The organism is Maribellus sediminis (genome assembly GCF_011799805.1).
Classification (GTDB): domain Bacteria; phylum Bacteroidota; class Bacteroidia; order Bacteroidales; family Prolixibacteraceae; genus Draconibacterium; species Draconibacterium sediminis_A.
This window is the reverse complement of the sequence record NZ_WXUB01000004.1, coordinates 115344-230686: the sequence shown is the minus strand read 5'-3', so window position 1 is coordinate 230686 and position 115343 is coordinate 115344. Positions and strand designations below refer to the sequence as shown.

The 115343-nt window shown below is 42.3% G+C and carries 95 protein-coding genes (2 of these 95 cut by a window edge); 50 read left to right on the top strand and 45 right to left on the bottom strand.

The window, feature by feature from the left end:
• The 8 genes from HFD85_RS15965 to HFD85_RS15930 form a co-directional block, all read left to right on the top strand.
• On the top strand, window positions 1-894 hold the 3' portion of the coding sequence (locus HFD85_RS15965; protein ID WP_167612085.1) for a sensor histidine kinase. It extends 444 nt beyond the left edge of the window; 894 of the gene's 1338 nt are visible here — the last part of the coding sequence; its start codon lies beyond the left edge, outside the window; its stop codon occupies window positions 892-894.
• A gap of 124 nt (window positions 895-1018) precedes the next feature.
• Window positions 1019-1441: a PaaI family thioesterase gene (locus HFD85_RS15960; protein WP_167612082.1), complete on the top strand. Its 423-nt coding sequence runs from the start codon at window positions 1019-1021 to the stop codon at window positions 1439-1441.
• Window positions 1438-2568: a chorismate-binding protein gene (locus HFD85_RS15955; protein ID WP_167612079.1), complete on the top strand. Its 1131-nt coding sequence runs from the start codon at window positions 1438-1440 to the stop codon at window positions 2566-2568. The genes HFD85_RS15960 and HFD85_RS15955 overlap by 4 nt, the downstream gene beginning before the upstream one ends.
• Before the next feature lie 4 nt (window positions 2569-2572).
• Window positions 2573-4267: a 2-succinyl-5-enolpyruvyl-6-hydroxy-3-cyclohexene-1-carboxylic-acid synthase gene (menD, locus tag HFD85_RS15950; protein WP_167612076.1), complete on the top strand. Its 1695-nt coding sequence runs from the start codon at window positions 2573-2575 to the stop codon at window positions 4265-4267.
• Window positions 4242-5060: a 1,4-dihydroxy-2-naphthoyl-CoA synthase gene (gene menB / locus HFD85_RS15945; RefSeq protein WP_167612072.1), complete on the top strand. Its 819-nt coding sequence runs from the start codon at window positions 4242-4244 to the stop codon at window positions 5058-5060. The genes menD and menB overlap by 26 nt, the downstream gene beginning before the upstream one ends.
• 9 nt (window positions 5061-5069) lie before the next feature.
• Complete coding sequence (locus HFD85_RS15940) at window positions 5070-5978, top strand: 1,4-dihydroxy-2-naphthoate polyprenyltransferase (protein WP_167612071.1); 909 nt, start codon at window positions 5070-5072, stop codon at window positions 5976-5978.
• The gene (gene menC / locus HFD85_RS15935) at window positions 5975-7024 is read left to right on the top strand and encodes an o-succinylbenzoate synthase (RefSeq protein WP_167612069.1); all 1050 of its coding nucleotides are present in this window, start codon (window positions 5975-5977) and stop codon (window positions 7022-7024) included. Before HFD85_RS15940 ends, menC begins: the two co-directional genes overlap by 4 nt.
• Window positions 7021-8094: an AMP-binding protein gene (locus tag HFD85_RS15930; protein WP_167612065.1), complete on the top strand. Its 1074-nt coding sequence runs from the start codon at window positions 7021-7023 to the stop codon at window positions 8092-8094. The genes menC and HFD85_RS15930 overlap by 4 nt, the downstream gene beginning before the upstream one ends.
• A gap of 63 nt (window positions 8095-8157) precedes the next feature.
• On the opposite strand, the gene HFD85_RS15925 is transcribed toward HFD85_RS15930, so the two are convergent.
• The 14 genes from HFD85_RS15925 to HFD85_RS15860 form a co-directional block, all read right to left on the bottom strand.
• Complete coding sequence (locus HFD85_RS15925; protein WP_167612063.1) at window positions 8158-9921, bottom strand: ABC transporter ATP-binding protein; 1764 nt, start codon at window positions 9919-9921, stop codon at window positions 8158-8160.
• Window positions 9911-11662 (bottom strand): ABC transporter ATP-binding protein, encoded by a 1752-nt coding sequence (locus HFD85_RS15920; RefSeq protein WP_206081996.1) that lies wholly within the window; start codon window positions 11660-11662, stop codon window positions 9911-9913. The genes HFD85_RS15925 and HFD85_RS15920 overlap by 11 nt, the downstream gene beginning before the upstream one ends.
• A 218-nt stretch (window positions 11663-11880) precedes the next feature.
• Window positions 11881-12441: a hypothetical protein gene (locus HFD85_RS15915; RefSeq protein ID WP_167612060.1), complete on the bottom strand. Its 561-nt coding sequence runs from the start codon at window positions 12439-12441 to the stop codon at window positions 11881-11883.
• Between the two features lie 255 nt (window positions 12442-12696).
• Entirely contained in the window at window positions 12697-13380 is a 684-nt protein-coding gene (locus tag HFD85_RS15910; protein ID WP_167612057.1) for a LytR/AlgR family response regulator transcription factor, read from the bottom strand.
• Window positions 13355-14413: a sensor histidine kinase gene (locus HFD85_RS15905; protein WP_167612054.1), complete on the bottom strand. Its 1059-nt coding sequence runs from the start codon at window positions 14411-14413 to the stop codon at window positions 13355-13357. The genes HFD85_RS15910 and HFD85_RS15905 overlap by 26 nt, the downstream gene beginning before the upstream one ends.
• The gene (locus tag HFD85_RS15900; protein WP_167612051.1) at window positions 14413-15051 is read right to left on the bottom strand and encodes a hypothetical protein; all 639 of its coding nucleotides are present in this window, start codon (window positions 15049-15051) and stop codon (window positions 14413-14415) included. The genes HFD85_RS15905 and HFD85_RS15900 overlap by 1 nt, the downstream gene beginning before the upstream one ends.
• Before the next feature lie 160 nt (window positions 15052-15211).
• On the bottom strand, window positions 15212-16675 hold the full coding sequence (locus tag HFD85_RS15895; protein WP_167612048.1) for a TRAP transporter large permease: 1464 nt from the start codon (window positions 16673-16675) through the stop codon (window positions 15212-15214).
• A 5-nt stretch (window positions 16676-16680) separates the two neighbouring features.
• The gene (locus HFD85_RS15890; RefSeq protein WP_167612045.1) at window positions 16681-17145 is read right to left on the bottom strand and encodes a TRAP transporter small permease; all 465 of its coding nucleotides are present in this window, start codon (window positions 17143-17145) and stop codon (window positions 16681-16683) included.
• 21 nt (window positions 17146-17166) lie between these two features.
• The gene (locus HFD85_RS15885) at window positions 17167-18150 is read right to left on the bottom strand and encodes a TRAP transporter substrate-binding protein (protein ID WP_167612043.1); all 984 of its coding nucleotides are present in this window, start codon (window positions 18148-18150) and stop codon (window positions 17167-17169) included.
• Between the two features lie 34 nt (window positions 18151-18184).
• Entirely contained in the window at window positions 18185-18856 is a 672-nt protein-coding gene (locus HFD85_RS15880; RefSeq protein WP_167612040.1) for a bifunctional 4-hydroxy-2-oxoglutarate aldolase/2-dehydro-3-deoxy-phosphogluconate aldolase, read from the bottom strand.
• A 523-nt stretch (window positions 18857-19379) separates the two neighbouring features.
• Window positions 19380-20480, bottom strand: coding sequence for a sugar kinase (locus HFD85_RS15875; protein ID WP_167612037.1), 1101 nt, complete (start codon window positions 20478-20480; stop codon window positions 19380-19382).
• Window positions 20481-20572: 92 nt separating this feature from the next.
• Window positions 20573-21973 carry a glucuronate isomerase gene (gene uxaC, locus HFD85_RS15870; protein ID WP_167612034.1) on the bottom strand — a complete coding sequence of 467 codons (1401 nt, stop codon included), beginning with the start codon at window positions 21971-21973 and terminating at the stop codon, window positions 20573-20575.
• Window positions 21974-22054: 81 nt separating this feature from the next.
• Window positions 22055-23302 carry a tagaturonate epimerase family protein gene (locus HFD85_RS15865; protein WP_167612031.1) on the bottom strand — a complete coding sequence of 416 codons (1248 nt, stop codon included), beginning with the start codon at window positions 23300-23302 and terminating at the stop codon, window positions 22055-22057.
• Between the two features lie 208 nt (window positions 23303-23510).
• Window positions 23511-26159 (bottom strand): hypothetical protein, encoded by a 2649-nt coding sequence (locus HFD85_RS15860; RefSeq protein ID WP_167612028.1) that lies wholly within the window; start codon window positions 26157-26159, stop codon window positions 23511-23513.
• A 214-nt stretch (window positions 26160-26373) separates the two neighbouring features.
• On the opposite strand from HFD85_RS15860, the gene lacZ (HFD85_RS15855) reads away from it, so the two are divergent.
• Both lacZ (HFD85_RS15855) and HFD85_RS15850 read left to right on the top strand, forming a co-directional pair.
• On the top strand, window positions 26374-29526 hold the full coding sequence (gene lacZ, locus HFD85_RS15855) for a beta-galactosidase, LacZ type (RefSeq protein ID WP_167612026.1): 3153 nt from the start codon (window positions 26374-26376) through the stop codon (window positions 29524-29526).
• 24 nt (window positions 29527-29550) lie between these two features.
• A complete protein-coding gene (locus HFD85_RS15850; RefSeq protein WP_167612023.1) occupies window positions 29551-31860 on the top strand; it encodes a glycoside hydrolase family 20 protein in 2310 nt (769 codons plus the stop codon).
• 106 nt (window positions 31861-31966) lie between these two features.
• Here the strand turns inward: HFD85_RS15850 and HFD85_RS15845 are convergent, their stop codons facing one another.
• From HFD85_RS15845 to HFD85_RS15830, 4 genes are all read right to left on the bottom strand, one after another.
• A complete protein-coding gene (locus HFD85_RS15845; protein ID WP_167612021.1) occupies window positions 31967-33172 on the bottom strand; it encodes a sodium ion-translocating decarboxylase subunit beta in 1206 nt (401 codons plus the stop codon).
• 9 nt (window positions 33173-33181) lie between these two features.
• Entirely contained in the window at window positions 33182-35062 is a 1881-nt protein-coding gene (locus tag HFD85_RS15840; RefSeq protein WP_167612019.1) for a biotin/lipoyl-containing protein, read from the bottom strand.
• Between the two features lie 37 nt (window positions 35063-35099).
• A complete protein-coding gene (locus HFD85_RS15835; protein WP_206081995.1) occupies window positions 35100-35453 on the bottom strand; it encodes an OadG family protein in 354 nt (117 codons plus the stop codon).
• A 252-nt stretch (window positions 35454-35705) separates the two neighbouring features.
• Complete coding sequence (locus tag HFD85_RS15830; protein ID WP_240925061.1) at window positions 35706-36188, bottom strand: Hsp20/alpha crystallin family protein; 483 nt, start codon at window positions 36186-36188, stop codon at window positions 35706-35708.
• A gap of 178 nt (window positions 36189-36366) precedes the next feature.
• Between HFD85_RS15830 and HFD85_RS15825 the strand changes: the two genes are divergently transcribed.
• Window positions 36367-37536: a Gfo/Idh/MocA family protein gene (locus HFD85_RS15825; RefSeq protein WP_167612016.1), complete on the top strand. Its 1170-nt coding sequence runs from the start codon at window positions 36367-36369 to the stop codon at window positions 37534-37536.
• A 25-nt stretch (window positions 37537-37561) separates the two neighbouring features.
• On the opposite strand, the gene HFD85_RS15820 is transcribed toward HFD85_RS15825, so the two are convergent.
• Window positions 37562-40507, bottom strand: a complete 2946-nt coding sequence (locus HFD85_RS15820; protein WP_167612013.1) for a DEAD/DEAH box helicase — start codon at window positions 40505-40507, stop codon at window positions 37562-37564.
• A gap of 149 nt (window positions 40508-40656) precedes the next feature.
• Between HFD85_RS15820 and HFD85_RS15815 the strand changes: the two genes are divergently transcribed.
• The 14 genes from HFD85_RS15815 (at window position 40657) to HFD85_RS15750 (ending at window position 57834) form a co-directional block, all read left to right on the top strand.
• Window positions 40657-41304 carry a carbohydrate-binding family 9-like protein gene (locus HFD85_RS15815; RefSeq protein ID WP_167612010.1) on the top strand — a complete coding sequence of 216 codons (648 nt, stop codon included), beginning with the start codon at window positions 40657-40659 and terminating at the stop codon, window positions 41302-41304.
• Window positions 41305-41448: 144 nt separating this feature from the next.
• Entirely contained in the window at window positions 41449-42285 is an 837-nt protein-coding gene (locus HFD85_RS15810) for a phytoene/squalene synthase family protein (protein WP_167612007.1), read from the top strand.
• Window positions 42282-42800 (top strand): isopentenyl-diphosphate Delta-isomerase, encoded by a 519-nt coding sequence (gene idi / locus HFD85_RS15805; RefSeq protein WP_167612005.1) that lies wholly within the window; start codon window positions 42282-42284, stop codon window positions 42798-42800. Before HFD85_RS15810 ends, idi begins: the two co-directional genes overlap by 4 nt.
• Window positions 42797-43276, top strand: coding sequence for a sterol desaturase family protein (locus HFD85_RS15800; protein WP_167612002.1), 480 nt, complete (start codon window positions 42797-42799; stop codon window positions 43274-43276). The genes idi and HFD85_RS15800 overlap by 4 nt, the downstream gene beginning before the upstream one ends.
• Window positions 43277-43957, top strand: a complete 681-nt coding sequence (locus tag HFD85_RS15795; RefSeq protein ID WP_167612000.1) for a lycopene cyclase domain-containing protein — start codon at window positions 43277-43279, stop codon at window positions 43955-43957. It begins immediately after the preceding gene.
• A 3-nt stretch (window positions 43958-43960) separates the two neighbouring features.
• Window positions 43961-44632 (top strand): carotenoid biosynthesis protein, encoded by a 672-nt coding sequence (locus tag HFD85_RS15790; protein WP_167611997.1) that lies wholly within the window; start codon window positions 43961-43963, stop codon window positions 44630-44632.
• 62 nt (window positions 44633-44694) lie between these two features.
• A complete protein-coding gene (locus HFD85_RS15785; protein WP_167611994.1) occupies window positions 44695-45249 on the top strand; it encodes a lysophospholipid acyltransferase family protein in 555 nt (184 codons plus the stop codon).
• Between the two features lies 1 nt (window position 45250).
• Complete coding sequence (locus HFD85_RS15780; protein WP_167611991.1) at window positions 45251-46339, top strand: glycosyltransferase family 2 protein; 1089 nt, start codon at window positions 45251-45253, stop codon at window positions 46337-46339.
• Window positions 46318-47055: a tetratricopeptide repeat protein gene (locus tag HFD85_RS15775; RefSeq protein WP_167611989.1), complete on the top strand. Its 738-nt coding sequence runs from the start codon at window positions 46318-46320 to the stop codon at window positions 47053-47055. Before HFD85_RS15780 ends, HFD85_RS15775 begins: the two co-directional genes overlap by 22 nt.
• Window positions 47048-48526: a phytoene desaturase family protein gene (locus tag HFD85_RS15770; RefSeq protein ID WP_167611986.1), complete on the top strand. Its 1479-nt coding sequence runs from the start codon at window positions 47048-47050 to the stop codon at window positions 48524-48526. The genes HFD85_RS15775 and HFD85_RS15770 overlap by 8 nt, the downstream gene beginning before the upstream one ends.
• A gap of 38 nt (window positions 48527-48564) precedes the next feature.
• Window positions 48565-51315 carry a phosphoenolpyruvate carboxylase gene (locus tag HFD85_RS15765; protein WP_167611983.1) on the top strand — a complete coding sequence of 917 codons (2751 nt, stop codon included), beginning with the start codon at window positions 48565-48567 and terminating at the stop codon, window positions 51313-51315.
• 137 nt (window positions 51316-51452) lie between these two features.
• The gene (locus tag HFD85_RS15760) at window positions 51453-54128 is read left to right on the top strand and encodes a glycoside hydrolase family 3 C-terminal domain-containing protein (RefSeq protein WP_167611980.1); all 2676 of its coding nucleotides are present in this window, start codon (window positions 51453-51455) and stop codon (window positions 54126-54128) included.
• A gap of 21 nt (window positions 54129-54149) precedes the next feature.
• The gene (locus HFD85_RS15755; RefSeq protein ID WP_167611977.1) at window positions 54150-56618 is read left to right on the top strand and encodes a hypothetical protein; all 2469 of its coding nucleotides are present in this window, start codon (window positions 54150-54152) and stop codon (window positions 56616-56618) included.
• 10 nt (window positions 56619-56628) lie between these two features.
• A complete protein-coding gene (locus HFD85_RS15750) occupies window positions 56629-57834 on the top strand; it encodes a PliI family lysozyme inhibitor of I-type lysozyme (protein WP_167611974.1) in 1206 nt (401 codons plus the stop codon).
• 12 nt (window positions 57835-57846) lie between these two features.
• Here the strand turns inward: HFD85_RS15750 and HFD85_RS15745 are convergent, their stop codons facing one another.
• The 6 genes from HFD85_RS15745 to HFD85_RS15720 form a co-directional block, all read right to left on the bottom strand.
• Entirely contained in the window at window positions 57847-58356 is a 510-nt protein-coding gene (locus tag HFD85_RS15745; protein WP_167611971.1) for a hypothetical protein, read from the bottom strand.
• A gap of 69 nt (window positions 58357-58425) precedes the next feature.
• Complete coding sequence (locus HFD85_RS15740; RefSeq protein ID WP_167611968.1) at window positions 58426-58920, bottom strand: hypothetical protein; 495 nt, start codon at window positions 58918-58920, stop codon at window positions 58426-58428.
• 135 nt (window positions 58921-59055) lie between these two features.
• The gene (locus tag HFD85_RS15735) at window positions 59056-60639 is read right to left on the bottom strand and encodes a sulfatase-like hydrolase/transferase (RefSeq protein ID WP_206081994.1); all 1584 of its coding nucleotides are present in this window, start codon (window positions 60637-60639) and stop codon (window positions 59056-59058) included.
• A gap of 55 nt (window positions 60640-60694) precedes the next feature.
• The gene (locus HFD85_RS15730; RefSeq protein ID WP_167611965.1) at window positions 60695-61747 is read right to left on the bottom strand and encodes a serine hydrolase domain-containing protein; all 1053 of its coding nucleotides are present in this window, start codon (window positions 61745-61747) and stop codon (window positions 60695-60697) included.
• 188 nt (window positions 61748-61935) lie between these two features.
• Window positions 61936-62337 (bottom strand): GNAT family N-acetyltransferase, encoded by a 402-nt coding sequence (locus HFD85_RS15725; protein WP_167611962.1) that lies wholly within the window; start codon window positions 62335-62337, stop codon window positions 61936-61938.
• A gap of 26 nt (window positions 62338-62363) precedes the next feature.
• Window positions 62364-62765, bottom strand: a complete 402-nt coding sequence (locus HFD85_RS15720) for a GFA family protein (protein ID WP_167611959.1) — start codon at window positions 62763-62765, stop codon at window positions 62364-62366.
• Between the two features lie 552 nt (window positions 62766-63317).
• On the opposite strand from HFD85_RS15720, the gene HFD85_RS15715 reads away from it, so the two are divergent.
• Window positions 63318-65342 carry a hypothetical protein gene (locus HFD85_RS15715; RefSeq protein ID WP_240925060.1) on the top strand — a complete coding sequence of 675 codons (2025 nt, stop codon included), beginning with the start codon at window positions 63318-63320 and terminating at the stop codon, window positions 65340-65342.
• Window positions 65343-65621: 279 nt separating this feature from the next.
• On the opposite strand, the gene HFD85_RS15710 is transcribed toward HFD85_RS15715, so the two are convergent.
• The 4 genes from HFD85_RS15710 to lacZ (HFD85_RS15695) form a co-directional block, all read right to left on the bottom strand.
• A complete protein-coding gene (locus HFD85_RS15710; protein WP_167611952.1) occupies window positions 65622-68186 on the bottom strand; it encodes a DEAD/DEAH box helicase in 2565 nt (854 codons plus the stop codon).
• A gap of 7 nt (window positions 68187-68193) precedes the next feature.
• Complete coding sequence (locus tag HFD85_RS15705; protein WP_167611949.1) at window positions 68194-69081, bottom strand: HamA C-terminal domain-containing protein; 888 nt, start codon at window positions 69079-69081, stop codon at window positions 68194-68196.
• A gap of 164 nt (window positions 69082-69245) precedes the next feature.
• A complete protein-coding gene (locus HFD85_RS15700) occupies window positions 69246-71807 on the bottom strand; it encodes an NACHT domain-containing protein (protein WP_167611946.1) in 2562 nt (853 codons plus the stop codon).
• A 350-nt stretch (window positions 71808-72157) separates the two neighbouring features.
• Window positions 72158-76204: a beta-galactosidase, LacZ type gene (gene lacZ / locus HFD85_RS15695; protein ID WP_167611943.1), complete on the bottom strand. Its 4047-nt coding sequence runs from the start codon at window positions 76202-76204 to the stop codon at window positions 72158-72160.
• A gap of 361 nt (window positions 76205-76565) precedes the next feature.
• On the opposite strand from lacZ (HFD85_RS15695), the gene HFD85_RS15690 reads away from it, so the two are divergent.
• From HFD85_RS15690 to HFD85_RS15595, 20 genes are all read left to right on the top strand, one after another.
• Entirely contained in the window at window positions 76566-77753 is a 1188-nt protein-coding gene (locus tag HFD85_RS15690) for a serine hydrolase domain-containing protein (RefSeq protein ID WP_167611940.1), read from the top strand.
• 79 nt (window positions 77754-77832) lie between these two features.
• Window positions 77833-78033, top strand: coding sequence for a hypothetical protein (locus tag HFD85_RS15685; protein WP_167611937.1), 201 nt, complete (start codon window positions 77833-77835; stop codon window positions 78031-78033).
• Window positions 78030-79013, top strand: a complete 984-nt coding sequence (locus tag HFD85_RS15680; protein WP_167611934.1) for an NAD(P)-dependent alcohol dehydrogenase — start codon at window positions 78030-78032, stop codon at window positions 79011-79013. The genes HFD85_RS15685 and HFD85_RS15680 overlap by 4 nt, the downstream gene beginning before the upstream one ends.
• A gap of 156 nt (window positions 79014-79169) precedes the next feature.
• Window positions 79170-80309 (top strand): helix-turn-helix domain-containing protein, encoded by a 1140-nt coding sequence (locus HFD85_RS15675; protein WP_167611931.1) that lies wholly within the window; start codon window positions 79170-79172, stop codon window positions 80307-80309.
• 221 nt (window positions 80310-80530) lie between these two features.
• A complete protein-coding gene (locus tag HFD85_RS15670) occupies window positions 80531-81238 on the top strand; it encodes an L-2-amino-thiazoline-4-carboxylic acid hydrolase (protein WP_167611928.1) in 708 nt (235 codons plus the stop codon).
• A 28-nt stretch (window positions 81239-81266) separates the two neighbouring features.
• Window positions 81267-81440 (top strand): hypothetical protein, encoded by a 174-nt coding sequence (locus tag HFD85_RS15665; RefSeq protein WP_167611926.1) that lies wholly within the window; start codon window positions 81267-81269, stop codon window positions 81438-81440.
• Window positions 81441-81698: 258 nt separating this feature from the next.
• A complete protein-coding gene (locus HFD85_RS15660) occupies window positions 81699-82298 on the top strand; it encodes a hypothetical protein (RefSeq protein WP_167611924.1) in 600 nt (199 codons plus the stop codon).
• A gap of 29 nt (window positions 82299-82327) precedes the next feature.
• Window positions 82328-83494 (top strand): serine hydrolase domain-containing protein, encoded by a 1167-nt coding sequence (locus tag HFD85_RS15655; RefSeq protein WP_167611922.1) that lies wholly within the window; start codon window positions 82328-82330, stop codon window positions 83492-83494.
• An 11-nt stretch (window positions 83495-83505) separates the two neighbouring features.
• Complete coding sequence (locus HFD85_RS15650) at window positions 83506-84576, top strand: alpha/beta fold hydrolase (RefSeq protein WP_167611919.1); 1071 nt, start codon at window positions 83506-83508, stop codon at window positions 84574-84576.
• Between the two features lie 11 nt (window positions 84577-84587).
• Window positions 84588-85262: a hypothetical protein gene (locus tag HFD85_RS15645; protein ID WP_167611916.1), complete on the top strand. Its 675-nt coding sequence runs from the start codon at window positions 84588-84590 to the stop codon at window positions 85260-85262.
• A gap of 21 nt (window positions 85263-85283) precedes the next feature.
• A complete protein-coding gene (locus HFD85_RS15640; protein WP_167611913.1) occupies window positions 85284-85889 on the top strand; it encodes a hypothetical protein in 606 nt (201 codons plus the stop codon).
• 62 nt (window positions 85890-85951) lie between these two features.
• Complete coding sequence (locus tag HFD85_RS15635) at window positions 85952-86308, top strand: heavy metal-binding domain-containing protein (RefSeq protein ID WP_167611910.1); 357 nt, start codon at window positions 85952-85954, stop codon at window positions 86306-86308.
• 8 nt (window positions 86309-86316) lie between these two features.
• On the top strand, window positions 86317-86685 hold the full coding sequence (locus HFD85_RS15630; protein ID WP_167611907.1) for a heavy metal-binding domain-containing protein: 369 nt from the start codon (window positions 86317-86319) through the stop codon (window positions 86683-86685).
• On the top strand, window positions 86682-87260 hold the full coding sequence (locus HFD85_RS15625) for a DUF4386 domain-containing protein (RefSeq protein ID WP_167611904.1): 579 nt from the start codon (window positions 86682-86684) through the stop codon (window positions 87258-87260). Before HFD85_RS15630 ends, HFD85_RS15625 begins: the two co-directional genes overlap by 4 nt.
• A complete protein-coding gene (locus HFD85_RS15620) occupies window positions 87257-88264 on the top strand; it encodes an amidohydrolase family protein (RefSeq protein ID WP_167611902.1) in 1008 nt (335 codons plus the stop codon). The genes HFD85_RS15625 and HFD85_RS15620 overlap by 4 nt, the downstream gene beginning before the upstream one ends.
• Window positions 88265-88270: 6 nt before the next feature.
• Window positions 88271-88912 carry a class I SAM-dependent methyltransferase gene (locus tag HFD85_RS15615; RefSeq protein WP_167611899.1) on the top strand — a complete coding sequence of 214 codons (642 nt, stop codon included), beginning with the start codon at window positions 88271-88273 and terminating at the stop codon, window positions 88910-88912.
• A gap of 115 nt (window positions 88913-89027) precedes the next feature.
• Window positions 89028-89441: a hypothetical protein gene (locus HFD85_RS15610; protein WP_167611896.1), complete on the top strand. Its 414-nt coding sequence runs from the start codon at window positions 89028-89030 to the stop codon at window positions 89439-89441.
• Between the two features lie 36 nt (window positions 89442-89477).
• Window positions 89478-90329: an alpha/beta fold hydrolase gene (locus HFD85_RS15605; RefSeq protein ID WP_167611893.1), complete on the top strand. Its 852-nt coding sequence runs from the start codon at window positions 89478-89480 to the stop codon at window positions 90327-90329.
• Window positions 90330-90413: 84 nt separating this feature from the next.
• Window positions 90414-90926, top strand: a complete 513-nt coding sequence (locus HFD85_RS15600) for a hypothetical protein (protein WP_167611890.1) — start codon at window positions 90414-90416, stop codon at window positions 90924-90926.
• A gap of 100 nt (window positions 90927-91026) precedes the next feature.
• Window positions 91027-92514: a DUF5060 domain-containing protein gene (locus HFD85_RS15595; protein ID WP_167611887.1), complete on the top strand. Its 1488-nt coding sequence runs from the start codon at window positions 91027-91029 to the stop codon at window positions 92512-92514.
• 27 nt (window positions 92515-92541) lie between these two features.
• Here HFD85_RS15595 and HFD85_RS15590 read toward each other — a convergent pair whose 3' ends face one another.
• From HFD85_RS15590 to HFD85_RS15515, 16 genes are all read right to left on the bottom strand, one after another.
• On the bottom strand, window positions 92542-93156 hold the full coding sequence (locus tag HFD85_RS15590; RefSeq protein WP_167611883.1) for a class I SAM-dependent methyltransferase: 615 nt from the start codon (window positions 93154-93156) through the stop codon (window positions 92542-92544).
• A gap of 147 nt (window positions 93157-93303) precedes the next feature.
• Window positions 93304-97101, bottom strand: a complete 3798-nt coding sequence (lacZ, locus tag HFD85_RS15585; RefSeq protein ID WP_167611880.1) for a beta-galactosidase, LacZ type — start codon at window positions 97099-97101, stop codon at window positions 93304-93306.
• A gap of 216 nt (window positions 97102-97317) precedes the next feature.
• Complete coding sequence (locus HFD85_RS15580) at window positions 97318-97869, bottom strand: 2-oxoacid:acceptor oxidoreductase family protein (RefSeq protein ID WP_167611877.1); 552 nt, start codon at window positions 97867-97869, stop codon at window positions 97318-97320.
• 12 nt (window positions 97870-97881) lie between these two features.
• Window positions 97882-98667 carry a thiamine pyrophosphate-dependent enzyme gene (locus tag HFD85_RS15575; RefSeq protein WP_167611874.1) on the bottom strand — a complete coding sequence of 262 codons (786 nt, stop codon included), beginning with the start codon at window positions 98665-98667 and terminating at the stop codon, window positions 97882-97884.
• 10 nt (window positions 98668-98677) lie between these two features.
• Window positions 98678-99799 carry a 3-methyl-2-oxobutanoate dehydrogenase subunit VorB gene (locus HFD85_RS15570; protein WP_167611871.1) on the bottom strand — a complete coding sequence of 374 codons (1122 nt, stop codon included), beginning with the start codon at window positions 99797-99799 and terminating at the stop codon, window positions 98678-98680.
• A 185-nt stretch (window positions 99800-99984) separates the two neighbouring features.
• On the bottom strand, window positions 99985-100212 hold the full coding sequence (locus tag HFD85_RS15565) for a 4Fe-4S binding protein (RefSeq protein ID WP_167611868.1): 228 nt from the start codon (window positions 100210-100212) through the stop codon (window positions 99985-99987).
• Between the two features lie 826 nt (window positions 100213-101038).
• Window positions 101039-101605, bottom strand: coding sequence for a Crp/Fnr family transcriptional regulator (locus HFD85_RS15560; protein WP_167611865.1), 567 nt, complete (start codon window positions 101603-101605; stop codon window positions 101039-101041).
• Between the two features lie 53 nt (window positions 101606-101658).
• A complete protein-coding gene (locus tag HFD85_RS15555; protein WP_167611863.1) occupies window positions 101659-102975 on the bottom strand; it encodes an aminotransferase class I/II-fold pyridoxal phosphate-dependent enzyme in 1317 nt (438 codons plus the stop codon).
• Between the two features lie 125 nt (window positions 102976-103100).
• Window positions 103101-103625: a flavodoxin gene (locus HFD85_RS15550; RefSeq protein WP_167611860.1), complete on the bottom strand. Its 525-nt coding sequence runs from the start codon at window positions 103623-103625 to the stop codon at window positions 103101-103103.
• A 15-nt stretch (window positions 103626-103640) separates the two neighbouring features.
• Complete coding sequence (locus HFD85_RS15545) at window positions 103641-104474, bottom strand: prephenate dehydratase (protein ID WP_167611857.1); 834 nt, start codon at window positions 104472-104474, stop codon at window positions 103641-103643.
• A gap of 91 nt (window positions 104475-104565) precedes the next feature.
• Window positions 104566-104994: a hypothetical protein gene (locus HFD85_RS15540; RefSeq protein WP_167611854.1), complete on the bottom strand. Its 429-nt coding sequence runs from the start codon at window positions 104992-104994 to the stop codon at window positions 104566-104568.
• Between the two features lie 5 nt (window positions 104995-104999).
• Window positions 105000-106298, bottom strand: coding sequence for a phenylacetate--CoA ligase family protein (locus HFD85_RS15535; RefSeq protein WP_167611851.1), 1299 nt, complete (start codon window positions 106296-106298; stop codon window positions 105000-105002).
• A gap of 237 nt (window positions 106299-106535) precedes the next feature.
• Window positions 106536-106967, bottom strand: coding sequence for an acetolactate synthase (locus tag HFD85_RS15530; protein WP_167611849.1), 432 nt, complete (start codon window positions 106965-106967; stop codon window positions 106536-106538).
• Between the two features lie 17 nt (window positions 106968-106984).
• Window positions 106985-108217, bottom strand: a complete 1233-nt coding sequence (locus HFD85_RS15525) for a hypothetical protein (protein WP_167611846.1) — start codon at window positions 108215-108217, stop codon at window positions 106985-106987.
• Between the two features lie 182 nt (window positions 108218-108399).
• On the bottom strand, window positions 108400-108981 hold the full coding sequence (locus tag HFD85_RS15520) for an indolepyruvate oxidoreductase subunit beta (protein ID WP_167611843.1): 582 nt from the start codon (window positions 108979-108981) through the stop codon (window positions 108400-108402).
• Window positions 108978-110606 carry a thiamine pyrophosphate-dependent enzyme gene (locus HFD85_RS15515; protein ID WP_167611840.1) on the bottom strand — a complete coding sequence of 543 codons (1629 nt, stop codon included), beginning with the start codon at window positions 110604-110606 and terminating at the stop codon, window positions 108978-108980. Before HFD85_RS15515 ends, HFD85_RS15520 begins: the two co-directional genes overlap by 4 nt.
• A 193-nt stretch (window positions 110607-110799) precedes the next feature.
• Here HFD85_RS15515 and nrfH point away from each other — a divergent pair, with 193 nt between their 5' ends.
• The 4 genes in view from nrfH to HFD85_RS15495 are tightly spaced (at most 41 nt apart) and all read left to right on the top strand, a layout consistent with a single transcriptional unit that may run on beyond the window.
• Window positions 110800-111375 (top strand): cytochrome c nitrite reductase small subunit, encoded by a 576-nt coding sequence (nrfH, locus tag HFD85_RS15510; RefSeq protein ID WP_167611837.1) that lies wholly within the window; start codon window positions 110800-110802, stop codon window positions 111373-111375.
• Window positions 111376-111385: 10 nt separating this feature from the next.
• On the top strand, window positions 111386-112909 hold the full coding sequence (gene nrfA / locus HFD85_RS15505; protein WP_167611835.1) for an ammonia-forming cytochrome c nitrite reductase: 1524 nt from the start codon (window positions 111386-111388) through the stop codon (window positions 112907-112909).
• Between the two features lie 20 nt (window positions 112910-112929).
• Window positions 112930-114147, top strand: a complete 1218-nt coding sequence (locus HFD85_RS15500) for an alginate export family protein (protein WP_167611834.1) — start codon at window positions 112930-112932, stop codon at window positions 114145-114147.
• A 41-nt stretch (window positions 114148-114188) separates the two neighbouring features.
• Window positions 114189-115343, top strand: partial view of a PepSY-associated TM helix domain-containing protein gene (locus HFD85_RS15495; protein WP_167611832.1) — the 5' portion only. It continues 363 nt past the right edge of the window; 1155 of the gene's 1518 nt are visible here — the first part of the coding sequence; the start codon lies at window positions 114189-114191; the stop codon falls past the right edge of the window.

The window sequence follows — 115343 nt, the reverse complement described above, 5'->3', positions numbered from 1 at the left end:
GAACACCTCAACCACATCGACCAGCTGACGCGCATCGATAAAAAGTTGTTTCTGGCCGTGAAAGAAATTCAGCCCGGCGACAACCGACTGGTAAGCATCAACAGTAAAAACGGACCGGTTCAGCTGTCGTTGAAAGCGACACATTTTAATACCGCAAGCAACAATCTTACGCTGGTCACCATTCAGGATGTTAAAAACGAAATGGAGTCGCAGGAACTGGAAAGCTGGATAAAACTGATCCGCGTGTTAACGCATGAAATCATGAATACGGTGGCCCCGATCACCTCGCTTTCGCAATCCATTCTGGGCTTTTATAAAAACCTGGATGGAAATCCACCTTCAGAAAAAGTCATTTCCAACACCATAAAAGGTTTGGAAGTGATTAACGAACGGGGAACCGGTTTGATAAGTTTTGTGGAAACCTACCGAAAACTGACCCGCATTCCGCAACCCGACAAAAAAACGATCAAGGTTAGCCAACTGTTTGAGCAGACACTTATTCTTCTGGGAATAGAAGCAAATACCGGTCATATTCAAATCGATTCGCAGGTAAATCCCGCTAATCTCGAAATATCAGCAGATAAAAAGCAGATATCGCAGGTGCTCATCAACCTTCTGAAAAATGCGGTTGAAGCCCTGAAAAACACGGAAAACGGTCAAATTAAGCTTGCTGCCGCTTACAACGAAAACAGGCGCATTGAAATTACGGTAAGCGATAATGGCCCCGGCATTTCGGATGAACTGATCGATAAGATATTTATTCCTTTTTTCACCACAAAAGAGTCCGGGTCTGGTATTGGCTTAAGTCTTTCAAGGCAAATTATGCTCTTGCATGGCGGATCGCTAAAAGTAAAAACCCAACCCGGCAACACTGCTTTTACCCTCCTCTTCTGATTCGTTTTTTTAAAGCTGACTTATTCGCTACCAATTGTTTTATTATTTTTGTCGCTTCGATATCATTTTTAAAACTCGCAGTAATTGTTATAATTGCATAACAGACTGCAAGTAGACAAAACGGATGGATGAGATAAAAGCATTGAATGAATTTTGTGCCCAATCGATGATTGGGTTACTGGGTATTACGTTTACAGCTGCCACATCAAGCAGTATTCAGGCTACGATGCCAGTAAGTAATAAAACCAGCCAACCCAATGGGTTTCTGCATGGCGGAGCCTCGCTGGCGCTGGCAGAAACACTGGCCGGAGCAGGTTCGTACATCCTCGTCGATCGCGAAAAATTCAATGTATTCGGCATGCAAATTTCGGGAAATCATGTTTCAACAGTTACCAAAGGAGTACTGACTGCCAATGCCAGGCTGATCCATCAGGGAAAAACAACACATATTTGGGATGTAAAAATTACTGCGGATAATAATAAACTTATTTCGACAGTAAGGGTTACTAATATGGTTGTTGAGAAAAAGAAAGAGGAGAACGAATGAGGGAGGTAAAAACATCAATAAAATCAATTCAGGAAACCCTATCAGTTTGTTTGGAAAATAATCTGACGTTTGCGGCTTATCGCTTACCCAATAAATCCAAACCTGAACTCATTGTACAACAACAACACGAAATTCTGCCGGTAGAAAACCTGGCGAATATTACATCCCTGAACGGTTTTTTAGTAGCTCCGTTTATTCAGTCGGCTGAAAATCCGATGTTTCTGATTCAACCCGATTTTTATTTTAAAGGTGAAGTAAGCGAAGAGCAATTCGATGAGCTCATTCAAATAAATCATTCGGATAAAGCCAGTTCAAACGAGGAACTTCCGTACGAAGTAAGCAAGGACGAATACCTCGGACAGATCGAAAAAATAATCGGCTCAATCAAGAATAACGATTTTCAGAAAGTTGTGCTGAGTCGTACTAAAATTGTAAACAACAACCTGACCGGACATATTCCTGAATTGCTATCAAAATTGTGTGACCGTTTTCCGAATGCGTTTATTTATATTTTCAACACGCCCGGAAAATTATGGATTGGTGCTACGCCAGAACCCTTTGCGGTGCTGAACAACGAAGTATTTTATACTTCCTCGGTAGCCGGAACAAAGGAAAACACAGATAAATACCGCTCAATAGAAAACTGGGGAAGCAAGGAAATTCTGGAGCAACAATACGTTACCGATTACATTAACAGTGTGTTGAATGCCAACCACTGGGAAAATATTACTCATACAGGGCCTTACGTAAAAAAAGCAGGTAATCTGCTGCACTTGCGAACCGATTTTACTTCGGTTTCAGGGCCATCGAATGGCAACCTGGGGCACCTGATCACCAACCTGCATCCTACGCCGGCAGTGTGCGGCTTTCCGAAAAAAGAAGCACTGCAAATAATCAGCGAAGTTGAAAAGCATAACCGCGAATACTACAGTGGCTTTTTAGGACCGGTAGGTATGGGACAGCCCGTAACGCTATTTGTCAACCTGAGGTGTATGAAAATTGCCGGCTCTAACATTGTTCTGTATTCGGGCGGTGGCCTCACCATCGATTCACATCCGGTAGACGAATGGTACGAAACCGAAATAAAAGCCAGCACGCTGCTTTCGGTAATCCGGGAAATTCAATAAACGAATGGCGCACCAGCTGCAACATATTACCGATCTCGCAGAGCTGCTTTTCACCCATGGAGTCGAAGATATTGTAGTATCTCCCGGCTCAAGAAACGCACCTTTGATCAGGGCATTCTATAAACGATTTGGTAATGCCTGTAAAAGTCTGGTAGATGAACGAAGTGCAGCCTATTTTGCTCTTGGTCAATCGATAAAGACAGGAAAACCAACAGTACTGATCTCAACATCGGGAACAGCGGTTTTAAATTACGCGCCGGCAATTGCCGAAGCTTTTTATCAGCAGGTTCCGCTTTTGGTCATTACTGCCGACCGCCCTGCAGAATGGATCGGGCAGCAGGATAACCAGGCAATGCAGCAAAAGAATGTGTATCAGAATTACATAAAAGCAAGTTATTCACTTCCGGTTGAATCCGCTCATTCAGACGATCTTTGGATGGCGCAACGGACAATTAACGAAGCTTATCATAAAACACTTTCAGGAAATCCGGGACCGGTTCACGTAAATGTTCCGTTGCGGGAACCGCTGTATGATAAATTACCTGAATTTTCAAAGAATCTTTCTGTAATTCAGAAAGTTGAAATAGAAAGTATTTTTGCTGAAAACAGTTCTATTGCAGCAGAATGGCAGCAAGCGAAATCGATAATGCTGGTTTGTGGTCAACTTTCTCCGGCTGCAGCTTTGAAACACGAAATTCAAAAACTGTCTGGCGATCCGAGATTGGTAGTTGTTGCTGAACCATTATCGAACCTGCAAGAAGTGGCTACCATTTCAAATCCTGAAGTGACGCTGAACAGCAAGGTTGAATATCCGGCCGAAGCCATTCCGGAACTGGTCATCTACTTTGGCGGACAGGTAGTTTCAAAAAAGATCAAATTGTTTCTACGCGATTTAAACAGCACAAAATTCTGGTTTATTTCACCTGAGCAGGAACTCATTGATACATTCCAGAATATTAGCACTCACATTCAGACCAAACCATTAGCAGTTTTTCAGAGTTTGAATGCAGATGCAGCTTCAACCAAAAGTTCTTTTAAACAGTTTTGGGAAAAGGAAACTAAAAATGCTACTGCATTGACAAGAAAGTATACTGAGAATCTTTCTTATTCAGACTTGCAGGTTTTCAGAAATATTTCAAAATATTTACCTGAAAACGCGACTGTTTTTGCAGGGAACAGCAGCGTTGTGCGCTACCTCTTATATTTCGGTCAGAAAGAAAGAAAATACTATTCCAACCGGGGCGTTTCCGGAATCGACGGTAGTTTATCGTCGGCAGCCGGGCTGGCCTCGAAAACCAATGAAACGGTTTATGCCATAATTGGCGACCTTGCCTTTGTGTATGATTCGAATGCTTTATGGAACCGCGACCTGCCTAAGAACCTGAAGATCATCCTGATGAACAACGAAGGCGGTGGAATCTTTCATCTGCTAAAAGGACCATCGGAACACGAAGCATTTTTGCCGTTGGTTAATGCACATCACCCGGTCGATCATCAAAAACTGAGCGAAGCTTTTGGGTTGAACTATCAGCTTTGCACCTCAGAAAAAGAACTTCCTGCTTGCATTCAAAATATGGAAAACAACGAGCAGACTGAATTACTTGAAATCAGAACTCCAAATAACGGAGAGCCACAGATAACAAAAGATTTTTTCAAATTTTTAAATGAAAATTATGGAACGGAAGTGGATAACCCTTAAAGAATACAGCGAAATTAAATTTGAGTTTTTTGAAGGCATTGCCAAAATTACAATAAACCGCCCGCGTTACCGGAATGCTTTTACGCCCGATACTACGCAGCAAATGATAGATGCGATGGTGCGCTGCCGCGAAGATGCCAACATTGCTGTGGTGGTACTTACCGGCGAAGGCGACAAGGCTTTTTGTGCCGGTGGCGATCAGAATGTGAAAAATTTTGGCGGCTACATTGGCAGCGACGGTGTTCCGCGATTGAACATTCTTGATATGCAACGGCACATTCGCTCGATCCCGAAACCGGTGATTGCCATGGTGAATGGTTATGCCATCGGCGGAGGGCATGTGCTGCATGTGATCTGCGACTTAAGTATTGCATCAGAGAACGCAATCTTCGGACAAACCGGCCCGAAAGTGGGAAGCTTTGATGCCGGCTTCGGATCATCGTACCTTGCGCGAATTGTCGGACAGAAAAAAGCCCGCGAAATCTGGTTCCTTTGCGAACAATATTCGGCACAGGAAGCACTGGATATGGGACTCGTAAACAAAGTTGTTCCTTTCGACCAATTGGAAGACACTGTGGTGGAATGGGCGAAAAAAATGATGCAACGCAGTCCGCTGGCCTTGCGTATGATTAAAGCCGGATTAAACGCTGAACTTGACGGTCAGGCCGGATTGCAGGAGTTTGCCGGAAACGCCACTATGCTTTACTACATGACCGAAGAAGCGCACGAAGGTAAAAGAGCATTTTTGGAGAAACGGGATCCTGATTTTCAGAAATACCCGAAATTTCCTTAATTTAAAGGTATGGAGAAGTTGAAATTCTGGATAGAAGCTTTCAGGTTGCGCACCTTGCCGCTGGCATTGTCGAGTGCAATACTCGGAAGTTTTCTGGCCTATGCCGACGGACAATTTAATTCGCTGGTGTTTGGGCTGGCAATTTCTACCACCATATTTCTGCAAATACTTTCGAACCTGGCCAACGATTTTGGCGACTCGCAACACGGTACCGACAACGAAAACCGACTCGGACCATTGCGAACTGTTCAAGCCGGAAAAATCTCTAAAACAGAGATGAAACGCCTGATTGCACTTTTCGTCGTTCTCTCGTTGATTTCAGGGGGATTATTGATTTTCTCCGGGATAAAAACAGCGAATGCAGGAATGATCATCCTGTTTTTTGTATTGGGGATAGCCAGCATTGTTGCCGCTATAAAATATACCGTTGGAAAGAATCCTTACGGTTATTCGGGCATGGGCGATATTTTCGTTTTCATTTTCTTTGGACTACTCGGTGTTTGCGGAACTTATTTTCTGCACACCAACCGCATCGATCCCTTACTATTTCTTCCTGCTGCTTCAGTAGGATTGCTAAGTGCAGGCGTTTTGAATCTAAACAACATGCGCGACATTGAAAACGATGCCGCCAGCGGAAAACGAACTTTGGTCGTTCGGATGGGCTCACACAAAGCAAAAATCTATCACGCTTCGCTGATCATCCTCTCCCCGCTTTTATCGCTTATTTATGTCATCAGAACCTGGGAATCGGTATACCAGCTGATGTTTTTGCTTTCGGTTTTTCCGCTCGGATTTCATTTGTATGAGGTTTTCAAAAACCATGTACCCGATAAACTGAACAATCAACTGAAAGTACTGGCGCTTACCACCTTTTTCTTTTCGGTGACCTATTCGCTGGGAATTTTTCTAATAAAATGATACAGGCTTCCTTTTCAAAACGGACTTTAAATTTTAAACTGCCTGCAGGCACTTCGCGCGGTGTGCTTACCAAAAAGGAAGTGTTTTACCTTACACTGACAGATTCTGCAAATCCTTCGAGAAGAGGAATCGGAGAAATTGCACCTATCCCAAAATTAAGCCCGGATGCAATTCCTGAATTGGAAGAAAAAATAGCTGAACTCGTTCGAAACATTAATCGAAACGAAACAATAGATGAAAAGGATCTGGTTCATTTTCCGGCGCTTCGTTTTGCTTACGAAACAGCATTGATAGGACTTAAATCGGAATCACCGGTTTTGTTATACCCTTCTGAATTTACTTCGGGAGAAGCTGGCATTCCGATTAATGGTCTGATTTGGATGGGCAATAAAGAATTTATGCTGCACCAGGTGGAAGAGAAACTGGCAGCCGGTTTTACCTGTTTGAAACTAAAAATCGGAGCCATCGATTTTGAATCGGAACTCGATATACTAAAATCGATCAGGAAACGGTTTCCGGTGGAACAGCTCGAAATCAGGGTGGATGCCAACGGCGCTTTTGCAGCTGGGAATGCACGTTCAATTTTGGAGGAACTTGCAAAATTCAAACTTCATTCAATCGAGCAGCCGATTAAAGCCAATCAGGTGGAAGAAATGAGGAAATTGTGTGTTGCAACACCGCTGCCAATTGCACTTGATGAAGAGTTGATTGGAATTACGGATTATTCAGAGAAAGCAAAACTTCTGGATGAGATCAAGCCACAATATATTATTCTGAAACCGACTTTAACAGGTGGAATCAATGCCTCTGAAGAGTGGATTACGCTTGCAGAAGAGCGCGAAATCGGTTGGTGGGTAACATCGGCTTTGGAGTCCAATATCGGATTGAATGCGATTGCACAATGGACCGCGACTTTGGGAACTTCCAATTTTCAGGGATTGGGTACTGGTGCATTGTTCACCAATAATATCTACAGCCCATTGTATGTCTCGGAAGGTTATATCCGGTACAATCCCAACATCAACTGGAATCTGGCTGAGCTATGAAAATGAATTCGGAAATAAAAGGACTTACGCTTGATAAGCGGTACTTTGAATTAGCCGAGCTGATCCTTTATTGCGAGGTTCAAATACAAGCCGGAACAGATCCTGTTTGGAAACTGGATGTGTACCGTTTCATACTTGATTTCCTGTCGGATTCGGATAGCATTTTGCAACGCACATCAGGAACCACCGGCGCCCCTAAAAATATAGAATTACCAAAATCAGCCATGCTGGCCTCTGCCCAAAACACCATCGATTTCTTTCATCTAAAAAAAGATGATGTAGCTGTACTTTGCCTGCCGATTCAATATATCGCGGGTAAAATGATGGTGGTTCGCGCATTGCTTGCAGGATTAAAATTGCACCTTATCGAGCCTGGTGGAACGCCGGATTTCGCGGGAATCAGCAACATTGATTTTTGTGCCATGGTCCCGATGCAGGCGACTCATTTACTTGAAAATAAAAAATGGCCAAAGCTTAAAACGTTGATTCTTGGTGGCGCCGAAACCGGAAATGAATTGTTGCAACAACTTCAAACTGTCGATACTGAAGTTTACGAAACTTATGGAATGGCTGAGACCAGTTCACATGTTGCCCTCAAAAAAATAAACGGGAAAGATCGTGAGCAGCATTTTATGGCCTTACGCGGCGTGCAACTCTCAAGCGACGAAAGAGATTGTTTGGTTATTAAAACCTCTTATTTGCCGGAGAAACTGATCACAAACGACAGTGTTGAATTCATAGCCCCCAATCAATTTAAATGGCTGGGCCGCTTCGATAATGTAATTAACTCAGGTGGACTTAAAATACAACCTGAATCGCTCGAGAAAAAGTTTCAGGAAATACTTGATATGCCCTGTGCCGTTATTGGAGTTCCGGATGAATTACTCGGACAAAAAATGATTCTGGCTGTGGAATCTTCGTTAGCAAAAGATGTTGACCAAATCCTAAAACAACTGGCTCCACATTTCGATAAAAAAATGCTGCCCAAACAAATTTATTTCGTTCAGGAATTTCCTAGAAACGAGTCTTTTAAAGTGGATAGGAAGGCGCTTCTGAAATTGATTTCCTAAAGCCGCAACTATGTATTGGATTTGATTTATACTGCCCTAAAGGACGGTGCTAATCAGAACTGATTAACTCGCCATCTTCCCTTTCATAAGCATATCAACAGCTTCTTTTAGCGAACCTGCGCGTGTAACCTGCCCGGTATTTACAAAGTAGATCACATCGGCATTGGCAATGGTATTTAAGCGGTGAGCGATAATTACTTTTGTAGTCGACTCAGGCAATTTCTGAATGATCTCATCCAGCATTTTTTCCGTTACGGTGTCGATGTTTGCGGTAGCTTCATCCAGGATCAGCAAGTCGGGTTTTCGCAGCACAGCGCGCATAAAAGCGATTAGCTGTTTCTGCCCCAGACTGATTCCATCACCCGAAACATCCACACGGGTTTCAAGGCCATTTTCAAAGCGTTGCAAAAGTGTCTCCAGACCGGTATCGTGGAAAATCTTTTTCAAATTTTCGTTACTGATGTTGGCATACTCTTCATTTCCATACAAAATATTTTCGCGAACGGTTCCGCTAAAAAGGAAGGGATCCTGCAGAATAAAACCAATTCGTTTGCTGCGTTCTTCTGCCGAAAAAGAGCGGATATCGTGGCCATCGAGCAAAACGCTGCCTTTAGTGGCATCGTACAAACGAGCGATCAACGAAGCCGTAGTTGTTTTACCACCACCGGTTGGCCCAACAAAAGCATAGGTCTTTCCTCTTCTCAGATTGAAAGTGATATCGTGCAGCACCTCGTTTCCGCCGGGATATGCAAATGACACATCGCGAAAGGACACCAAAGTTGCCGTTTCATCAACTCCGTTTGCAGCAAGTTGCGGCATATTGTTCTCGAGTTCCAGGATTTTGCGGATACGGTCCCAGGCTGCCAGTGCCACCTGAAAATTGGCCCACAGCGAAGCCAGTTGCCGAAGTGGATTGTAAAAACTGTTCACGTAAGCAATAAAGCTGATCAGCAAACCAACCGTGAATTGACCGATGGAAATAAAATAGATTCCCAGCGCCAAAACAATCAACAATCCAGCGTTCGAGAACAAAGTATAAACCGGAAGAAACATGTTATTGGCGATCCCTGCTTTTACTGCTGCTTTGTAATTCTGGTGATTAACTTCGTCAAAACGTTTTCTGAAATAATCGCGGCGGTTAAAAGCAACGACCACCTTAAAATTATTCAGGCTTTCCTGCACTTCCGAACTGAGGCTGCCAACACATTTCAGACTGTCAGCGTTTGTCTTTTTTACCCAGGGCGAAATGATTTTTGTAAAGATCCAGATCAACAGAGCCGGCGCCAAAGCCGCCAAACCCAGTTCGAAATAAATGGCCAGCAAAAATATTCCGGAACCGATCATCACCAGAATAATGCGCAGAAATTGCATGAGCGACTGCGAAAAAAACTGGTTGATCTTATCGGTATCATTGTTAATTCGAGAAATCAGGTCGCCGGTTTTGTTCTGGTTAAAAAAGTCGAAAGGTAATTCCTGAAGTTTGCTGAAAACCGAATTTCTCAGGTTATACAACATGCGTTGCCCTACCGAGCCCATTAAACGGGTTTGCAAATAACCGGCAAACAAGGCAATAACGTATGTCGCCAGCAAAATTCCTCCATTAATCAATACACCCCTGAACTGGCTGGTTTGAATATAATTGTCGACTGTGTTACCAATAATGATCGGTCCCACAAGATTAAGTACGGCAGTAACCACCATGGCCGCAAAAGCAACAAGCAGAATATTCTTCTCCTCTACCATGTGCGCAATCAGGCTTTTAACCGATTTAAAGCCCAGTTTTTTCTTTTTCGGCTCTACCTCTTTTTCGTTAAGATTATACCTCATAATGACTGGTGCTTTTTTGCGATTCGTAAATCTGAACGTATTCAGGCGATGTACTTCTCAACTGCTCGTGTTTTCCCGAGGCAACCAATTCTCCTTCCATCAGCAGAATGATCTGATCGAAATCCTTTACCGGACTGATTTTTTGTGTTACCGAGATCAGCGTTAAACCCGGATAATTTTTGTGCACATTGCTGAGTATCTTTCTTTCGGTTTGCTGATCGACACGCGCCGTAAAATCATCGAGCAACAAGATGCCCGGATTAAGCGCCAACGCCCTTGCCAGCATAATTCGTTGTTTTTGTCCTCCGGAAAGACTCGTTCCACGCTCGGAAACCACCGTATCCAAATGCCTGGGCAAGACATCGATAAATTCTTTTAACTCGGCAGTTTCAATAGCTTTTTGCAGGTCTTCATCATTCACTTCATCGCTAAAAGCAATGTTTTCGCGAACCGACAAATTGAACATTACACTATCCTGAAAAACAATTCCGATCTGGTTGTGAAACGTCTCTTTCTTATATTCATCAAGCGCAATCCCATCAAAAAGAACTTCTCCCGATGTTGGTTTTACCAGTCCGGTCAGTAGATACAATAATTGTGTTTTTCCGGCAGCTGTTGGCCCGATAACTGCCGTTCGTGTTCCAGGTTCAATCTGAAATGATACCGATTTTAATGCCGGTTTATCCCCGTAGATCACACTTACATCTTTCAATTCGATTCGGCCTTTTAGCTGCGTTTCAACAGTGCCGGTATCGGCTGTTTCCGGTTTATTCAACACGGTTTCAATTCGTGCGTAAGAAGCTGAAGCCTGAGCAATCAGGTTACTGATAAAACCAATGACAATGATTGGGAATATAAGGATGGTAACATAACTGTTAAAAGCGGCAAAATCACCTAATGTCAGGTTTCCGGAGATTACAAAATGACCCCCTAAAATTAAGATGGTTAAGGTAGCCATGTTCGCAAAAAAAGTGATCAGCGGAATAAGTGTTGCAAACAGCGTAACAATGGAAATACCAATGTCGCGCGATTCGGCGCTGGCATTTAAAAACTTCCGGTATTCGAGCTGCTGAGAATTGATCACCCGAATTATGGCAGCACCTAAAATACTCTCGTTTATTACTTTATTCAGCCAGTCGATCACTTCGCGGCTTCGGGTAAATAACACCCGCACTTTTTTCAGAATTATAAAAAAACTAATGCCCACCGACGGGATCAGAAACAAAACCGGTATCGCCAGTTTCCAATTAATTATCAGCAGGAAAACAGAAGTACCGATGATCATAAAAATGGATGAAACAATGGAAGAAACACCCTGAGAGACAAACATTTTTACAGAGTCCATGTCGGAGGTGAGGTTGGTAAGCAACTTCGACGGATTGGCTTCTTCGATGAATGAAAAGCTTTGACGCGAGATTTTATCTGACAGCTTTTTTCGCAGATCGTATCCAACTTTTTCGGAGGCATACGTTTGCACCACGGTTTGCAACACGGTAAACAAAAAGATGACGCCGGCAGCAACAAGAAATTCAATTAAAATAGTTTTGAAAACGTAATTGCCGTCGGTGTACGAATCGATTCCATGAGCGATAATTCGTGGAATAACCAGATTGGCAGCATTTCCGGCCAGTGCAAAAACAATCAGCAACACAATCATTTTTCTGTAGGGCTTCAAAAGGCTAAACATGCCCATTCTGCTGTTTCCTGGGTTTCTTTTATTTGCGTTTTTATTTACTGCCATTAAATACGAGTTGTTTTACAAAATAAAGCAAAATGCTGTGCCTTTAGTCTTAATTTTCAAAAAGCTGCATGGTGAACACCACAGATTTAATTTTCAAAAATAGCTTTCTGTTCGCTCCTTTTTGCAATACCGCTTTTAAAACCATTTGCAGGATTAAAAGTTCAGAAAAAATGTGAATCTAGAGATATGAATGCTGTGCCAACCTGACCTTCTGGGACTTAGTTCTCCGATTTCTCTTTGTAAATGCGTTTCATGTTACGGTGAAAACGGTTGATGATGGTTGCATGAACATGCGGATAGAGTTTGTCGCGGGGTTTAACACGGCTCTTGTAGTAACTCAGGTGGGTAATCAGGGTATTTCCTTTTGAGGTAGACTGAAAGATCAGTTGTTGCTTGCCTTCAGTTTCATTTCCTTTTAAATAGCTGAATTCGATGACCTTGTTCTCTTCATCAACGCGGGTAACCTCGAAAGCCATCGCGAGGTTTTTTACGCCGTACAAAAGATCGAGATTTAAGTACACGATCATTCCCGGAACCAATTTATTCAGTTCGTCTCCGGCATAAAAAATACTGGAATCCGGCCGCGAATAGGAAAAACCGTAATGAATTTTTCGGGTGCTCCAGGTTCGTTGCAGGCCCGAATTCTCATAAATATCCCAAACTTTGTCGATGCTGTCTTTAATAAGAAACTCGCGAACAACAACATTGTAATTATTAATACTTTCTCCGGGTATGAGTGATGGTTGAATTTCATCGAAAGTATTAATCCCATTATCCATTTGTCGGTGCAAGTATTTGATAACTGCCGGATACTCAATCTTTGTCGTATCGACTTCAGCTAAACTCACCTGGGCAAAAACTGTTACCTTGATGAAAAAGACAAAAAGCAAAAGGTATGTTGATCGTAAAATTCCCATTATTGCGTAGCGACTGAAGCTGTGAAAACAAGCGCCAAATATAGACAAATATTAACTATCAGCAAGGTTAGCTGCACCATCAATTATCAGTTTGGTCAATGCTGATGATACGATATTTTACGGGTGAAGTTTCCTATTCAGGTTTTCTCTGAAATTTATGCTTACGGGTAATTTATGCTCGCCTACTTTTACGCGGTTACCTTCAAGGTAATCAACTTTAGTCAAGGCAATTACATACGATTTATGAATACGTTCAAAAAGACTGTCGGGAAGCTGCTCAAAAAAATCCTTTAGTTTTCCGTGAACGGTTAATGACTGCTTTTCAGTAATGAAACGCACATAATCGCCCTGGGCTTCCAGATAAAGGATCTCGTTGAATTCGACTCTGTAACTTTTCTTGTTGGCCCGCAACATGATGTGCCCGGCCTGTTTGTCCTCCCTGGTTTCAAAGCGTTCGAGCGCCCGGTTTACGGCCGTACGGAACCTGTCGAACGAAACCGGTTTTAACAAGTAATCCACGGCATCCACTTCAAAACCTTCGATGGCATATTCAGGGTAGGCCGTTACCAAAATAAAGAGCGGGACGTCTTTCAAACTTTTAATGAAACCAATTCCGCTTAGTTTAGGCATATTGATGTCGAGTAATAACAGGTTGATCTGCTCGCGCTTTAGTACTTCGCCGGCTTCGAGCGCATCTCCGGCTACTGCCACCAAGTGTAACTCAGGACAAAGTTTTACGAAATCCACCATCACTTCCTGCGAAAGCGGCTCATCATCAACTACCAGGCAATTCAGTTTCATTTTCAGTCAATTCTATGCGTAAATGTACTTTAAAGGCATTGTCCTCGTCCTTTATTTTCAATTTATGTCTTCCGGGGTAGATCAGATCGAGACGTTTTTTCACATTTTCAACGCCAATTCCACGGTGCAACGATCCGGGCTCCACAGCTTTTCCCTTGCTGTTCTCGATTTCCAGGTTCAGACTTTTGGCAAACACCTTAATTCGGATATTTACAAAAGCATTGTCGGCGCCGCCTTTCAAACCGTGTTTAAAACTGTTCTCAACAAAGGGCAACATCACCATTGGGGCAATCGACTTGCCTTTTACGTCTCCTTCAACACTAAATTGAATTTGGTTATTTTCAGGCGTTCTCAGGTTCTGCAGCTCAATATAATTGCTGATCATCCTGATCTCCTTTTCAAGCGGAATAAAATCTCGGTCGGTATCGTAAATAATATGACGCAACAAATCGCTCAACTGCACAATTTTATCCGGAACCTGTTTCGAACTTTTCCTGGCCAGACTGTAAATACTGTTAAGCGAGTTAAACAGAAAATGCGGATTAATCTGGGTTTGAAGCGCCTTTAATTCAGCCTTTTGTTTTTCTGTTTCCATTTCCTGTAAAAGAAACCAACCGCGAGCCAGGTGCAACAAACTGGTTAGTACGAGGTAAATAGCGAAATACAGCGAGATATCCCAAAAGCTGTAAAAGGCAATAAAATAATAGCCTTCAAAAATGTAATCGATCCATTTGTCGAATAAAATCAGGTAAAAGCCGGAACCAGCTGCAATTAATGCCAAAATCATCAGCGAATACATGGCATACTTTTGTCGCTCGAAAAACAGAGGCATTAGAATTCGCAGATTGAAATACACCACTGCAATTATCGGCACTAAAAAGATGGCTGAATAAATAACATCGATCGGTTTAATGTCGACTGATACCTTAAGAATATTGGTGAGTATCAGAAACGACAAACTCCAAAACAGGATGTGCTGCAACACCCTGTTCCTGATTATGATCTGTATCGAATTTTTAAATGAGATTGTCATTAGTGCTTATTTCTGACCAGCTCAACCTGCAGTCCATCCTTAAAAGCATCTTCCGAATTTACATATTTTGTAACAAACTTCTGAAGTTCCTTTGGTTTTGCAGTCAACAGTATAAAGTCTCCATTGTCTTCGTGATGAATACGAATTTTATTCTGCCGCACCAGTTCTTCCAGCCAATTTGGGTCGAACCAGTTAATAAACAACCCATTATCTTTAATCTCAAGTTTGGCAAAAGTATGCACCGGAATTACATGAAAATTGTCGAGGGTAAGCTCTTCGCCTTCCAAAAAATCACGCAGGTAAAAGTCGAGGAAATAGTCTCCTCCAAGTTCGATCAGGTGTACATCGAAAACCGATTCAAAATATTCGCCGTCCTCTTTTTGTTTTAAAGTCAAAATATACGAAAGACTGTCTCTTTCGTCGCTTTTCTTTTTATCGATGTACGGGTGTTCGAAGGTCCAAATTCCATCTACATCTTCCGGTGCAGCATCTTCATCATCCGATTCCAGCCATTGTCCGCTTAACAGATCATTTGGGAACAGATCGCTTTCGGTATAAAGCGGGTAAAACGAATAAACCACGCAACCAGATAAAAAAACGATCAGCAAACCTGTAAATATTAATTTTCGCGATTTCATTGTGTTCGATTTTTTGTTCAAACCAAATGTACAGTAAACTACCGGCCAAAAAGAATTTTTTCGTTGAGGCACAGATTTTCATCGTTGAAAAAGAAAAGAACCGATCTGTCGTAAACAGACCGGTTCTTCACTTACCCACTTTAAACTATTTTTTATTGTATCAGAATCCCAGGCTATCCGGGAGCCACATCGAAATTTCGGGTATATAAGTAACCAACAGCAAGGTAACGATCATTACCACGAACATCGGCAATAATGGTTTTATTACTGTTTCGATCTTCACTTCGCTCACACTACAGCCAATAAAGAGCAACGATCCTACCGGAGGAGTACCGAGACCAACGCTCAAGTTCAATACCATAATGATTCCGAAATGAACGGGATCCAGTCCGAGGTTTGTCACGATAGGCAGGAATATTGGCGTAAAGATTAATACAGCCGGGGTCATGTCCATAAACACTCCGACAAACAGCAGGATCAGGTTAATGATCAAGAGGATTACGAATTTGTTATCGCTCAACGTGAGGAGTGCTTCGCTTACATTTTGAGGTATGTTTTCGTAGGCCATAATCCACGACAGTCCAATACAGGTGGCTACCAAAAGCAATACAAAAGCCGTTGTTTTTACCGACCGCAGAATAACATCCGGGAGGTCTTTCCAGCTCAGTTCGCGATAAACAAAGGCCAGTATCAGCGCATAAAGCACAGCTACAGCCGAAGCTTCGGTTGCAGTAAAAAAGCCGGCAACAATACCACCAATAACAATTACCAGCAACAACAAACTGGGCAAGGCCCGTAAAAAGGTTTTCAGGGCACGTTTTGCACCGTTCTTATGCTTGCTGGCGTAAAAGCTAAAAATGCCCAGAAAAACGGCGGCTAAGCCACCATAAATTAAATTGGCGGTTAAGGGCGACACAACGGTTTTCACTTGGATCATACCAACAATAATTAATGCAAGCGCTGCCAAAACAGCGAAAAACTTAGCGACATTGCGTACCATCACTTTCACCCCAAAGTTTTTATATGAAAACATGGCAAGGGCCATGGCCATAATTCCCAAACCGGTAAGTATACCAGGGGCATAACCTGCAAGGAACAATGCTGTTATGGAAACACCTCCACTTGCAAGTGAATATACAATTAGGATATTACTTGGCGGAATGGACAGACCGGTAGTTGCAGAAGTGATATTAACCGCTGCACTAAAGTTCTTATCGTAACCTTCTTTATTGAGTTCAGGCATCATAATACTTCCGATGGCAGAGGCCGAAGCTGCTGCCGATCCGGAAATAGCTCCGAATAACATATTGGCAAAAACATTTACAAAAGCCAGCCCGGCAGGCCAGCGGCCAACAATCACCCGCGCAAAATCGATCAGTCGAATGGCTATTCCGCCCTTGTTCATTATATTGCCTGCCAGTATAAAGAAAGGGATGGCCAGCAGAGCAAAACTATCGAGACCTGTTGCCATGCGCTGCGCAAAGGTGGTAGCTGCCGGAACAGGCATAATGGTAACCAACATGGTAAGAATGCCTGAAATACCGATACTAAAAGCAATTGGAACACCAATCACCAATAAGAATATAAAACTAACGACCAGAACTATTACTCCAAGAAATTCCATTGTGCTTAAGCTTTTTGGTTAAGTGAATTATCGATTACATAGTACATCACAAGTAAACCACTGACAGGCAGAATAAGGTAAACATAGCCCAAGGGAAGTGCCAGTGCTGCCGACTTTACACCGAGATAAAAACGGGTATAAACAAGCCAGGTACCTCCAATTACCATTACGAACAGGGCAAATACGCCTACAATGGTATTTATAATAATTTGAAGCCGCCGGCGCTTTGCTCCTTTCATTTTTTGAAGCATCAGATCGATGGCCAGGTGTTCGTTTTTTCCGGCAACATAGGCAGCACCAAGTAAGCCTACCCATATTAACAGAAAACCCGCAAGTTCATCGGTAAACGAACTAGGTGCGGAAAGTACGTAGCGGCTGAAAACCTGCCAGAGCACATCGATAACCAAAATACTCATGATGGCCACCAGCACAATTTCAATAACTTTATCAATTCGTTGTCTTAGCGTCATTTTAATAAGTTTGATTCGTTGTTATTTTACGGCTTCAATTCTGCGAAGCAAATCGCCCAACACTTTATCCTGTCGGTATTTATCTAACAGAGGCTGTACTTTATCTGCAAATAATTTTTTATCGGGATAGTGAATGGTAACACCTGCTTTTTGGACTTCGCGTAAGGATTCCTCAACTGATTCATCCCAGTATTTCCGTTGAACCGGCACCGATTCGTCAGCAGCTTCCTGCAACCATTTCTGTTCCTGTTCACTTAAGCTGTTCCATACAGTTGTACTGATGATCAAAACATCGGGAACACAGGTATGCTCATCCAACGAGTATTCTTTACACACCTCGTAATGATGCGATGTGTATAAACTTGGTGGATTATTCTCTGCACCATCAACCACACCACTTTGCAAGGCTGTGTATAATTCGCCCCACGAAATTGGCGTTGGTGAACCACCCAAAGCCCGAACCATTTCCATGGCCGACTGGCTTTTCATAACCCGCAATTTTAAGCCGTTAAGGTCGTCGGGCGTGATAATTGGTTTATCAATGGTATAAAAGCTTCGAAATCCTGCATCGTAAAAACATAAGCCTCGAATCCAGAACTCCTCGGTTCCCAGTAACAATTCCTTTCCAATTTCGCCGTCAAATACATTAAACGAATGTTCCTTCGAACGAAAAACATAAGGCAATCCCAAAGCTTTGTATTTGGGCGTAAAACTTTCCATAACCGCAGCCGACACCTTGGTAATTGCCAGACTTCCAATCTGTAAAAGCTCTACACATTGCTGTTCCGACCCCAACTGTCCGCTGGGATAAATATCAATAGTAAGTTGCCCTTTTGATTTTTCGGCCAAACGCTCGGCCATAAAAACCATTCCTTTATGTACAGGGTGCGAAGGATCGAGGCCATGCGCCAGTTTCAGCACTTTATGATGATCTGTTTGCCGACATCCCAGAAATGGCACCAGCAACAACAGGGCTAAAAGCAGCTTTGTTTTGTTCTTAATCATAGTATTTTGTTTGATCGTCTTCAGCATAGTTGCTTCACTTTCTGAAGCTTTTAATAACGTTGAGTGCGTAGGCACATTTTTCGGTAATGTAACCATAATTTTTTTCGGTCAGCACATCTTTCGGGAATAATTGCGATCCCATTCCAACGCAGGTTACTCCGGCATCGAACCATAGTTTAAGGTTAGCCTCATCGGGCGAAACGCCACCAGTTGGCATAATGCTGGCCCATGGCATTGGTCCTTTTACTGCCTTAACAAAGCCTGGACCACCGACCTGCGAACCGGGGAAGATTTTAACTACTTCGGCCCCAAGTTCATGAGCACGGCCAATTTCGGTTACCGAGCCACAACCCGGACTCCAGGCAATTTTACGCTTGTTACACACTTTTGCGGTTCCTTCGTCAATAAGCGGGGAAACAATAAAGTTTGCACCATTTGCAATGTACAAAGCTGCTGTAGCTTCATCGATTATGGAGCCAACGCCCATTATCATTTCCGGGCATTCCTTCGCGGCCCACTTGGTTACTTCGGTAAAAACTTCGATGGCAAAATCGCCACGGTTAGTGAATTCGAATAAACGAACGCCACCATCGTAACAAGCTTTTACCACATTTTTACACACTTCTGCGTCTGCATGGTAGAACACCGGAACCATTCCGGTTTCTTTCATTGTTAACGCCACATCTATTCTTGAAAATCTTGCCATCTTTTTATTCTTGATTCAGTTTTACTTTTCTTTTCAACCACTCCGCTACCAAGTAGCCTTTGTCCCCGCTGAAAGGGGGACAAGAATTTTTGCCTGCAAAAATTCAGGGGGTGCTTTTCTTTCTCCCCAAACTATCTTTAGAACGTTTTTCTTTGATCAACGATCCATCATTTCGGCGCATGCAACGATACATTTTCAAACTGCTTTTACGGATGCGCCCCTTTTATTCGCCTCTTTTATCCCCGCCCTATCGGACAGGCTACCAAAATCTAATCCCTACGGGATTGAAGCTCGTTGTCAAAGCAACTTTTCATCTTTTCGGCGCATGCAACGATACATTTTCAAATTGCTTTTCCGGATGCGCCGCTTTTTATTCGCCTCATTTATCCCCGTCCCTATCGGAAGGGCTACCAAAATCTAATCCTTACGGGATTATGGAACGTTCTTCTTCTTTCATTTTTGATCCCCGGGATAATTCCCTGAGTTCAATTTTTTGCCTTTCTACATTTTACTTTTGCATTCTCTACCGGTCAACCCGTGCGCTTCCGCCACCGATTATTTTTTCCACTTCCGATAAAGTAGCCATGGTTGTATCGCCCGGAGTAGTCATTGCCAATGCGCCGTGCGCAGCGCCATATTCCACGGCTAAGGCTCCATCGTTAAACTCAAGGAAACCGTAAATTAAACCTGATGCAAAACTGTCGCCACCACCAACGCGGTCCATGATCTCCAGATCTTCGCGATGTTGCGCTTCATGAATTTTACCTTCGTAATAACAGATTGCACCCCACGAATTTACTGTTGCTGTTTTAACGGTACGCAATGTGGTTGCAATCGCCTGAAAGTTCGGAAATTCTTTAGTCGCACTCTCGATCATGCTTTTATAACCTGACAAATCCAGTTCTTTCAGGTTCTCATCGTTACCTTTAACTTCCAGTCCTAAACAAGCTGTGAAATCTTCTTCGTTACCGATCATCACATCCACGTATTTGGCAATCTCGCGGTTTACTTCCTGCGCTTTTGCTTCCCCCCCAATGGCTTTCCAAAGCGATGGACGGTAGTTTAAGTCGTATGAAACAATTGTGCCGTACTTTTTGGCAATTTTAACCGCCTCGATAACCGTTTCTGCTGCTGTTTCAGAGAGTGCCGCGAAAATACCACCGGTGTGCATCCAGCGAACTCCCAGTGTTCCGAAAATATATTCCCAGTCGATATCACCCGGTTTTAATTGCGACGCTGCCGTATTTCCGCGGTCGGAAACACCTTTTGCGCCGCGAATACCAAAACCTCTTTCGGTGAAATTTAATCCGTTACGAACTGTACGTCCACAACCATCATAGTCCACCCACTTCACAAATTGGGTGTCCAGTCCGCCCTGAAGCATAAAGTCTTCAATTAATGCGCCAACTTCATTGTCAGCCAGCGCTGTTATAATAGCTGTTTTCTTTCCGAAACATCTTCTGAGACCACGGGAAACGTTGTATTCTCCTCCTCCTTCCCATGCCCTGAACTGACGGGTGGTGCGTATGCGGCCTTCACCCGGATCAAGTCGTAGCATAACTTCACCAAGAGAAATGCAATCATAAGTGCATTCCGATTTCGATTTAATGTTCATTTTGGCCATGATTCAGTTTTTAAAATTTATGCAATCGATTGCAAAAATAGCAGTTCGATACAAATCTGTGCTTTAACCAGTCAACAGACTAAGCTTATTTACTAAAACTTAAAATACTCTTTTGCGTTATTGAAACTGATGTTTTCAACCATGTTTCCCAACAAATTCATATCGTAAGGAATTTCCCCGTTTTCTACATCGTTACCTATTAAATTACAAAGTGTTCTCCTGAAATATTCGTGACGTGTGTACGATAAAAAACTTCTCGAATCCGTTAACATTCCAATAAAACGACTCAAAAGACCAAGCGCTGAAAGTGAATTCATCTGTTTCTCCATTCCGTCCTTCTGGTCGAGGAACCACCAGCCCGATCCAAACTGCATTTTCCCGGGAACAGAACCATCCTGAAAGTTACCGATCATCGTGGCGATCAATTCGTTGTCGCGCGGATTAAGGTTGTACAAAATGGTCTTGCTGAGCCGGTCTTCCAGATCAAGTCGATTCAATAATTTCGACAAAGGGCGGGCGATTTCAAAGTCACCGATTGAATCAAAACCCGTATCCGGACCAAGTTTATTGAACAAGCGCGTGTTGTTGTTCCTCAATGCTCCAATATGAAATTGTTGAGTCCAACCACGCGAATGATCCATAATTCCAAATTCGTACAACATGGCCGACTGGAATTTCATGATTTCGGCTTTATCCAAATCTGCTCCTCCCCTGATCTTGGCAAATACCTGCTCAATTTCAGCAGCTGAATAATCTTCGGCAATTATGGTTTCAAGTCCGTGGTCGCTCAAGCGACAACCGTTGTCGTGGAAAAACTGATGACGATTATCCAGCGCAGCCATCAAATCTTCAAACGAAGAAATATTCATGCTGGCAGCTTCTTCCAGTTTATTGATGTATTCGTTGTACGCTTTGGTATTTTCCACTGCCATGGCTTTATCAGGTCGCCATGCCGGAAGAACTTTAGTTTCAAAACCATCGGCTTTAATGGCACGGTGATATTCCAGTGAATCAATCGGATCGTCCGTTGTACAAATGGTGTGCACATTCGCCATTTTAATAATGCCGCGACACGAATATTCAGGTGTCTGTAACTTAGCGTTACATTCATCCCAAATTTCTTTTGCGGTTTCCGGGCTCAGCAGTTTTTCAACGCCAAAGAAACGTTTCAGTTCCAGGTGCGTCCAGTGATACAGTGGATTTCTCAATGTATTCGGCACTGTTTCTGCCCACTTTTCAAATTTCTCCCAGTCGCTGGCATCGCCGGTAATGTAGCGTTCATCAACACCGTTGGTGCGCATTCCACGCCATTTGTAATGGTCGCCGTACAACCAGATTTCGGTTATATTATTGAACTGCTTGTCCTCGGCTATCTCTTTTGGATTGATGTGACAGTGATAATCAAAAATCGGCATTTTAGCCGCATGATTATGGTATAATTCCTTTGCAACATCGGTTTGCAAAAGAAAATCCTTATCCATAAATGCTTTCATGTCAATTGTTTTTGGAATTGCGACCTGACAAATGGTAATTTCAGGCAAAAAATATAAAAACCAAAGGCCGCTATTTTTTAATTATAGGTTGAATAATCTTTTTAAATGACGCTCGTAAATGTTCTCTTCTACACAGCCACCAATTACTTCAGCATTCTTTTTTAGTAGGTCGGTGTAAGTTTCACCCAGTTCGGCAGCTACTTTGTAACCCACATGGATCAGCTGACGGAAATTCGGGTTATAATCCGGGTGTCCGGGAATATGACGCAGTGTATTTCCGAATTTTTCGCCCGACCAGCTTTCCACTTCTTCAACTGAAGGAAGCTTGCTGTCGTCGATATCGATTACATCGGCATAAGGCCCGCACAATTCGTCTTTACGGCTCAAAGCTTTTTTATAAATGTCCTTGGCAACTGCCAAACCTTCGTCACCCGAAATCGCCAAACCGATTACTTCTTCCAGCCAGGTAGTTCCGGCGGTTTTTACATGAAGTCCTTTATCATGCTTTTGAATGATCTCGGCCATGATCGGGTAAATGGTGAATTTATCGGAACCCGAGTGAACACTCAGTTTCAGGTCGGCAGGCAGTCCAAAGTTTTTAACGGCATAATCAATCACCATCAGATCCTGTTCAAATTCTTTGGCAAACTGAACTGCATCGCCAACATAATCAACACCTTTATTAAAACGACCTGTAAACTTAGGTGCGATGGTTTGAGCCGGAATTTTTTCGTCGGCAATCATTTTCAGGATAAAGAACATATCCACCGGAGTTTGTGGCGACTCCACTTCGTCCATTGAAACTTCGGTTACGAAATTGCCTTTGCCTTTAGCGGCTTCAATATGACTGTATATTTTTCCTGCCTCTTTTACGGCAGCAAGAAATTTCTTGGCAACTTCGTTTAAAAGTTCATCGGTAACAACAATCGGTTCATCAATTCCCGGAATCTCGACCTTACCGCCAAATACTTCGCACGACTTTTTAAAAGCAGCCACATCTTCAGCTGAGCTGTCGTTACCAATATACATGGCTACATCCAGGGTGAAAAAATCGCAGTGTTCGATAAAGCGATCAACATTGGAAAGGTTGATATGGTCGGCATCAACACAATACGGGCCTTCCCAACCTAATTTTTTCACAGCAGCATCTGCTTCAATTCGGGTACCTTCAGGTACTGAATGAACAATCTGGTGTTCGCGATTCGATTTGTTCCAAACGGGTGTAATTTCCACTCCCTCAGAAGTGGCAGTGATGAGTGCACTGAGTTGAGCTTCGCCTTCGTGATTGAAGCGGTCGCCCACTCCAAAACTGTATTTTCCTAGTTCCATTGTTGTTGCTTAGATTGTGATTATTATTTACTGTAACTGATTTCCGTGTACGTGCACGAAAATAGATATATATTTCAAATTTCGCAAATAAAAGGGCTTGTAACAAACTAATCGGAACGTTATAAATGGAACGTAAAATCTTAGAAGAAGCGAATTTACAATTACGTCAGCCCTGCATTAAATTTGAAATAAAAACTAAAGATTTTTATCACTTTTCTTTTCTTCTGATTTTCCCCACAAAGCGGCAAACCTCTCCCCAATTTGTTGTTCCTTCAATAATGTAGGTATAAGTGGTTTCCGGATCGGCAGCGTAAAAGCTGATTGTTGTTACGTCTTCCGTTCCCAGTTTTACTTTTGGATCCCAGTAAACCGTTGCACGCATATCGGGCTGAATTGACATTCGAACGGAATCAACTTCATATTTAGGCACATAAAACTCAACGGGCTTCTGATACCCCAAAGGAGTAATTTTTCCAATGCCTTTCAATTTATATTCGAATTGGGCGCCTTCTTTCAGGTTAATGATAACTACACCACCATCGCCACCGCTACGCCTGCTATAAACCGCTGCACCCGGCCCAACAATAACGGCAATATGTGCTATATCCTCTGAATACAAACCTCTAAGATCTTCGAAAGTAAGTTCCATGCCATCAATGTATAATTCGGCGGGGCCTTTCCCTCTGGTTAAATAAATCTCACCGTTATCAATATTGGCAACTCCGGGAAAAGTGCGAATAACAATATCCATCGATTGAGACACCGGAAACTTTCTTGCAATACTTTCCGCATCGTAAACATTTCCCGACATCCCATATTTTATTTCCAGCTCGCGATTTGTTTTATCCGCTGCCCTAACCTTAACTTCGTCCAGAAAGATCATCCTTCCTCCGTCTTCATAATACATCCTTTCTGTTGCATTTTTCAGGGTCTCCTCTTCAATTCGATTCTGTTTTTCAGGCCCAATTCTCTTATGCATGAATGGAGGAAATGTATCCTTATCGAAGGTAATTATTCCGGCAGGTTCCTGTTTCACATTGGTATAACGTTGTGCATGCACAGTAAAAGTTGTGCTGTCGGGAAAGTCCAGTTCGTTAAACAAAAAATTACCATTTTCCTCTGCAGTCGCCGATGCCGAGATTACCGGATCAAACGACAATGCAGTTATCTCAGTTGTTTTATTTCTTTGAAGCAGTCTTTTTTCATATTTCCCCGAAATGGTTTGTCCCAATTCAAGGTAATGCTCGGGTTTTGGTAAATTCTCTTTCAATACATCGTTAATATTAAAGCGCTCCCAACCATGAGTAAGCATTACCAGATCGAGGTAAAAATTTGTACTGTCGGCATCGTTCAAAAAATAAAAACCAGGTTTTTCGATGTAGCCCTTTAAATCGGAACACAATAAGAGACCGGAACAAATATTATTGCTCAACGAATCGATATCCACAACCAAATCGTCGGTAACTGCAATCGAAAAATCACCCTGACGTGGTAACTCATCGTATTGCTCAAATGAAACGGCCAGTGAAATTTTCTCCCGGCGTTTGTAATTTTCTTTATCAGGCTGAACCAACAAATTTGGTTTTGTTTCTTTTTTAATAAACACCAACCTGCTTGATATGGCTTCCTTTTGCTCGTTCAATAACACAAAATGAACAATACCCTCCGAAAGGTTTTCATTTGGAATTTTATAGAAGGTCTTTGTAAGCTTTTCTGCGAAAAGTAGTTTCTCGCCGGAATGGGCCAGTAAAAAATAAGCACCAACGGCCTCAACATTCTGTTTCCTGATATTCAGCAGCACAGAATAACGGTTTTGAGCGATGGTTAAGGCGGCTCCTCCTGAAATGGGCTCCGGTAAGTCAACACTAAATGTATTATCGTACTTGTCTTTAATTACCGCGTGATAGTTCTCCCCTTCCCGGGGAATTAAGTAAAACGAACCCATGCCAAGGTGCTGACTTCTAAAAGTAGCTAAGGTATCATTTGTGCTATTCAAAACAGTTCCGCTAACTTCTTTTGAATAACCATCATTTCCGATGGCCTTAAATGCTATACGGTTTCCAACTCCCTGCAGCAATTCTCCCCCTTCAGGAAAGAACTGAATATCGACGTCATCGCTATCGGTATCAATTTCAAATTTTGTGTTATACTCGACCGGACTGTCCTGAAACGTGACCTCGACAAACCGACAGGCAGAGCTGTCATTCTTCTGTGCAATATCAAATCTTATCTGACCATTTCCATCCGTCTGCCTTTTTAGTTCCTGAATTTTAGCATTTGCTGAATATACCTCGCAATTTATTTTAGTACTTTCAACGGGCTCTCCGTTTTTATCGTGAAAACTTAGTATAACAGACTTTTTACCCGATTCGTTTCTAACTACCTTAATTTGAGCGTTTATTCGTTGTGCCATCAAATCTCCAACAAAAATGGCTTTGTGGAAAACAAAATCGAGTCCGGAATTTAACATCCAGGTTGAATAAGCCCTTACAAAATAACTTCCTTCAGGCAGCTCTTTGTCGAGCTTGATATTCCCACTGAAAATGCCATCAATTTTCTTTATTTTTTTTCGGCAAACCAGCTTGTCAGACTGGTCGTAAAGTTCAACATATATGAAACGGCTCAAGGCTGTAGGCAAATTACCCGATGCGCTCACCAGGTAACCTTTAAACCAAAGGATTCCTCCTGTCGAATAAGAATCCCTGTCGGTTTGTAAATACAGCTTCTCTGCAGGTGGTCGTTGCGAAAAGCTTTGGAAAGCAGTATCGATACTCGACGGATAATTCTGAGTAAAACCTTTGGCACTTACCAAAACAAATGAAACACTCAATAAAAGAATCTTTAAGGTTTTTGTCATGGTTTATCAATACTGTTTAGCTTATTTGAATCGTTACAAGTTTACATAACCTATAACAATATCGCAAGTTTCCGTAATGACAAAACTGAACCACTAATCCTTATCAATATTTATTCAAAATTCGTATTCGTAATTAAGCTTGTCAAAACAGAATTCCTATCTTTGCAAAATAATAAAACAAGAAATACGTACTTTTGTAATATTTTTAAAACCTATGAAATACATCATCCAACTAATCGTGCTTGTTTTTTCGCTGAATATTTCTGCGCAGCAAGCCAACTACGACTGGGAAAATCCCGCAGTTTTCGATCTGAACAAAGAAAAACCACATGCCACTTTAATGCCATTCCGAACTATCGACGAGGCATTAACTCAAAAAAATCACCAATCGGTATTTTACCAAACCCTAAGTGGTACCTGGAAATTTAACTGGGTGCGTAAACCTGCCGATCGTCCGGTTGATTTTTACCAGCCTAACTACGACGTTTCAAGCTGGGATGACATTCAGGTCCCTTCGAACTGGGAACTGGAAGGCTATGGTGTTCCGATCTATGTAAACCATCAGTATGAGTTTGCCGATCACAAAGCACCTATTTCCGACGAAATAGAATTCATCGAGGATCTTTATCCGGCCCATCCGGGCCAGGTACCTCACGATTATAATCCTGTAGGTTCGTACCGAAGGACATTTACAGTTCCGGAATCATGGGATGGCCGCCAGGTTTTTATTCAGTTTGGCGCTGTAAAATCGGCTTTCTACCTGTGGATAAACGGGCAAAAAGTAGGCTACAGCCAGGGAAGTAAAACTCCTGCAGAATGGGACATCACCAGGTATTTGAAAGCAGGCGAAAATGTTGTAGCCGCAGAAGTGTATCGCTGGTCGGATGGTTCGTACCTCGAATGCCAGGATTTCTGGCGCATCAGCGGAATAGAGCGCGATGTGTACATCTACTCTACTCCGAAAGTTCGCGTGCGCGACTTCTTTGCCAAAGCCGATCTCGATTCAGACTATAAAAACGGCCTGCTCAGCCTTGATGTTGATCTGAAAAACCAGGTATCAAAATTGCGTTCGGGCAATTACACGGTGCAATACCAGATTTTTGATACAAAAGGCGGTTTAATTGCTGAAGATGAGCAGGAGGCCAAAATCAATAATAAAGAAAATCTCCAACTCAATTTTTCAAAAGAAATAGAAAATCCGTTAAAATGGACCGCTGAAACACCAAACCTGTATTCACTGGTAATCAGTTTGAAAAATACGGATGGCGAAACAACCGAGGTTGTCAGCGCAAAAATCGGTTTCCGCAAAATCGAGATCATCGATGCCATTTTCTACATCAACGGTGTACCGGTAGCGATTAAAGGTGTTAACCGCCACGAACACGACCAATACACCGGCCATGTGATCAGCGAAGAAGCCATGATCAAAGAGATCGCATTAATGAAGCAATTCAACATTAACGCGGTGCGCACCAGCCACTACCCTAACGACGAGCGCTTTTACGACCTTTGCGACGAATACGGCCTCTATGTAACCAACGAAGCAAACATCGAATCGCACGGGATGTATTATGGTGAACATTCACTGGCGAAAAAACCGGAATGGACAGCCGCACACGTGGATCGGAATATGCGCATGGTTGAACGCGACAAAAACCACCCTTGTGTTATCGTTTGGTCGATGGGTAACGAAGCCGGCGATGGCGTTGTATTCAGCGAAGTTTACAAAGCGATAAAGGAACGTGATCCTTCGCGCCCAATTCATTACGAGCGTGCGATTATGGGTGAAAACACCGACATTTATTGTCCGCAATATCCAGGTGTTCAGTCGCTATTGAATTACAAAAAGGAAAAGAAACCGAAACCGTTTATCTCCAGCGAATATTCGCACGCCATGGGAAACAGCAACGGAAACCTGGCCGATCTTTGGGATGTTTTCAACGAAGACCGAAACGACCAGCTGCAAGGTGGATACATCTGGGACTGGATCGACCAGGCCCTGGTAAAAAAAGCTGACGACGGAACTGAGTTTTGGGCTTATGGTGGCGATTATGGCGAAAACATGCCAAGCGACAATAACTTTGTGTGCAATGGTATTATCTCGGCCGATTACACACCTCACCCTGCCATGTGGGAAGTAAAATATGCTTACCAGTATGTGTTGTTCAGCAAAACAGATGAAGGTTTTAAAGTGACCAACTACCACGATTTCATCGACCTGAGCGATTACGAAATCTCATGGACGATTTCTGATAACGGCGTTAAAAAGTTCGGTGGCACATTCGAAAACATCAACCTGAAACCAGGCGAAAGCAAGGTACTCGTGTTCCCTGTTCCACAAATGGCATTATTGCCGGGCATTGAACGTTTTGTTGATTTCTCGGTGAAACTGAAAAAGGCTAAACCTTTTCGTCCTGCCGGTTTTGAGGTGGCACACGAGCAATTCAAATTAGAAGGTAATTACAAAGCTCCTTTTTCAGAAGGTAATCACATCGAATTAAAAACGAAAGAAGTAGAGAACAACATCGTAATTGAAGGCGAAAACTTCGAGTTGACGTTTGACAAAACCAGCGGAAGAATTTCTTCGTACGTGATCAACGGTGTTGAACTGATAAAAAGCGGGCCACAGGTTAATTTCTGGCGTCCGGCAAACGACAACGACAAAGGCAGCAGAATGTTGGACCGTCTGGGAATCTGGCGCGAAGTTTCACGCGAAGTGAAGCCGGCTGGAATTTCGTCAGAGCTGATTTCGGGTAAGGAAGTTCTCATCACTGTCAACTATTCGTTCGACCAGGTGGATGCAAAACAGGAAGTAACTTATACCGTTTCAAACGACGGAAAAATCAAAGTAAATTCTTCGATAAAAATCAACGGAGAAAAAGTGCCTGACCTGCCACGTTTTGGCATGCGTTGGGAAATGCCGGTGAATTTCGACAATCTGGAATATTACGGCCGCGGACCACAGGAAAATTACATCGACAGAAACCGCAGTGCGTTTGTTGGAATCTACGACAGTAAAGTTGCCGACCAGTATTTTAAATACGTTCGCCCGCAAGAGAATGGCAATAAAAGCGATGTTCGCTGGTTTGAATTAAGAAACGAAAATGGTTTTGGGTTGCGTGTAACCGGAGATGCTCCAATAGGCTTCTCTGCGCTGCACAACCCAATCGAGGATTTCGATATGGAAGACATGCAGGATTATCGTCATACCAACGACATAGTAAAACGCGACGGTGTGTTTATTACCACCGACCTGAAACAAATGGGTGTTGCCGGCGATAACTCATGGGGTGCCCGTCCGTATAAAGAATATTCGCTTTCGGCACAGGACTATGAATTTGGATTTACGATTGAACCCATATTTTAAAGTTTTTGAGAGAAATTATTAGCAATGAGAAAACAGATTTTATTATTGGCGCTACTGCTGGTTAATGCAGCAGTATTCGCACAAACCATTGATGTAATTCCAAAGCCGGTTAGCTTTGAAAAGCACGATGGCAACTTTACCTTGAATAGCTCCACCCGGTTACTTTTCGATCAAAATAATGAAGACGAAAAAGTGCTGGCGGAAATGGCTGTTCAGCTAATTGCTGATGCAAGCGGGCTGAACCTGAAAGTTCAGAGTCCGAACAGCAATACATTGGAAGGAAACATTACGCTACAATTGAACCAGCCGTATAACGAACAAATCGGAACTGAAGGTTATCAACTGGAGATAAGAAACGACCGCGTGTTTTTGAATGCCAACACCACGGCAGGTTTATATTACGGGGTGCAAACCATTTGGCAGATGTTTACTGCTGCCGACGGGAAAACACTTTCCGGTGGCGATATTACCGATTCTCCGCGTTTTAGCTGGCGTGGAATGCACCTCGATGTGTCGAGGCACTTTCTGCCCGTTGAATTCATTTACAAGTACATCGACTACATTGCACTTCACAAAATGAATGTTTTCCACTGGCATTTGGTTGATGATCAGGGTTGGAGGATCGAAATAAAAAAATATCCGAAACTTACTCAAGTTGGCGCCTGGCGTGCCGATCGTGAAGACCTCGACTGGCAAGCAAGAAAAGAACCTGTTAAGGAAAGTGAATCAAAATACGGTGGTTTTTACACCCAGGAAGAAATACAATCGGTAGTTGCTTACGCACAAAAAAAGCATGTTACCGTAATTCCTGAAATTGAAATGCCGGCCCACGTTATGTCAGCTTTGGCGGCTTATCCTGAATATTCATGCACCGGAGAATACATTCCTGTTCCTCCCGGCGGTATCTGGCCTATCACGCACATTTACTGCGCCGGCAAAGAAGAAACTTTCAACTTTCTGGAAGATGTATTAAGTGAAGTTATGGACCTTTTCCCTTCGCGTTACATCCACATTGGTGGCGACGAAGCCACGAAAACAGAATGGGAAAAATGTGAACTTTGCCAGCAGCGTATGAAAGACGAACACCTGGCCGATGAACACGAGCTGCAGGCTTATTTCATTAAACGAATTGAGAAATTTCTGAACAACTACGGACGTCAGTTAATTGGCTGGGACGAAATTCTGGAAGGTGGTTTGAACCCGTCGGCAACCATTATGTCGTGGCGCGGTTCGGCTCCCGGAACAAAAGCAGCAAAATTGGGTCACGATGTTGTTATGTCGCCGGCCTCGCACTGCTATTTCGACTATTATCAAGGCGATCGTTCTTTGGAGCCTCAGGCTTTCAGCGGACATATCACCTTGAAGAAAGTTTATGGTTTTGAACCTGTTCCTGAAGAATTAAGCGCCGAAGAAGCTAAACATATTTTGGGTGGACAAGCCAATCTCTGGACCGAATACGTTCCAACCGGAGAACATGCCGAATACATGGTAATGCCGCGTATGACTGCACTTGCTGAAGTATTGTGGTCGACAAAAGAATCGCGCGACTGGGGCGATTTCTCAAAACGCCTGGAAAGTCAGTACAAACGTTTTGATAAACTGGGTATAAATTATGCCACCAGTGCTTTCCAGGTTTCTGCTGATCCGGAGTTGAATATCGACAAGAAAATCATTAAGGTTAAATTGTCTACAGAAGCCTGGCAACCTGAGATACGATACACCACAGACGGTAGCGAACCTGGCATAAATTCAACAAAATATACAGGACCTTTCGAAATAACCAGTACCAGTACAGTAAAAGCCGTGGTTGTTAAAAACGGGAAACCAATGTCGAAAGCTTTGGCTACCCCCTTCTTCATCCACAAAGCCATTGCCTGCCCTGTAAGCCTGAAATATCCAAACAGCAAATATTACAATGCAGGCGGAGATCTGGCCCTTGTTGACGGGATAAAAGGCAGCATAAATCACAGCGATGGAAACTGGAAAGGTTTCAACGGCGACGACATGGTAGCAACAGTTGATTTGGGCGAAACAAAATCATTCTCGACGGTAAATGTAGGTACCCTGCAAAATTATGGAGCCTGGATTTTCTACCCTGGTGAAATGATCGTGGAAACTTCGAATGACGGTCAGAATTTTAAACAATTAGGCCGGGTTAAAAACAAAGTGAGCCCAAGCAATTCGAAAACTCAAATACAAGATCTCGAAGTTAAAAAGAAAACTTCGGCACGCTACGTTCGTGTGACCTTGAAAAACCTGGGAACCTGCCCAAAAGGACATGCCGGCGAAGGAAAAGCGGCCTGGTTATTTGCCGACGAAATTACAATTGAATAGTTATTGAATAGTAAACAGCAATCGGTAGTTATCAACTACTGAGAATAGAAAATGGGATGACCTTGCGGTTATCCCATTTCTCATTTATATAACTAAAAATTCAGTGTTACAGCAGAAATGAAATCAACACACCTGCCGCCACTGCGGAACCAATTACTCCGGAAATATTGCTCGCCATGCAATATTGCAGAATGTGATTCTTTTTATCGTATTTCAATGCCAGTTCGTTGGCCACACGCGATGCCATTGGCACAGCACTCAAACCTGTAGCTCCAACCAGTGGATTGATTTTCTTTTTCGAGAATGCATTAAAGATCTTAACAGCCAGAATTCCTCCGGCAATTGATATCGCAAAAGCAACAAAACCTCCAACCACAATTCCGATGGTCTTTTTCGTTAAAAACACTTCCGAAGTCATGGTCGCACCTACAGTGAGTCCCAAAAAGATGGTCGCCGTATTCATGATCGGTCCCTGCGCAGCATCGGCAAGTCGACTGGTAGAAGAACCAATTTCCTTGATCAGGTTACCAAACAAGAGCATTCCGAGTAGCGGAACCGATGAAGGAACCATCACTGCTGATAAAGTTCCCAATGCAATCGGGAAAATGATCTTCGCTGCTTTAAGGTTTTTGATCTCGTATTTTGGCGGATACAATTTATCCATCTCCTTCATATTGATCGCAAATTCCTTTTTCGTGATCAGCAAACGTGCTACCAGCGGAATAATCACCGGCACCAGCGCCATGTACGAATAGGCTGCAATTGCAATTGGTCCGAGCAGGTGTGGGGCCAGTTTTATGGTTGTGTAAATCGCAGTCGGGCCATCGGCACCACCAATAATTCCGAGCGAAGCCGCTTCCTTGGGTGTAAAACCTACTGCTATTGCTCCGGCCAGAATGGTAAAAATACCGATCTGGGCAGCGGCGCCAAAAAACGCCAGTTTCAGGTTTCGCAACATCGGGCCAAAGTCGGTAAGAACACCAACTCCCATAAAAATTATCGGAGGTAAAAGCCCGGTTTTTATCAACGAATAATACAGGTAATTCATGATACCGTATTCATGCGCGATCTCAAACAGGTTCATGTAGCGATGCCCTTCCAGTTCAATCAGTTTGGCATCTACAACTCCCATTTGTCCACCGGGAAAATTGGCCAGCAACACGCCGAAAGCGATCGGTACCAGCAGCAAAGGCTCGTAGCCTTTTTTAATTCCGAGGTAAAGTAAGACAAAACCTATGGCCCACATGATCAGCGTTTGCCAGGTAATGGCGCTTAAAGCTGTCATGTTAAACAGTTCTCTTAATATGTCCATAGGATTATTTTAAGCCAGTTGTACCAAAACATCATCTTCTTCCACACTGTCGCCGTTCGCCTTTGCTATTCCAACAACTTTTCCGTCTTTTTCGGCTACAACGGCGTTGTATGTTTTCATCGATTCGATGTAACAAACCACGTCACCTTCCTTCACGGTATCGCCTACTTTAATCGGAGTTTCCGTGTTATCTTTTGTCAGCATGAATTTTCCTTCGAGTGGCGACAATACTTCAACCGTTGCATTTCCGCTGGCTGCCACAGGAGTTGCCTCCTCTTTCGGTTTGCCGTTACCATTTGCGGATGGAGCATTAACAATGTCGCCATAACTAACGCCTACTTTGAATTTCTCACCGTTCACATCAATGATCATCGATTTTGGTTCAAACGATCCGGCTGGAACTTCCACTTTCGCAGGTTTTGGTGCTTTGGCAGCTTTCTTGGCTGCAAGGTCAGCTTCGAAATCAGCTTTTGCCTTACCCGATTTGTACGCACGGTACTGTTCCGGGTGCATTGCCAACTCCATCAATTCCTCGTCATCCTGACCGAAATCCCAGTTATTCTCTTTCATTTCCTGTTTGAAAATATCGAGGCTGTCAGGATAAAGATCCTGCGGAACACCGGTATAAAATTCTTTACCATTCGACTTGGCCAGTTCAATAATTTCAGGAGCCAGTTCTCCGGGTAATTTACCCGATTTTCCAATGATCATGTCCCAAATATTATCAGCGATCATACTCCAGCGTTCGCGGCCCTTAATCAACTGAAGAACATTCATCAAGGCAAGGTTTTTAACATACTGACTAAAAGGTGTAACCAGTGGCGGATAACCAAGTTTTGGCCAGATATATTCTACTTCTTCAAAAAGTTTGATCAACAGTTCATCCTGTGTTAAAGTAAGCTTATTGCGTTTTGTCAGCCACTTATTAAGGCTTTCGAGATTAGAACCAAGGTCGGCCATTAAACTGCCCATCATTCCGCCGGGTAATCCCGAACCGATCAACAGCGAGTTCATCTGTCGGTTTTTTGGGTTGATGTAGTAACCCAGAAAATCATCGATAAATTCCTGTGTCAACGAGCGTACTTCCATGTAAGCTTTCATATTGATGTCTTTCACGGCAAATCCGGCATCTTTCAACATTCCCTGAACCGCCAGAACATCAGCATGACCGGTTCCCCACGAAAGAGGTTCCATGGCCACGTCAACATAATCAACACCGGCACGGGCAGCTTCCAAAATACTGGCCATTGAAAAACCAGGTCCTGAGTGACCATGATACTGAACAACAGTTTCAGGATGTGCAGTCTTGATATTCTTTATGATTTTTCCAATGAATGCAGGACGACCAATACCGGCCATGTCCTTAACACAAATTTCATCGGCCCCCATTTCAATGAGTTGTTCGGCCAGATTGGTATAATATTCTACCGTGTGCACCTCCGAAATGGTAAGACTCAAGGATGCCTGCGAAATCATTCCGCCTTCTTTGGCAAACCTGATCGAATTTTCAAGGTTTCTCGGATCGTTCAGTCCGCAGAACGAACGGGCAATATCAGTACCCTGTAATTTTTTTACTTTAAACATGAGCTTGCGTACATCGGCGGGCACCGGGCTCATACGAATAGCATTCAACGCGCGCTCGAGCATGTGGGTTTGAATTCCTACATCGTTAAACGGTTGTGTCCAGCGTCGGTTGGCGATATTTGGATTTTCGCCAAAAAGAAGGTTGATTTGCTCAAAACCACCACCATTGGTTTCGACCCTGTCGAAACACCCCATATCAATAATTGCCGGTGCTACTTTTTCCAATTGCTCAACCCGGGGAACATATTTCCCCGACGATTGCCACATGTCGCGGTACAGCAAACTAAATTTAATCTCTCTCTTCATTTCAGTCAATTTTTATAGTTTTTATTGGGTTTTTAGTCTATTCACTTAGTTTTTCAATAAAGGTCACCTTTCCTTTACCACGGGTTACAGTTTCAACTGCCGATACAATAGCAGCAAGTTTGGCCGGTTCAATTTCCGCTGAACTTTGTTTAGAAGTTGTAGCAACCTGTATAGCAGGAGCTAGCATATTGGTAATTCGAATGATGATTTTCCCAAGAATCACGACCATGATGAGAATAAAAAAAACGGTCCCCATTCCGGTTAGGATTAGTTTTAAAACTTCAGACATTTTGTTGGTTTTTAAAATGAAAGGCACAAATTTATTTTTATCTGCGAATTGCGTCGTTTTAACAATATTAAATTGTAAGTTTTTTGGCGCTTTTTCTTTCAATTTATCAACTGAGGTGATTTTTCAGCAAAATTCGAACAGTCGTAAAACGCTGTCAATTATGCAGTAATGTACATAAGTAACTTTCGTAAAATCCAAATTCTGTTCTTCAACATATTCTTAAGATACTTAACATACGGGAGTTACAGAATATAAAGAGGTATTTTATAATGAAATAAAATCAGCTAATTTTTGTGAATTGAGTTTTGAGGGAATAAAAAACAAAAGGAGTGAAAAATTCACTCCTTTTTTACCTTATGAAATTTTAATTTCTTTAGCAGGTTTCGGTTTTACTTCTTCGCGTTTTGGTAAAGTGACGTGAAGAATACCGTTGTCGTACTTTGCCGAAATTTTATCGGCATTTACAATACTTTCGGGAACTGTGAACGAACGTTGGAAGGACTTATAGCTGAATTCGCGGCGTGTGACCACATCGCCATCTTTTTCTTCTTTCTCATTTTTCTTTTCCGAAGTGATGGTCAGTCTTCCATTTTCGTAATTCAGTTTAAAATCTCCCTTGGTCATCCCCGGAGCAGCTACATCAATTTTATATTCATCTTTATTTTCGGCAACGTTAACAGCCGGCAAAGTTGAATTTGTCCCTGCATAATTCCAGGTGTTCCAATCCATCATGTTTCCTTCAAAAAATTTGTCGAACAACGAAGGAAATGATGAATAATCATTGTTAAATAATCTTGGTAGTGTCATGATTAAATCCTCCATTTTTTTGTTAGACATCTTATTCAATTTCACACTAATACAAAAGCAAACAATATACCACCTAAACAACTGTGCAAGAATGACATAAACACGATACCCCAGACTGTTTATTTGACATTTTTTGTGAAATATTGTCACCATGAATAAAAATAATGTATGTTTACTAGTCCTTTAAAGCAACCTAACAAACTTGACAATGAACTACAACAGACGTAACTTTTTCAGACAATCATTGGCATCGGCTGCAGGAATTTCAGCCGCTTCATTTTTACCTTCTGATCTTTTCGCAAATGACCTAAATGGGTCGAATACACCCAAAGAGATAATTTTAAAACCGGAAAAACGCACACCACCTAAAAATTCCATCCGCTTTTCGGTAATTGGAATTAACCATGGTCATATTTATGGAATGGTGAATGCACTTTTGGGAGGTGGCGGTGAACTGGTTGCTGTTTATTCGCGCGAAAAAGAATTGCTCCCAAATTTCACACGGCTTTATCCGGATGCAAAAATTACACAAAGCGAAGAGGAGATCCTCAAGGACACTACTATTCAACTGATTGCAAGCGCCGGAATTCCTTCTGAAAGGGCACCTTTGGGGGTTCGTGCCATGAAAGCCGGGAAAGATTATATGACCGACAAACCGGGGATAACTACTATCGAGCAGTTCAGGGAGGTTAAAAAAGTTCAAAAGGAAACCAATCGAATTTTCTCTATTACCTACAGCGAACGTTTGACCAACCGGGCATCGGTAAAGGCCGGCGATCTTGTTCAGGCAGGAGCAATCGGCAAGGTAGTTCAAACCGTTGGATTGGGTCCTCACCGAATGCGGCCGCAAACACGCCCCGACTGGTTTTTTGATCCCGAAAAAGCAGGTGGAATTTTAACGGATATTGGCTCGCATCAGTGCGATCAGTTTTTATTTTACACCAATTCGAAAGAAGCCGAAGTAAACTTTTCGCAAATTGGCAACTTTAATACCAGCGATTATCCCAACTACCAGGACTTTGGCGATATGAGCGTTCGAAGTCCGCACGCCACGGGATACATTCGTATCGACTGGTTTACGCCCGAGGGTTTGCCGACCTGGGGCGACGGAAGAGTGTTCATCCTGGGAACTGAGGGATACATCGAAATGCGAAAGTACGTGGATATTGCAGGCCGTGAAGGTGGAGATCATCTCTTCCTGGTCAATAAAAAGGAAGTACAGTACATGAATTGCAAAAATGTGTATTTGCCTTATGGCGAGCAGCTGGTAAACGATGTGGTTAACCGCACCGAAACAGCAATGTCGCAGGCACATTGCTTTCTGGCAACAGAATTGGCGTTAAAGGCTCAAAAAATGGCCAATAAACTGAATGTGTAAAAACGAAAATGTAATTCACGTTTTTCTAGCGGAATAACTCCACAATTTCTTCCTGCGAAATCTGCTGGAACGGATCGTTTGAATTGATAAACTTATCAGCCAGTGAACTTTTGCGCTCCTTCAGTTTTTGAATTTTTTCCTCGATGGAGTTTTCAGTGATAAAACGGTACACAAACACATGTTTGTCCTGCCCAATGCGGTGTGCGCGGTTTACTGCCTGGTTTTCAGCCGCCGGGTTCCACCAGGGATCGAGGATAAAAACATAATCAGCCTCGGTAAGGTTAAGTCCTACCCCGCCGGCTTTTAACGAGATAAGAAATATACGGTTGTTCTCATCTTCCTGAAACTGACTGATCACCTGCTCGCGATTCGTAGTTTTCCCGGTCAGCTTCGAGTAGTTCCACTTTTCCTTTTTAATTCCCTCTTCAATGAGTTCGAGATGCGTAACAAACGACGAAAAAATCAATACCTTGTGTTTTTCCGCCACCAGGTTGTGCAACATTCGAAACACCTCGTCGTACTTTCCCGGGCCTTCTTCGGCATCCTTCTCAAACAACGACGGATGATTGGCCAGTTGCCGCAAACGCGTCAGTCCCTGCAAAACCACGAACTGCGATTTATTCACGCCGTCCTTTTCAATGGCCGAAAGAATGGTATTTCTGATCACCGATTTCTCTTTATCGTACAGGTGTTGCTGTTCGCCAACCATGGGGCAAATACGTACTTCTTCCATCAAAGGCGGAAGATCGCGGGCTACTTCACCTTTTGTCCTGCGCAGCACAAACGGGCGGATCATCAGCTGCAGTTTATCCTGTTGTTCTTCGTTCGCGTGCTTTTCGATGGGAGTGATAAAAGCACGTTTAAAAAAGGCCAGGCTCCCCAACAATCCGGGATTCAGAAAATTCATTTGCGACCACAAATCCGATAGTGAATTCTCAATCGGTGTTCCTGTTATCACCAACTTGTGGCGAGCTTTCATCCGCATCAGCGCTTTGTAGGTTTTCGACCCTGAATTTTTAATCGACTGGCTTTCATCCAGGATCAGGTAGAAAAACTCTTTTCCGGCTAACAATTCCAGGTCGTTTCGCACGGTGCCGTAAGTGGTAATGATCACGTCGTAATACCCCAGTATCTTATAAATATCCTCTACCTTTTTCCGCTGAGTTCCGAAATATATAAACGTTTTTAGCGAAGGCGTAAACTTTTCGATCTCGTTGTGCCAGTTGTGCACCAGCGAAGTGGGAACTACGATCAGACTGGCAGGTTGAACGGCTTCGTCCTCAGCTGCATCGATCTTCGAAAACATATCGAGCTGTCCACCCTTTCCAACCGGATCGGGTACGATTATTCCCTGCTTTTTTCTTTTCAGTTTGAGCAGCAATGTGAGCGTCTGCAAGGTCTTTCCCAACCCCATATCATCGGCCAAACAGGCACCCATTCCGTTTTTATACAGACCGTACATCCATTGAAATCCATCTTTCTGATAGGCGCGCAATCTGGCCTTTAAATTCGACGGAACCACGATTTCATCCTGTTCGGCATTCACCAGCTCCAGGTATTTCAGCCGTACTTCTTTATCAACTTCCTGGATGGCATCCTGCACCAGGGTAAAATGGTGTTTCTCGAAACGAATGTTTTTACCGTGGTCCTTCCCAAATGGTAGCAGCCCCCGATAGCGGGCAAACCACTCATCGGGCAGCACGGCAATTTCGCCATTGGGTAACTCAAATTCGCGAATGTCGTTAAGGATGTACTTTTTCAGTTTGATAAAAGGAATCAGAAACTCGCCAAAACGAACCACCGCATACACATCAAACCAATCGCCTTTGGTTTGAGTCTTAATTTCGAGTTGCCGGCTCCCCGTAAAATATATCTTGTCGGTGTTTTCCTGTTTTATGCGAATATCTCTTTTCTCCAGCTCGGTGCGGTGTTGACTAAGCCAATCCAATAGAAAATACAGGGCGTTTTGCGTTTCCAGAACTTCCATCCCGTTTATTGCAAAAACGCCATTGTCTTCCTTCAATCCAATTTTCTGCAAATCACCGAGCACCGACTGTTCCCATCCTAAATCGCGCTTTGTCTTCGAAAACTCAAAGGTTTTTCCAAGCTTTCTCATACTTACGGCCGTCTGCTTTTGGGCATTCGGCAGAAAGCTTTCCTGTCCGTAATAAAAACGAAGGACAAGTATCGGTTGCGACTGAAGGTTGCTTTCAAGGGTAAGTTCAGCAAATTTAGCTGCAGCTTCCTCCCTGATCTGAAAACCACTGGCTTTTACATCAAAATCGCGAATGGTTTTCAATACAAAACCCGAATAATATTTATCCTCGATGGTGTTGGGTACCGAAACAAAATCCTTCTCGAAAAACGGCAGCAGCTTTTTGGCATTCAGTTTTTCAAAAGCCAGCAACTGTCTACGGTACAACAACAAACACGGATCGTTGGTGACAATGGTGCAGGTTTGGTTTGAAATCAACAATTCCTTGCCTTCCAAGTACAATTTCAGTTGGTAACGCGTTTGCAATTCCGTACGTTCAAAATGAAATTCGGGTCGTGCAAATATTGGAGGTACGGTTATTTCGTCCTCGTCGTACAAATTCGCGTATTTGCTTTCTTTAAGCAGCAGGCGAACAGGGCTCAGCATCAGTATCGAAACCACTTCCATCATGGCACTTTCGATGAACGGGATCACCTGCCGTTCGTACACTCCGGTATCGATGGAAGCATAAAAGTTGGATACACTTCCTGCACGCGAAAAACGTTTTAAGAGGCGCTCGTCGCTGTATTTTTCGATGATTTTGACCAGCTCCTGCTCGTAAGGTTTCCATTGGTAATCGCCTGTATCGAAATCATGTGGTTTCACCAGGCGAACTACCGAATAAAATTTCTCACGTCGCCTGATCAGAAAAGGCTGAAAAACCTTTCCCAAAAAACGATGATCAGTCAGCGCTATTATAAATTCAAGTTCCTCCATGCATCTGTTTCAGAAAGCCGTTTCATTTTTTTGACCTTCATCTAAAAAATGAAAAACCAAAAGAACCTCAAATATAAAAAGCCTTCGCGAAAATCGGCGAATCTGCTGCGAGGTTTATTATATTTGTTTCTAAACGTAAAAAACAATTAATGCAGAAACTAATAATACCTAAAATAGCAAGCGACAAAACTATTCAGCTTGAAAAAGCCGCTAACCTGCTTGAAGAAAATGGCCAACTCGAAAAAATAGAAACAATAAACTGGCCTGACTACCCTTATAAACCAGATTTAAAGTTCAGAATAGCCCATAGCGATGACGAGATATGGTTGAAATTTTATGTTCGCGAAAAATACATCAGGGGATTGGAAACCCGCACGAACGGCGATGTGTACAAAGACAGCACGGTTGAATTTTTCATCGCCTTGAATGATGACAACTACTATAATTTTGAATTCAGTTGCATTGGCACCATCCATATCGGTTATGGCCCGGGGCGCGGCAACCGCCTGCCCGTAGATCCGGAAACGGCCGAAAAAATCGAGATAAAATCGAGTTTGGGAAATCAGCCTTTTGAAGAAAAACAAGGCGATTTCAGCTGGGAAATGATGGTACGAATCCCAATTACCTGTTTTGCTTTTGATAATCTAAACACCTTGGACGGTCTCCGGGCAAAAGCCAACTTTTACAAGTGTGGCGACGAAACTACGGAACCACATTTTGTAAGCTGGAACCCGATAAAAACGGAAACACCCGATTATCACCGTCCGGAGTTTTTTGCTGACATAAAGTTTGAATAGCAATAATTAATGTTTATCTTTTTAGTTGTTTTATTGAACAAAAAACTATTTAAATGGTTAGAATGATGAATTTAAGTTAGATAAGGTATTCAGGCCTTCTTAACAAATTACCGGAATAGTATTCACTTGTAATGAAGACCGAAAATGGAGCTGTTTGACATTACTTCCTTTAAAATTTCGCATGTGGTAACTTCGAGTTACAGCACCTCTTTTTCTCTGGCAACCAGAATGATGAAGAAAGAAATGCGTGATGCTATTTATGCCATCTATGGCTTCGTTCGCCTGGCTGACGAAATTGTGGATACTTTTCATCAATACGATAAGGAATTATTACTCGATAAGCTGGAGGCCGACCTCGAAAATGCACTGCAAAACCAAATCAGTTTAAATCCGATTTTGCACTCCTTTCAAATGGTTGTTCACAAATACCAAATTCCATACGAATACATTGAAGCTTTTTTAGCAAGTATGCGCAGCGATTTGCACAAGAAAGTCTACACAGATAAAAAGGAGACCGACGGTTATATTTACGGGTCAGCCGATGTGGTTGGATTGATGTGTTTAAAAGTTTTTACCCGTGGCGACAATGAAATGTTCGATCGCCTAAGGGAACCGGCCATGCGCCTGGGTTCTGCCTTTCAGAAAGTAAATTTCTTGCGCGACATAAAATGCGACTCGGAAGAATTGGGAAGAAGCTATTTTCACCAGCTCCAAAACGAAGAATTTACCGAGGAGATGAAGCTGCTCATTATTTCCGAAATCGAAAGTGATTTTGCCTCTGCCTATCAAGGAATAAAACAATTGCCAAGTGATGCCAGAATAGCTGTATTACTTGCGTACCTTTATTATCAAAAATTACTTTTAAAATTGAAGGTAACACCATCCAGAAAAATCAAAGAACAAAGGATTAGTGTTCCAAATTCAGTAAAGATGTCGTTAATGGTAAAGGCTGTAGTACTTGGAAAATTCAATATTTTATGATAACAGAACAAGTCATACTGGTTGATGAAAATGACCTGGAAACGGGTGTCATGGAAAAAATGGAAGCTCACCGAAATGCGATTTTACACCGGGCGGTTTCTGTTTTCATTGTGAACCACAAAGGAGAATGGCTTTTGCAACAACGCGCTTTTAGCAAATACCACTCTAACGGATTATGGACGAACACATGCTGTAGTCATCCACGACCCGGCGAAAGTAGCCTGGAAACAGCCAGGAGACGCCTCAAAGAAGAAATGGGAATGACCGCCGAACTATCCGAGATGTTTCATTTCATTTATAAAGAAGCGCTCGACAACGAACTTACCGAGTACGAACTCGATCACGTGTTTATCGGATTCAGTGACGAACAGCCTGAAATAAACACAGATGAAGTAGTAAGCTGGAAATATGTAACTTACGATGAGCTTAAAAAGGACATTATCAAGCACCCTGAATATTACACCGTTTGGTTCCTTAAGATTGTAAATAGAGTACATCAACATTTAAATAAATGATTGTAAATATCATACTGGTTATCGTGTCTTTTGCCTTCATGGAATTTGTTGCATGGTCAAATCACAAATTCGTCATGCATGGTTTTTTGTGGAAATGGCATGCCGATCATCATGTAAACGATCACAAGAAAAATGCATCGCAAACCGAACTGTACAATCCGGGATTTGAAAAGAATGATTACTTTTTCCTGGTTTACGCGATTCCTGCCATCGTTCTTTTAGTGCTCGGGTTGTATTCTTCAATTTCGGAGCTAATAGCTGTCGGAATTGGGATTTCACTGTATGGGTTGACTTACTTCACCATTCATGATGTAATGATCCACCAGCGGCTGAAAATACCTTTTCTCACCCATCCGAAAAGCAAATACCTGCAAGCCGTTATCAAGGCTCACCTGGCACATCACCGTGGCAAAAATGTGAAGGATTTCAATAACTATGGTTTGCTTATTTTTCAACCTCGATTTTTAAAGAAATAAATGTCGCTATATTTCCTGCTTTTACTGATTACCGGAATTGTTCCCTTGTCACTGAGTTTCGATAAGCGGCTTCAGTTTTATAAATCGTGGAAATATGTCTGGCCATCCATCTTTGCCGTAGCTGCACTTTACATTGCCGTGGATGTGTATTTTACTAAAATGAATTATTGGGGATTTAATCCTGACTACCTGTCGGGCGTTTACCTTTTTCATTTACCAATCGAAGAAGTGCTGTTTTTTATCGTTGTTCCTTACGCCAGCATCTTTCTGCACGAATCAATTCTTGAATATTTCCCGCAGGTAAAATTAAGTCGCAAATTCAATAACACACTCACCACGCTTTTAATTGCGATGAGTTTAGTATTACTTCTCCTGAATACCGAAAGAAGTTACACCTTCTATATCTTCACCAAACTGGCCGTCGTTTTGAGTATTGCGTTGTGGATCCGTTCGCGCGCTTTAAGGTCTTTTTACCTCACTTTTTTAGTCATTCTTATCCCATTTCTTATCGTAAATGGTATTCTCACAGGCTCATTTATAAATGGAGAAGTAGTTTGGTATAACAATGATCATAACCTTGGATTTCGTATTTTTACTATACCGGTTGAAGATTTTGCGTATGCGTTTAGCATGATTTTGTTTAATCTTCTGCTTATTGAAAAACTAAAAAAACTCTACTGACCCTTGCAACAGCAATTCGAAAAAATAGCGGCTTACCTCAACCTCCATTTTAACAAAGTGGCGCTCTTTTTTGTGGTGTTTTATGGGGTTGGTATTCTTGGTTTGTCGCTACCTGCAACTTACCCCATTTTTACAAAGCTAACTCCGCTTGCACTTTTGCTGAGCACCGTTGCAATGGCCTTTTTTCATCACTCTTATTCCGAAAAAGCACTGGCTGTTTTTGGCGTCATCTACCTGATCGGTTTTGGCGTTGAAGTGATCGGGGTAAATACCAAATTGATTTTTGGACCTTATACTTATGGAAGTGGACTTGGACCTAAACTATTGGATACGCCGCTTATTATCGGGGTGAACTGGTTATTGCTGGTTTACGCAGCCAATTCAGTATTTGAACGATTTGTGGCCAATCGATTCTTAGTAATTGTACTGGCCGGTTTAGTTCTGGTAGTTTACGATCTTATCCTCGAACAGGCCGCGCCTCTTATCGAGATGTGGAGCTGGCAAAACAATGAGGTTCCCGCACAGAATTATATCGCCTGGTTCGTGCTTGCAATCCTGCTTTCGGGAATACTCCGGTTTTCGGGAATACCTGTTAAAAACCGACTGGCACCCGTAATTTTAAGCTGCCAGACCCTGTTCTTTATTGTATTACTTTTTATACTGAACAGGCCGTGATCATTAAAGCAAAACATAATGCCATTATTGACCCGTTTTTTCGGTGGTACGTCATCCGGAAAATGAAAAGATCTTTCCACAAGCTTGTAATCAGTTCTAATGTTGAAGACCGGGGCAAACCGATTTTGCTGATATGCAACCACACCAGTTGGTGGGACGGAATCTGGGCACTGCACCTCAACCAACAAAAATTTCGGCGTAAATTTCATTTTATGATGCTTGAGGAACAGCTCAAAAAGAACTGGTTTTTCAAATACACTGGTGGTTTCTCGGTTCGGAAATCCGACCGCTCAGTGGTGGAATCGCTGAATTATGCTGCCGAATTACTTGAGAACAAAAACAACCTGGTGCTTATGTTCCCGCAAGGGAAAATACAAAGCATGCACCGCAGAGCGTTTATTTTCGAGAAAGGGATTGAGCGCATTCTCAAACGAACAAAGAACGAAGTCGAGCTCGTGTTTGAAGTAAACCTGGTTGATTACTTTTCACAGGCAAAACCAAGTGTTTATTTGAACGCCATCAGCTACAGCGGCGAATATTCGCTAACTGCGGTGCAGGAAGCCTACAATGCCTTTTACCGCGAGTGTATTCAACAACAAGAAAAAAAGGAAGTGTAATATGTCGATCGTTGCCTGGTTTGTATTCGGATTTGCAGTAATGCAACTGCTGGTGGCACTGGCCAACCTGCTATTTCGCCAGCCTCTGCCACAGCCCGATGCCGATTTTCAGCCTTTGGTTTCGATCCTGATCCCGGCACGAAACGAGGAACAAAATATAACTCGCTTATTAAAAGATATACAGACGCAGTCGTACAAAAATATCGAAGTGCTGGTCTATAACGACCAATCGGAAGACCAGACCGCAGCGATTGTTCAAAAATTTGTAGCTGAAGACAAACGAATAAAGTTGATCAACGCTGAAGGACTTCCTGACGGCTGGCTGGGGAAAAATCATGCCTGCCACAGGCTGGCAGAGAAAGCAAAGGGAGAATATTACCTTTTTCTGGATGCCGATGTCAGGATCAGTGGAGAGATCATTCACCAAACGGTAAGTATGGTCCGCAAACACAGGCTTGGATTACTGACAATTTTCCCGCGACAGCTAATGAAAACATGGGGAGAATGGCTGGTAGTTCCTTCCATGAATTTCATTCTGTTGTCGTTATTACCGCTCATTTTAGTGCGTCTCTCAGGGTTTGCGTCGCTTTCGGCTGCGAATGGTCAGTTCATGCTTTTCGATGCCCAAACCTACAAACAACAACAGCCGCACGAGAAGCACCGTTTAATTCGGGTTGAAGACATAAGTATTGCCCGGTCGTTCAAAAAAGCTGACATAAGAATCGCCTGCCTGACAGGTACGAACGAGATTCGTTGCAGAATGTACAGCGGCTTCGATAATGCAGTACAGGGCCTATCGAGAAGTGTGATCATGTTTTTTGGCAACTCCACTATTATTACCCTTCTGTTTTGGGCGGTCAGCACCCTCGGATTCCTGTTCGTTTGGTTCCTACTTCCACTCGATATTTTCGTAATTTATGTGCTGATTTTGCTCTTCACACGGGTATTCATTTCAGTTGCCAGCCGACAAAACATTTTTAAAAACCTCGTGTTGGGATTCTTTCAGCAGTGGGTGTTGGGCTATGTGATTTTCATAGCAATACGTTCGCAAATGCAAAGTAAATTTGAATGGAAAGGAAGACAAGTATAATAGTATTGGTTTTAGTGGTATTTCCGCTGCTACTAACAGCAACTGAAAAAACACGGATCTACCTGGCTTACATTCACAACCGGATGCAGGATTGGAAAGCTGTTATTGATGAAATGGAAAGTCACAAAACCAGAGATAATGAACGGCTTGCCGAACTGGTGAACTACCAGTACGGATACATTGGCTATTGTTTGGGCATTGAAAAAGACCAGGAGGCGCGCAATTACCTCGAAAAGGCAGAACAAAACCTGGAAACTCTGGAGGACGAAGGATACGAACCATCGGAGATCCATGCTTACAAATCGGCTTTTTACGGTTTTAAAATTGGCTTATCACCAATAAAAGCTCCGATACTTGGTCCCAAAAGTGTAAAGCAGGCTGAACTGGCAATCGAAGCCGATCCGACCAATCCAATGGGCTACGTTCAGCAAGGCAATGCGCAATTTTACATGCCGCCGGTTTTTGGCGGATCGAAAACCGAGGCCATCGAAAAATTTGGGAAAGCGATGCAATTGATGACTCAAAATGGTAGATCGGTGGAAAACGACTGGAACTATCTGAGTTTACTGGTGTTGATTGCGCAGTCGTACCAAGAATTGGGAAAATGGGAAGAAGCAGAAAGTTATTATATGCAGGCCCTGGCCGCAGAACCCGATTTTAAATGGGTGAAGGACGAATTGTTGCCGGGATTAATCAAGAAAAAAAACGATGAATAAAAAAGTATTGGTTGTAGGTGCAGGACTTGGCGGGTTGGCCACAGCCCTTCGTTTGGCAAAAAAAGGTTATTCGGTTGAAATGATCGAGAAGAACGAGCAGGCCGGTGGACGGCTGAACCAAATCAAAAAAGACGGTTTTACCTTCGATACCGGGCCAAGCTTCTTCAGTATGTCGTATGAGTTTGAAGAATTTGCCAGGGATTGCAACATCAAGCTTCCGTTTGATTATTTTGAACTGAATCCATTGTATTCGGTAAATTTTAAAGACAATCCAAAAACGTTTCACCTGCATAAGGATGCCCAAATGCTGGCCGAACAGTTTGCTGAGATCGAACCTGATTTTTTGGAAAAATTTGAGAAATACCAGAAAAAAGCGGGTGCACTTTTCAACGATACGGTCGACCTGGTGATCAAGCAGAATTTTAACTCGCTGCTGCATTACATCATCACACTGATGCGGGTAAATCCCGTGCACCTGCCCGTGCTATTTAAAAGTTTCTATCAACATGTTAATAGTTACTTTTCGTCGAAAGAAGCCGTGCAGATCATTTCGCTGGTGGCCTTTTTTCTGGGCCGGACACCTTTCGATACCATGGCCATTTACAGCCTGCTTTCGTACACCGAATTCAAACACGACGGTTACTACAACGTAAAAGGCGGCATGTACAAAATTGTGGAAGGTCTGGTTAAAGAACTTGAGCTCGAAAACATTAAAATACATTACAACACCGAAATTACGGGCTTTGAAGAAGAAAACGGTAAACTCACTGCCCTGATTGATCAGAACGGCAAAAAATGGCAATCAGACAGCTACCTCATCAATTCGGATGCGGCCTGGTTCCGTGGTAATATTTTTAAACGCAAAGCTTATTCTGAAAAGAAACTGGACAAGATGAGCTGGACCATGGGCTACCTTACTTTTTACGTAGGTATAAAACGTAAATTGCCGATGGTCGATCATCACAATTACTACCTGGGTGGCAATTACGAAGCCTATGCCAACAACATCATGCAAAATCCCGATACACTCGAAAAACCCTATTATTACGTAAATGTGCTGTCGAAAAACAACACGGAATGCGCCCCTGAAGGTTGCGAAAGTTTGTTCTTTGTTTGCCCGGTGCCTAATCTTTATCACAAGCCCGACTGGAGCGACAAAGCAGAAATTGTAAACAGCATTATCAGCGATTTTTCGGAAAGAATCGGGGTGGACATTAAAAGGGATATCGTTACACAAACCATTTATACACCGATTGAATGGCGCGACCGTTTTAACCTGCACCGTGGAAGCGGACTTGGACTTTCGCACAATATGAACCAGATTGGACACATGCGACCACGAAACGTCGATGAAAAATACAAGAACGTATTTTATGTGGGAGCTTCCACAGCTCCCGGCGCAGGATTGCCAATGGCCATTATCAGTTCGAAACTGGCATTTGAACGAATTGATAAACACTTCCGTATTTAGGTTGTTAGTGTTGTGGGAAAACCCTTTAATTAAAACAGATGAATCAACTCGAAATAATAAAACAAGAACTCGGAAAACCTTACCACGACCTGGAATTTTTAATGCACTGTTTCAGGGAAGTACTCGAAGAAAACGGAGAAACAGCACTGGCGCAAACCATGCCGTGGATCTGCGAAGATTGCAGTTTTGAATCGATCCGTTTCACCCGAAAACATTTCCATTTGTTCTCCATTTCGTTTCAGTTGCTCAACCTGGTTGAAACCAACGGGGCCGTTCAAAACAGAAGAAAAACCGAGGAAGAAAAATCGCTGGCTTCCATTAACGGTCTGTGGGCGAACAGCCTTAAGATTTTAAAAGAAAATAACATCCCGGAAGAACAGATCCTAGATATTCTTTCCGAAATAGAAGTACAACCGGTGTTGACAGCCCACCCTACCGAGGCCAAACGTCCGGTAGTGCTGAAAAAATACCGCGAATTATACCTACTGCTGGTAAAACGCGAAAATTCGATGTACAATTCCTACGAACTGGAAGAAAACCGCGAAGAGATCAAACGTCTGATCAATGCGATCTGGAACATCGATGAATTTTACATGGAAAAACCCAACGTGGAAACGGAGCTGGAAAATGTGATCCACTATTTTACCAATGTTTTTCCCGAGATCGTGACCATCAACAACCGCAGGCTCGTGCAGGCGTGGCAACATGCCGGATTCGATGCAAAAAAACTGGTGGAATCGAACAGTTATCCGCAGTTGCGTTTTGGTACCTGGATTGGTGGCGACCGCGACGGGCACCCTTTTGTGACAGCCGATGTTACCCGCCACACCCTGCATAAACTAAGATTGAATGCTTTTCTCATCATAAAGAATGAACTGAGTATCCTGGCCGAAGACATGAGTTTTTATTTCAGGATCAACCAACTTCCGGCTGTAATCTCCGAACGTTTAAAAGAACTGATCGCCGAAAATGCCGACGAACTTAAACCGTTGGTAGCCGGTAACCGTCGCGAGGCTTTCAAGCTTTTTGTTTTATTGCTGATTTCGAAATTACCTGTAAAAATCGGGCGCGAACAGTCTTTCGAACTGCTGGACACACCGGAAAGTTACAGTAATTCACGACAACTGCTTCGCGATCTTGACATCCTGAAAGAAGGGCTTACGGAGCTTGGAAAAGATTCACTGGTATACAATTCACTATTTCATACCGTACAAATTGTAAAAACCTTTGGCTTCCACCTGGCCGAACTCGACGTGCGTCAAAACAGTGCCTACTACGAAAAAGCACTGAACCAGATACTTCAGGAATCGAACACATTCGGAAGCAACTTCGAAGAAAAAAGGTCGCAGATCATCCGGCAGGAACTGGGGTCTAACCGGCCATTTATCAGAAGCTGGAGCGACCTGCCAACTGAAGCTCAAAGTGTGCTCGATTGTTTTGCGGTGCTTCAGAATCATTACAAAAAATATTCAGGTTATGCACTCGGTTCGCTCATCATCAGCATGACCCGGAATGTGGATGATCTGCTTACGGTTTATGTACTTGCCCGAGAAGCCGGACTTACCGAGTTTGAAGACCGTCTGATACTCAAACTGCCCGTTGTTCCCTTATTCGAAACCATCGATGATCTGATTGCCAGTCCGAAGATCATGGAGGAATATTTTTCGTATCCCGAAGTTCAGCAAAGCCTGGAATTCCAGCGCCGGCAAAAAGGAAGAAAGCGAAAGATACAGGAAGTGATGATCGGTTACAGCGACAGCAACAAAGACGGCGGAATTCTGGCAAGTACCTGGTACCTGTATAAAGCGCAGAAAGAGCTGACCGAGGTTGCCAATAAGTTCGATATCGATCTAAAGTTTTTCCACGGCAAAGGAGGTTCGATCAGCCGCGGGGCGGGACCTATTCACTGGTTCCTGCGCAGTCTGCCAAACGGAACACTTTCAGGAAAAATAAAAATGACCGAACAGGGCGAGACGATCGAAAAGAAATATGCGAACAAAATAAATGCTGCCTACAACCTCGAACTGATGCTTTCGGGAAGTACGCTGAATACGTTGTTGCACCGGCAGCATCCTGAAGGCAATACCAAAGCCGCCGAGATTGTGGAATTCATGGGTGCCGAAAGCAAGAAATTTTATGTGAAACTGCTTCGCAACCAACATTTCCTCGAATTCTTCCGTCAGGCAACACCGATCGATGTGATCGAACAAAGCAAGATCGGCTCACGCCCTTCGCGACGCACGGGTCAGCAAACCTTTGAAGATCTGCGCGCTATTCCGTGGGTATTCAGCTGGGGACAGTCGCGTTTTCACATTACCAGCTGGTACGGAGTGGGTTCAACACTGGAGAAGCTCAAAAACGAGCATCCCGATAAATACCTGGCCCTAAAAGAACTGCTTCGTGAAAGTCATTTCGTACGTTACGTTCTTACCAATATCGATACCAGCCTTGCCAGTACCGACGAGGAAATCATGACCTTGTACGCTTCGCTGGTAAAAAACGAAGAAGTTAGAAATTCCATTTTGCCAAAGATTCTGAGCGAGTTGCACAAAAGCCGCGAATACATGCAGGAGCTGCTGGGACGTCCGTTACAGATACGAAGAAAAAACCACTTCTACTCCACTGCTTTACGTGCCGAAGCACTTGATGTGCTGCACAAAAACCAGGTAGGGAACCTAAGTTTGTGGCGCAACACCGATTTTGAATCGGAGGCTGAAAAAGAAAGGACTTTGAACGAATTGCTGATTTCGGTTAACGCCATTTCAAATGCTATGGGAACAACCGGTTGATGCATTTCTCAACTGATTTTTATTGACTGACAAACATTCCGTTTGACAGACACATTGAAGGCCTTGATCTCCACATGCTTCTTAATTTTATTCTATCTTTGAAGAAAGTTTTTAAACTATTTTCAAAGTAAGGTCCTATGTTAAAATACCATCCCTACTTATTACTTGTATTTTCGTTGCTGGCACTGGCTGCATGCAACAAAAAGGATGAGATAAAATACAAAAATCCGGCTCTGCCAACCGAGGAACGCGTGGAAGACCTGTTGTCGAGAATGACGCTCGAGGAAAAATTCTGGCAATTGTTTATGATCCCCGGCGATCTCTCCGATGGCAAAGAGCGTTACAAAAACGGTATTTTTGGTTTCCAGGTGGCTACCAAGGGAAAATCAGGTAACTCAGCCGAACAATTGCTCGATTATTCGGGTGGTGGTGCAGGCACTGAAACTGCAGAGCTTATTAACAACATTCAAAAATATTTTGTTGAAGAAACCCGTTTAGGGATTCCGATCATTGCTTTCGATGAAGCACTGCACGGCCTGGTGCGACCGCAAGCAACAGCTTTTCCGCAGTCAATTGCGCTGGCAGCTACCTGGGATACAGCCATGGTAAGCTCGGTAGCGAATGCCATTGCTGTGGAGGTAAAATCGCGCGGTATCCGGCAAATTCTTTCGCCGGTTGTAAATATTGCACGCGACGTTCGCTGGGGCCGCGTTGAAGAAACCTATGGCGAAGATCCTTACCTGACTTCGCGTTTAGGTGTGGCATTTATGTCACAATTCGAAAAAAAAGGCGTGATCACCACACCCAAGCATTTTATTGCGAATGTCGGCGACGGTGGCCGCGACAGCTACCCGATTCATTTCAACGAACGCTTGCTTGAAGAGATCTATTACCCGGCCTTCAAAGCGGCTTTTCAGGAAGCCAACGCATGGTCGGTGATGACATCCTATAATTCACTTGACGGAAGACCATGCACCGCAAATGACTTTTTACTGAATAAGAAACTAAAAGATGAGTGGGGATTTCAGGGTTTTGTGATCTCGGATGCAGGAGCTACCGGAGGCGCTAATGTGCTGCATTTTACCGCACACAATTACGCCGAATCTACCGAACAGGCCATCGAAAATGGTCTGGATGTAATTTTTCAGACCTCTTACGATCACTATCCGCTTTTCTGGGAAGCCTTTGAAAAAGGAATGATAGATGAAGCTGCTATCGATGAAGCCGTTCGCCGGGTGCTGCGTGCCAAATTTAAACTGGGGCTGTTTGAAAATCCCTATGTTGATGTTACAGAAGCTGAAAAAGGAAACAGTTCGAAAGAACACCGCGAAATTGCTAAGCAGGCAGCTCTGAAGTCTGTAGTACTATTAAAAAACGAAAATGAAACACTTCCGATCGATCCAGGTATTTCTTCGATAGCAGTTATTGGCGTGGATGCCGATGAAGCACGGCTTGGAGGTTATTCCGGCCCCGGAAACAATCCCACAAGCATTCTTGATGGTATCAGAAACAAAGCACAGGGCATGGTAAATTTTGCCCCGGGTTGCGGAAGAGAAACTATAGAATTTGTTACTATTCCTGCAAAGAATCTGCTTACCGATGACGACAAAGAGAACGGACTTAAAGGCGAATATTTCAGCAATTCGGAACTGGAAGGAGAACCTGTAATTACCCGTATCGACAAACGAATGAAATTTGGCTGGACACTTTTTTCACCCGATCCGGATAAAATTGATTACGACTGCTATTCCATTCGCTGGACCGGTAAACTGGCAGCCCCTGAAACAGGAACTTTCGAAATTGGTGTTGAAGGGGATGACGGCTATCGCATTTATATCGATGACAAACTGGTGCTCGATAACTGGCGCAAACAAACTTACCAACGTAAAACGGTTGCATACAATTTCAGAAAAGACAAGACATACGATATTCGAATTGAATTCTACGAAACCATTGGCAATGCCCGTTTTAACCTGATCTGGAATGTCGGAGTTAAGGATGACAGCGACCGGAAAATTCAGGAAGCAGTGTCAGTGGCGCGTAAAAGCGACATAGCAATTGTTGTTGCCGGAATCGACGAGGGCGAGTTTAACGACCGTGCCTACCTTTCGCTTCCCGGAAAACAGGAAGAGATGATCCAAAAGATTGCTGCCACCGGAAAACCTGTTGTAGTAATTCTGGTGGGCGGAAGTGCGATTACTATGCAGAATTGGATCGATAAAGTTCCTGCAATACTGGATGTGTGGTATCCCGGCGACGATGGTGGAAATGCGGTGGCCGATGTGCTGTTTGGCAACTATAATCCGGCCGGACGTTTGCCCATTACTTTCCCTGTGCACGAATCGCAATTGCCGTTGTACTACAACCACAAACCAACCGGACGAGGCGACGATTACCACAACCTGACCGGAAAACCGCTGTTCCCTTTTGGCTACGGATTGAGTTATACCACATTTGAATACAGTGAGTTTTCATTCAGTACAACGCAAATAGCACCGAACGAAACCGCAACGGTGAGTTTCAAACTCACAAATACCGGAAACTACGATGGCGACGAAGTGGTGCAACTCTACATCCGCGACTTATTTGCTTCGGTAGCACGGCCGGTGATGGAACTCAAAGGTTTCAACCGCATTCACCTGAAAATAGGCGAAAGCCAAACCGTAAGTTTCGACATCACACCTGAAATGCTCACGATGTTAAACGAGCAAATGGAGCGTGTGGTTGAACCCGGCGATTTCAGAATTATGATCGGCGCCTCATCAAACGACATCCGTTTACGGGGTATTCTCAATGTTAAAGAAAACAACTAACAACTTAATAAACACTTCACTATGAACTTGATAAACTCTGAAAAAAAGCTCCCGAGTCCTCTTCATATAATTCTGATAGTCATTACTGTATTTTTTAGTGCCTGCAAGCCAGAAACCGGACAAAAATACGAAACAGAAAATTGGAGCATCCTCGTGAATACGAAAGGACAGATCGTTTCCTGGTTCGATGAGATCAATCTGCAGGACGTGCTGTTACCGGAACAGGAATCTTACCTCCTTTCGCTTAAAGTTGATTCTTCTATTCTACATCCTGTAAAAGCAGCCTTCTCTGAAGAAGACGAAAGCTTGACCTTAGACTACGAAAACGGAGTACAGATTGAAGTGAACGTGTTACCAAGAAAGAATCACATCAGTTTCGACATAAAATCAGTTTCAAGCCAGGAAGGAATCGATGCGGCCATTTGGGGGCCTTATTATACCAGGCTGAACAAGAGCATCGGCGAAGTAGTGGGAATTGCGCAGGGCGAAAAATTTACTGTTGGCCTGCAATCACTGAATGCCAAAACAATCGGTGGCTATCCCTGGAAAGATGACGACTTCCTGCCTCAGATGGATATTTTCAGTCAGTCGGATGTAAACAATATGACCAAGGAAGAAGGCACGCCTTATACGCTTTACTCAGTGGAAGCGGCCAAACCCGTACACAATGGCAGTTCATTACAGGCTTACGTTCGCAACCGCGATCACGACCGGATTATTGAAAACTGGGGACATAAAAAATACCTCGCACCTGCCTACGACGACGGTGGATTGACAGGTTCTAAAATAGCACTATTTGGATGTCCAACTGATGAAACACTCAATACCATCGGTGAGGTGGAACTGGCAGAAGGACTTCCCCACCCGACCATTGACGGACAGTGGGTAAAAAAATCGCCTGTTATTAATTCATCCTACCTCATTATGGATTTTGATGAACAGAACATCGACGAATGTCTGAAATACACACTAATGTCGGGTTTAAATTACCTCTATCACAGTCACCCCTTTGCTTCGTGGGGGCACTTTCCGCTGATTAAAGCGAAATTTCCGAACGGACTTGACGGCATGAAAGCCTGTGTGGAGAAAGCCGAAGAAGCGGGCATTCATATTGGCACACACACGCTCAGCAACTTTATAAACACCAACGACGAATATGTTACCCCGGTTCCTGACGAGCGGCTCGCCAAAGTGGGCAATTCAGTCATTACAAAAGAAATTGGTGCGGACGACATAGAAATTGAAATTGATTCGCCCGAATTCTTTAACCAGTTTGACAACAACAACCTGCGCAGCGTGGTCATCGAAGATGAGATCATTCGTTATGGCGCCGTCAGCGAATCAGCGCCCTGGAAACTGCTCGACTGCCAGCGTGGTGCTTTCGGAACTTCAGCAGCACCGCATGAAGCAGGCGAAACTGTTGGCATGCTGGCCGATCATGCTTATAAAGTCTTCCTCGGAAATGCAGATCTGGACAGGGAAATAGCAGAAAACATCGCCGACTTTATGAACTACACCGGAGTGCGAATGCTCGATTTCGACGGCGTGGAAGGCACGTCTTCCACCGGTATGGGAAAATATGGCGAAGCGCTGATGGTTTCGCAGTGGTACAATCACCTGAGCGACGACCTGAAAAGCCATTTCCTGGTGGGATCGAGCAGGACGGCTCATTACCTGTGGCACATTTATTCGCGCATGAACTGGGGCGAACCCTGGTATGCCGGATTTCGTGAAAGCCAGACTGAATACCGGCTGCGCAACCAGGCATTTTACAAACGCAACCTGATGCCCGGAATGCTGGGCTGGTTCAGAATGACCTCTTCAACCACCCTTGAAGACATTGAATGGCTGATGGCCCGTTCAGCAGGATACGACGCAGGTTTTGCCTTTGTAAGCGACATGACATCGATAAAAGAAAATGGAAATTCTGACGAGATATTTGCCATCCTCAATAGTTGGGAAACAGCCCGTCTGGCCGGTGTTTTTATAGAGCGCCAGAAAGAAAAAATGCGCGATATCTCCACCGAATTCAGATTAAAAAAAGCTGATGACAACACACTTGAACTGACACAGGTATATTCACACAAATTCAAACACGAAAACAAGACGCGCCAACCCGGAGAGCCGCTGTACTCTACCTTCAATTTTGAAAATGCCGGTGAGGCACAGTCGATGGGTGTGATTATAAGTGCTAAAAACGCAGACATTTCGAACATCAAAATTGAAATCAATAATTACAAAAACCTGGAATTTCCGCTTGTATTGAAGAAAGACCAGAGCATAAAAATTACAGACGGCAAAACCGCGGTGGTATACGATAAAAACTGGAACGAAATTCGCAGTATACCGCTGCAAGACTCAGAAACAGCGGTGCAGAAAGGAAAACAAACCCTTACATTTGATTGTGGTTTCACCAACGCCGGAGATGATGCATCGGCCAGTGTTGAGCTGATCTTAAAAGGCGAAACAGAACAAATAAAAATGCATTAAATAAAACAACATGAAAACCTGGCTTTGGATTTCACTTCTCCTTTTTACGCTGACCTCGTGCACGAATTCCGGAAAGGAAAAAGCAAAAACAGCACCAACAGAAGGCTCCTCAGTAGAAGCAAAACTTTATGTTTCAACTGATGGAATGTACAAATTGAGTGTAAAACCATTGGGCAACGATCAACTTGAAGTGAATGATCTGAATACAGGAAAAAGCCATCGTTTAAATCAAACCGAAGCGGCCAGCGGAGCTAAATACAGCAACGATGAAGCTTATGTTTTCTGGTCGAAAGGCCCTGAATTTATGTGGATGAAAGGCGATGAAATGCTGGCTTCAGGACAGCAGAAGACAAACACGCTTGTTGGAAACTATGTAAACGCCGACTATTTCCAACGCGATAAAGGTTACGACTGGGTGGGTATAAAAGTGAGCAATGCTGCGGATGACCAACTACTTGTTCAGGTGCGCTCGCGGGCCGACCGTAAAAAACCGACCTGTACCTGGGATGCCCGCATTTATCCCGAATCTACAACTACTTATTATACCGTGGAGAACGATACGAAAGTGCATTTTGCATTTACAAACGACACGCTTTCGATTGCTGCCGAAGATGAAAAAGTGCTGTATTTCTTTTGTTCGGGCGGAGCAACAATAGCAGGTAATTATATTAAGATAGATGAACCGCTTGATCCGGAGCAGGTCGATTCCACCGTATTTAGCAAAGTGTTGCAGCTGCAGGGAATCGGATTTTATGTGACCTCGGTACGCAAAGGTCCGCAAACGGCTGTAAGCGTTTCGCCTTTTGGCCTGGAAAAATCAAACCGGGTGGAAACTTATACCGTGGATGGCTATGTTACAGATGCCGAAATTGAAGACCTGAATGCCGACGGTTCACCTGAATTGCTGGTCTACATTCAATCGTTTGGCAGCGGCAGTTACGGATCGGTGCTGGCTTTTTCAGTCAATAACCGCAAATCGTTAAGCCAGGCCTACCTGCCACCAATTAATCAGGATCCGGCACTTAGCGAAGGTTACATGGGCCACGATGAATTCCGGGTGGTGGAAAATTACCTGGTGCAGCGCTTTCCTATTTATAAAGAGGGCGATTCAAATGCCAATCCTACTGGAGGTGTTCGGCAAATTACCTACACACTCGAGGAAGGCGAAGCTATGCGGCAGTTTAAAGTGAAGGACATTCGTACTTTTAATCGTTGAGCAAAGATCCTATTACCTGATCTCTGCATCCGTTTCTTCCAGTATTTCTCGTTCGTCGTAATCCAGTTCCAGATCGATGATTGATTTAGCCGGTGTTGGTCGGTAGGATAACAGAACTGCCAGCAACAACACAGTTATTCCTACAAATACTAAATTGGCCGTTAACAGGTATGCTATAATAGCAAAGAATGAAGGGCCTTCTACAAGAGCGAACTTTATAATTAGTGCTGACCGATATTCCTCCAGTTTTTGTTTAAGCCCGGATTGACTGATACATGTTTTAAGTCTGAATTTAAAAACATAATTACTGGCCAGAATTCCTCCTATCATAAATACAGGAACAACATAGATTAGGGCAGGAAGCATGTCTTCCCCATCGGATTCAAAACCCATATTTTGAAGTACAATGGCAATCACGATAAAAGAAACAATACCCGCCATTAAGGCAAGATGTACAATTTGCAAGGACCTGAAGTATTCCTTCGGTGTTAGTTTTTCCTGGTTCATGTTTGTAAAATTCATAATGGTTTTTATCGAGTTATGTCAGTCTTCTCCATCTTTTAGTTGCATCAACTGACGGTGAATTCGGTATTACGGCTGATGGGAAAAAGAATCGTTCCTTTCACGCGCTATCTGAACAATTTTATTGAGGTCTTTTTTGTATACATTCAACCGATAGCTTTCACAAGTATCATCCCTGAAATTGATTTCAAGATAATTAAATATACCTCCTGAGTTTCCGGGAGCCATTCCGTCCAAAATCTCGGTAGTTTTGTTGTGAACACCGGCAACTCTGATCGATTCGATATCTGACAATTTGTAACTTTTAACTTTCGACAAAAAAGGAACGAGAGATGCATCGAAAAAATAAATACGATCCTTATCAATCCCCATATCCTGTCTGGGTACCACGATAAACAGGATCAACAACACAACCGTCAATAGATTTCGGATCCAATAATCTGCCGTTTCAAAAGGTAAATTCCGGAGTACAGTTGCAAAAATTAAAAATAAAAAAGCCCTTATTACCCAGGTCCTGACCGTATGCAGGTAATCGGTTTTATAAATGTATGGCTGTTCTTTCATTCCTTGAATTTGGGAACATTATTATTATGTTCTCCAAATTTATAAAAATAAGCGAACTTTTTATTGCCGGTATGTGTGAAGCCGGCAGATCTGCCTTGGGTTTGAACTGAAAATTTTGTTGCGACTTTTGCATTTTCAGTGCCCGGTTTTTATCCTGATCTGACTTTTCCCTGAAGAAAACAATCCGTTGTTAAGATCGCCGTCGCAGGCTGCTATCAGTTCTTTTTTAAGTTCCTCCAATTTCTCCGGATATTCCGCGGCCAGGTTGTTTTCCTCCCGAAAATCATCGGGCAGATAATACAATTCGAAAATATCCTTCGAAAGGTAGGTCCTGATCTTCCAGCCGTCGTTGGTGATCAGTGTTGGTCCAATAAACGACGAATAAACCAGGTAGTCATGTTCCGCATTCTCCTGTTCCAGTAATTCCTTGTAAAACGATAATCCGTCGGTAGCAAGATCTCCCTTGTAGCCCGTCAGATCGGCTATGGTTGGCAAAAGATCGTAGTTGGCAGTGAGCAAATCGCTGGTTCTGCCGGGCTTGATTTTTTCGGGCCACTGAATGATGAGCGGCACCGAAATTCCACCCTGCAGGTTACTGCGCTTCATTCCGGCACGGCCGCCGTTACCGTCGAAAACATCGCCTGCCAGATCGCTGTAATATTTCGAATCGAGGTCGTTAAAGCGCTCGCCGGTTTGCATGTTGGTATAAGGCTTTTGCACCCTCCCCTTTTGAGCATAATAAATCTCATGTCCGTTATCCGAAGTAAAAATCACCACCGTGTTCTCCAACAGTTGCAAACGCTTCAGTTCGTCGATGATCTGTCCCACGTTATCATCCAGCATTTTTACCATCGAAGCATATTCCTTTTCAATTTGTGTTAGCCGGTCGTCATTTTCAAAATCGGGATGAACAGCAGGAATGGCAACCGGTCCGTGTGGCAACTGCGTTGGAAAATACAGGAAAAACGGACTATTCTGATTGGCCGAAATAAAATTCAGCACGCTATCCATAAAAAGCTCCTGCGAATATTTCGCTTTACCTTCCATGTTCCAGCGATCTTCGAAAACTTCCGGGGTTTCCGGCTCGCCCGATTTGCCGCAGTCGGCTCGCGTATTGCCTTCAATTTCTACGAGTTTGCCTTTGCTAAACAAAAACGGCGGGTAAAATCCGTGTGCCCGCACATGGTCGAGGTAGCCAAAATACTGATCCCAGCCGTGGGCTTTCATCTGTTTATCGGAGGCTGCAAAGCCCCACTCCAGTTTGCCGTATTCTGCCGTTCGGTATCCGGCTTTCCGGGCAATATCGGCCATAAAATCGATGTTATCGGGAATAGGTGAAAGCGTATTGTTGATCATTTCCTCCACCTGCCCGGGTGTGTACTCGCCTGTACTTATTTTTTTGTAGATACCGGCGTCGGTAATTTCGTGGCCGTCGGCATGACAATCGTGACGACCGGTGAGCAATGAAGCCCGTGCCGGCGCACAAAGCATGCACGAATAGGCATTTTCAAAACTAATTCCGTTGCCGGCCAGCCTGTCGATATGTGGCGTTTTTATGATCTGCTGTCCTTCCGATCCCAGCAAGCCGATTCCCAGGTCGTCGGCATAAATTAGAATAATGTTGGGTCGTTCGGGTTGGTCGGCATTGCGACTGCAGGCTGAAATTACGATCAAAACAGCCAATACAAGTACATTTCTCAGGTTGCGGTAATACATCATCTTTTATCAGGTTGATAAATCAGCCGCCCAATATAAGCCAATTCTTACGCAATTTTTATGATCTTTCCTGTCTTCTCAGAATTCTGACAACGCGATTGTAAACAGTGGTTCCAATGTTCCAGGTGTAACCTTCAAAATCAGTGGTATTTACAAACATAACCACCACGGCGTCGATGTCTTTGTGATACCTGGCAATACTTTGGTAGCCTGGCATCAAACCGGTGTGTTCGTAAACATATATCGAGGAATAGATTTCCTGCTCGTCGTCTTCAAACACAGAACCATCGTTTAATGCCCGTAAAAATATCCCAACATCTTCTGCCGTTGCAATCATCGATGTGAGTTTTGTGCCGTAATCTCCGGCTTTTATATCCTCTTCAACACCCACATAATATCCACTCATCACATCGTCGATATTTTCGTCGTTCATCGAACCGAAAGTATTTTTAAGTCCGAGAGGATCCAGTATTTCATCTTTAATGTATTGGAATTTGTCATCGCCGGTTACTTTTTCAATGAGCAGGGAAATCAACAAATAATTGGTGTTTGAATACCGGTGCTTTTTACCCGGGATAAAGTCGGCGGGTAAATCAAGTACCCGTTCAAGCGCTTCCTTGCTACTCGCCGGAGGATCGATCCAAAAGTTGGGCGTATCAGTTAAATTGGGTATCCCGCTCCGGTGCTGTACAAGCATTCGCAAAGTGATTTCATCAGCATATTGAATTCTCCCCACCAGTTCCGGAAAATAATCGGCCAGCGTTTTATCGAGCGACAAACGCCCCTGATGTACCAGTTTGGTAATGGCAACCGCATCGTACAATTTACTGATACTGGCAATTTTGAACAGAGAATGCGGATCCGCCGGTATTTTGTTCTCCCTGTTTTTCCATCCGGCGGCGTAAAACCCGGGTTCCCTGCCGGCCTCATCAACATACACTATTATACCATCCAATCCGTATTTAATACTCTTATCCACCTGTTCCTGAACGGTATCGGGCAGCGGTGTTATTAAAATCCTTACCAGAATCCATGGAACGAAAAACATTGAAATTGCGGTTCCAACAAGTAAGACGATTCTTGTAATAAGTATTCTTTGTTTTTTTGTCATAATTCTACGGTAAATTCGGGTGATGCATCATTAGTAATGCTGTTTATGCATGAAGCGTTTGGCTTTGTTTGCACGCTTTTCGACGGGCAATATACAAAAAAGCCGACAGCATTCAATTACATGTGAGTCGGCCACACCAATTTGCGGCTTCGGCCGTCACCGAGTAAAAACTGATGAAAACACAGACATTAGCGTTTTATCTCCATCATATTTTGCGGTTTGCTCAGGGCTGTGAATCCGAATTGCGCATAAAGCCCGTGGGCATCATCGGTTCCGAGTCCCCAGCGTTGAAGATTTTGAAGTTGTTCGTGTGTCATGATGGCTTTCATCAGCAGTTTACTGTAACCTTTCCCCCTGTGCTTTTCCAAAATAAAAACATCGAGTATCCAGGCAAAAATGGCATAATCGCTAATCACCCTTGCAAAACCGATTTGCTGATTATCGGTGTACACACCAAAGCAAAGTGAATGTTCGATCGACCGGCGCACGGTTTCCATCGTACGTCCTTTGGCCCAGTATGATTCGTTGGATAAATAATTATGTATTAATTCAATATCCAGTCGTGTTTTGTCCGTTGATATTTCCAGCATTTTTTGTTCTAAAATTCTTATCTCTACTATTCCGGAAGACGTTCAAATTTATGTATTTGTTCCAGCGACTCATCCCATTCCGCTTTATTTGCGATAAAGATATGTGCATCGGGTCGAAGCTTCAATTTTGTATCCAGCGATCCCGCCGGTACCACTAACAGTTTTCCGTCCATTTGCAGGTTGGGTAATGCCGAGCCACAATGCGTGCAAAATGCTTTTACATGTTTGCTTTTGTGAGGCTGAAAAGATCTGATTTCAGTTTCTCTCTTTATCCATTCAAGCTTCGCTGTGGACGAAAATAAATTGGCAGCGTGTGCCGATCCTGTATCTTTCCGGCAATACCTGCAATGGCATAAATAGAAACTTTCAAACTCGCCACTAATCTTAAACTTCACTCCTTTGCACAAACATGAACCTGAGTATTCCATATGCTAAATCGGTTTTGTTAACTATCGTCTGAACTGCAATATATTGAATTTTGGGAATGCTCCGCTACTGCCCGCTGCCCCTCCTGCGGACAGTTGACAGTTACTTATTAAACGCGAGGGCTACCCGGCTATTGTAAAGAGCATGGATGATAAGGGGCGCTGCCTTAAATACGGAACTCAAATTGAGGGAAGGTTTTAAAAAGATAGTCAGGCACGGATTGTTGTCGGTAAATTGTATGATTGGTATCAGGTGACTTGGTGTTTTCCTGTCAAACCGCGGTTGATTAAGTTGTGCAAGCGTTTTAGAAGTATATACCCGAAAACCGATAAGCTAATGATTTGTTTTGTTACCATAATTTGAATTTTAATTGTTCGTCCGACACTTAACATGTTTAATTTTATATATTTGATTTTCTGTGAACTTTACAACTACAGATCAATTATGTCCGGTTATACCTGAAGTTTTATACTCCGGCTTGCTTGAATTTTGAATTAAAACACCTAGAAGAATCAAACATGAAAAAAGTTCTAATTATCTTAAAACGTTCAAACATGATTATACTGATCGCCAGTATTTTTCTTGTACTAAGTTGTTCTCCAAACGGAGATGAAAGTCAGTGGCAGGTCGATCCGCAGACCGGAAAGTACGTACATCGTGGAGCCGGTAATCCGTACTTGCCGTTATGGGAACATCTTCCCGACGGAGAACCTCGTGTGTTTGAAGATCCGGATAATCCCGGGAAATACCGTGCGTATATTATTGGTTCTCACGATGTAAGAGTAAACAGTTATTGCGGACCTGACATCAGGGCCTGGTCAGCACCCGTCGAAGATTTGACAAGCTGGCGTGACGAAGGTTCCATTTTCACTTACCCGATTAACGACCAGTGGGATGTGATGTATGCTCCAGACTTAGTGGAGATAGAAGATAAAGACGGAAATAAAATATACTATTTGTATCCGCATAGTCGTGGACGAGGCAGGGAAGCAATGGTTGCAGTAGGTGATAGTCCTGTTGGGCCGTTTACTCCTATTAACATCACGGAAGACGGAACCCGGACATTACCGGGAAGTACAATGGGATTTGATCCGGGTGTACTTATTGATTACATTACCGACGAGAGTGATCCTGATTATGCAAAAGGGTTTAGAGCCTATGGATACTGGGGATTCCAGACTTCATCAGCTGGCGAGTTGGATCAGAATACCATGTATTCATTAAAACCGGGAACTGAGCCGATTCACCGTTTTCAAGCAAATATTTATCCTGATCAGGATTTAGCATCGTTCGCCTTCTTTGAAGCTGCTTCGATTCGTAAAGTCGGAAATAAATATGTCTGGGTATACAGTGGATTCTCAGGGCCTGAATACGGACTGGGCAGAACAAACTCTGCTTTACGTTATGCCTATAGCGATTCGCCTCTTGGTCCATGGAAAAGTGGTGGTGTTCTTGTTGACTCGCGCGGGGTTGTTCTTAATGAAGATGGAACAAAACTTGAAACGAGAAATTACGGTCATAATACACATGGCAGCATCCAGTTGATCAACGATCAGTATTATGTGTTCTACCACAGACCTCCAAGAGGGTTTGGCTTTGCACGTCAGCCAATGGTTGCACCGGTTAAAGTTGATTGGGACGAAACTCCTGTAGCTGATGGCGGAAAAGTGGTAATACGAGGCTATGATCCATATGCTGATGATAATATTTGGGAAGCAAAAGATAGCCAGGGAAATCATTATACCGGAGCTGAAGTAACCTCTGAAGGTTTCCATATTTATGGCTTAGATCCTTATCAATATTACTCGGCCGGTTATGCATGTTACATTTCAAATGGAAGAACTATGCAGGATACATGGGATATTTGGGACAATAATATGCCATTGGCAAATGTGAGAAATGGAGACATCGCCGGATTCAAATATTTTGGTTTTGGTGGCCTCGACGAAGCTAAAAAAGGCTTGAAACCTTTTGAAGGAACAAAACCGGGTAATAATACAGTTTTTAATGTATATGTTACACCAAAAACCGAAAGTGCATTTAAAGTGAACGTTTGGATGGACGGGCCGTGGGATAATGATACCTGGAACGGAACTAAACTGGGTGAAATAAGTGTACCTGCAAATGCTGCACAGGAAGTAACTCATTATACACTTGACGTTGCTGATATGGTTGACGATTTAGGAGAAAAGCATGCAATATACCTTGTTGTTGAAGGTACTGATTCGGAAGATATTTGCGATATCATCGGACTTGGTTTCAGTTCTGATACAAAACAGATTGTACGTCCGGTTCCTCCTTCAGTTTCAATTACTGTAAACGGAGAAGCAATTGAAATGCCTGAGCATCCTGTACGTTCTACCAATGCTAATGGAATTACTGGTTACGATATTTATCAGGCTACATATACAGTTCCTGCCGGCGTAACAGAAGTGCCAAAAGTATCTGCATCGTCAGATGACCGCAGTGTTAAAGTAGATGTTACACAGGCCGGGTCAGCAGACGGAACTGCTGTTGTGAAATTTGATTATCAAGGTGTGGTAAAAACTTACAATGTTGTTTTTGCTGCTGCTGAATAAGAGATTTTAGAAATGATTATTTTTTCAGTTTGACTGAACTGGAATATGATCTGAAATGAAGTGCAAGATTGAAGTCTGCCTATTAGACTTTCTTCCTGCACTTTTTTTTATTTAATTTTTACGGATTAGCGGTCACTTGTAAGTTGTCGTTGCGTCCCGAACCATCGGGATCGAAGAGCGTCAGCGTCCGTTAGGACGTGACGTTCATGCGAGAATCTGCGGCTCGAAAACCACCAACCCCGCTCTGAAATTTACACTTTGTTGGCATTTCGTTATTTATTAAAGTATTCTATTTATTTCATCAAATTCGAGTGTTCCACTGCTGAAGTATGATAAAATTAAACCTTTGTCAATGCTTTTTAGTTTACTATCCTCTATAATTAGCGCATGTTTACATTTGGTATAAATTTTTAATGCGGTGTGTCTGGATAGACCAATGTTTTGCAAGGCAATTGCAATTCTATTCTGAGTTCCATATTCAAGAAGTGATGCCCAATTTTCTCCTGCATTATCTTCTCCTAAAATACTTGAAACAACTTGGTAGTAGTGGTTAAAGTATTTTTCAAATAGAAATCGTAAAACATACTCGATATTTTCAATAATATTTTCAATTACAATGTTAATGTGTCTTTTATTTCCTTTTTTAAATATTGCAAAATCGTTATAATCTACTTGAATCTGAATTCCGTTGTCTTCGTGGTAATCAATTGATTGCTTTATGATTTGACTCAAACTAATTCCATTAATCCATTGATTCATTATCAAAGCATAATACTTAAGACTATTTTCATTTTGTAGTTTCTTCTCAGCATTTTTCCAATCATATAGTTCATGCATAAATTTTAAAACTTCAAGGCAAGTTTTATAGTCAATTTTTGAACTATTTGGCAATGCTATTTTAGCACCTTGCTTATGGAATTTGGTTAATTTTAAAAATACATTATTTTGCGTTCTGAGGTTAATTGATTGATTAGAATTCAAAATATTTGCAGGTATAGTATAATCTTTAACTTTACTTTTCGCAAGCTCAATAATTTTATCTTTCTTTTTCTCAATTAGTTTCTCAATCAAAGGACTTTTATAATTTGATTGTAATTCAAGTGTATCAACACAAATAATATTCGCAATATATTTCAGAATATCTTTTTCTTCTTGAGTGCCTGTAATATCTTGACCATTTAATAGTTTCTCTATTTTTTGAAGGTTTCTATCTATTTTTGTTAATACGGTCGGTGTTAGTTTAATTTCAGATTTATTAAGTATTTCTTTATTGTCCCAAATACATTCTTCGTGTTGAATACAAAATATATTTCCAAACAATTCTCTAGATAAACGACCAGCTCTACCTGATAAATTCCAAAAGTCAATAGGCATAAGCTTTTTAAGTCCATTTTTGTTATTTAAAATAAAAATATTTTGAGTTGGCATATTTACGCCTTCAAGTAAAGTTGACGTACAGAATACATTTTGAATTTCTTCATTTTTATATAAATCTTCTATAAGATTTCTAATTAATTGGGGTAATTTCCCATAATGGAATGCAACTTTGTGCTTTAATAAGCTCGCTAAATAATATTGAGGATGAATATAATCTTGTATTTGTTTAATTGACTTTTTTAAAGTTTTTGACAACTCAATTTTTTCAATTGTTTTTGAAAAATCATTTGCATCAGTGATAGTTTTGCTTTTGCTATTGCAGTAAATTAGGTTATTCTTTTCTTTTCCTAAGAAATGTATTAGTTCTGTTGTCGATTTTGCCTTTTTAAATAATTTATGACTTTCTATTTTAATATTGTGGTTTCCTTGAATTAATTCAATTTCTTCATTTATCAAGTCGATAAAGAATAAATTCTGGGAAACCGGCGACTCATTAGTTTTGAATGTTCTATTTTTTTTGTTTCTATCAAACAGTTTTAGAAATACTTCTGGATTGGAAACATTTGGAGAAGAAAAATATAACTTAATGTTTCCATATTTTTTTATTGTTTTTTCAATTGCTGTATAAGTTGTAACACTACGTGAATCTTTTTCATTGGTTAATTTGTGCGCTTCATCCACAAAAACAAATCCAATTGAGGGATTAGTTTCTTGAGATAAATAGCTTATTAATCTTTCAGGTGTTAGAATGAGAATATAGTTATGTGGCTCATCTTCCGAAAAATCACTTACATTCGAATTTGTTAAAATTCTATATTTATATTGCTCTGATAATTCTCGAACTTCTTTTTTTAAGTCTATTGCGAATTGATTTATTAAAGCTCTTGTTGGGACAATAATAACCAGATTCTCAGGAGGACTATTTTTCATTACTTTCTTAATGAATGCCTTTATAATAAAGGATTTACCCATTGAGGTTGGACCCGAGAAACTATATTCAAGTGTATTACTCAGCTGGGTGTAAAGTTCAAATTGAGAGTCTGTAAACACAAAGTCTTCTGAGTCAGGTACTTTCTGAATCAATTTTTTTGCATCAACTTCAATTGCTCTGATAATTGGTAACGTCGCGTTATTGTGGTTATAATTAACTAAATAATTTATTGCTGGGAAATTACCAAGTTTAGAATAAACTGCAATTGCTACAGTTTTATAAATCTCATTCTCAAAGTATAAACTATTTAGATTAGTTATTATTTGATATGATTTATTTCGAGCTTCGGATTGAGTGGAATTAGATAAAATATCTGAAAATCTCAATGCATCAATAAATTCTTTATGAGTTAAAGCAGAGTTTGATTTTTTATTCTTCAGATTGAAATCTGCTGAAAGTAAAGAGCATTTTCTAAAAATGAGATTAAAGTAATCACTTCTTAATATGTCATCAGTTAGTCTATTGATTATTTTCATAATAAGACTATGTAAGTTCTTTAATAATTTCTTTTCGCATTTCTTTTAGATTAGAAAATGGAATTATATAAATATAAAAATCATAGCCGTTGAACTCTGATTTGTTAATTTGAAAGTTGACTGATTTGGTAAGTTCTGTAACCTTTTTAGTTATTTTCTTTCTAATATAAGTCCTAAAATCTGAATTTGATTTTTTTGATTCCTCTTTGGTAATTTCGACGTCAAAACCTAAAAAAATACCAAAAGAATAGTCAGTATTTATTTTAGATTCTCGGGCACTAGGAATAATTACCTTTTTCAAGAAATTATATAATTCTTCATTGGATGTTTCTTTAACTAATTGGCTATTTACCAATCCAATTTCGAAATCTATTTTATTCTCAGTTATAAGATTGGAAAGCGAACCAAAAGCTTCATAAATTCCTTTTTGCAAATCAGAGTTTAGTTTAGATTCTCCAAATATTAGTTGATAGTCTTTATCCGAGAGTTTTAGTAAATGAACACCATCTGCACCTTTCACGTAGTCATTTGCAGCTGTTTTTATTTCTAATTTAGTCAATATTTTAGGCGCATTCAAATGAGATTCTAAAAGACAATAGAGTAAAATTTCACCTAACTCTCCTTCATTAGAAGAATATCTTCTTAGTTTTTCTTTTGCCTTTTTAACTAAAGTTCCATATTCTTTTGCTTTTTCCAATTTTTCAACTTCAGTTCGTGAAAGAGCGAAATGATATATATGATTGGATAACAATTCGGTTAATTCATCATATGCAAAAGAATTGTTTTTAATTTTCAATGTAAATACATTCAACTTGTTATTATTGTCCAATTCTAAATCTTCAATATCATGATAGAATAGGTCTAAAAAAGATTCTTTTACATTAGTTTCAATCATGGTCGTTTCTTGGTTTTTATAATGAATGCCAACGGTTAGTGTATGTTGCGTACCGGTTTGCGGGAGGTTTCCAGTCCTGTAAGGCAGGAAAAAACTGCGTGGAACCGGCGTCCTGGGTTTGGCTCACCCAGGTATGCAATATGACACATTGTTATGCTTTGTTATTATTCAAATTGCAATAAGTCATCTTCTTCTTTCATTTTTACCTCTACTTCAATTCTTTCCTTTTCAGACAAACAATAATCATGATTAATTCGAAGCCCAAACTTTGTTAATAAATAGTTAGTGAAATTTTCAAATATGATTTTGTCTTTATTTACAGATAGGTCCTTTGAGTCGGTTACTTCAAAAGATTCAATACTGAAATCTTTTATATTTAGTTGAATGTCTCGATTGTAGTCGTATCCTCTCAATACTAATCTATGATTTTTTCTAGCCAGAAATTGAAGAAAAAAATGTTGCGGGTGAGTAAAACTTAGTATTTCCATTTGTTTTTGAGATATTACTATTTTGTACATACCTTCATAATAGAAATAATTAGGAGGTTTTTCTTTATGTCGAAGTTTTACAATTGGAATTTCATCCCCATAATCCTCAAGTTGAACATATAATCTTCTTTTAAACATTATTGTTCTTCTTGAATTAACTTTATCCTCTTCAACATTTCCAAACGAATTGTAGTTTTCGTTAATAAACTGTTGATATTCTTGGGACAACCAATAGATAATTGTATTTCTAAAAGTCTTTATGTCAATTTCATAAAGGATATCTAAAATGTTGTCGAACCGATCACAGTGTCTCGAGTTATAAATACGGTTCAATATATCACTTTGTTTTTCTGCACAATCCATTTGAATAAATCTAGCGGCAAAATAGTCTTGTAATGATTTATGCGACCAATTATAATAGTTACCTTCGGCAGTAAACAAGGGAACGGAACTTGTTAAGTCTTTTATGAATTCTGAGATTGAAAAAGTAAATCCAAGATAACTGTGAGATTTCTGTAGTAGCTCTTCCAGTTCAATATAAGTATATTCAAGTTTGCGAACTATTGCTGTTTTATATGCAATATATCTAAGAACAGTTTCAAACTTGTTTATGTCAAGTTTTGATCGCTTATTTCTTTCATACCCCTCTTTGGTTAAGTCGTGATTCTCATATAGAGCGTAATAAACCTGAGTGTAGAATAGATGCTTTTTAATTGGTATTTTTCTTTTAAACTCATAAGCTTTATAAAGTAAACTAACTAATAATGGATTTTTAAGGAATTCACTAATGCTCAGGAAATCATCATTTTGAATTCTGTTTATTAATTCTTCTGCATATTCCAAATCCTTCCCATAATTCCTTAAAACCTGAAAAGCCTCATCCTCATTTAAATCTTGTATTGAGAACTCTTGGAAATTTGCAAATGAGTTTAATGCAGTTTCTGGTCTTGACGTGATAATAAAATTATTATCCCTCGATTTAGATATAAAATCATTTAGTTTATGGATTACATCCGATTTATGGCGATCTTCAATTTCATCAAAACCATCAAAAATAAAAATAAAATCACCTTGCTCTATCATGGAGAATAATCCCTTGGGTTCAATGTTCCCATAAAGTGGTTTTAATCTATTTAATATCTCACGGACAACAGTAATTCTGTCAGTTAGCCTTCTTAATTCAATAAAGATTGGAAAACCATATTTTGAATTAATTATTTCCAAAAAGATCTTTTTTGCTAAGGTTGATTTTCCCATCCCCGCCGTACTACTAATAAGTATTTTTTTATTTTCCTTAAGAAGTTTCTTGAAGTTAGAAGGAATAATATACTGACTTTGATCTTTTTTTGAAATTAGAGTTAATGGAACATACAGGTCATCTAATTTTTGACGGTTGTTCCCAAAAATAATTGTCCGAACAAAAGTGAAATTTTCTACGGCAGAATGAAGGTATCTAGTTATTCCAACGATATATGATTCCTTTTTAAGATTTTTATTTTGTTGGAGTTGTATTATTTTCTCAAGTTTTGGCTCAATTTGTTTAGTCAGAATATCTTGAATAATTTCTATATATGAGTTGTCTGAGACTATCTTTACCTCAAAGAATAAGGGTACAATATTTTTCTCATTTCTTTTTATTAAATTATTCAAATCCACTCCATTTACTTTTATAATCTCAATAGATCTAATGACCTTTAATACATTCGCATTGAGATTATCATCATTCTTTAAAGTGAGTTTTTTGTATTTTTTTAAATTGGCACTAACCCATTTTCTTAAAATATTTTTATGTGCCTTTAAAAATTCATACGCTGTAAGAAATAATGTTTGTGCTTTTTCATCAACATCTGTGTTGCATACGAAGTAGTATTTAAATGAACTGGTATTTTCGATTAAAGTGTTATCTTGTAAATAGTGTAAAACAAACTTGACAATTTCTATTCCCAATTCATTCAAGGAATATTTCTTCGAAATATTTTGTGAATGCTTGTTCTGAATTATGCCTACAACTTTACTATTAAAATATAATATACTATCTCGCCCTCTTTCCGAAACTCCTTGCATTAACTGTATTTGGTCAAAGAAGGCATATTCAGAAGACATCTCTTTAAATATTTGATATGTCAATAGTTCAAATGCACGATTGGTTAATTTTTCAATTGGGTAACCATATTCAAAATTAATTGAATGCGGTTTACATATAGTATCTATTTCTTTGTTAATATCTACTGTATTCATAGTGTTTAGTAGTGGTTTTTATAATAAAGCATAACGTATGTGGAACCCAAAACTTTGGGTTATTTCTTTATTACAGAGTTGGGTTATAACACCAATACGGGGGTGTAAACCAACTTTTAGGGAATTTATCTGCGGGTGTAAAAGCATTAGTTTATTGTTTTGCTTTAAAAGTATAAACAAATTTTGTAGTTAACAATAAAAACAAGTACAATATTTTTGATTAAATACTGACAGTGAATCACTTCACCACCCCTCCTCCTCCGGGAGAAGGAGAATTAAAAATCAGCGGAGCTAAATTTTAGTGCCGGGATTATCTTCTGTATTTCATTAAAAATTTTGAAAACGAATTTCTAGTAAAAAATTACAGGGCTAAAACTTTCGCCATTTCTATCTTTGAAATGCACAAAGTATATACCTCCGTTAAATTCTTTCCTCAATTTTATTTGATGCTTTCCTTCGTTTGTGTAGCCGCTGTAGATGTCTTTTATTTTAACACCCGATAAATTATACAGTTCTAAAACTACCTCCCCGGGGCCGACTAGATCAAATGCTATAGTTACATCGCCGTGCGCAGGATTAGGATAGATTTTTAACTCACCGTTGGCCTGAAATTCAGGATCCGGGGCTAAAGTTGAATTTGCCGAAGAACCGAAAATTTCGAATTCATAAAAACTGGTCCAGTACCACGAATAGTTCTCAATGACCCTTATTCGCACATAACGAACATTTTCAGCGATCAATTCCCCATCCTGTATTTGCTCGGTCGAGGTGTTTTCCTGCCGGTCAACAACAACGGTCCAGTTTACATTGTCCTCTGAAACTTCGATAATGTATTTATAATCTCCACCAAATTCCCAGTTAATCCTGAAATATTCCAGGTTGTAACTAGCCCCCAGATCGACAGACCACCACTGATTTGAATTACCATTGGCGGCACACCAGCGAGTTGCATAACTACCATCGTTGGCATTTGTAATATAGTTCGCTTTGTTACTTTCCTCCGAACTGGCCCAGGCAGGTTTGTTCAGGGCCAGATTTCTTCCCTTACTAACCGTGTAGTTGATAACCGAACCCGCCGGTAAAAGTTCTCCGGAGACGGGCTGTTGCAAGGATATCAACCCTTTGTTGTAGGCCCCGTACGCTTCTTCCCTCTTACCGGCAACAAAGCCTGCATCGCTGATTGCCTGTAGGGCATCATCTTCACTCATGCCAATAATATCGGGAATTTCGGAGCTGATTGCCGATACATACTGAATTTTGGCTAATTCCATTTCATTCGACACGCTGTCGACAGGAATGATGCGGTAGGAATAGCGATAGTTTTGATCGGGCCAGATGATAAATTCGTCGTGTGGGCGGGCTCCCCAGCTATTATCGCCGCCAACGCCCATCTGCCGGTAATTAATGTTGAGCAGCGTAGCATCCTCTTTTGTCAATTCATAGGGATGAGCTTTACCTTCCAATCCGAACGGACTGTAACTCAGAGCACTAAATTCAAATTGTTCGCCGGAAACCAAAATTCCATTACCGGCATCATTCACCACCTTCACCCAATCAACACCGGTGTAATTTCCGGTTTCCTGTGGCTGAATATAGGGAAAGAAGTTTTCTTCAACCGTTTTGGAATACACTCCTACCTTTGCCGACAACTGCCTGTCGATGTAGTTTTCGTGCGGCCCTTTTCCATACCATGTAAAGCGGTTGAACGCGAGAGGTAAGCGGAGTACATTTCCGATAAGTGGAATCTCGGGCAATTCGGCACCCGGATAAAAGCGTTCGGTAACTTCAATCTCTCCGTTTGATAAAATGCCATATTCCAAAATCAGGCTCGTTGTCGATTGTTCAGGGAAAGTGTAATAGACAAAAACCCGGATATTCTTTTCGTTGCCGGCATCCACAATCAAAGTATCCAGCGTACGGTTCAAACTAAGGTTTTTCCAGGTTGCACATCTGTCGGGCATTCCGTTTCCCCGATCATTATCGAGAGGCGCTCGCCAGAAGTTTGGTGTTGGCCCCCGGCTGATCAGTTCTGTCCCCTTGTACGAATAGCTCTCAATCAATCCAGTACTTTCATCAATTTCCACTTTCAGCGAACTGTTTTCAATCGATAGAGCACCATCCCTTAAAATGGTAAGCACTTCGTCGCCGAAATTATCAGTTTTAGCAACTTCTGAAGTATCAAACGGAATTTGAAACTGTGCGGCTGCGATCTCGTGTCCGGCTTCGGCCCATAAATTATTTTCTTTTGTTGTAAAACGAATGTTGAGCCAGTATTTTGTGCCCGGCTCCAATTCCGGTTCCGAAAAAGGAATATTCAAATCCTTACTAGTTAATGGATCCAGGTTCAACTGATCTGCCGCAAGCTGTCCGCTTTGAATTACGGTGGAGTCGGCCAGTAATTGCCATGAAGCAGCAAATTGATTGACATTGGTAAACAGAAATCCGTTTTTAAGTTTAAATTTTCCGTTGATAGGATCGATCGCTTCAAGCTTAATATTCTGGTATACTTTTTTTACCTCATAAATTTCGGGTTGTAATGTTCGGTCGGCGCTAACGATACCATTGGCACAAAAGTTACCATCGTTTGGATTGTCGCCCCAGTCGCCGCCATATTTAAATCCCTGTTCATCTTTCAGGCTTTGGTCGACAAAATCCCAGATAAATCCACCTTGCAAATTGTCGTATTTTTCAAATACCTCCCAGTACTGATAGAGGTTACCAACACTGTTTCCCATAGCATGCGCATATTCGCATAAGATCAATGGTTTTTGATTTCCCGACCGTCCGTAGCTTTCAACCGTTCCTACCGAAGCGTACATGTAACTGTTCATGTCTGCCACTTCATTGTATCCTTCGTAATGCACCAAACGTGACGAATCAAAGGCATGGATCCAATCAGCCATAGCCTGAAAATTAGATCCGCTACCTGCCTCATTTCCCAAGGACCAGATTAAAACACAAGGGTGGTTTTTATCCCTTTCAACCATGCTTTTGGCACGGTCGATACAATTGGCCGTCCAGTTCGGATTACTTGTTGGTATAGTGCCTCTGGCACCGTGTGTTTCCAGGTTGGTTTCGTCGATGATATAAATCCCGTATTCATCGCATAATTCGTACCATATTGGATCGTTGGGATAATGCGAGGTCCGAACAGCATTGATATTAAATCGTTTCATAATGAGCACATCATTCAGCATGGTTTCCCGTGAAAGCGTACGTCCTGTTTCCGGATCAATTTCATGCCGGTCGACTCCCTTGAACATGATTGGCTGGCCATTCAGGAGCATTTGTCCGTTTTCCAGTTTAAACTCCCTGAAACCTACCTTACAGCTTTCAATTTCTGTTACCTCGCCGGAATCGTCTTTTAACGATAGAACCAATGTATAAAGATTTGGATACTCGGCCGACCATTTTTGTGGATTAGGGACAAGCACCGAAGAATTTAGCTGTGCTTCGTTTCCTTCGAAAATTACAGGCAAGCTTAAAGCCTCGGTAAAAACTTCGTTTCTGTTAATATCGTACAGTTGCACCTTAAGTTCGTAGCCGCTTTTATCTGATTGATTGGTAGCGATCACTTTTGCCGAAAAATTAAATGTGGCATCCGTGTAGCTTTCATCCAAATCTGTTGTATAAAAGAAATCGTTGATATGAACAGCGGGGATGGAATACAGGTACACATCCCTGAAAATTCCGCTTAGGCGAATAAAATCCTGATCTTCGAGCCAGCTGCCGTCACTCCATCGGAAAACCTGTACGGCAATGGTGTTTGTTCCGGCTTGCAAAAAATCAGAAATATCGAATTCGGCTGGTGTGAAACTATCTTCACTGTAGCCAACAAATTGCCCGTTTATCCAGACATAAAACGCAGATTCCACACCGGCAAAATGAAGGATACAAGGTTGCGAAGTCCAGCCTTCGGGCAGATCAAATGTCCGGATATATGATCCAACAGGATTATAAACTGTGGGCGCAACAGGTGGAGAAATGTTTTCATATCCGCTCCACGGATAGGTTACATTGGTATAAATCGGATAATCAAATCCCTGAAGTTGCCAGCTGCCGGGAACTTCTATATCCTCCCACGAACTGACATCATATCCTGCAGTATAAAAATTAGTTGGTCGAAGTTGAGGTTTGGTAACCATGTTAAATTTCCAGGTTCCATTCAGGGTAAAGTATCGTTGCGATGAACGGATATCCGCATCGAGTGCTGTATTCAAATTATCGTAGGGAATTAGCGTACAATGCGCGTCAAGCCTGTTCACCTGAAAAACGTCGGGTTGATTGTTCCATTCGTTTCCGGTAGCATTAACACGTTCCTGTGCCCTTACATTTGTCGCGGGTTGAACAAATGCTAACAATAGGAATAAAACAAGTTTGATTAGTCGGTATTTCATTGATCAATTTTTAGGAATTTTTTGCGACAGCTGCTAAAATAGTCTTTTTCAGTTTTATGCCAGCTGTTTAAGCTGATTATCTGGGTAGCAACGCCAAGTTGCTATATAATTCACGAAATTTATTAAAACGATCATCCGATAATTGAATTGGTTCACAAAATTTCTCCTTTTGCATTTCAATACAAAATCCGCATTAAAACAATCGGGAAATCCCGTTTCCGCATCATAATTCATGCTGATGCATCATAATTTATACCACCTCCCGAAACTTCATATGTTTTGAGGCATGAGTGATTAGTGCCGCGTCACAATTCGCGGGACCTTTACATTATCAAAATTCAACGACAAAAACTTACGCATCATGAAAAATTTAGGAATAACAATCGGAGTCGTTTTTATCCTGGTCTTTTTAATCTCGGAAACCGGATGTAACATCGCCGCCCGCGCGGAACGCTATTATAAAGTACCCGAACAGCTAAATGACGGTTTAAAAGTTGGCGATGCTGCCAAAGCCGGTTTAAATACCGAGCTGCTGGAAGATGCAACACAAGCCATTGAAAACGGTAAGTTCAAAGAAATTCATTCGATGTTGATTTATAAAGCCGGCCAACTGGTTTTTGAAGAGTATTTCGAAGGTCACCAATACCAGTGGGACGCACCGAAATATCATGGTGCACTGGTTCAGTGGTCGCCAACCAGGGCACATCCGGTTATGTCGTGTACCAAAAGTATTACATCGGCCTGTATCGGGATTGCCATCGACAAAGGTTTTATAAAAAGTGTTGATCAATCGATATTTGATTACCTGCCCGAACACCAGTACCTGAAAACCGACAACAAAAATTACATTTCCATTGAACACCTGCTGACCATGACTTCGGGACTGGCCTGGGACGAATGGAACGCGTCGCACGGAGGGCAATTAACAAACGACTATGACCACCTTTATGTGGTTGACGACCAAATTAAAGCGGTTCTTGAAAGGCCATTTTGGGCAGCACCCGGGGAATATTTCACCTACAACGGCGGCGGCATCGATATTTTGGGCGAGATCATGAAAAATGCCACAGGCATGGACATGGACGAATTTGCAGCGGAATATTTATTCAAACCGCTTGGAATCGATTCTGCTACCTGGTGGAGGTACCCCAACGGAAGACTTGAAACTGCCAGCTCGCTTAGCCTTACACCGCGCGACATGCTGAAATTTGGGGCGCTGTACCTCAACAACGGCAGGTGGAACGGGCAACAGATCATCCCGGAAGACTGGGTTGAAAAAAGCGCAACAGTTTACCGCAACAATTCCGGTATTCAGCTTCCGATAGAAGATTCGGGCGCGAACGGCTACGCTTACACCTGGTGGATCAGCGAACTCGATCATAACGGGCAGAAAATTAAGATGTACCGTGCCAACGGTTGGGGCGGCCAGGTAATTGCCGTCATTCCTGAGCTCGACATGGTAATGGTTTTTACCAGCGGAAACTGGGCAACAAAATCGAAACTGTTTAAACTGGTAAACAACTACATCCTGCCTGCAGTAAACAACTAACATACAAAAATAAGGACGCCCAAAGCCATGAAACAATCATCTTAACCATCACAATTAATTCAATAAAAATCAATAAATTATGAAAACAAGTAAGAAAACAAAAAAGAGAAACGAGAGTAAAAGTTCCTGGTTAATAGGTGGAACAACATTGATCGGTCTGAGTGTAGGATTTATACTATTGAAATATTCAGTTATGTATTTCCTGGCCTCGCTGCTGATCGGAATCGCCGTAGGCCTGGTGATTGCTCCGTTTGTACCTGAAAAAATTGCAAAAAGATGAAAGCAGTAGTTTGTGAAAAATACGGAACACCGGAAGTGCTTCATGTTGTTGAAGCGGACAAACCGGCACCAAAGGACAACGAAGTCCTGGTAAAAGTAATGGCAACAACAGCCAATGCCGCCGATGCCCGCATCAGGGGAGCCGTTTTTCCGTCCATATTCAATTTTCCGGTAAAACTGGCCATGGGTTTTAAAGGCCCGCGTAAAAAAGTGCTGGGGGTTGAACTGGCCGGTGTGATCGAAGCTGTAGGAAAAAATGTAAGGCATTACCATGTTGGCGACGAAGTTTTTGCGTCAAGTGGAGCCGCTTTTGGTGCCTATGCCGAATATTGTTGTCTGCCCGAAAATGCCGTGATGGCAACCAAACCTCAAAACATGAGTTTTGAAGAAGCTGCAGCTGTTCCGCACTGTGCGCTGGCAGCCTTGCATTACCTGAAAAAGGGGAATGTCGATACGGGGCAAAAGGTGATGATTTACGGAGCTTCAGGCGGAATCGGGACTTATGCCGTTCAGATTGCCAAAGCTTTTGGCGCCAAAGTAACCGGTGTTTGCAGCACGGCAAATGTTGAGCTGGTAAAAGCACTGGGCGCCGATGAAGTGATCGATTATTCCCGTGAAGCGCTTTCGAAAGAAAACACAACTTACGATGTAATTTTCGATACCATTGGCAAAGCGCCGATAACAGCGTGCGTAAACCTGCTTGAAGAAGGCGGTATGTACCTGTCGGCTGTGCACCTGGAACTTTCGCGCATTCTTGAGGGCATTAAACTTTCAGTAAAAAGCAGCAAAAAAGTGATAGGTGGTGTGGCTCCCTACACCAGCGAAAACCTCAACTTTCTGAAAAGCCTGATCGAGGAAGGTAAACTTAAAGCTGCCATCGATAAAACGTTCTCGCTGGAACAAATCAGGGAAGCTCATGCTTATGTTGACACCGGTCATAAAAAAGGGCATGTGGTGCTAAAAGTAAATCGCAACAATTGACGGAATTAAACAAAGGATTGAAGTTTATTTCTAAACAAATGTTTGAAATTATCTTTGGCTGTAAAATCCCGGGTTAACAATTAATTTGTTTTTATTGCGATTTTCGAATTCTAACAGTAAATTAGGCGATTACGTCGTGTAATCAAATCATTCCTAATGGATATTATTAGCGCTGTAGCTTCTGTTAATGCAATAATCATTGCACTGCTATTGATTAATAAAAAAGGTAAAAACGTAAGCAATAAAATACTAATTGCCTGGACCTTCAATTTTGCACTGCACTTTTCCATTCTTTTCCTGGCAAGCCGGGCAATACTTCTGCAACCGGTTAACTGGGGTTTTATTTTAGGAATTGTACTTGTTGCACATACACCCTTTCTTTTTCTGTATACAAAGTCGCTTACCCAAAGAAACTTTAAACCTGACTTCAAGAATTTATCTTATTTCGGATTTGTCCTGATATACATAGCTACTTTCATTCCAAATCTGATGCTCAGTCAGGAAGCACGAATGGAGCTGGTTTACAACAAGCAAAATATGGACTACCATACTTTTGTGCCGATGATTACTTTGCTGTTTTGCCAGGTTTATTTTCTTATTCGCACGATCATTTTACTGATAAATCATCAGCACCGGATTAAAAGCGAGTTTTCTTATGAGGAGTCCATAAATTTAGCCTGGATCAAACACATCGTTTATGGATTTGCTTTTATTATCGTTATCAGTTTCATTGCCTATGGACTTGTTTCGGCCCAAATTATTTCAATATACCAAATGGATTCATCCATCATCGTCGTTAATATGATTCTGTTTTTCTACATCGCCTATCGCGGCTACAACCAGCGAACGGTTTATTTAACTAAAGAAAAACCAGAATCGGGTCAAACAGAAATCCAGGCCGGTGAAAATATTGATGTCCCAAAAGAATCAGTTGCGGATGCTAATCTTTCAGAAAAAGATCCTAGAATGGAAGAACTTATTTCCTTAATGAAAAAGGAGAAGCTTTATCTTGACCCGGAACTTAATGTTGGTGATCTGGCAAATAAACTCGGGATACATTCCCATCAGCTTTCAAAAATGGTTAATTCACAGTTGAACAGGAACTTCTTTGAATTCATAAATGAATATCGTGTTGAAGAGTTTAAAAAGCTGGCCACTGATCCAAAAAACAAACACATTTCAATTTTGGGCCTTGCCATGGATGCCGGCTTTAATTCGAAAGCCACCTTTAACCGCATTTTTAAAAGCACTACCGGCCTCACTCCTTCCGATTTCAGAGCTGGTTTTAAATTCTGAAAACATCCCGTCTCATCCTCCAGGTATGGAAGTCTCAATACCAAAACAGTCAAAATAAGCCGTCTCATTTCACAATGAGAAAGGCCACATAACACACAGTATTTCTGGTAATTATACTTTCCTGAGACCTCTTTAGGTCTTACCATCGAATCCTGAAACGATTGACCTCTTTTCTCATCCTACTTTTGATCCATGAAAGTTTAAATCAAAAAATTATCATCATGAAAGTAGAAGAATTATCAATGTATGGGAAAGCATTAACAATGCCTAAAAAGGGGTTGAAGAAACAACAGAAAGTAGTTTTTAATTTCCTAAGAAAAGAGTTCGGTTTATTTGGCCTCTTCCTTATTATGATGGGGGTCAAAAAACACACAAAAAGAATTAAAAAAGAATATCCTGAAGCCATTCTCAGAGCAGAAAGTATTGGTAAGGATATGGACAAACAGCTTTGCATGTTGGGAGGACTGTTTTTCTCCATTGCCGATAAAAAAGGGAAAAAATATGCTAAGGAATTCATGACAAAAATGTTCATGAATGTTGCTTCTGTGTCGATGCCTGCTATTTATCAATTGGATGAGCTTATAAAATGTGAAGGCGATGTTTTTGACAATTTCAAAAAGTTCAATCGTGCCATGTTTACAGAGATCGACCGCATTGGAACCTGGAAGAACAGTGGCTTTTATGAAACGGAAGATCTGCTTGAGTTCAAAGTTACCTCGTGCATGAACATGGAACTGTTCGAAGCAATCGGGTGCCCCGAAATCGGCACACTGGGTTGCGATCACGATCTTGCCGGATTTCCCTTAATAGAAGATGTTGTTAACTGCGAATTCCGACGTCCTTGTACGCTTGCAAAAGGTGGCGATTGCTGTCATTTCTTCTTCCACCGAAAAGGAACAGCACCGAATACCGCTTACCTGAATAAATAAACGTAATCCAAGATCTAAACTAAAAATCATGAAAACTAAAAATGAAATAAGCAGCTTAAGGATTGTTGGAGGAATGACGGCAGTCGGCTTCCTTGTAGGACTTTTCTTCCTGCACATCTCCGTACAGATTCTTTTAGCTTCAGTAATCATTGGAATTGGTATCGGGCTGGTACTAAGCCCGGTTTTTCCTTCTAACAATTAAGGCAATGAAAACAAATCCGAATAAATATCACGATGAAAAAGAGTATAAAAATGCCATCGGAGTTTATCCTGTCCTCAGAGTTTACATCATAATTTATGCTCATGCATCATCCATGATATCAACATACGAAACTTTACATTCTTTTCGTCATGGTTGATTATACCTGCATCACGGTTTGCCTGACCTTTACCACATGAAAAATCAGAAACAAAAAAACAAGAAAACAAAAAGCATTATCAAAAATTAAAAATCAAATTCATGAAAACAATTAAACAATTTTTAAAAGTAGTTCTTGCGGCAATCGTTATAATTATTGTTGCCAAAACAAACGTGTATTCACAATGGAAACCGCAAAATTTAAATGTTGCATTCCTTTCTGAATCTGTCTCGGTTCCTTTTGGACAAATCGTCACGAATCCGGCACATCCGGGAGTAAGTGTTGGTACCGATTTAATGGTAAAAGACCAAACTTCGTGGTACAGATCATTCGGCCTTGAAGCCGGATATTATTATCATGAGCTTTACGAACATGCCATCATGCTCGATGGTGTTTACAAATTTGGCTACACCTTTAATTTCAAATTAAGGGCAAACCTTACGGGCGCACTGGGTTACAAACACTCCATTCTGTCGGGCGACACCTATGTATTAAAAAGTGGGGAGTACGTGGAAAAACAACATCCGGGAAAACCGCAGGTAAATACCAAACTAGGTTTTGGACTGGCCTATCCGGTAACTGACAGATTCAGTTTAACCGCTGACTATCAGGGCATGATCGCCATTCCTTATTCACCCGACCAGGGAATGCCTTTTGCTACGCACGCCTTGATCAAAATAGGTACCTCATTCAAATTTTAAACAATTAAAAACCAGAAAATAACAACAAAATGAAAACAAAAAGTATCATAACAATTATTGGATTATTCCTCACCGCAACATTTATTTCTTGCGAAAAAACAGAATTTGATCTACCCGTAGCGGATAGCTCCAGCTACGAAAATACTGATCATCCAAAAGCCGACAGCTACCAGCTGATTATTGACGATTTACTGGCAGCAGGTGTACCCGGAGCCAGCGTAACCGTTCGCTCTCCCGAAGGAATCTGGTGTAATGCCGGCGGCAAAGCCGATTTGAAAAATAATATTGATTTAAATGCAGGTCATTCACTTCGGGCAGGAAGCATGTCGAAAACATTTGCGGCAACTACCATCCTCATTTTACAGGATGAAGGCATCCTGTCAATCGATGACAAAATCAATAAATATATTCCTCATCGAATTACCGATAAGATTGAAAATGCAAATGACGTTACCATCCGACAGTTGCTAAATATGACTTCGGGAATCAGGGACTATTATGGCCTAAAATCGATGTTGGAAATTTTAAATTTATCAAGTGTAAAGAAATCTGCAGAAGAAAACCTTAAAGCTATTTACGATAAACCGGCAAATTTTAAACCTGGCGAAAAAAATCTGTATACAAATGCAAATTATCTTCTGGCAGCTCTTGTTATAAAATATGCTACGGGTAAAACTGCAAACGAAGTAGTTCAGGAAAAGCTTATTGATCGTTTCGGACTGTCTAACACTTACATTTCAACTGCGCAACCGGCGAATATGTCTCGTTCGTACATCGATATTTACGACGATGGTTATATGAAAGATGTAACGAAAATCGACAATAATGCTGTTGGTGGTGAAGATATGCTGGATGGGGGAATCATCAGTTCACCGTACGATTTATCGAAATTTCTCGAGTTGCTCATGCATGGTGAAATTCTCACAGAGAATTCCTTGAACCAAATGAAGGAATTTCGCGGATTAACAGAACTGGTAGAGGATATGGAATACATTAAAGGCTATGGTTTAGCCCTTATGAAATTGGAAACCGAACATGGAACTGCCATTGGCCATTACGGAAATGTGCATGGCTTTACCGGCTTAATGTTCTATTTCCCTGAAGCAGACATTACATTGTCCATCATAGTAAATGGTCACTCCTACAAAATGCAGGAGGTATTGGAAAGGGAAGGAATCTTTAATCATCTTTTTTAAGACCATAAGCCATGAAAACATTTAAACAGATTTTTACAGCCGTCCTATTAATTTTGACATCCATCGCCTTTTTCGGATGCGATGAAGAAGTCTACGACATGGACGAACCGGGCAACCTGGTTCCGGAAACTGTTGCCGAAGATCCTTTATTACCCAGGATTGAAATTAACGGCACCATATTTCATGCAGAAACTTTTGGCGATATAAATAATCCTGTCATCATCTTTTTGCACGGAGGTCCGGGAAGCGATTACAGAGCAATGATCAGTCAGATAGGAGTTGAAAATGCGTCCCGTTATCCGGATGAAAGAACCATCACCAACGGCGGATTAAGTCAGTTACAAGATGAATATTTCTGTGTTTTTTATGATCAGCGTGGAGCCGGACTTTCACCTCGCTATGATAAAGGCGAAGTTAACTTCGATCTTTATGTTGAAGATCTGGATGCCATAATTGACTATTACCTGAACAAAAAATCAAGGGAAACCGGAATTCAGGAAAATCAGGTCTACCTGTTTGCCTGGTCTTATGGCGGTACACTTGCTACAGGATATATAAACAAGCACCCCGAAAAAGTTAAGGATATTGCCATGTACGAACCGGGGCCATTGACCAAAGAAGCTTATGACTATTTCATAGAGCATACTACTTCTCCTCTTACCCAAATCGGGAAAGATTGGTTGGAACAATATCTACTGTCGCACGATCATTTAACGTCCGACGCCCATGCAAGGGCTGATTATCAAATGCTTTTGGGTGCATTCCGTTCAAATCCGCAATTTCACGAAAACATCAATTGTCCGTTGTGGCGCATGGGAACACTGGTAAGTAACGAAGACCTGGAAAAGCAGAACAGGGATAATACGTCCAATCTTTCAGCCTTTACGGGTAAAATGCTGTTCATCAGCGGCGAACTAACCCGTAAAGAATATCCCGGATACAAGGATATTCAGATGTCTTGTTTTCCGGAGAGCGAATTTATTGAAGTTGCCGGTGTTGGGCATACAGGGCCATGGGAGAAACCTGATGAAATTGCCACCGACATCAGAAACTTTTTTGAGCATCAAAGTTTAAACAATTAAAAATGACCGTGATGAAAAAAATGATAATACTAATGATAAGTCTGTTGATCATCGGAAGCATGCGGTTAACAGCGCAAAGCGTGATATTCAACGACAATACAATCCGGAACAGTATCTATATGAGAACAGGAATTGAACCGGCAAGTATGATAGCCTTTGGATACCAGAGAAATCTGAATCCTAAATTTATAAAACCAACTATTACAACCTTCGCAGAATGGAATTTTTCAGCGTTTAGGTTTAGCCCAAAAAATTCGGAAGTAAAGGTGGGAGGAGTTGCACCGCTCTTGCAAAAGAACAGTTTTAAAATTGTAAATAACCTGAATCTTTCCGCCGGGAGTGTTTCAACGACTCATTTCGAATCAAAAAAGTTTGCAGTTGCTGATGAGGTAGCCTTAGGATTCTACAAACCAAAGTGGTTTTTTGCATTGACCGCTGAATATGAAAAAATATACCTTAACCACATAGAGCACACTGATTTTTACAGAGAAAACTATTACGAAGATGCTGTTGACGGTTGGTATAAAGGTGCCGGCGGAATGTTTCAGTTTGGCCTGGAAACGGGTAGAACATTTTTCGAAAAATACGATGTACATGTTGAACTAAAAGTACCTTTTACAGAGCGTTTTAATAGTTACGGAGGTTCTCCTGCTCACTTAAACCTGGCAATAGGATACAGATTTTAATCACAGTAAAAAACCAAAATCATGAAACGAATCATCCTTACAACAGTATCGCTTATGCTCGCAGCATTAGCCACATTCGGGCAAACCAGCACTCAGATTGAGAAAGGTAACGATGCTCTGTTTAACCGTCATTCTGTTCAGGTGAATATCGCCGGACTGGCTTTTGAACGTTACGGCATTGCATATGAGTTGCGCTTGACTCCGCAACATGCCCTGTTTTTCCAGGGAGGAGGTTCATTCCCGCGTATTTCAGAGGAGGAAGAATATGGTTTTGGAATTCACTATAAATATTTTTTACCCGCCGTCAGCGACGCCCGGTTTCTGGGGCTGTTTAAATCAGCTTACCGGAATACTTATCTGGATTTCAATGTTCGGTATATGAACCTCGACGGAATTCATGAAGACGCCACGTTCCAATTCGATTCCTTTTTTATTGGCCCCGGCATCGGGCAAACCTATGTGTGGAATTCGGGCTTCACAATTAGTTACTGGCTCGGTTACGGCCCACCAATCGGAGCAAACTTCAAATGGAATGATGCTGTACCGACTGACGGAGATTCCTGGGCTAAAACATACAAGTACGCTTCGGGTTTGGATTTCGGCCTGTCAATCGGGTACTCGTTTTAAATTCTAGAAAACATCAGGAAACAGAAAGTCTTAAAACAATTAAAAGCCAAAAAAATAAAGTCATGAAAACAAAAATATTGTCATTAATGATCGTGGGTGTACTCAGCGCAAGCTGCTCTGTAAATCACCTGCGTAGTAGTGATACCCAATTGTACCACCCACCTGTAAGCTCTAAGAGAGTTGAGGTCTATTCAACCGACCAGGCTACAAGGCCATACACTGTAATTGGCGAAGTTGTCGCCAGCGTTGATGCCTGGGGAACCGGCAGATCTTCCGTAAAACATCTGAAGAAGGAAGCTGCAGAACTGGGTGCCGATGGTATCGTTAACCTTCGTTTGGAAATTGGTTCGGGCATACTGGCGAACGCGGTAACGGCTTCCGGAACAGCTGTGCGGTTTGAAGAAAAAGCTGTTAAATAGATATAGCCATGAAATTAAAAGTAATCACTACCGCAATAATCGCACTACTGCTAAGCAGTTGTTTTTATGCGTATTATCCGCAAACAGGAAGCGAAACCTACAGTTCTACTCAGGTTGAGGACATAGAAATTTATTCTGGCGTACCGGAGCAAGAATATGTTGTACTGGGATCTATTGCCGCCGATGCCATCGGTGATGCTGATGATGCTGTTAATCAGATGAAAAAGACGGCTGCCAAACTGGGAGCCGACGCTGTAATTAAGGTACAGTTCACCACCAAATCAACTTGCGGGGGAGAAGGCGTTTCGGGAGTTGCAGTTAAAATGAAACCAAATGCTGTAGCATTAGTACAGTACGATAGAATGAAAACCGAATGATTTCAACTAACAAAGCCACAAAAACCGCAGGTGCGCTATTTCTTACTGCAATGGTAAGCAGCCTCGTTGGTGGCGGATTAATAGAAACCGCCAAACAACAATCGATACTGCTTGCCGGGGCGATTCTGGAAGCGATCAATGCCGTTTCTGTTCTGGGAATCGGAATTTTACTTTTCCCGGTATTGAAAAAGGTATGGAAAAGTGCAGCTTTTGCTTATCTGGGATTCAGAAGCGTGGAAGCACTGGTTTGTTTGTCTGCCGCTATTCTTCCACAACTAGGACTAATCAATGCAGCGAACCTGCGCAGCTTTCACACCGGGACGCTGATACCACTGTTCTTTTGTGGTGGCGCGCTTATCTTTTATACTGTCCTGTTTAAATACCGTCTCCTCCCCCACTTTATCAGTATTTGGGGTTGGATCGGTGTCTTGCTGATAATTTATCTGAATGTATATCAGCCACAGGGAGAAGAAGCTATGCTGCTTGCATTACCCATTATTTTGAATGAAATATTCATGGGCATTTGGCTGATTATAAAAGGATTCAATCTCAAAATAAAAATTATAAAACCATGAAAACAACTAACAAAATAGATGTACACCATCACATTTTTCCAAAAGAGTATGTAAATGCTTTAAAAGACGTTGGTGTGAAAAACTCATTAGGAGTAGATTTTCCAAAATGGACGGTAGAAACCTCTTTCAAAAAAATGAAAGAAAACGGGATCAAAATTGCCATGTTATCCATTTCATCACCCGGAGTTTATTTTAAAGGGATTGATTTTCCGGATGGGTTTTCTGAAAAACTGGCCCGGATAACAAACGAAATCATTGCCGAGACTAAACATAAATACCCGGAAAGTTTTGGCGGCTTTGCGACTATTCCAATGTTAAACCAGGAAGCTGCCATTGAGGAACTAAATTATACGCTCGACACGCTGCATTTAAATGGAGTTTGTCTGTTGACCAACTATTCGGGGAAATATTTAGGAGATGAATCTTTTGAACCATTTTTTAAAGAATTAAACAAGAGAAACGCAGTAGTTTATATTCATCCAAACGATCCGGGAGAAGCATTTGACTTTAAACTGGGAATTCCCAATGCTTTGATTGAAGTAACTTTTGATACTACACGTGCAGTGGCAAACATGATGTATCGTGGTGTTTTGGACAGGTATCCGAACATCAAATACATTTTGTCGCATGGAGGAGGAACAATTCCATTTTTAGCCTGGCGTTTGGCTGGAATTCAATATGGTCAGAAAGGGAAAAAGCCGCCAATCATCCGGACGTTTTATGATTTCCTTGTTAATGGCGAACCAACCAAAGGATTAAACCATTTGAAAAAGATGTACTACGATACGGCAGTTGTTTCAGGTGACTATGCTGTTAAAACTCTCCAGGCTTTTGCTGGTCCCGATAACATCGTTTTTGGTAGTGACCTGTGTATTAACAAGCTGGCAGCAATAACCACGAAAAATCTTAAAAAGGACGGCGATTTCACCGAAGAAGAATACAACAAAATGTCATATCGCAATGGTTTGAACTTATTCCCGGAATTTGAGAAATTATATAATTAGTTGGCTATGAATGATCAAAGCAAAGAAACATACTGGAGTCAGTATGTTGACGAATTCGAACAGAAACAACAGCACGTTGTGGGAGATAATATTTTGTTTCTCATGAAGGATGAGTTATTAAAAGAACAAGATTTGGGCGAAGTGCTTGAATTGGGATGCGGAACCGGATTGTTCACGGAAGCCCTGCAAAAAGTCGCTGGAAAAGTGCTTGCAACTGATTTCTCGGAAGAAATGGTTACAGCTGCGCAAGAAAAAAGAGCGAATCTGAAACATGTGAAATTTGAAAAAGCCAACGCACTCAACCTTGAATACGGGGATGCTAGCTACGATACCGTTTTTATGGCCAACCTGATACACGTGATTGGTAATGCTGAAAAGCTGATACACGAAAGTAAACGGGTCCTGAAAAAAGAAGGTAGGTTGATCATCACATCATTTGCCATCACCGAAATGAATTTCTTTGCCCGAATGGCAATGGGAATTCGATATATCAAAACGTTTGGGAAACCTTCGGATGATGCCACCAGGGAAAAAACGACACGAAAAAGTGTTGAGAAACTGCTCATCAGTAACGAGTTTGAAATCACTAAAAGCGTGCTTCTGGGGAATAAGTCGAAAGCATTTTTTATTAGTTGCATCAAACGTTAACATCTACTAACTATTGATGTACTCCGGATTCAAAATCTCATTAGTCCAACCGGATCACTAATGAACTAACACATGAGTCTTAAATTCCAATTTCTAAAAACTTAACTTTTAAAATATGACAACAGATAGAACAATTAGATTATTAAAAATTGCATTCTGGATAGGTGCAGTAACCGATGCACTCGCAGCGATAATTATGATTTTTCCGGATTTACGAGTGCTCATTTTTGGTTCAGAAAATGAAGTAATAACACCCGATTACAGATATGCACTTGGAATGGGTGCATCATTAATGGTTGGTTGGACAGTGCTTTTAATATGGGGCAGTTTAAAACCGGTTGAACGCAGAGGACTTTTAGTATTAACTGTTTTCCCGGTAATCAGCGGAATTGTACTGGCCCAGATTTATGCGGTGTCCAGTGGTTATATTTCCCTGAAAAACATCCTTCCAGTTTGGATACATCTCACCCTGATTAGTTCCTTTTTTATGTTCTCCTATTTTAGTTCAAAAAGATGGAGTCAAACATAAGGTGAAAATACTCGTAAATTGAAGTCGCAACATAATATGAAGAAACATTTTGTATCTATTGACGAGAAGGTAAAACTCTGGATTGAAACACTTGGAGATAGCGGTAATGAAGCCTGCCTGTTGATTTCAGGCGCCGGTGCCAATTCATCGTTTTGGTCGGAAAGATTGTGCAGGCACTTGGCTGAAAAGGATTTTTTTGTGATCAAATACGATCATCGCGATTTTGGCTACTCCACAAAAATTGATTTTACACAGCATCCATACGATTTTATGCAACTGGTAAAGGATGCTGTCGCGATATTGGATACGCTGCAGGTTGAAAAAGCCCACATTGTTGGCCACTCAATGGGCGGTTTTATTGCTCAATTAATGGCCATTCATTTTCCTGATCGGGTAATTTCCATCATTTCAGCCTCAGCCTCTACAAACTCTCCCTTAGTGCCACCGCCACCTGATAAAACCTGGAAGATTTTCATGGAAAACAGTCCAGCAAATGATTTCGAAAACGACCTAAGCGGTTTTATGAGGATTTGGGAATACCTGAACGGAACCGCCCGGTTCGACCGGGAACTGGCTGTTGATTATACCCGGAATCTGTACGAAAGACAGGCAATCATTGGCGCTCTCGGCGAATCGCATGTTAAAGCACAGGCCAGTTTGAGCGACAGATCGGAGATATTGAAATCAGTAGATAAACCGGCTCTAATCATCCATGGTGAAGAGGATTACCTGGTTGATAAATACGGCGGCATTCAAACGGCAGAAAGCCTTCCTAAATCGAAACTGGTACTGATCCCGAAAATGGGACACATTCCATTTAACAGGGAAATTCTTGACCGTTTTGAAAGTGAAATCATTCAGTTTATCAGCCGGAATTGGATTCGCTAACAGCCTGATGAATGCCCCATAGCTTTTTTTGCAAGGGATTAAGTCGTAAATTGAATAGGAACTGTACCAGAAAATACGCGAGCTATGGATGATAAAAGCAGTTACGACAAAATCAGTTGGTGGATCAGAAATAACAAAGTCACAGCCTCATTAATTTTTATCGGAGCGGTTATTATCGCGCTGTCTACATTTACCGATGCAGCCCGAAACCTGCTTGATGTATTCCAGCAGGAGAAACGCCCTGAAATTAACGGCGTGTGGTCGGCAGAGCTGGAATACGACTGGCCCGGATCGAATTATACCGAGACCTTTGTGTTTGAAGGCGAAGGCGAAGAATTACATGGCACAGCAACATTTTTAAAACGCAAACACATCATCCAGGAAGGTACCTTAACGAACAACCGGCTGGAATTCATTACAAAAACAAAAGAGATTTCGAGTAGCTGGGATTCCGGTGAATCAAAAGAAGCAATCCATCATTATTCAGGTAAAATTACCGAAGACGGGATACAATTTATTATGCAAACCGAAGGCGGAGTCTCTCTTCATACTCCCATTGAGTTTACCGCTAAAAAAATTCCGGATCCGGTTGAATAGGAAGCCTGATTTCTAATCAGATAAATTAGTTGCCCTTTAAAAGATTGAATATCTTTAGTGGATGCAATTCTCTCGGTCATATTTCATTTTATTATTTTTTTTGGTTCTGAATTTCCATTGTGCTTCAGCTGATCGTGCCTTAAAAACCGGCCTGTGGCAGCGTTTCGAAATCAGTATCGAAAATTCTTCGTGGCAAGGAAATCCTTTTGACATTATCCTGGAAGCAACATTTGTCAGTCCTTCAGGCAGAAACCTGCACCACCTTGGTTTTTATGCCGGTGAGCATACCTGGAAAATCTATTTTATGCCCGACGAGAAAGGTAAGTGGACATATCATACACATTCGGATGACGAAGATCTGAACAACAAATCGGGCAAATTTACCTGCATTCGTTCGAACCTGGATGCTCCTTTGATCTGTGACGGAAAACAATGGAGACTAAAGAATGGAAAAGGTGATTTTCCGGTAGTTTGGAATCCGGCTTACCCCGATGGAACGCATTGGGGATATAGAGCGAACAGTGTTTCAGACCCGGATATTGAAGCGGCGCTTGATTTCGCCGAACAGGTTGTTGGCGCAAGATTGTTGGGTATCGGCGAGCTGCTAATAGCTCCATATGACTGGGCAAAAGACTGGCCTCAAAGTGCAGTACCCTATGTTAAAGGCAAAGAAGGAGATGAATTCTTTTTGCCTTTCTGGGATAATCTTAACGAAAGGATGGACGCCGCCCGCGGCCGAAATATGGGCGCTTATATCATGCTGTACAGCGATGATGCATTGACTCCTGATAATTTTGGAATAACTCCCCATTCTGAAAAAGAATTGCGTTTTCTCCGATATGTGATCGCGCGTTTGGCATGTTATCCGCATATTTTATGGGACACCGGAATTGATATTGGCGAGTACCGGAATAACGATTGGATAAACTGGTTTGCTGAATGGTTTACCAAGCACGACGCCTGGAAGCATCCGGTAAGCAGCAGATCAGGTGGCGGCAGTGGCGGCATAATGCCCGAAAAAGGTAGCTACTACAGCCTCGGCGGTGCATCTCTTCCCAGTCGTGCCGAGTTGCTAAACTATTTGTCAGAAACTAAGGAGCCCATTGCACAAACCGATCACTGGCGGCCTTTTATCAGCCGGGGAAACTGGAACCTCAAAAAGCTCAGGATTGCCACCTGGCGATGCGGCCTAACAGGAGCTCAGGCATTATTCCCCGATTTTAACCAGGGAAATATTCAGTTTGATCAGCTTGAACAGGGCGCCCGGGAAATCGGAATTGCAACAAATTTCTTTAAAAATGAACTTCGATCAGACTTGTTGGAGCTGGCCCCGCACGATGAACTGCTGATATCAGACAGGGAGGTCATCCTTTCTGGCCGTCCGGGCAAAGAATATGTTGTTTACGATGAAGAAGGTGTTGGCTTTGGCATTGACTTTTCCAGCACTAAACAGACGTTCAGGAGTGAATGGTACAATCCGCGCAGTGGTGAAAAAATACCCAATGGAAAAATTACCGGCGGTAAAATTCAATCATTTACAGCGCCGACTGAAGGATCCGATTGGATTTTGCATGTTTACCTTCAATAAGCCGCTTAGCTTCTAATTTAGCCGGCCTTAGACTATCCGTTTAAAGCTGCAAAATAAAAAGTTTTGTACCGAACCGCTTGGTGTGATGTGATCCCGGGTAAAACATTCCAGCTTTTCGAATCGGGCCTTAAAAACCTCAGTAAGTTCTGTTTCGCCGTACTGCTTAACCTGTAAACCGCTGCATGCTTCAGGTCCGTTATTCGAGAAAGTACCGATTATCAAATAGTTCGATGCGCAAGCATTTACAAGCTCTACATATTTTGCGATGTCGTTTTCATCGGTAAGAAAATGAAAGAGCGCTCTGTCGTGCCAGACTTCGTAAGTGGTTTTCGGAATAAATTCCCGGATATCAGATTCAATCCAGGTAACCAGAGCAGCACGTTCTCCCAGTCGCTTTTTTGCTTTTTCCAGTGCCGTCCCTGAAATATCGAGCACATGCACATTCTCAAAACCGGCATCCAGCAAATGATCCACAAGTTTGCTGTCGCCTCCGCCAACATCGATAATATTCGATGATTTATCCAGTTCAAAAGCCTGAATAAAGTCGAGTGAAGTTTGAGGAGTTTCCTGGGTCCAGCTTACCTGGTGTGGTTCTTTGCTGAAATAGACATGCTCCCAGTGTTGTTTAAAATTTACTGCCATACTATTTGTTTCGAATTTGAATTCCCGGAATAGGCCGGAGGCGCATATAGAATGATTTCTTACCACCAGCAAAAAGCCGTAAAAAAAGTACATCAGCCTGCAAGTTTTAAAGCTTTGCAGACAGATGTACTTTCCGGCGATTACTTTCTAATGAAGAATAACGCCTACTTCAGCCGCCGAGCTGTAAAAGCTGTTGCCTACTTCGCGTAAAGCAGTAATTCTGAAATAGCGTGCTTTCTCCGGTTGGTCGAACATTTTTTCCTGACGACGCCTGCTGTTCCAAAAATGGCCTTTATCTACAACTGTTTTCCAGTTTCTACCATCGAGGCTCACCTCCAGGTTGTATTCGGCAATACGTCCGTTGCTTTGCTCCTGACGCGGCAAATATTCGAATCCGATAATGTTGAGTGCTTCCCCCATATCCACCTGGATAAAGTGAGGATGACCCAACTTTTCGTCACGCCAGTCGGAATGCCAGAAAGTTTCAGGATTGTTATCAATGGCCGCCTCCGGGCCTTCTCCGGGATAACTACAATCAGCAGTGGCTTTCCACTTCGATTTATTGATGGCAAAAATCTGCGAAACGCGGTTACTTCGCATCTTCCCTTGCACTTCGGCATAGGTTTCAATTTTTCCTCCTTTTGCCAGATCGATCGGCTTTTTGTAACGCTCCGTTTTTCCGTCGTTTATCGAATAATAAACCGTCGCGCCTTTTTCGGAGTTCAAGCTTACAAATCCGTCTTCATCGCGCACGATTTCGGGTGCCAGCGCCAGCGACAATTCTTTGGCAATGTATTTTTCTGCAGCGTAGTCGAATATTTCCTTTTGCTGAAACTGAACCGGTTTGTAAGTAACGCTAAAACGATAGATGCCACTGCCGGCAACATATTGCGGAAGAACTCCGGGGCCACAGGTTGCCGTTCCCAGTCCACCAACCACATCGTCGTAATTCACCGTAACGAAATCAGCTTCATCAAGCTCGTTCATGTGGCGGGCGCGGGTAATGTCTTTGTCGTCGTAGGGATAAGCGCTGAAATTCATCGGATTCGATCCGTTCATCATTAATCCGATTCCTTCCATGTTGGTAACTGCAGCCCAACGCACATCGGTTTGATTGCAGTTATCCTGCGGTACCACCATGTTGTGGTCGTATAATTCTTCTGCAGTAGAGCTATAGAAATCGAATTTACCACCGCTTTTTCGGTCGGGATAGGTTGAAACGCCACCCAAACCATACCAGTTCAGTTGATCGAACGAGCGCGACATTTTCATTTGCAAACCAACTTTGGCAACTGCCGACACTCTGTCGGGCAGATTCACCTCGGTGGAAACAGTGAATGTTCCATCGCCAAAAACCTGGTATTGAATAACCGCATCAAATTCCAACATGGTACTTTTCAGTGTAAGCGGAATAATCACCAGGTAAGTTCCGTCTTCCGATTTTTTTACGTTAGCTGCTCCGGCAATCTGTTCCAGGTTATCAAGCCCTGCTGAAGACCAGGCGCGCATTCCGTTTCGGTCGCGAACATCGTTTTCTGTTGGCGGACGGAAGAAGTTGAGTTTTGGCCCTTGTTTCATTAACTCTTTTCCATTAAGCAGATAAGATGAAATGATACCGGTTTTAGAATCGATGGTGAGGCTAAAGTTTTTGCCTTTGATGATATTGGCATTCCCGTTTTGCGCCACTGAAAGATCACCTGCATTTTCGACAATTGTATAATCCTGCGATTGCAGAGGCAATTCAAACTCTTCCCAGGCCTGCTCGTGTCCTTTCATCACTAAACCGTTTCGCTTTTTGTTGATCATCGAAAACTTCAGCACATATGTTTGTCCGGCTTTGGGCTGATCCAAATCAGGGAACTCAATAGAAAAAGCTTTAGTAGTCTGCGGTGCAACATCCGGGGCAGGCATCATTCCGTGTGCAACAATTCCTTCAGCATTCTTGATGGTCCACATAAATGCGAACTCATTCAGGTTCGTAAAGAAGAATTTATTCTGAATAGTAAATTTACCGGCACTCAGATCTGCTGCTTTTATCGAAATATTCTGATAGACTTTTTTTGCTTCATACAATTGAGGATTTGGAATCCGGTCGGGATTCACCAAACCGTTGATGCAAAAGCTGTTGTCGCTTGGCATATCTGTTCCGTAATCGCCTCCGTAGGTAAAATACATTCTGCCATTTTCATCCACTTCGCGTAATCCCTGGTCAACCCAGTCCCAGATACAGCCACCCTGAAGAGCAGGATAAGCTTCAATAACATCCCAGTAATCCTGCAAACTTCCGCAGCTGTTTCCCATGGCATGTGAGTATTCGCAAAGAATCAACGGACGATCCGGATTCCCTTGTGCGTAATTGGCAATACCATCGATTCCCATATACATCGGGCAGAAAATATCGGTGTGTGCTTCCAAACCGGCACGTTCATACTGTACCGGCCGGCTTTGATCGCGCTCCTTAATCCAGGCTGCATCATTCACGAAATTAATGCCGTCGCCGGCTTCATTCCCAAGCGACCACACAACGATACATGCGTGGTTTTTATCACGTTCTACCATTCGCTGAGTGCGGTCGAGGTGCATTGGTCCCCACTCGGGTTGTTTAGCCAGACTTTCTTCGCCATAACCCATTCCGTGCGATTCGATATTGGCCTCATCAATGATGTACAGGCCATAAAGATCACACAAAGCATAAAACTCCGGATCATCGGGATAGTGGCAGGTGCGCACCGTATTTATATTGAATTCCTTCATCACCTGAATATCTTTCAGCATCAGTTCGCGGCTGATCACGTGCCCAAGATCAGCATCGTGTTCATGACGGTTTACACCTTTCATGTAAATGGGCTGACCGTTTACCAGCAGCTGTCCGTTTTTAATTTCAGAGGTGCGGAAGCCAATATTTTGAGACAAGGCCTGAAGAACATTTCCGGCATTGTCTTTCAGCACTATCATCAGCTTATACAGGTTTGGCTGCTCGGCCGACCATTTCAAAGGATTTTCAACGGTTGTTTCGAATTGAAAATGTGTTGCTTCGGCTCCAACTTTCTGCGATGCCGACAAATCAATCAGCTTTTCATCGCCATTCATTGTAGTTACCAACGCTTCAACAGTATAGTTTTCACCGTTTTGATCGCCCTGATTTTGTACCTCCACATCCAGCGAAAAAGTTCCGTTGGTGTAGGCTGCATCCAATCCGGCAAGTACAAAATAGTCGCGGATATTTACTTTTGGTGTTGCCAATAAATAAACATCGCGCTCAATACCACTTATACGCCAGAAATCCTGGCATTCGAGGTACGATCCGGTACTCCAGCGGTAAACTTCGAGCGCCAGTGTATTTTCACCTGATCTGACGTATTTTGTAAGATCAAATTCTGCGGGCGTTTTTGAACCTTCGCTGTAACCCACTTTCTGTCCGTTCACCCAAATATAAAAGGCTGATTTTACGGCTCCGAAATGAATTTTAATCTGTCTTCCATCCCAGTTTTCAGGAATGGTAAAATCGCGGCGATAACTTCCTACCGGATTGTATTCATGTGGAATAGTTGGCGGATTCGGGCGTTCTTTTTTGATCTCCCAGAACGGATAACGGGTGTTTACATAAATGGCTGTATCAAAACCTTCACGTTCCCAGTTGGCCGGAACGGGAATATCAGCCCACTCACTCACGTCGAAATCTTCACGGTAAAAATCGAGCGGCCTGCTTTCGGGATTAACGGCAATATTAAATTTCCAAATCCCATTGAGTGAACTGTAAAATTCTGATTCGCTTGGATTGTTGTCAAGCGCTTTTGACTCGGTTTCGAATGGAATAAAATGGGCATGAGGAGCAAGTCTGTTGATGTTAAAAACAGCAGGATTCTCCCAATCATTTAATTCCTGCGCAAAAAGAATAGAACTGCTAAATAATGCCAGCAGAATGAGGCAAGTAATTTTAGACATAATACCAGGTTTATTTGATTTATTTACGGCGCTAAAAATAATACAAATTACCGAGTAGCATAAAAAAAATATGTCGACCTACCTTATTCTTTCATTGAATTTGCTGCGGTCATCCTTCCGGAAAAAGGGAGTAATAAAAAGCCCCTTCTTCAAACTGAATAAGAGGCTTGTATTTCTTTTGCTGCCAACTGTATTCCAGTTGGGCAATAAACCGGTTTATACTAACTGCACATCTTTCACAATCTCCTGCCCTTTCTGAATGGCTTCGAGATTAAGCGGAATGAGTTTATGATAACGTTCGGGCAGCGATTTCTCCAGGCCTTTTTCCACGTTATCAAGCGAAAGAATCGGGCGCACTTTCAGGTAGCTGCCAAAAACGATCATGTTGAACACTTTTGGATTCCCCATTTCAACCGCCGTTTTGGTAGCCTCAACTTTATAAATGTTGATATCGGTACGAGTTGGCGGATTGATCACACCATTCGGATCGTATAGCAAAGTACCACCGGGTTTCACGGCTTTCTCAAACTTATCCATACTTTGCTGATTCAGAATGATAGCAGTATCAAATTCCTGCAAAATAGGTGAACTGATGCGTGTATCGCTGACGATCACAGTAACATTGGCAGTACCACCGCGCATTTCGGGGCCATACGACGGAAACCAGGTTACTTCCTTATCTTCCATAATGCCTGAATACGCCAGGATCTTTCCCATCGAAAGCACTCCCTGTCCGCCAAAACCGGCTATAATCATTTCTTCTGTCATAGTTCCAAAATTTTAATTATCAGAATGTTCACCTTTCACACTGTCTTTCAGATCGCCAAGCGGATAATACGGGATCATGTTCTCTTCCATCCACTTGTTGGCATCTACCGGAGTCATTTTCCAGCCCGAGTTACATGTTGAAACCACCTCAACGAATGAAGTTCCCTTTTTATCCAGCACATTCTGAATGGCCTTTTTTATCGATCGTTTACATTTACGAACCGATGCCGGAGTATGCACGGCCTGGCGTGTAACATACGATGTTCCGGGCAATTGAGCGATCAGGTTGGTGATCTTCATCGGGTAACCGTTCAAATCGACATTACGTCCGTAAGGAGTAGTTGCGGTTACCATCCCTTCTAAAGTTGTTGGCGCCATTTGTCCGCCGGTCATTCCGTAAATTCCGTTGTTAATGAATATCACCAGAATGTTTTCGCCTCGGTTACAGGCATGCATAATTTCTGCCGAACCGATGGAGGCTAAATCGCCATCTCCCTGGTAAGTAAACACAAAATTTTCGGGGTTCAGTCTGGCGATTCCGGTAGCTACCGCCGGTGCTCTTCCGTGCGCGGCTTCCTGCCAGTCGATATCGATGTAATTGTAGGCAAAAACAGCACACCCCACCGGAGCCACGCCAACAGTTTTTTCCTGAATGCCCATTTCATCGATCAGCTCAGCCAAAATTTTGTGCACCACGCCGTGCGAGCATCCCGGACAATAGTGCATGACATCGTCGTTCAGCACTTCCGATTTCCCGTAAACGAGGTTTTCGGGTTTTAATATTTCCTGTAGATTCATTTTTCCCGGTTTAATAGCTTCTTTTAACTCCATAACTTAACTCCCATGAAAATTTTTCTTCCAGTGCTTCAACTACCTCGGTTGGTGTAGGGATAATACCTCCCATTCTTCCGAAGTGATCGACACGTGCATTACTTCCGGCTTCGTAAACCGCCAGTTTTATATCTTCAACCATTTGTCCCGCGCTCATCTCAACCGATAAAAATCCCTTGGTTTTACGCGCAAGTTCCTTAATCGCTTTATTCGGAAACGGGAACAAGGTAATCGGACGCAAAAGACCAACTTTTAATCCTTTAGCTCGTGCTACTTCAACTGCTTTCAGGCATACACGCGATGAAGTTCCGAATGCCACGATCACAAAATCGGCATCGTCGCACTGAATGGCTTCGTAGCGAACATCTTCCTCCTCCATTTTCCGGTATTTTTCCTGGAAACGAAGGTTGTTCTGTTCCATTTTCGCCGAATCCATTTCGAGCGAGGTAACTATATTCTTTTTACGTGAAGCCGTTTTCCCGGTTGTTGCCCAGTCGCCGTTCTTCTCCAATACTTCTTCTTTAGTCCAGCGGGGTTTGTAATCGGCCAGTTCAACCTTTTCCATCATCTGGCCAATGGCGCCGTCGGCTAAAATCATCGCCGGATTGCGGTATTTAAACGCCAGTTCGAAACCAAGATCAACAAAGTCGTTCATTTCCTGAACTGATGAAGGTGCCAGAACGATCATTTTATAATCGCCGTGACCGCCACCTTTTACCGCCTGGAAATAATCGGCCTGCGATGGCTGAATGGTTCCAAGTCCCGGTCCGCCACGTTGTACGTTTACAATAAGGCAAGGCAGTTCGGCACCGGCAATGTACGAGATCCCTTCTGCCATCAGGCTGATTCCCGGGCTCGATGAAGAGGTCATTACTTTTTTACCGGTAGCAGCTGCTCCGTACACCATATTTATTGATGCCACTTCGCTTTCAGCCTGCAAAACCACCATTCCGGTGCTGTTCCAGGGCTGGCGTGCCATCAGTGTTTCCATCACTTCCGACTGAGGTGTTATGGGATAGCCAAAATAGCCGTCGCATCCGCAGCGGATTGCAGCCTCGGCCAACACCTCGTTTCCTTTCATTAATTTTACTTCTCCCATATCTTGTTACTTGATATTTGATTCTTGATACTTGATCCTCGATTCTGGATACTGGTTTCTGGATACTTGATTCTTGATACTTGATTCTTGATACTTGATTCTTGATACTTGATTCTTGATAGTCGATTCCTGATCATTGAAATTCGATCCAGTATCAAGCATCTAAGATCTAGCATCTTTTAAATTTAGCTTGCCTTTACCCGATAAACAGTGATACAGGTATCGGGGCACACCACGCCACAATTGGAACACCCGATACAGGCATCCGGATCTTTCATGTACGAATAGTGATAACCTTTGCTGTTTACTTCCATATGCAGCGCCAAAACATCCTGCGGACAAGCTTCCACACAGAGGCTGCATCCTTTACAAGCTTCTTTGTCAACGACTACTGCTCCAATTACTCTTGCCATATGCTTAATATTTCTTTCAAATTTAGCAAACTGAGAATAGCAAAAAACCCATAAAAATCAGGTTCCTGGCCTTTTAAAACAGGCACTTTAAAATCTTAACACACAACGGATTTTTACTTTCAGATTCCAATTTTATCACAAGGTTTGTTGTTGAGTTCTCAGCTCTGTTCACAAAACTATTTTATACAACATGAAAAGTGTGCAACTAATGTTGCTTTATCGGGAGAAGAATGGATTGAAGGACGGAAGGAATGAGGGAAGATTGGAAGGATGGAGAGAAGATTGATGGAGATTGATGGAAGAAATGTAAAACTGTTAAATTGTAAAATTGTAGAACTGACGGATTGTAAAATTGCGAAACTGGGAAATTGGATATCGTGATGAAAAAAATCAATATCCAATAATGAACAATCAATCGTCAACCATTAAACAAGCTCGCGGCTCGCGGCTCATAGCTCACAGCTACAATTGAGATTGGTGGAAGTAATGAAAAACTGTAAAATTGTAAAATTGTAGAGCTGCCGGATTGTAAAATTGCTGAACTGCCGGATTGAATATCGTGATGCAAATAATCAATATCCAATAATGAATAATCAATTGTCAACCTCTAAACAAGCTCGTAGCTCAAGGCTCGAAGCTCACAGCTACAATTGAGATTGATTGAAGAAATGTAAAACTGTTAAATTGTAAAATTGTAGAACTGTCAAATTGTAAAATTGCTGAACTGTCAAATTGAATATCGTGATGTAAATAATCAATATTCAGTAATGAACAATCAATTGTCGATCACTAAACAAGCTCGCGGCTCTTGGCTCGAAGCTCACAGCTACAATTTATAAAGTATACGGGTTAAGATGTTTCGGTGGATGCCTAAGTAAGATGCGATATGCTGCCGTTGAAGTTTCTGCGCCAGATCGGGATAGTCGCCAAAAAACTTGCGGATTCGCTGTTCGGCATTCAACGACTGAAAAGAGTGGATTCTGTCCATGGACTGAATGTAACTTTCTTCGGCCAGGATGCGCACTGTGCGTTCAAATTTATGGTTGTTGTCGAGCAGATCTTTAAATTCTTCCTTTTCAATAATGATCAAATGTGAATCTTCGTAAGCGCGAATAGCTTCAGTGGAGTCTTTCCCAAGCACAAAGCCGCGATGGTTACTTACTATAAAATTATTGGGCGGGAAGAAAAAACGCGATACCCATTCAGTTCCGCTATCCGATAAATAAGAAGCGTATAACAGGCCATCCAGGAGTATGCCGATTTTACGGTTTTTTTCACCGTAATTGATAAATAATTCTCCTTTGGGCAGAATAACAGGTTCGTTTTTCAGGTCGAAGGTGTTTATCAGCTCAAGGGTATGCTCAAATCTGGAAATGATTTTGTTCTTATCCATCTTTATTTTTTATAGCTAAGCTGCCTTCAATCAGCAATGGCAAATTAAATTAGTTATCCTTTTGAAAAATGTTCGTTAAACAAACGGAGCCGCTCGCTCAATGCCGGAAACTGATCCTTTTTCACAAACGAAACACAAGCCCTTATTCCCTCTTCTTCGCTGCCCGTATTGTCGAGTGCAATGGCACTAACACCGAAATAAAGTAAATTGGCAACCAGTTCATTTCCCGTCATTCCCGGATAACCTATGGTAAAATAAAATCCGTCGGCAATGGGGACATCCAGGTCTTTCTGATAAACCAGTTTAAATCCGTTTTCAAGAAAAAGTGCTTTCATTTCGTGGGCGCGTTCGCCATATTCTTTCACGCCTTCAACAAAATTGTAGGCTCCTTCGTTTACCGCTTTCAGCATACCGGCAAGTGCATATTGTGCTGAATGGCTGGTTCCCGAAGACAGCGAATACAGCAGTCGCAGTGTAATGGTAGCTCCGAAAGTGGTGCCTTTAAAACGCTCCTGCAAATCGGGATAATCGCGGCTGTATAAAGCATCGGAAATGGCCATCAGGCCGATGCGCTGACCCGCATAGGAAAATATTTTCGAACTGGAAATAAACAGGATGTAGTTATCGGTATAATTGGCAACGCTGGATTGATAAGGCGGCTCTCCGGGTTTCGACAGGTCCTGACGGAAATCCATTCCAAAGTAAGCCAGGTCTTCCATCACGATCACGTCGTATTTGGTAGCCAGTTCGCCAATGATCTTCAGCTCCTCATCGTTAAAACAAATCCAGGCGGGATTATTCGGATTGGAATAAACAACTGAATGAATATTTCCTTTCATCAGGTAGGCTTCCAGCTTTTCCCTTAGCTTTTCTCCGCGGTAATTGAAAACATCAAAGGTCTCAAACTTCTGCCCAAGCACCATCATCTGCTGTTTCTGCACCGGAAATCCGGGATCGATAAACAACAAGGTATCCTTTTTCCTATCGACATGGCCGGCTGCCATAAATGCAGCATAAGTTCCCTGCATTGAACCTGTTGTAGGAATACAACCAGCCGGAGACAAATCGATATTCAAAAAGTTCTTAATGAATTTGGAAGCTTCCACTTTCAGCGGTTTAATTCCATCCACCATCGGATAAATGGCAGCCACTCCCCTGTCGAGAGCAGCTTTTTCGGCGGCAACGCCAACCTGTGCAGGCGGCAAACCGGGTACGCCCATTTCCATACGGATGTATTTGAAATCGCTGGCTTCCTCTACCAAATTTACAAGGGCTACAATTTCACGAATCGAAGCTTTTCCAACATCTGGAATACGCAGCTTCTTTATGTTTTCATCGACAAGTGACTTGTCTAGCGGAGAATTACTCATAAGAAATCCCAAAAGTTAAAAGGTAAAAGTACAAAGGCAAAAGTTGAAGGTGTACTCCAAATAAGGGATTAAAGCATTCTAGCATTAAAGCATTTTCGCCTTATTTGCTTCAGTCCTTCAATCTTTTAAAACCCAAAATCTTCGCGGATAAGTTCGATCCAGGCTGCAACGCGTTCATCGGTCAGTTCAGGTTCGAAATCTTCATCCAGCGGCAGACCAATAAATTTACCATCGATCACCGCTTCCGATTCATCGTACTCGTAACCTTCGGTATCTACCGGTCCAACGAGCTCGGCGCCGTGTTCCATGAGTTCGCGTCCGAGCAAACCAATGTGGTCAACAAAACCGTGAGCATACGTAACATGATCGCCTAAACCAAACAGCGCAACTACTTTGTTACTATAGTCAACTTTACCAATCTCGGGTAGGAATTTCCCCCAATCGTTTGACGAGTAAGTGGAATCCCAGGTATCTTTTCCAACGGTTGAAAGGCCGAATATTATTTTGTCGTATTTCTCGATGTCGGCTGCCGAAGCATTTTTAACCGCAACCATATCCACTTTATCTTCACCGATGGCATCTTTTATTTTATCGGCAACGCGGTTTACTGCACCGCCAACAGGACCGTAAAAAATTGCTATTTTGCTCATAATTATAATTTTAGTCTATTGGTAATCTAGTTCTGCTCGTTTGTATTCGCCCAAAATCGACAAGCTCGACGCGTTTTTCAGCACCTGGTGAATCGCCTTGTCGTAATTTTCAGGTTTATCCCATTCAATGTCAACATGAATGGTATATTCGTTGGGTTTACCAATAATTGGAATCGATTGTATTTTATTCAGGTTGATTTTGTTTTCTGCAAAAATATTCAGAACCCTGGCAAGCGCCCCGTAAAAATGGCCTACCTCAAAACAGATGGAAGCCTTATTCGCCATTTCGGTCGGATTGCCGTGTTTCGACAGTATTAAAAATCGTGTGTAGTTCTTTTTATTGGATTCAATACCTTTGTCAATCACCTGTAAACCATATAGTTCCGACGACCGCAGGTTACTGATAGCTGCCGCATATGTAATTTTCCCGTCGCTGATAAGTTTAGCAACTTTGGCATTGTCACCCAGTTCTTTTCGTTCAGCTTTTGGAAAATATTTTTCGAGATATTCGTGACACTGCATAAACGAAACCGGGTGAGAATAAATCTCTTTGATTTCTTTTCGTTTCACTCCCGGTAACACCATCAAATTCATTTGAATATGAACATAAATCTCACCAATAATTCGAAGGTGATAGTCGCGAATCAGCGAATAATTTTGTAACAGGCTTCCGGCTATCGAATTTTCTATGGCCATCACTGCAATATCGACTTTGTCGCTGTCGATTAATTCGCAAACTTGCTTGAACGAGCGACATTCCACAACTTCTATTTCCTCATCGCCAAAATACTTCCTGGCTGCATCTTCGTGAAATGATCCTGCTATCCCTTGTATCGCTATCCGTTTCATTCAATAATTTTAAAGAAACCCAAAGATACAAATTATGCTTATTGTAAACGGGTTTTGTTTTTTATTACCTGTAAATTTAAAATTATACCAATTACAGGCGATAAAGTTCGTCGGCTTTTACCAACTCTGTACTGTGTTTCTGCAACATTTCAACACAATATTCCACCCGGGTCGGACGAATTACAATGACGGCTCCTTCATTATCCATAGAAAACGCATACATATATTCAATAAATATTTCCTCTTCCTGAAGAATGCCAAGCAATTTCGACAGGCTGCCTGCTTTGTTCGGCGTTTTGGCCAGAATCACATCGGTGGTCTTCACCGAAAAATCATTTTCTTTTAATACTGAACAAGCCTTTTCAGGATCGGAAACGATCATTCTTAGTATTCCGAAATCGGAAGTGTCGGCGATTGTGAAAGCTGAAATGTTCACTTCAGCATTGCTCAGAATTTTAGTGACTTCGTTTAATCTTCCCGATTTATTTTCGAGAAAAACTGAAACCTGTTTGATTATCATGGCGTTCAGATTTTACGGTTATCAATTACTCGTTTTGCTTTTCCGGCGGTGCGCTCGATGGTTTTTGGCTCAACCAGTTTTACATCGCAGGAAATGCCAAGGGTACTTTGAATATTATTCCTGATCTTTTTGCGCAGTGCCTCCAGTTCCTTTATCTCGTCGGAGAAGAATTGTTCCTGAACTTCCACCATCAGTTTCAGCACGTCCAGTGTTCCTTCGCGTTCAACAATCAGCAAATAATGCGGCTCTGTTTCGCTCATTTCGAGCAGCACACTCTCAATCTGCGACGGGAACACATTTACCCCGCGGATGATGAGCATATCGTCGCTGCGACCCATGCATTTTTCCATGCGAACCAGCGTACGGCCACATTCGCATTTGTCATAATTCAAACGGGTAAGGTCGCGCGTACGGTAGCGAATAATAGGGATTCCTTCCTTGGTAATGGTAGAAAACACCAACTCTCCCACTTCACCGGGAGCAACCGGCTCCAGCGTTTTAGGGTCGATAATTTCGGGTACAAAGTGGTCTTCGTTCACATGCATTCCTACCTGATGCTCGCATTCACATGAAACACCTGGACCCACCACTTCACTTAAACCATAAATATCGATGGCTTTTATACTGAGTTGGGCTTCAATTTCTTTGCGCATGTTTTCGCTCCATGGCTCTGCACCAAAAATTCCAACGCGTAATTTTAACGATTTCGGATCGACTCCCATTTCGCGCATGGCTTCCGCGAGGTACAATGCATACGAAGGGGTACATGCAATAACCGATGAGCCAAAATCCTGCATCAACTGAATTTGCTTTTGCGTATTTCCTCCGGAAATAGGAATAACTGTTGCCCCCAAATTTTCGGTGCCGTAGTGCAAACCCAAACCGCCGGTAAACAGGCCGTAACCATAGGCCACCTGCACAATATCGTTTTGGTGAACTCCGGCCATACACAGCGCGCGAGTCACATTCTCCGACCACATGTTCAGGTCGTTGCGCGTGTAACCCACAACGGTTGGTTTTCCTGTGGTTCCGGAACTGGCATGCAGGCGCACAATCTCACTCATCGGGACCGTGAACATCCCAAAGGGATAGTTATCGCGCAAATCGGTTTTCTCGGTAAAAGGCAGATTCGAAATGTCTTCAATACTTTTAATATCGCCGGGTACCAGGCCTTTGGCCTGCATTTTTGCCCGGTATCCGGGCGTGTTGTGATACACCCGTTGCACGGTTCGAATCAGTCGTTCGGATTGAATGGACATCATCTCGTCGCGCGATGCACATTCAATGGTTTCGTTCCAAATCATTTAAAGGTCCTCTGCTTTATAATTACTATATTTTTATGATTGTCTGTCAAAGTTAAAGATTGCTTCGCAGTGCTCACAATGACTGAAATTTTAAGAAATTTGGCAGGATTGGTTGGCGGCGCTGCCGCCAACCAATCCTGCCAAATAGGGAACTATCTAATATATGGTCATTGCGAACGAAGTGAAGCAATCTTTTTGTTCATATTTTCTCCCAAGACAGCAATGTACTTATTTCGATTATTTTCCGTAAACGATCTTATCGTCCAGGATACTAACATGGTTGATTTCCAGTCGACGTTTGGCTTCCAGCACATCCGGAACCTCTATCAACAATATGGCAAGCTTTGATTCGGCAATCAGGCGCGTATACGCATTTTCCACATGGATCCCCGATCGCGATATTTTCACCAGCAATTCATCCAGGCCTCCTGTTTCATCTTTCATCTCCAGTGCGATCAGTTCCTGCAAAGTTGCAGCATGTCCTTTATCAGTGAGCACCTGGTATGCTTTTTCGGGCTGATCGACCAGAATATTCAGAATCCCCCAACCGTGGTTCATGCCCGTAAGCGTAAGCGACCTGATGTTGATGGAAGAAGCTTTTAACAAGGCCGTAATTTTCTCAAAGTGTGCGATCTTATTTTCGAGGAAAACGGAAAGCTCGTATGCCATATCTGTAGTTTTATTGGTTAAAAGTTATAAGCAATGGAAATCATGTTTCTGAAATTGCTCACGTTATCGGTGTTAATCACTTTTGCTTTGTCAGTAAAATCATTGTCACCATAAGCAGCAGTTGTCAGACTCATTTCCCATCCAAACATAAAATTTTTATACGTGTAAATCAACTGCGGAGCTACACGATAAATCATATCAATATCGGGAGAAAAACCATAAAGCGGTCCAATCGCATCGTCCGAGGTTCCGAAATTTTTGAGATAACCTGCAAAAATGCCCACTTTCCAGTCGCTGCCATAGGTTAAGTTTACCCAGTTATACATGTGATTAAACGGCGTATAGGTTTCGGCTCCTGTAGCTTCTTCATGCGTTTTTACCGCATAACCACTGGGCAACAAACTTTCACATACATTCTGTCCGTACATCGATTTGGCTTTAAACTGAAATTTATCTTTTGTGTATTTCAGGTAAGCGATAAGTGCATAAGTACCCAGTTTCTCGCTGGTTTTGAACGTACCTGTAGTCCCTTCGGTATAGGTTCTGGGCTGAATCATTTTCCAGTCGAAAGCTGCGCCAAGCACCCAATTCGCAGTGTAATACTGCAATTGGGCATGCAGGTTCGGAACTACTGCATTTCGCTGGTATTCATACGATTTACCATTCGGCCCCGAATTGGCGTATTTAAACTGGTAAACAGCAGCAGCCATAAAATCGAGATTGTCGGAAAGTTGATGCGTAACCCGTAACTGGGGACTACGGTTAAATACCTGAAATGGCAAACCGGTGTTTTCGTGTAAAGTTGAAGGATACACCTTTTCGATAAACGTGGGGTGCCAGGTTCGCCCAAACAGCAGCTTGGTTTTTTCCCATTCGAACAAGGTGTAGGCATGCCTGAAACGCAGACTGTTGGTGTAACTACCACCAGTAAAGTCCACTTCAACATACGCACTTACTTTGGCATTGATCATTTCGAGACCGGAAAATCGGGTACCGAAACGGGTAAATGTGTTCAGAAAATGGGCACTGGGATGCGCATAAATATCTTCCCCATTGCTGTCGTAAAAGGGTTTTTTGGGGAAAATCTCGAGCAGGTGATCACATGCATCCACATTTTCGTGGGTGTCAAAAATAAAATCGTTGCGAACAAAGCCTGAAATTTCAAGCTTCATTCCTTTTTTGGTTAGAAAATCCTGAGAATTAGCTCCAAAAGCAGAGCATATCAAAAGAATTAGCAAAAACTTCTTCATCACAATTTTTTTGGTTTTTTTTAACGGTAAACGAAAAGTTGAAAAGTTGATTTTACAAATACCGAAACTAAGTTATCTATTTTATTACGAAACGATTAGAAGAACAATAAGCTTCACAACACAGAATGCTTATTTAAATTTATTTTAAACAAACACTCAAATCAGGAAACGACAAACTGCAATTACCGGTTATCTAAAGCGAATTGCAATCCGGCTCTGAAGGCTTTTATGTTAAGGTCTACTACCGCTTCTCCTTTTTTCGCAAAAATGCGGGAAATGCCAGCCTCAATTTTATCAGCATGAATATGTACAAAAGGAGCTGCAGCACCCAGCATCACCATGTTTGAGGCACGTTTATTTCCGATTTCGCCGGCTATTTCATCAGCATCAATAGCCACATGCTGTGCCTGCTTTGTTATTTCTGCTAGAACAGCTTCGAGTTCCGGATAATTAGGAATATTCAAAACCGGTGTTGTATTGGTTACCACATAACCTGTTGGCGACAAATACGGTAAATAACGCAAGGCCTCCATCGGTTCAACCGACAGGATAAGGTCTGCCGAACCTAATGGGATCAGATCAGAAGCAATGGCTTTATCCGAAATGCGCAGGTGAGACACCACCGCACCTCCCCGCTGACTCATGCCGTGAGTTTCGGCCTGTTTTAAAAATAAGTTTTCGTGTAATGCCGCATCGCCTAAAATCGATGCGATGGACAAAATTCCCTGTCCGCCAACTCCGGCTAATATGATGTCTGTCTTCATTGTGCCATTTTTTTTGGGTTTTCCTTCATTTTCTTTTCCTTACGCAATCTGCGGGCTGCTGCCTGAATGCATTCTCTTCGGAATACAATCACCGACACGCCTTCGTAAGCAATCTCCTCCTCAAAAGTTTTTACCATCATATCGTGGTACTTTTTCATGGGAATCAGCGTGCGAATATGCTCGGGAAGAACGCCAACACCTGCGCAGATCGCTTCAATTTTTCCCAGCGCCGAAGATTCCTGTCCTCCGGTCATCGAAACCGATTCATTATCGGAAATAACAACCACTATGTTCGAGTTATCATTAACGGCATCCAGCAAACCGGTGATTCCTGAATGCGTAAATGTTGAGTCGCCGATCACAGCCAGCGAAGGAATCAGTCCGGCATCGGCAGCGCCTTTGGCCATGGTTACCGAAGCCCCCATGTCAACGCAGGAATAAATGCTTTTGTAAGGCGGTAACGCACCCAGCGTATAACAACCGATATCGGAAAACACCCTGCCTTTCGAGTATTTGTCGACGGCCTCGTTAAGCGCTTTGTACATATCCTGATGGCCACATCCCTGGCACAAAGCCGGCGGACGATTCACCACTAGATCAGGAACCGATGGTCCCTGTTTTTCCTCGTGTCCCAGGGCCAGTGCAACAAGATCGGCATTCAGTTCGCCTGAACGTGGCAATGCGCCGCTTAACCTGCCACTCACCTTTATTTTTTTCGAAAAAATACCTTTTACCAGTTCTTCAACCACCGGGTAACCTTCTTCCATTACCAGTACTTCTTCGCAGTGTTTTTGCATTTCGAGAACCAGCGCATTCGAAACCGGGTATTGCGATAATTTCAAAACAGTGTACGGACAACTTTCATCCGGGAAATTCTCAATCAAATAATTGAAAGCAATTCCACAGGCAATAATCCCAAGACTTTTATCCGATCCAATGTTAAGTTTGTTGTAGTTCGATTCTTCAGCGGCTTTTTCAAATTCACCTTGTTTGCTGAGCAGACTTTGGTAGCGTTTGCGAGCACTCGATGGCAATAAAATAAACTGACTTGGATCGGCAGGTAACACCAACTGATTTTGAGGCTGTTCTTCACTGCGAACAACACCTGAACGCGAATGTGCCAGACGCGTTGTGATGCGCACCATAACCGGCACACCCAAATCTTCGGATAGTTGAAAACCGTGGTAAACCATGTCGTAAGCTTCCTGCTGGTTCGAAGGTTCAAGAACTGGTATCATCGCAAACTTTCCGTAGTACCTCGAATCCTGCTCATTCTGCGACGAATGCATCGAGGGATCGTCGGCAACGGTAACTACTAAACCTCCGTTGATTCCGGTGATGGCCGAATTCATAAAAGCATCGGCAGCCACGTTTAAACCCACGTGTTTCATGCACACCATCGATCGTTTTCCGGCATACGACATGCCGAGCGCCGCTTCGTATGCCGTTTTTTCGTTGGCCGACCATTTGCTACGGATCCCTTTTTCCGTCGCCTTATCGCTATTTTGAATAAACTCTGTTATTTCGGTTGAAGGAGTTCCGGGATAGGCGTAAACACCTGAAATGCCACCATCGATGGCAGCCTGCCCAATAGCCTCCACTCCCAGGAATAGGTTTTGCTTCATTTTGGTTGAATTTTTTGGTAGCAACAAAATTAATCAAACGAAAGCTTCCTGTTCCTTATAATTGTCATGTCGCATAATGTTTTAAAATACTAACACGATAATTAACACAAACACCTCAGATTGTAACATCTGTTACAAAATATGATTAGTAAACAAAAGATATTTACTACGAATTTATTAATCGACCTTAAAGATGCTACAACGACTACTTCCGCCTAAAAAATGGCAGCTTCCTGTAATATTTATCTTAAGCATATTCGCAGGCCTGGTATTGTTTCTGCTTTATGTTTCGAAAGCACATTCTTATCTTTCAGACAACCCGGCGACCTGCACCAACTGCCACATTATGGCTCCACAATACGCTACATGGCAGCACAGCTCGCACCGCGAAGTTGCACATTGCAACGATTGCCATGTTCCGCATAATAACGTATTCAACAAATATTATTTTAAGGCGAAAGACGGTTTGCGTCACGCCACCATTTTTACCCTGCGGAAAGAACCCCAGGTAATTTACATTCACGAAGAAGGTGCGGAAGTAGTACAGAATAATTGCATTCGTTGTCATCAAAAACTGCTTGAAGATCCCAAGTTGATTGGAAATTTAGAAGCACACAAAGCACATCGCGAAGACCGACGTTGCGTGGAATGCCACCGCGAAGTTCCTCACGGTCGCGTAAACAGCATTTCGAGTGTTCCCAATGCACAAGTTCCGCTACCCGAGAGTCCGGTTCCGAATTGGATAAAAAAATATGTAAACAATAATTAATTCGAATATCATGAGCGCAAAACAAAAACTAACCGAAAAACGCCCCTGGCTGGCATGGACACTGTTTCTTACAACCGTTGTTGTTGTTTTCTTGCTGGGCTTGCTGGCTTCATCTATTGTTGAACGAAGAACGGAAGCAGCCTATGTGAATGTTCCGAAAGCTGAAATCGGAAAATTTGAACCTCGTAATGAAGTGTGGGGACAGAATTATCCACGCGAATTTCAATCGTATTACGGAACTGCTGACACCAGCTACAGAAGTAAATACAACGGTAATGCCATGATTGATATGCTGGAAGTTGATCCGCGACTGGTTGTCCTTTGGGCAGGTTACGGTTTCTCGAAAGATTACAACCAGGGCCGTGGACACTACTATTCGATCACTGATGTACAAAATACTTTGAGGACCGGAGCACCTAAAAAACCCAGTGAAGGACCGATGCCGGCAACCTGCATGACCTGTAAAAGCCCCGATGTTCCGAGACTGATGAACGAACGCGGCGTAGCCCAGTTTTATACCGGAAGTTGGGCAGGATTAGGAGCAGATGTAGTAAACCCAATCGGATGCGCCGATTGCCACGACAATGAAACCATGAACCTTACAATTACCCGTCCGGCATTGGTGGAAGCATTTGAACGAATGGGGAAAGACATTACAAAAGCCAGCCACCAGGAAATGCGTAGCCTGGTTTGCGCACAATGTCATGTGGAATACTATTTCGACAAGAAAAAAGTGGAAGGTGCCCAATACCTTACTTTCCCTTGGGACAATGGTTTTAGCGTTGAAGCCATGGAAGAATACTACGACAATATTGAATTCAGCGACTGGACTCACGGCCTGAGCAAAGCGCCAATGCTAAAAGCGCAGCACCCCGGTTACGAGATTTTTTCAACAGGAATTCATGCACAACGCGGGGTTTCTTGTGCCGATTGCCACATGACTTATAAAAGCGAAGGCGGACAGAAATTTACCGATCATCACATGCAATCGCCACTGAACAACATTGCGAATTCGTGCCAGGTTTGCCACCGCGAAGAAGCCGGCACTCTACTTGCCAATGTTTACGAACGTCAGGATAAAATTATTGAGAGCAGGGATAAACTGGAAGAATTGTTGGTTCGCGCACATGTTGAAGCGAAAAAAGCATGGGATCTGGGTGCAAATGACGCGCAAATGCAGGAAATATTGATGGGTATACGGCATGCACAATGGCGCTGGGATTATGCAGCCGCCAGTCATGGCGGATCTTTCCATTCACCAATTGAAGTTGGCCGTGTTATTTCAACAGGTATTACCATCGCACAGGACACCCGCATAGAACTGGCGCGTTTACTGGCTGACCTTGGTTTCAACAAAGAAATTCCGTATCCTGATATTGCAACAAAAGCCAAAGCCCAGGAATTTATAGGGCTCGATATGAAGAAACTTAATGAGGATAAAAAGGATTTCCTGAAAACCATTGTTCCCCAATGGATGAAAGATGCAGCAGAACGCGAAAAAACATACGATGCGGTTGTTCAGTTAAACGAATAAGACCTACAAAAATACTTGCAATGAATAGTTACAAATCAGCCATTCTTCTGGCAACTATCATGTTAATATCCTTCTCCGGAAAAGCTCAGTTTTCATTAACAGGCGAATACAGGCCACGTACCGAGTTAAGCAAAGGATACAAATCACTGGCTACCCAAGATCAGAATGCGTCGTTGATTACCTCACAGCGTACGCGTTTAAATGCGATGTTTAAAAACGAATTTATTGCAACCGCTCTGGTTTTGCAAGATGTTCGCCAGTGGGGAAGCCAGCCGCAACTGGTTGGTAACGAAGATTACGGAATTTCCGTTCATGAGGCGTGGGCCGAAGTTTTCTTCAACCCGAAATTCGCGTTAAAAGCAGGCAGGCAGGAAGTGGTTTACGACGATCACCGCATTTTTGGAAATGTGGGCTGGGCCCAACAGGCCCGCTCGCACGACATGGCCATTTTTAAATACGAAGATGCGGTAAAATTGCATTTTGGAATCGCGCATCACGAAAACAGCGATATCACCGACAACATTTATAACGGACCGGATGCCTATAAAGACCTTCAGTTTCTGTGGTTTAATAAACCGTGGGAGAACAGTTCGTTAAGTTTGCTGATCCTGAATAACGGAGTACCGTACATGGACAACGAAGAACAAAAAAACCGCTACAGTCAGACAATTGGTGGAAGATTCACCACCAATGTAGATGACCTAAAACTGGCGTCGAACCTGTACACACAAACCGGGAAACACGTTTCAGGAAAAAAAATAAGTGCGCTCAATTTTCTAATCGAAGGGGCTTTTAAAAACTTTGTTTTAGGCTACGAATTCCTTTCGGGAACGGCTTACAACGAAACCGACAAATACAAATCGTTCACTCCGCTGTACGGAACCAACCACAAATTCAATGGTTTTATGGATTACTTCTATGTAGGAAATCACATCGGTTCGGTGGGTTTGAACGACGTTTATTTGAAATACCACTTCACAAAAGATCAGTGGACATTTGATGCACACCTCCACTATTTTGGTGCTGCAGCCGAAATAGCAGCCGATGCATCCAACTACCTGGGCACCGAACTCGACCTGGCAGCTAAGTGGACCGTTAATCCGTTTACCTCGTTATCGCTGGGCTATTCAACCCTGTTTGCCGGCGATTCCATGGAGATTTTAAAAGGTGGCGACAGTTCCACCGGCCAGCACTGGGCTTACCTGATGTTATCAGTAAATCCTTCGTTTATTAAATAGAACATTTAACCATAATACCTTAATTCAATCTTCGCTTTCCGATGAGAAAAACGAAATGGATCCGATTTTTCAAAAAATTACATAAATGGCCGGCAATAATCATTGCATTTATTGCCGTTTTGTTTGCGGCTTCGGGTATTGTAATGAACCACCGCGGTGTTTTTTCGGGAGTTGCTATTTCGCGAAATTTACTGCCTGCAAATTACACCTATACCAACTGGGACCAGGCTGCAGTGCGCGGTTCCCTGCCACTGAATGGAGACATGCTCATCTACGGAAACATCGGGATATGGAAGTGTGACGAAGATTTTCAAAACTTCAGGGACTTTAACCAGGGATTTCCAAAGGGAATCGATAACCGTAAAATTTATGCCTTACAGGAATTCCGGAATCAACTTTTTGCAGGCACACACCTCGGATTGTACAAACGGTTCACTACAGCCGGAACATGGGAAAAAGTTCAGTTGCCGGCGAAAAACGACAGGATTGCGGATATTGGTTTGAAAAACGACACACTGTTGATTTTAACCCGCGATTACCTGTTTACAAGCGCTGATGGCGAAATGTTCAACAAAATACAACTACCGGAGCCGGTGAATTACGATCGAAAAGCAGGATTGTTCGATACATTCTGGCAACTGCACAGCGGCGAACTTTTTGGCCTTACCGGAAAACTGATTGTCGATCTGCTGGGCATCGTCACCATTATTCTTTCGGTTACCGGATTGCTGCACTTTTTCTTTCCGAAAATCATTAAAAGGCGCAAGAAAAAAGAAAAACAGGTACAGTCGATGGTTGCTATTAAGAAAACCAACCTGCACTGGCACAATGTAGTGGGTTATATTTTTGCTCTGTTTTTGCTGATCAACACATTTGCCGGCATACACCTGCGGCCTCCGCTGTTAATTGCCATTGCCAGTAAACAAGTCGGGATCATTCCCGGCACTCACCTCGACAGTCCGAATCCCTGGCTCGATAAACTGCGGCGCGTATTGTGGGACGAAACCAACCAACGCTATATTTTCTCTACTGCCGAAGGTTTTTATTTTGCCGATGAAGCACTGAAAGCACAGTTGATTCCTGCAGCCTACCAACCGCCGGTAAGTGTGATGGGCTGCAACGTACTTGAGCAACTAACCGCAACTAAACTGCTGGTTGGATCGTTTAGCGGCATGTTTGTGTGGGATATGTACTCG

Excerpts from the sequence above, each read along its gene's own strand:
- HFD85_RS15960 (WP_167612082.1), top strand. The coding sequence starts at position 1,019 with ATGGATGAGATAAAAGCATTGAATGAATTTTGTGCCCAATCGATGATT.
- HFD85_RS15955 (WP_167612079.1), top strand. The coding sequence starts at position 1,438 with ATGAGGGAGGTAAAAACATCAATAAAATCAATTCAGGAAACCCTATCA.
- menD (WP_167612076.1), top strand. The coding sequence starts at position 2,573 with ATGGCGCACCAGCTGCAACATATTACCGATCTCGCAGAGCTGCTTTTC.
- menB (WP_167612072.1), top strand. The coding sequence starts at position 4,242 with ATGGAACGGAAGTGGATAACCCTTAAAGAATACAGCGAAATTAAATTT.
- HFD85_RS15940 (WP_167612071.1), top strand. The coding sequence starts at position 5,070 with ATGGAGAAGTTGAAATTCTGGATAGAAGCTTTCAGGTTGCGCACCTTG.
- menC (WP_167612069.1), top strand. The coding sequence starts at position 5,975 with ATGATACAGGCTTCCTTTTCAAAACGGACTTTAAATTTTAAACTGCCT.
- HFD85_RS15930 (WP_167612065.1), top strand. The coding sequence starts at position 7,021 with ATGAAAATGAATTCGGAAATAAAAGGACTTACGCTTGATAAGCGGTAC.
- HFD85_RS15925 (WP_167612063.1), bottom strand. The coding sequence starts at position 9,921 with ATGAGGTATAATCTTAACGAAAAAGAGGTAGAGCCGAAAAAGAAAAAA.
- HFD85_RS15920 (WP_206081996.1), bottom strand. The coding sequence starts at position 11,662 with ATGGCAGTAAATAAAAACGCAAATAAAAGAAACCCAGGAAACAGCAGA.
- HFD85_RS15915 (WP_167612060.1), bottom strand. The coding sequence starts at position 12,441 with ATGGATAATGGGATTAATACTTTCGATGAAATTCAACCATCACTCATA.
- HFD85_RS15910 (WP_167612057.1), bottom strand. The coding sequence starts at position 13,380 with ATGAAACTGAATTGCCTGGTAGTTGATGATGAGCCGCTTTCGCAGGAA.
- HFD85_RS15905 (WP_167612054.1), bottom strand. The coding sequence starts at position 14,413 with ATGACAATCTCATTTAAAAATTCGATACAGATCATAATCAGGAACAGG.
- HFD85_RS15900 (WP_167612051.1), bottom strand. The coding sequence starts at position 15,051 with ATGAAATCGCGAAAATTAATATTTACAGGTTTGCTGATCGTTTTTTTA.
- HFD85_RS15895 (WP_167612048.1), bottom strand. The coding sequence starts at position 16,675 with ATGGAATTTCTTGGAGTAATAGTTCTGGTCGTTAGTTTTATATTCTTA.
- HFD85_RS15890 (WP_167612045.1), bottom strand. The coding sequence starts at position 17,145 with ATGACGCTAAGACAACGAATTGATAAAGTTATTGAAATTGTGCTGGTG.
- HFD85_RS15885 (WP_167612043.1), bottom strand. The coding sequence starts at position 18,150 with ATGATTAAGAACAAAACAAAGCTGCTTTTAGCCCTGTTGTTGCTGGTG.
- HFD85_RS15880 (WP_167612040.1), bottom strand. The coding sequence starts at position 18,856 with ATGGCAAGATTTTCAAGAATAGATGTGGCGTTAACAATGAAAGAAACC.
- HFD85_RS15875 (WP_167612037.1), bottom strand. The coding sequence starts at position 20,480 with ATGGCCAAAATGAACATTAAATCGAAATCGGAATGCACTTATGATTGC.
- uxaC (WP_167612034.1), bottom strand. The coding sequence starts at position 21,973 with ATGAAAGCATTTATGGATAAGGATTTTCTTTTGCAAACCGATGTTGCA.
- HFD85_RS15865 (WP_167612031.1), bottom strand. The coding sequence starts at position 23,302 with ATGGAACTAGGAAAATACAGTTTTGGAGTGGGCGACCGCTTCAATCAC.
- HFD85_RS15860 (WP_167612028.1), bottom strand. The coding sequence starts at position 26,159 with ATGACAAAAACCTTAAAGATTCTTTTATTGAGTGTTTCATTTGTTTTG.
- lacZ (WP_167612026.1), top strand. The coding sequence starts at position 26,374 with ATGAAATACATCATCCAACTAATCGTGCTTGTTTTTTCGCTGAATATT.
- HFD85_RS15850 (WP_167612023.1), top strand. The coding sequence starts at position 29,551 with ATGAGAAAACAGATTTTATTATTGGCGCTACTGCTGGTTAATGCAGCA.
- HFD85_RS15845 (WP_167612021.1), bottom strand. The coding sequence starts at position 33,172 with ATGGACATATTAAGAGAACTGTTTAACATGACAGCTTTAAGCGCCATT.
- HFD85_RS15840 (WP_167612019.1), bottom strand. The coding sequence starts at position 35,062 with ATGAAGAGAGAGATTAAATTTAGTTTGCTGTACCGCGACATGTGGCAA.
- HFD85_RS15830 (WP_240925061.1), bottom strand. The coding sequence starts at position 36,188 with ATGTCTAACAAAAAAATGGAGGATTTAATCATGACACTACCAAGATTA.
- HFD85_RS15825 (WP_167612016.1), top strand. The coding sequence starts at position 36,367 with ATGAACTACAACAGACGTAACTTTTTCAGACAATCATTGGCATCGGCT.
- HFD85_RS15820 (WP_167612013.1), bottom strand. The coding sequence starts at position 40,507 with ATGGAGGAACTTGAATTTATAATAGCGCTGACTGATCATCGTTTTTTG.
- HFD85_RS15815 (WP_167612010.1), top strand. The coding sequence starts at position 40,657 with ATGCAGAAACTAATAATACCTAAAATAGCAAGCGACAAAACTATTCAG.
- HFD85_RS15810 (WP_167612007.1), top strand. The coding sequence starts at position 41,449 with ATGGAGCTGTTTGACATTACTTCCTTTAAAATTTCGCATGTGGTAACT.
- idi (WP_167612005.1), top strand. The coding sequence starts at position 42,282 with ATGATAACAGAACAAGTCATACTGGTTGATGAAAATGACCTGGAAACG.
- HFD85_RS15800 (WP_167612002.1), top strand. The coding sequence starts at position 42,797 with ATGATTGTAAATATCATACTGGTTATCGTGTCTTTTGCCTTCATGGAA.
- HFD85_RS15795 (WP_167612000.1), top strand. The coding sequence starts at position 43,277 with ATGTCGCTATATTTCCTGCTTTTACTGATTACCGGAATTGTTCCCTTG.
- HFD85_RS15785 (WP_167611994.1), top strand. The coding sequence starts at position 44,695 with ATGAAAAGATCTTTCCACAAGCTTGTAATCAGTTCTAATGTTGAAGAC.
- HFD85_RS15780 (WP_167611991.1), top strand. The coding sequence starts at position 45,251 with ATGTCGATCGTTGCCTGGTTTGTATTCGGATTTGCAGTAATGCAACTG.
- HFD85_RS15775 (WP_167611989.1), top strand. The coding sequence starts at position 46,318 with ATGGAAAGGAAGACAAGTATAATAGTATTGGTTTTAGTGGTATTTCCG.
- HFD85_RS15770 (WP_167611986.1), top strand. The coding sequence starts at position 47,048 with ATGAATAAAAAAGTATTGGTTGTAGGTGCAGGACTTGGCGGGTTGGCC.
- HFD85_RS15765 (WP_167611983.1), top strand. The coding sequence starts at position 48,565 with ATGAATCAACTCGAAATAATAAAACAAGAACTCGGAAAACCTTACCAC.
- HFD85_RS15760 (WP_167611980.1), top strand. The coding sequence starts at position 51,453 with ATGTTAAAATACCATCCCTACTTATTACTTGTATTTTCGTTGCTGGCA.
- HFD85_RS15755 (WP_167611977.1), top strand. The coding sequence starts at position 54,150 with ATGAACTTGATAAACTCTGAAAAAAAGCTCCCGAGTCCTCTTCATATA.
- HFD85_RS15750 (WP_167611974.1), top strand. The coding sequence starts at position 56,629 with ATGAAAACCTGGCTTTGGATTTCACTTCTCCTTTTTACGCTGACCTCG.
- HFD85_RS15745 (WP_167611971.1), bottom strand. The coding sequence starts at position 58,356 with ATGAATTTTACAAACATGAACCAGGAAAAACTAACACCGAAGGAATAC.
- HFD85_RS15740 (WP_167611968.1), bottom strand. The coding sequence starts at position 58,920 with ATGAAAGAACAGCCATACATTTATAAAACCGATTACCTGCATACGGTC.
- HFD85_RS15735 (WP_206081994.1), bottom strand. The coding sequence starts at position 60,639 with ATGATGTATTACCGCAACCTGAGAAATGTACTTGTATTGGCTGTTTTG.
- HFD85_RS15730 (WP_167611965.1), bottom strand. The coding sequence starts at position 61,747 with ATGACAAAAAAACAAAGAATACTTATTACAAGAATCGTCTTACTTGTT.
- HFD85_RS15725 (WP_167611962.1), bottom strand. The coding sequence starts at position 62,337 with ATGCTGGAAATATCAACGGACAAAACACGACTGGATATTGAATTAATA.
- HFD85_RS15720 (WP_167611959.1), bottom strand. The coding sequence starts at position 62,765 with ATGGAATACTCAGGTTCATGTTTGTGCAAAGGAGTGAAGTTTAAGATT.
- HFD85_RS15715 (WP_240925060.1), top strand. The coding sequence starts at position 63,318 with ATGATTATACTGATCGCCAGTATTTTTCTTGTACTAAGTTGTTCTCCA.
- HFD85_RS15710 (WP_167611952.1), bottom strand. The coding sequence starts at position 68,186 with ATGAAAATAATCAATAGACTAACTGATGACATATTAAGAAGTGATTAC.
- HFD85_RS15705 (WP_167611949.1), bottom strand. The coding sequence starts at position 69,081 with ATGATTGAAACTAATGTAAAAGAATCTTTTTTAGACCTATTCTATCAT.
- HFD85_RS15700 (WP_167611946.1), bottom strand. The coding sequence starts at position 71,807 with ATGAATACAGTAGATATTAACAAAGAAATAGATACTATATGTAAACCG.
- lacZ (WP_167611943.1), bottom strand. The coding sequence starts at position 76,204 with ATGAAATACCGACTAATCAAACTTGTTTTATTCCTATTGTTAGCATTT.
- HFD85_RS15690 (WP_167611940.1), top strand. The coding sequence starts at position 76,566 with ATGAAAAATTTAGGAATAACAATCGGAGTCGTTTTTATCCTGGTCTTT.
- HFD85_RS15685 (WP_167611937.1), top strand. The coding sequence starts at position 77,833 with ATGAAAACAAGTAAGAAAACAAAAAAGAGAAACGAGAGTAAAAGTTCC.
- HFD85_RS15680 (WP_167611934.1), top strand. The coding sequence starts at position 78,030 with ATGAAAGCAGTAGTTTGTGAAAAATACGGAACACCGGAAGTGCTTCAT.
- HFD85_RS15675 (WP_167611931.1), top strand. The coding sequence starts at position 79,170 with ATGGATATTATTAGCGCTGTAGCTTCTGTTAATGCAATAATCATTGCA.
- HFD85_RS15670 (WP_167611928.1), top strand. The coding sequence starts at position 80,531 with ATGAAAGTAGAAGAATTATCAATGTATGGGAAAGCATTAACAATGCCT.
- HFD85_RS15665 (WP_167611926.1), top strand. The coding sequence starts at position 81,267 with ATGAAAACTAAAAATGAAATAAGCAGCTTAAGGATTGTTGGAGGAATG.
- HFD85_RS15660 (WP_167611924.1), top strand. The coding sequence starts at position 81,699 with ATGAAAACAATTAAACAATTTTTAAAAGTAGTTCTTGCGGCAATCGTT.
- HFD85_RS15655 (WP_167611922.1), top strand. The coding sequence starts at position 82,328 with ATGAAAACAAAAAGTATCATAACAATTATTGGATTATTCCTCACCGCA.
- HFD85_RS15650 (WP_167611919.1), top strand. The coding sequence starts at position 83,506 with ATGAAAACATTTAAACAGATTTTTACAGCCGTCCTATTAATTTTGACA.
- HFD85_RS15645 (WP_167611916.1), top strand. The coding sequence starts at position 84,588 with ATGAAAAAAATGATAATACTAATGATAAGTCTGTTGATCATCGGAAGC.
- HFD85_RS15640 (WP_167611913.1), top strand. The coding sequence starts at position 85,284 with ATGAAACGAATCATCCTTACAACAGTATCGCTTATGCTCGCAGCATTA.
- HFD85_RS15635 (WP_167611910.1), top strand. The coding sequence starts at position 85,952 with ATGAAAACAAAAATATTGTCATTAATGATCGTGGGTGTACTCAGCGCA.
- HFD85_RS15630 (WP_167611907.1), top strand. The coding sequence starts at position 86,317 with ATGAAATTAAAAGTAATCACTACCGCAATAATCGCACTACTGCTAAGC.
- HFD85_RS15625 (WP_167611904.1), top strand. The coding sequence starts at position 86,682 with ATGATTTCAACTAACAAAGCCACAAAAACCGCAGGTGCGCTATTTCTT.
- HFD85_RS15620 (WP_167611902.1), top strand. The coding sequence starts at position 87,257 with ATGAAAACAACTAACAAAATAGATGTACACCATCACATTTTTCCAAAA.
- HFD85_RS15615 (WP_167611899.1), top strand. The coding sequence starts at position 88,271 with ATGAATGATCAAAGCAAAGAAACATACTGGAGTCAGTATGTTGACGAA.
- HFD85_RS15610 (WP_167611896.1), top strand. The coding sequence starts at position 89,028 with ATGACAACAGATAGAACAATTAGATTATTAAAAATTGCATTCTGGATA.
- HFD85_RS15605 (WP_167611893.1), top strand. The coding sequence starts at position 89,478 with ATGAAGAAACATTTTGTATCTATTGACGAGAAGGTAAAACTCTGGATT.
- HFD85_RS15600 (WP_167611890.1), top strand. The coding sequence starts at position 90,414 with ATGGATGATAAAAGCAGTTACGACAAAATCAGTTGGTGGATCAGAAAT.
- HFD85_RS15590 (WP_167611883.1), bottom strand. The coding sequence starts at position 93,156 with ATGGCAGTAAATTTTAAACAACACTGGGAGCATGTCTATTTCAGCAAA.
- lacZ (WP_167611880.1), bottom strand. The coding sequence starts at position 97,101 with ATGTCTAAAATTACTTGCCTCATTCTGCTGGCATTATTTAGCAGTTCT.
- HFD85_RS15580 (WP_167611877.1), bottom strand. The coding sequence starts at position 97,869 with ATGACAGAAGAAATGATTATAGCCGGTTTTGGCGGACAGGGAGTGCTT.
- HFD85_RS15575 (WP_167611874.1), bottom strand. The coding sequence starts at position 98,667 with ATGAATCTACAGGAAATATTAAAACCCGAAAACCTCGTTTACGGGAAA.
- HFD85_RS15570 (WP_167611871.1), bottom strand. The coding sequence starts at position 99,799 with ATGGGAGAAGTAAAATTAATGAAAGGAAACGAGGTGTTGGCCGAGGCT.
- HFD85_RS15565 (WP_167611868.1), bottom strand. The coding sequence starts at position 100,212 with ATGGCAAGAGTAATTGGAGCAGTAGTCGTTGACAAAGAAGCTTGTAAA.
- HFD85_RS15560 (WP_167611865.1), bottom strand. The coding sequence starts at position 101,605 with ATGGATAAGAACAAAATCATTTCCAGATTTGAGCATACCCTTGAGCTG.
- HFD85_RS15555 (WP_167611863.1), bottom strand. The coding sequence starts at position 102,975 with ATGAGTAATTCTCCGCTAGACAAGTCACTTGTCGATGAAAACATAAAG.
- HFD85_RS15550 (WP_167611860.1), bottom strand. The coding sequence starts at position 103,625 with ATGAGCAAAATAGCAATTTTTTACGGTCCTGTTGGCGGTGCAGTAAAC.
- HFD85_RS15545 (WP_167611857.1), bottom strand. The coding sequence starts at position 104,474 with ATGAAACGGATAGCGATACAAGGGATAGCAGGATCATTTCACGAAGAT.
- HFD85_RS15540 (WP_167611854.1), bottom strand. The coding sequence starts at position 104,994 with ATGATAATCAAACAGGTTTCAGTTTTTCTCGAAAATAAATCGGGAAGA.
- HFD85_RS15535 (WP_167611851.1), bottom strand. The coding sequence starts at position 106,298 with ATGATTTGGAACGAAACCATTGAATGTGCATCGCGCGACGAGATGATG.
- HFD85_RS15530 (WP_167611849.1), bottom strand. The coding sequence starts at position 106,967 with ATGGCATACGAGCTTTCCGTTTTCCTCGAAAATAAGATCGCACACTTT.
- HFD85_RS15525 (WP_167611846.1), bottom strand. The coding sequence starts at position 108,217 with ATGAAGAAGTTTTTGCTAATTCTTTTGATATGCTCTGCTTTTGGAGCT.
- HFD85_RS15520 (WP_167611843.1), bottom strand. The coding sequence starts at position 108,981 with ATGAAGACAGACATCATATTAGCCGGAGTTGGCGGACAGGGAATTTTG.
- HFD85_RS15515 (WP_167611840.1), bottom strand. The coding sequence starts at position 110,606 with ATGAAGCAAAACCTATTCCTGGGAGTGGAGGCTATTGGGCAGGCTGCC.
- nrfH (WP_167611837.1), top strand. The coding sequence starts at position 110,800 with ATGCTACAACGACTACTTCCGCCTAAAAAATGGCAGCTTCCTGTAATA.
- nrfA (WP_167611835.1), top strand. The coding sequence starts at position 111,386 with ATGAGCGCAAAACAAAAACTAACCGAAAAACGCCCCTGGCTGGCATGG.
- HFD85_RS15500 (WP_167611834.1), top strand. The coding sequence starts at position 112,930 with ATGAATAGTTACAAATCAGCCATTCTTCTGGCAACTATCATGTTAATA.